Genomic DNA, 115,343 nt, shown 5'->3' with positions numbered 1-115,343 from the left:
CGCTGGCCCTGGCCCGCCGTTCCGGCCCGCACACCGCGACCCTGGTCGGCCTGGAGGGTCACGGCCGCGAGGAGCAGGTCGTCCCCGGCGCCGACCTGGTCCGCACGGTCGGCTGGTTCACCAGCGAATACCCGGTGCGCCTGCCGGCCGCGGCCGGTGGCCCCGCCGCCGTCCTGCGCGGCGTCAAGGAGCACCTGCGCTGGATCCCCGACGGTGGCATCGGCTACGGCCTGCTCCGCTACCTCACCCCCGCGCCCGCGTCCGAGCCCGCCGAGTCCCTATCCGACGCGTCCGCGTCGGCGGCGCCCGCAAAGACGGGTCGTGGAGAGAAGACCGGCTTCGCCGCGCAGCCCGACGTGCTCTTCAACTACCTGGGGCGCTTCACCGTGCCGCCGGGCGACGCCGACTGGGGAATCGCGCCGGAGCTGCCGGCCGCGCACGCCGTCGCCGACCCGCGGATGCCGGTGAGTCACCGGCTGGCCGTCAACGTGGCCGCCGTCGACGGCGCGGGCGGGCCGGTGCTGCGGGCCGAGTTCAGCTACCCGGCCGCCGCGCTCGGCGACGCCGAGGTACACCGGATCGCCGACGACTGGCTGGCCGCGCTGGTGGCGCTGCTCGCCGCCGCGAACGAGCCCGGCGCCGGCGCGCTGACCCCGGGCGACGTCCCGCTGGCCGGCCTGACCGCTGACGACCTTGCCGGGCTGACCCGGCGGTGGCCCGACCTCACCGACGTGCTGCCGCTCTCCCCGCTGCAGGAGGGCCTGTACTACCTGTCCGATCTCGATCAAGACACCGACGTCTACACCGTCCAGCAGGTCTTCACGCTGACCGGCGCGGTCGACGCCGCCCGCCTGGAGGCCGCGGCCACCGCGTTGCTGGAGCGCTACCCGAACCTGCGCGGCGGCTTCACCCGCACCGCGAGCGGCACCGCGGTCCAGGTGGTCCCGGCGCCGGCAGCCGCGCCGTTCACCCGGGTCACCGTGGACGCCGCCGGTTTCGAGGCGCTCGTCGCGAGCGAGCGCCGCCGCCGATTCGACCTGGCGGCGCCACCGCTGCTGCGCTTCGTCCTGGCCACCCTCGGCGACGGCGATCACCGGCTCGTCCTCACCCAGCACCACCTGCTGATGGACGGCTGGTCGGGACCGCTCGCGATGCGGGACCTGTTCCTGTCGTACGCGCGGGCACCGATGCCGCGACCACGCCCGTTCACCGACTATCTCGCCTGGCTGAAGGGCCGGGACCAGGCCGTCGCCGAGAGCGCCTGGCGGTCCGCGCTGGCCGGGGTGGACGAGCCGACCCGGGTCGCGCCGGACGCGCCCGCGGTGGCCGCCCTGCCCGAGGTCGCCGAGATCGTCCTGACCGAAAGTGACACCGAGCGACTGACCGCTGCCGCCCGGCGCCACGGCCTCACCCTCAACACCGTCGTGCAGGGCGCCTGGGCGCTGCTGCTCGCCGCGCTGACCGGTCGTGACGACGTCGTCTTCGGCGCCACCGTCTCCGGCCGCCCGGCCGAGCTGCCCGGCGTGGAGGACATGGTCGGCCTGTTCATCAACACCGTCCCGGTCCGCGTGCGCCTGGACCCCGCCGAGTCCTGGACCGGCCTGCTGCGCCGCGTGCAGGCCGAGCAGGCCGCGCTCCTCGACCACCAGCACCTCGGCCTCGCCACCATCCAGCGGCTCGCCGGCCTCGGCGAGCTGTTCGACACGCTGACCGTTTTCGAGAGCTACCCGGCGACCGCCGGACTGCCGCCCATCGACGGCCTGGAGATCGGCGGCGGCATCCCGGTCGACGCCACGCACTACCCGCTGAGCCTGGTCGTCGTCCCGCACGCCGCCCTGCGACTGCGCCTCGAACACCGCCCCGACCTCTACGACTCCGCCGCCGCGCTGGACATTCTCGGCCGGTTCCGCGCGCTGCTGGACGCGTTCGTCGCGGACATCCCACCGCTCACGGCCCGCCCGTCCGGCTCGCTGCGGGACCCCGGCCCGGTGCTGGAACTCCGGCAGGGCACGATCCTCGACGAGTTCGAGGCCGCTGTCCGGCGCAGCCCCAGCGCGGTTGCTGTCCGATTCAGATCCGATTCGCTGACGTACGGGGATCTGGCCGTGCGGGTGGATCGTCTGGCGCGGGTGCTGGTCGCCCGGGGTGCCGGGCCGGAGAAGGTTGTCGCCGTTCTGCTGCCGCGGACCGGGGACGCGCTGGTGGCGTGGCTGGCGGTCCTGCGTGCCGGGGCGATCTACCTGCCTGTCGACGTGGATTATCCAGCCGAGCGGATCGAGTATCTGCTGTCCGACGCGTCCCCGGCGGTGGTGGTCACCCCGGCGTTGCTGGAGGAGACGGCCGAGGCGGAACTTCCCGTCGTCGATCCGCGCAGTGGTGCCTATCTGATCTACACGTCCGGTTCGACCGGACGGCCCAAGGGCGTCGTGGTCGAGCACACCAGCCTGCTCAACTTCTACCTGCACCACCGCGAACACCTGATCAGCCGCGAACGCACCCGCGCGGCACTGTCGGCGGCGCTCGTCTTCGACACCTCCTGGGAAGGGATTCTCTGGCTGATCGCCGGGCACGAGCTGCACCTGCTCGACGACGAGACCCGCCGTGACCCGGCACTGTTCGTGGAGCATGTCCGCCGGCACCGGATCGACTTCCTCGACGTCACCCCGTCCCTGGCCGGTCCGCTCGTCGACGCCGGGCTGCTGGACGGGGAGCATCGCCCGGCCATGGTGGCGCTCGGTGGCGAGGCCGCCGACCCGCGCATCTGGCAGGCGCTGCGGGACGCCGGCGGCGTGACCGGCGTCAACCTGTACGGCCCGACCGAGTGCACCGTGGACACGCTGATGGCGTGGGTCGCCGACAGCGAGACCCCGTCGGTGGGCCGGCCGATCGCCAACACCCGCGCGTACGTCCTGGACGGCTGGCTGCGCCCGGCCCTGCCCGGCGTCGCGGGCGAGCTGTACCTCTCCGGCGCCCCGCTCGGCCGCGGTTACCTGGACCGGCCCGGACTCACGGCCACCCGGTTCGTGGCGGACCCGTTCCAGCCGGGCGAGCGGATGTACCGCACCGGCGACGTCGCCCGGTGGACCGCCGACGGCACGCTGGAGTTCGTCGGGCGCGCCGACGACCAGGTGAAGATCCGGGGCTTCCGGGTGGAGCCGGGCGAGGTCGCCGCCGCGTTGCGCGAGCACCCGGCCGTGCGGCAGGCCGCTGTCGTCGCGCACGTCGGGCACCTGGTCGCGTACGTCGTCGGGGAGATCGCCGGCCTTCGCGAGTGGGCCGCCGGGCGCCTCCCGGACCATCTCGTCCCCGCCGCGGTGGTCGAGCTCGACGCCCTGCCGCTGACCGTCGCTGGGAAGCTGGACCGGCGTGCCCTGCCGGAGCCCGATTTCGCCGGGATCACCGGCGGGGCGGCACCGCGCACCGCCACGGAGGAGATTCTCTGCGGGTTGTTCGCCGAGGTGCTGACGCTGCCCGCGGTCGGCGCGGCGGATGATTTCTTCGCGCTCGGCGGGCACTCGCTGACCGCCACCGCGCTGGCCGCCCGGGTGCGCGCCGTCTTCGGGACCGCGCTGCCGATCCGGGCCGTCTTCGATCAGCCGACCCCGGCCGGGCTCGCCTCCGTCCTGGACCGTTCCGGCACCGGCGCGGACCTGCCCGAACTGACCGCCGGCGAACGGCCCGACCCGCTGCCGCTCGCGCCCGCCCAGCACCGGTTGTGGCTGCACCACCAGCTCAACGGGCCCGGCCCGACCTACAACGTGGCGTTCGCGCTGCGGCTCGACGGGCCCCTCGACCGGGAGGCGCTGCGGCTCGCGCTGGACGACGTGCTCGACCGGCACGAGAGCCTGCGCACGGTGTTCCCGGCCGTCGACGGCCGGCCGGAGCAGCGGATCCTCGACCGGCCGGAGGTGACCTGGCGGTTCGGGGAGTACAGCGGCGAGGCGCTCGCCGAGGCCGGCCGTCACGGGTTCGACCTGGCGGAAGAACTGCTGGTCCGTCCGTACCTGTTCGGCGACGGCCCGGATCGGCACGTGCTGCTGCTCCTGCTGCACCACATCGTCACCGACGAGTGGTCCGAGGGACGCCTGATCGCGGACCTGGGCACCGCCTACGCCGCCCGGGCGAACGGCCGGGCACCGGACTGGCCGCCGCTGCCCGTTCAGTACGCGGACTACGCGCTCTGGCAGCACGACCTGCTCGGCCGCGTGCAGGAAGACCAGCTCGCCTTCTGGCGTGCCGCGCTCGACGGGATCCCGGTCGAACTGACGCTGCCCGCCGACCGGCCGCGCCCGCCGGTGCCCAGCCACCGCGGCGGGATCGTGCCGTTCAGCATCGGCACCCGCACCCACGAACGGGTTCGCGAGCTGGCCCGGCGCACCGGCAGCACCGCTTTCATGGTGGTGCAGGCGGCGTTGTCGGCGCTGCTGGGGCGGCTCGGCGCGGGCACCGACATCCCGCTCGGCAGCCCGGTCGCCGGGCGTGGCGACCAGCGGCTCGACGCGCTCGCCGGGTTCTTCGTGAACACGCTCGTGCTGCGCGCCGACCTCAGCGGCGATCCGTCCTTCGCGGACCTGGTGACCCGGCTGCGGGCCGTGGACCTGGCCGCGTTCGGGAACGCTGACGTGCCGTTCGAGAAGGTGGTGGAGGCGGTCAACCCGGAGCGGTCGCTCGCCCGGAACCCACTGTTCCAGGTGATGGTCGCGTTCCAGCACGTGCCCGCGCAGACCCCCGGGCTGCCGGGGCTCCGCACCTCGCCGGTGCCGATCGACACCGGGGTCGCGCAGTTCGACCTCGGGGTGGTCGTGACCGAGGAGGAGGCCGTCGACGGGATGCGCGGCGTCGTCGAGTACAGCGCCGACCTGTTCGACCGCGCGACGGCGGAGACCTTCGCCGCCCGGCTCGTCCGGCTGCTGGAGTCGGCGGCCGACCGTCCACAACAGCGCCTCTCCGAACTGGAGATTCTCTCCGCCGCCGAGCGGGACGCGCTGGACGGTGACTGGCAGGGGACCCGCTCGCCGACGGTGCCGCGGACGATGGCGGAGCTTTTCGCCGCCGCGGTCCAGGCCGATCCGCAGGCCCCGGCGCTCGAGGAAGGAAACGTTCTTCTCAGCTACGCGGAGCTGGACCGGCGGACCAACCAGCTCGCCCGGCGGCTGATCCGCGCCGGTGCCGGCCCGGACCGCATCGTCATGGTGCTGCTGCCGCGCTCGGCGGAGCTCTTCGTCACCGAGCTGGCCGTGGCGAAAGCCGGCGGCGCCTACCTTCCGGTCGACCCGTCCTACCCGGCGGAGAGGATCGCCGGCCTGGCCGCCGACGCGAGCCCGGTGCTGATCGTCGCGGCGCCCGGCGCCCCGAACCTGCCGGCCGGCGTCACGGTGCTCAGCCCGGCCGACGGTGCGGGCGAAGACGACTCGGCGATCACCGACACCGACCGGATCGCGCCGCTGCGGCCGGACCACGCCGCCTACGTCATCTACACGTCCGGCTCGACCGGGCGACCCAAGGGCGTCGTCGTTCCGCACGCCGGCCTCGCCGACCTGTCCGACACGTTCGCCGAGGTCTGGCGCGTGACGCCCGGGCACCGGATCGGGCAGTTCGCCTCGCCGAGCTTCGACGTCACGATCGCCGAGCTCGCGGTGAGCCTGCTGCGCGGCGCCACCCTGGTGATCACCCCGGAGGAGTCCCGGCTCGGCGAGGACTTCGCCAGGTTCGTCCACGAGCGACGGATCACGCACTTCGCGCTGCCCCCGGCGGCCCTCAGCGCGGTGCCGGCCGGCTCGTTCCCGCCCGGTGTGACGGTGATCTCCGGCGCCGATCGGCTCCCGCCGGACCTCCTCGCCCGCTGGACCGCCACCCACCGGCTGCTCAACGCGTACGGCCCGACCGAGGCCACGGTCAACTCCACGTACTGGGAATGCGTGCCCGGCGGACCGGTCCTGATCGGCCGCCCGGACCGCAACAAGCGGGCGTACGTGCTGGACAGCGCCTTGCGACCGGTCCCGCCCGGCGTCCCCGGCGAGCTGTACCTGTCCGGTTCCGGTCTGGCCCGTGGCTACCTGGGCCGTGCCGCGCTGACCGCCGAACGGTTCGTCGCCGACCCGTTCGCCACCGGCGAGCGCATGTACCGCACGGGCGATCTGGTCCGCCGTACCCCCGACGGGCAACTGGAGTTCCTGGGCCGCGCCGACGACCAGGTCAAGATCCGCGGTTTCCGGATCGAGCCGGGCGAGGTCGCCGCGGCGCTCGCCGAGCACCCGGCCGTTCGCCACGCCTACGTCCTGGCCCGCGACGGCCACCTCGTCGGCTACGCCGAGGGCACCGCGGACCCGTCCGAGGTACGGGCGTGGCTCGCCCACCGGCTTCCGGACCACCTGGTCCCGGCCGTGATCGTGATGCTCGGCGCGCTCCCGCTCAACGCCGCCGGCAAGGTGGACCGCAACGCCCTGCCGGAGCCGGTCGTCGACCGTGACGTCGAGCGGCCCGCGACCGTACTGCAGGAGCTGTTGTCGGATCTCTTCGCCGACGTCCTGGGACTGGACGAGGTCGGGATCGACGAGGGTTTCTTCGCCCTGGGCGGCGACAGCATCGTGGCCCTGCAACTCGTGTCCCGGGCCCGCGCCGCCGGCCTGGAACTCAGCGCCCGCCAGGTGTTCGAGAACCAGACCGTCGCCGCCCTCGCAGCTGTCGTCACGTCGGCCGGCGGCCCGTCCGCGGAGCCGGCCGGGGCGGGCCTGGGCGCGGTGCCGATCACCCCGATCCAGGCGTGGCTGCGCGGCCAGAACGCCCCGATCGACACGTTCGCCCAGTCCGTGGTGCTGCGCGTCCCGGCGGCCCTCGACCGGGACCGCCTGGTCCGCATCCTGCAGGCGGTGCTCGATCGGCACGACGCGCTGCGAGCCCGCTGGACGCCTGACGGACTGATCGTTCCGCCGGCCGGGGCGGTCGACGCCGCCTCGATCGTCCGGGTCGGTGACCGGCCTCTCGACGAGGAGCACCGGGCCGCGGTACGGCGTCTGGCCCCGGAACAGGGCCGCATGCTGCAGGCGGTGCTGCTCCCGGGCCGCCTGCTGCTGACCGGCCACCACCTCGCGGTCGACGGCGTCTCGTGGCGGATCATCGCCGGTGACCTGGCCGAAGCGTGGGAGGGTCGCGCGCTCGCGCCGGTCGGCACCTCGCTGCGCACGTGGGCCCGGGGCCTGGCCGCCGCCGCGCGCGACCGGGCCGCCGAGCTGCCGCTGTGGGAGTCGATCCTCGCCGCGCCCACCCCGTCGCTCGGCGGGGGCGGGACCGTCGCGGACCAGCGCGAGCACACGGTCCGGCTGACCGCCGAGCAGACCCTGCCGCTGCTCACCACGGTTCCCGAGGCCTTCCATGCCGGGGTGCAGGACGTGCTGCTCACCGGCCTGGCCCTCGCCGTGCGCGCCTGGCGCCCGTCCGTCGCGGCGCACGGTCTGCTGCTGCGCCTGGAGGGGCACGGCCGCGAGGAGCACCTGGTCCCGGGCAGCGACCTGACCCGGACCGTCGGCTGGTTCACCACCGAGTTCCCGGTCCGGATCGATCCCGGCGGCGACGACCCGGCGGCCGCGCTGAAGCTCGTCAAGGAGCAGCTGCGGGCGGTCCCGGACGCGGGAGCGGGCTACGGGTTGCTGCGCCACCTCAACCCGGAGACCGCGCCGCGGCTGGCGGCCACCCCGCAGCCGGAGATCCTTTTCAACTACCTCGGCCGGATGACGGCCGCCTCCGTCGGCGACGACGGCGCATGGGTCGCGGCCGCGGAGAACGACACCCTCGGCGACGGGCTCGATCCGGCGTTCCCGGTCGCGCACGCGCTGGAGATCAACGCGGCCACCGCGGACCTGCCGACCGGGCCCGAGCTGGACATCCGCCTCTCCTATGTGGCCGGCGTCCTCACCGAGGCCGACGTCACCGAGCTGGGCCGCCACTGGGCCCGGGCTCTGGACCGACTGCGCGACGCCGCCACCGGCGGCGGCCACACCCCTTCCGACCTGCTGGTGGAACTCAGCCAGGACGAGATCGACGAGTTCGAAGACGAATGGAGACTCTAGTGACGACGCCCAGCGGGTTGCAGGACATCCTGCCCCTGTCGCCGCTGCAGGAGGGTCTCTACTTCCTGTCCGCCTACTCCGGGGGCGACACCCCGGACGTCTACGTGGTCCAGCAGGTGCTGACCCTGGACGGCGACCTCGACGCGGGCCGGCTGCGGGCCGCCGCGCAGGCGCTGCTCGACCGGCACGCCAACCTGCGGGCCGCGTTCCGGCCGCGCAAGGCCGGTCAGCCGGTGCAGCTGATCCCGGCCGCCGTACCGGTGGACTGGACCGAGATCGATCTGACCGGCCAGGACCCCGCGCACGCGGACGCCGTGGCCGGCGAGGCGCGGGCCAAGCCGTTCGACCTGGCGCGGCCGCCGCTGCTGCGCTGGCACCTGATCCGGCTCGGCGCGCGCCGCCACCGGCTGGTGCTGACCGCCCACCACATCCTGCTGGACGGCTGGTCGGCGCCGCTGCTCGTGCGTGACCTGATGCTCCTCTACTCCGGGCGCCCGGTTCCGGCGGTCCGCCCGTACAAGGACTATCTGGGCTGGGTGGCGAAGCAGGACCGCGCGGCCGGGGAGAACGCGTGGCGCGACGCCCTGGCCGGCGTCGAGGAACCGACCCTGCTCGGCGCCAGCGGGACCGCCGCGGCCACCCCGGAGGCCATCGAGCACGTCATCGACGCGGCGCGACTGACCGAAATCGCACGCTCGCGCGGGCTGACGCTGAACACCGTCGTGCAGGGCGCGTGGGCGCTCGTGCTGGCCGAGCTGACCGGACGCGACGACATCGTCTTCGGCAGCACCGTCTCCGGCCGCCCGGCGACCCTGCCCGGCGCCGAGGACATGGTGGGCCTGTTCATCAACACCGTCCCGGTCCGGGTCCGGCCACGGCCGGGCGACACCTGGACCGGGTACCTGAGCCGGCTCCAGGCCGAGCAGGCCGCGCTCCTCGACCACCAGCACGTCGGCCTCGCCACGATCCAGCGGCTCGGCGGCATCGGCCCGCTCTTCGACACGCTGCTCGTCTTCGAGAGCTACCCGCTCGACGCCGACGGCCTGCGCGTCCTCGAGGATGCGGCCGGGCTGCGCCTCGCCGAGGTGACCGGGCACGACGCGACGCACTACCCGTTCACGCTGACCGCGATCCCCGGCGAGACGCTCACGCTCGGTGCCGAGTTCCGCGCCGACGTGATCTCCCGCGAGCAGGCGACGCGCCTGCTCGGCCGCCTCGAGCTGCTGCTCGCCGCGTTCACCGCCGAGCCCGACGGCCGGCTCGCCGCCCTGCCGGCCGCCGGATCGCTGCGGGACCCCGGCCCGGTGCTGGAGCTGCCGCGGGGCACGATCCTGGAGGAGTTCGACGCCGCTGTCCGGCGCAGCCCCAGCGCGGTTGCTGTCCGATTCAGATCCGATTCGCTGACGTACGGGGATCTGGCCGTGCGGGTGGATCGTCTGGCGCGGGTGCTGGTCGCCCGGGGTGCCGGGCCGGAGAAGGTTGTCGCCGTTCTGCTGCCGCGGACCGGGGACGCGCTGGTGGCGTGGCTGGCCGTGCTGCGTGCCGGGGCGATCTACCTGCCTGTCGACGTGGACTATCCGGCCGAACGGATCGAGTATCTGCTGTCCGACGCGTCCCCGGCGGTGGTCGTGACCCCGGCGTTGCTGGACGAGACGGCCGAGGCGGAACTTCCCGTCGTCGACCCGCGCAATGGCGCCTACCTGATCTACACGTCCGGTTCGACCGGCCGGCCCAAGGGCGTCGTGGTCGAGCACGCCAGCCTGCTCAACTTCTACCTGCACCACCGATCCCGGATCATCGCCCGTGAACGGACCCGGGTCGCGCTCTCCGCGGCGCTGGTCTTCGACACGTCGTGGGAGGGCGTTCTCTGGCTGATCGCCGGGCACGAGCTGCACCTGCTCGACGACGAGACCCGCCGTGACGCTGACCTGTTCGTCGCGTACGTCCGCGAGCACCGCATCGGCGCGCTCGACGTGACGCCGTCGCTCGGTCAGGAGCTCGTCCACGCCGGACTGCTCGGGGCCGACGGACCCGCCCTGGTCATGCTCGGCGGGGAGGCGGCCGGGCCGGCGCTGTGGACGGCGCTGCGGGAGGCGCCGGCGACCACCGGCGTCAACCTCTACGGGCCGACCGAGTGCACCGTGGACACGCTGATGGCGTGGGTCGCCGACAGCGCCGAACCGCTGGTGGGGCGGCCGATCGGCAACACCCGCGCGTACGTCCTCGACGGCTGGCTGCGGCCGGTCGCCGACGGTGTGGCGGGGGAGCTGTACCTGTCCGGCGCACAGCTCGGGCGTGGCTACCTCGACCGGCCCGGCCTGACCGCGAGCCGGTTCGTCGCCGACCCGTTCCGCGACGGCAAGCGCATGTACCGCACCGGTGACCTCGCGCGCTGGACGGCCGGGGGCGCGCTCGAGTTCGCGGGACGCGCCGACGACCAGGTGAAGATCCGTGGGTTCCGGGTCGAGCCCGGCGAGGTGGCGGCCGCGCTGGGCGAGCATCCGGACGTCCGGCAGGCGGCGGTGGTGGCCACGGACGGGCGGCTCGTCGCGTACGTCGTCGGGAACGCCGTTGATCTGCGGGAATGGGCCGCCGAGCGGCTTCCGGACCATCTCGTTCCCGCCGCCGTCGTCACCATGGAGCGGCTGCCGGTGACGGTGGCGGGCAAGCTCGACCGGCGGGCGCTGCCGGCACCGGACTTCGGGGCGCTGACCGGTGACGCCACGCCGCGCACCCCGGCCGAGGAGACCCTCGCCGGCCTCGTCGCGGAGCTGCTGGGGCTGCCGTCGGTCGGGGTCGACGACAGCTTCTTCAGCCTCGGCGGCGACAGCATCGTGTCGTTGCAGCTGGTCGCGCGAGCCCGGGCCGCCGGGCTGCGGATCACGCCGCGGCAGATCTTCGAGCTGCGGACGGTGGCCGCCCTCGCCGCGATCGCGGCGCCCACCGTCGAGTCCCGGCCGGTCGTGACCGGCGCGAACCTGGGCGACATACCGCTGACGCCGGCGCTGACCTGGCTGCGGGACGCGGGTCCGGCGGCGAACTACCACCAGAGCATGGTGCTGCGCGCCCCGGACGGGCTGACGCCGGAGCGGCTGCACGCGGTGGTGCAGGCGCTGCTCGACCGGCACGACCTGCTGCGCGCCCGCTGGACCGGCGACACCCTGACCGTGGCGCCGCCCGGTGCGGTGACGGCGCGGGACGTCGTGACCACCGGCGCGGCGCGACTGCGGCCGGCCGCCGGCGTGCCGATCCAGGTGGTGTGGCGCGGCGACGAGGTCGAGGTCGTCGTGCACCACAGCGTGGTGGACGGCGTCTCGTGGCGGATCCTGCTGCCCGACCTGGCAGCGGCCTGGGCGGACGTGGCCGCCGGGCGGGAGCCGCGACTGCCGGCCACCGGGACCTCGTTCCGGGAGTGGGCGCTCGGCCTGCGGACCGCGGCCGCCGACACGTCGCAGCTCGCGTACTGGACCGAGGTGCTGGCCGGCCCCGAGCCGGTGCTGGGCGCCCGGGCGATCGACCCGGCGCGTGACACCGTGGCGACCGCGCGGACCGTCACCGTCACCCTGGACGCGGACCGGACCGCGCCGCTGATCCACGACGTTCCGGCGGCGTTCCACGCGTCGGTGCCGGACGTGCTGCTCACCGGCCTGGCCCTGGCGATCGGCCGGGAGTCGCTGCTGGTCGAGCTGGAAGGACACGGGCGGGAGGAGAGCCTGGTGCCGGGCGTCGACCTGTCCCGGACGGTGGGCTGGTTCACCAGCGAATACCCGGTGCGGCTCACGCCGGGCCCGGGTAGCCCGGCGGACGCGCTCAAGCGGATCAAGGAGCAGCTGCGGGCCGTGCCGGAGAACGGCGCCCGGTTCGGGCTGCTGCGGCACCTCAACGACGAGACCCGGGCTACCCTCGCGGCTCGCCCCGAACCGCAGATTGTCCTCAACTACCTGGGCCGGTTCGACGGCGGTGACGCGCAGGGCGCCTGGACGCCCGTCGACGGGCTCGGTGGCGGAGCCGACCCGGACATGCCGCTCAGCCGCGCGCTGGAGATCAACGCGTCGGTGCTGGACGGCCGGCTGAGCGTCTCGCTGACCTGGCCCGAGGGCGTGTTCACCGAGGAGCGGGTGCGGGAACTGGCCGGCGACTGGTTCACCGCCCTCGACCGGCTCGCCGGGGCACCGGGTGGGCGCACGCCGTCCGACCTGCTGCTTCCCGGAATCGGGCAGGACGAGATCGACGCGCTCGAAGCCCGGCCCGGTGGGCTCGGCGACGTGTGGCCGCTGACGCCGCTGCAGGAAGGTCTCGTCTTCCTGGCCGCGGTGGCGCGGGACGTGGACCCGTACGTCGTGCAGCAGGTTCTTGATCTTGAAGGTCCGCTGGACCCCGAGCGCCTCCGGGCGGCCGGGCAGGCGCTGCTCGACCGGCACCCGGCGCTGCGGGTCAGCTTCCCGGCCGGGCCCGGCGGCGTGCTGCGGCAGCTCGTCGCCGCCCACGCGGAGCTGCCCTGGGCGGTGCACGAGGGCGGCTTCGAGGAGGTGGCCGCGGCCGACCGGCACACGCCGTTCGACCTGACCAGCGCTCCGCTGCTGCGACTCACCCTGGTCCGGGTCGGGCCGGAGCGGCACCGGCTGATCCTCACCAACCACCACGTGCTGCTCGACGGCTGGTCGACGCCGCTGGCGGTGCGCGAGCTGTTCGACCTCTACAACGGTCGCGAGTTGGCGGCGCCGCGGCAGTACCGGGACTACCTGCGCTGGCTGATGAGCACCGACCGGGCCGCCGCCGTCACCGCCTGGCGCGATCAGCTGACCGGATTGGATCAGGCCACCCTGGTGGCGCCGGGCGCCGGAGCGGTCCTCGACGCCCGGCCCGGGAAGCTGGAACGGGAACTGCCCCGCGAGGTGACCGAGCGGCTCACCGCCCTGGCACGCGAACGGCAGGTCACGCTCAACACCATCGTGCAGGCCGGGTGGGCCGTTCTCCTGGCGCACCTGACCGGGCGTACCGACGTCGTCTTCGGCACGACCGTGAGCGGCCGTCCGGCGCAGGTGGCCGGGGTCGAGGACATGATCGGGTTCTTCATCAACACGCTGCCCGTGCGGGTGCCGCTCGACCCGGCGCAGACCTGGACCGGACTGCTCGAACGGATCCGCGCCGACCAGGCCGGCCTGCTCGAACACCAGCACCTGCCGCTCAGCGACATCCAGCGACTCGCCGGGATCGGGGAGCTGTTCGACACGCTGACGATCTTCGAGAGCTACCCGCTCGACACGGACGCGCTGCACTCGTCGACCGGCGCGGCCGGGCTGCGGATGACCGACGTGACCGGGGACGACGCGCCGCACTACCCGCTGACGCTCGCGGTGGCGCCGGACGAGCGGCTCCGGCTCGGACTCGCGTACCGGACGGACGTCTTCGACCCGCCGGCCGCCGAGGAGATCCTGGACCGCTTCGGGGCGCTGCTCGCGGAACTCGCGGCGGCGCCGGACCGGGCGGTCGGGCGCGCGCTGCCGGCCCCGGCACACGTGACCGAGACTGCCCATCCGGTCCCGGAGACCACGCTGCCGCGGCTGTTCGCCTCGGCCGTGGAACGGGACCCAGCGGCGGTGGCGGTGATCTTCGAGGGGGTACGGCTCACCTACGCCGAACTGGACGAGCGGGCCGGTCGGCTCGCGGGCGCCCTGGTCGCTCGCGGGGTACGCCCCGGTGACGTGGTGGCGGTCGCGATGCCGCGCTCGGCCGACCTGGTGGTGGCGCTGCACGCGGTCCAGCGGGCCGGTGCGGCGTACCTGCCGATCGATCCCTCCCATCCGCGGGACCGCAACGACTACCTCCTCGCCGACTCGGGCGCTTCCGTCGTGCTGACCTCGGCGGACGCGGCCGGCCACGAACCGGTGCCGGCTGTCGAGGTGCCCGCGGACAGCGCCGCCTACGTCATCTACACGTCCGGCTCGACCGGCAAGCCCAAGGGTGCGATCGTCTCGCACCGCTCGATCGTCAACCGGCTGCTGTGGATGCAGGCCTCGTACGACCTGCAGCCCGGGGATCGTGTCCTGCAGAAGACGCCGGCCGGGTTCGACGTGTCGGTGTGGGAGTTCTTCTGGCCGCTGATCAGCGGAGCGACCCTGGTCGTGGCCCGTCCCGGCGGTCACCGCGACCCGGCGTACCTGGCGTCGCTGATCAGCTCCGAGCGGATCGGCACGGTCCACTTCGTGCCGTCGATGCTGCGGGCATTCCTCGCCGACCCGGCCGCACCCGGCGTGGCCGGCGCTCTCCGGCGGGTGATCTGCTCGGGCGAGGCGCTGCCGGCCGATCTGGCCGCCCGGTTCGGTGCCGTGCTGCCCGGGGTGGAGCTGCACAATCTCTACGGACCGACCGAGGCGGCGGTGGACGTCACGTACCACCCGGTCGACGTCCTGGCCGCCGGCCCGGTGCCGATCGGACGGCCGGTCTGGAACACCCAGGTCCACGTGCTCGACCCGTGGCTGCGCCCGGTCCCGCCCGGCATCACCGGGGAGCTGTACCTCGGCGGGGTGCAGCTGGCTCGCGGCTACCTGAACCGTCCCGCCCTGACCGCGTCCCGTTTCGTCGCCGACCCGTTCGGGGCGGCCGGCGGCCGGCTCTACCGCACGGGTGACCTGGCCCGGATGAGCGCCGACGGGGTCCTGGAATACGCCGGCCGCACCGACGACCAGGTGAAGATCCGCGGTCTGCGCGTCGAACCCGGCGAGATCGAAGCCGCCCTGCTGGCCCTTCCCGGCGTCACCGCCGCGGCGGTCGTGGCGCGCTCCGACGGCCCGGCGACGCGCCTGGTCGCCTACCTGGTCACCGCGCCCAGCGATCCGGCTGCGCTCGGCGGCTCGGCCGCGCCCAGCGGCTCGGCCGCGCTCGGCGACTCGGCCGCGCCCGGCGACTCGGCCGTGTCCAGCGGTCCGGTCCCGTCCGGGGATGCGGCTGCGCCCGGCGATCCCGCCGCGTCCGTCGACTGGGCGGCCGCGTTGGCTGTCACGCTGCCGGAGCACCTCGTCCCGGCCGCGTTCGTCGTGCTCGACGAGCTGCCGCTGAGCCCGAACGGCAAGCTCGACCGCCGCCGCCTCCCGGCCCCCGACTTCGCCGCCCGCGCCGGCGGCGACGAGCCGCGGACCCCGGCGGAGGAGTTCTTCGCCGGCCTCGTCGCCGGCGTCCTCGGGCTGCCACGCGCCGGCATCCGGGACAGCTTCTTCACCCTCGGCGGTGACAGCATCCTGGCCCTGCAGCTGACCGCCCGCGCCCGCGCGGCCGGCTGGCAGCTGACCGCCCGGGACGTCTTCGCCCACCCGACCGTCGAGGCCCTGGCGCGGGCCGCGACGCCGATGACCACGGTGCGGGCACAGGACGCGACGGCGGGCTGGGGTTTCATCCCGGCCACCCCGATCATGCGGGACCTGGCCGTGGCCGATCCCCGGCTGAGTCAGTCGATGCTGCTCCCGGCGCCCGCCGACTTGCTCGGCCGCCTGCAGGCCCTGCTGGACCGCCACGACGTGCTGCGCGCCCGCTGGACCGGAGACGGCCTGCACGTGCCCGCCCCCGGCACGGTCCGCGCCGGCGACCTGATCGGCGCCACCGATCTCGACCCGTCAGCCGGCCGGATGCTGCGCGCCGAACCGCGCGGCGACCGCGTGCTCCTGGAAATCCACCACCTCGCCGTCGACGCCGTCTCCTGGCCGATCCTGATCAGCGACCTGACGGCCGCGGACCCCGCGGACCCCGCGGACGCCACGCCGCCGGGCACGCCGTTCCGGACCTGGGCCCTCGCCCTGCAGCGGCTCGCCGCTGAGCGGGCCGGGGAACTCGAGCACTGGTCGGGGGTCCTCGACGGGCCGGCCGGCTACCTCGGCGAGATCGCCCTGGACCCGTCCGTGGACACGCTCGGAACGCTCGACCAGGTTGTCGTCCGGCTCGATGCCGAGCGGACCACGCCGCTGATCACGTCGATCCCGGCCGCGTACCGGGCCAACGTCCAGGACGTTCTCCTGTCCGCGCTCAGCACGGCCGCCGGCGACGACCTGCTGATCGAGCTCGAAGGCCACGGGCGCGAGGAGCAGCTGCTGCCCGGCGCCGACCTGTCCCGCACCGTCGGCTGGTTCACCACCTCCCATCCGGTGCGACTCTACGCCGCGGAGAGGGCCGGTCAGGGGTTGTCCACACTGACCGGTTATCCACAGGGCACCGCCCGCGACCAGGCGATTCTTGGGACAATGGACGAAGGCGGCTCCCCCAGGGTGGGTGGGCTGGACGGTTCGGCCGGGCAGCTCAAGCGCATCAAGGAAACGCTGCGCGCCGCCCCTGACGGCGGCATCGGCTACGGCCTGCTGCGCCACCTCAACCCGGAGACCGCCGAGCGCCTGGCACCCCTCCCGCAGCCGCCGGTCCTCTTCAACTACCTGGGCCGCGCCGGCGACGGCGGCGACGACGGCCTGCGCGGCGACGCGAGCGACGACCTCCCGGCCCGCCACGTGCTGACCATCGAGGCGTCGGTGCGGGCCGGTGAGCTGGTCCTGTCCGCCGCCTTCCCGCGGCGGGTGCTGGCCGGCGACACCGTGCGGGAGCTGCTCGACCGCTGGATCGGGGCGCTGACCGCGCTCGCCGAGCAGCCCGGCGACGGCGGCCTCACCCCGTCCGACGTGCTCGCGACAGTGGACCAGGCGGATCTCGACGAGCTCGGCGGGCGCTACCCGGGGCTCGCCGACGTGCTGCCGCTGACCCCGCTGCAGGAGGGCCTGTTCTATCTGCACGCACTGGACGGCACCGACGTCTACACCGTGCAGCAGCGGCTCGACCTGGACGGCGACGTCGACCCGGGCCGGCTGCGCGACGCGGCACGCACGCTGCTGCGCCGGCACCCGAACCTGCGGGCCGCGTTCACCACGACCGCGGCCGGCACGCCGGTGCAGGTCATCCCGAGCGCGGCCGAGCCGGCCTGGGACTACCGCGAGGTGTCCGAGGACGAGGCCGGCCGCCTCGCCGACGCGGAACGGGAGAGGCCCTTCGACCTGGAGGAGCCGCCGCTGCTGCGGTTCCTGCTGCTGCGGCTCGGCGAGACCGCGTACCGGCTCGTGCTGACGCAGCACCACCTGCTGGTCGACGGATGGTCCGGGCCGCTGATCGCCCGCGAGCTCTTCACGGCGTACGCGGGGAATCAGGCGGCGCCGGGCCGCCCCTACCGGGACTTCCTCGCCCACCTGGGCCGGGCCGACGCCGAGGCGGCACGCGAGGCGTGGCGCGACGCGCTGGCAGGGCTGGCCGAGCCGACGCTGGTGGCCCCCGGTGGCCGTGCCGGGCTGCCGGACGAGGTCACCGATCAGCTGCCGGACGCCGCCGCCGAGCTGGCCCGCAGCCTCGGTGTCACCCCGAACACACTGGTCAGGGCTCTGTGGGCGGTCCTTCTGGGCCGCCTGACCGGGCGCGACGACGTGGTGTTCGGCGCGACCGTCGCCGGGCGTCCGGCGGAGCTCGCGGGCGTCGAGGAGACGATCGGCCTGTTCATCAACACCCTTCCCGTCCGCGTACGTCTTCTGCCCGGCGAGACCTGGCGGGACTTCCTCGCGCGCGTGCAGCGGGAGCAGGCCGCACTGCTGCCGCACGAGCACCTGGGGCTCGCGGCGATCCAGCAGCTCGCGGGGCTGGGCGAGCTCTTCGACACGCTCGTCGTGTTCGAGAGCTACCCGGTCGACGCCGAGCGTCTCGACGACAGTCAGCGCGCCGCCGGGGTGAAGATCGCCGGGGTCGAGAGCCGGGACGCCACGCACTACCCGTTGACGCTGGTCGCGGCGGAGGACGACGGGCTGCACCTGGCCCTGGAGTATCAGCCGTCCCGCTTCGACGCCGCGACCGCGCGGCTGCTGCTGGACCGGCTCGTGGCGCTCGCCGCCGAGGTGGCCGCCGACCCGTCGCGGCCGGTGGACCGGGCGGACGCGCTGACCGCGGACGAGCGTGTGCGGATGCTCGTGGACTGGAACGCGGGGGCCGTGCCGGTGACCCCGGCGACGCTTCCGGGGTTGGTCCGGGACTGGGCCCGGCGGACGCCGGACGCGACGGCTCTGGTGGTGGGGGAGCGGCGATGGTCGTACGCCCAATTGGTCGAAGAGGCGGAAAGCCTCGCTCGTCACCTACGAGCCAGGGGCGCCGGGGCCGGGCAGATCGTGGCGCTGGTGCTGCCGCGGGGCGAGCACATCGTGCCGGCCATCCTCGCCGCGATGATGTCCGGGGCCGCCTACCTGCCGATCGATCCGGAGTACCCGCCGGCGCGCATCGCCGCGATGATCGAGGACGCGCGGCCGGTGCTGACCCTGGCGGTCACCTCCACCGAGAGCCTGCTGCCGGAGACGCCGAGTCACAACGTGGAGCGCAGTGTTGCCGCCGAGGGGCAGCTTCCGGAGCTGGTGCCGGACCAGCCGGCCTACGTGATCTACACGTCCGGCTCCACGGGACGGCCCAAGGGGGTTCTGGTCCCGCACCGGACTGTGGTCAACCTCTTCGCCAGCCACCACCACCGCATCCTCGGCCCGGCCGCGGAGAGGCTCGGCCGGCCGCTGCGGATCGCCCACAACTGGTCGTTCGCGTTCGACGCCTCCTGGCAGCCGCTGCTCGCCCTGCTCGGCGGCGATGAGCTGCACCTGGTCACCGACGAGCCCCGGAAGGACCCCGACCTGCTGGCCGCCCTGCTGCGCGACAACGGCATCGACATGATCGAGGTCGCGCCCTCGCACCTGGACCAGCTGGTCGCGTCCGGCTTCGACGCGGCCGGTCTGGCGGTGCTCGGCGTCGGCGGCGAGGCCGTTCCTGATCAGCTGTGGGCGGCGATGGCGGCGCTGCCGGACACCGAGTCGTACAACTTCTACGGCCCGACCGAGTGCACCGTGGACGCGGTCGTGCAGCGGGTCAAGGAGGTGCCGCGGGCGCTGATCGGGCGTCCGGTCGCCAACACCAGCCTGTACGTCCTCGACGCGCGGCTGCGCCCGGTCCCGCCGGGTGTCGCCGGGGAGCTGTACATCGGAGGCGCCGGCGTCGCCTACGGCTACCTGCGGCAACCCGCGCTGACCTCGACCCGGTTCGTCGCCGACCCGTGGTCGCCGGGGCAGCGGATGTACCGCACCGGCGACGTGGTCCGCTGGACCGCGGACGGGCGCATCGACTACCTCGGGCGCACCGACGACCAGGTCAAGATCCGTGGCCACCGGGTGGAGCTGGGCGAGGTCGCGACCGTCCTCGGCGAGCACGACGCGGTCGGCCAGGCGGTGGTCATCGCCGACGGTGGACGCCTCGTCGCGTACGTCGTGACCGCTCTTGATCCTCCGCAGGTGAGAGCGTGGGCCGCCGAGCGGCTGCCCGCCCACCTGGTGCCGGCCGCGGTCGTCACCCTGGACGCGCTGCCGCTGACCGTCAACGGCAAGCTCGACCGCACGGCGCTGCCGAAACCGTCGTTCGCGGCCACCGGCCGGCCCCCGCGGGGTGCCGCCGAGGAGCGGATCGCCGCGCTGTTCGCCGAGGTGCTCGACCTGGACGCGGTCGGCGCCCAGGACAGCTTCTTCGACCTGGGCGGGGACAGCATCGCCGCGATGCGCCTGGTCAGCCGCGCCCGGACGGCCGGCGTCGACCTGCGCCTGCGCGACCTGGTGGCGACGCCGACGGTCGCGGCACTCGCGGTGCTTACGGAGGTGACGGCGTGACCCGGCGGGAACTGCTGACCTGGGCCGCCCGGCACTCCCGGGGCGGGCTGGTCGCGTCGTGGATCGGCGGGCTCGGCTACCAGGGCGGGCTGCTGGCGCTGCCGTGGGTGATGGGCCGCGCCGTCGACGCCGTGCGCTCCGGCGACCGCTCCGCGCTGCTGCTGTGGGCCGGCGCGACGCTCGCCGTGTCGGTGGGGCTGACCGGCGCGGAGTGGGCGATGCGCTGGTGGTCGACGCTCGCCGGGGTCCGCACCGGCAACGCGCTGCTGCTGCGCCTGGCCGATCGGGTGCTCGGCTGGGACGCTGCGACCGCGCACCGGTTCAGCGCCGGTGACCTCGTGGTGCGCGGCACGCGCGACACCGAGCAGGTCACCGTCTGGCTGTCCACCGTGCCGTCGCTGGCCAGCGGCGTGCTCGGGCTGATCACCGTGCTGGTCCTGATCGCGACGCTGGATCCGATGCTGGCGCTGATCGGGCTCGGCGCGGTGCCGCTGCTGATCCTGGTCAACCTCTGGTACCCGCGCCGCTACGAGCGGGCCAACGAGGAGCTCTCGGCGGCGCACGGCGCCCGGGCCGACGCCGTCGAAGACCTTCTCTCCGCCAGTACGGCGGTCCGGGGCCTCGGCGGTGAGGCGGTGCTGATCGAGCGGCATCACGAGGCCAGCCGTACGGTCCGGGACCGCACCCTGGCCCTCGCACGGGTCGCGGCCGGCTGGTCGGCGAACGCCCCGTTCATCCCGTGGCTGGCCACCGCAGCCGGCGTCGCGGTCGGCGGCCTCGCCGTGCTCGACGGGCGGCTCTCGGTCGGCGGGCTCACCGCGTTCGCCGGGTGGATGGCGCTGCTCGGGCGGCAGGTGATGATGCTGACGCTGCGGTTCAGCCAGTTCGGCGACGCGTGGACCGCCGCCGGCCGCATCGCCGAGGTTCTCGGCGCCACCCCGTCCCTGACCTCGCCCGACTCCCCGAAGCCCCGGCCGGCCAGCACCGAGCTGGCCCTCAGGGGTCCTTCGGACACCGGGTCACACCCCTCAGGACCAGCCGGGGGAGTGACCGTCACGCCGGCCGGGCGGGAGCCGCTGGTGTTCCCGGAGATCACGATCGCGGACGGCGAGTTCGTGGCCGTCACCGGCGCTGTCGGCAGTGGCAAGTCGACGCTGCTGCGGCTGCTGGCGCGGCTGGCCGACCCGGACACCGGGATGGTCACGCTCGGCGGGACCGGCCTGCGGGAACTCGACCTGGGCGAGCTGCGGGACACGGTCACGCTCGTGGGGCAGCGGCCGCTGCTGCTCTCCGGGACCATCGCCGACAACCTGCGCCTGGGCCGCGCGGACGTCACCGACGAGCAGCTGCGCCAGGCGTGCCGGCGCGCCGCGATCCTGGGCCACGTCGAGTCGCTGCCCGACGGCTTCGGCACCGAGCTCGGCGAACGCGGCTCGGGCGTCTCCGGCGGGCAGGCGCAACGGCTCGCCCTGGCCCGCGGGCTGCTGCGCGGCAGCCGGGTGCTCCTGCTCGACGACGTGACCTCGGCCGTCGACGCCGGCACCGAGCAGCGCATCCTCGACGGCCTGCGTGACTTGCGCGTCACGGTCGTCTTCGCCACCTCGCGCCCGGCCGTGGCCGAGCGCGCCGACCGGGTCGTCCACCTGGGCGTGCACGACGGGGAGCTGATCCATGGCTGACGTACGGATGCTGACCGAGGAGCCCGACCAGCGGCACGTGCTGCGTCGCGCCTGGCCCCACCTGCGCCGGCACCGGGCGGCGATGGCCGGGGCGGTCGCCGTGAACCTGCTGGCGACCCTGGCGCTGACGCTGGTCCCGGTGGCCGTGGGCCGCGCGGTCGACGCGGTGCTGGACAGCGACAGGCAAGGGCTCATCGCGTACGCCGCAATGGTGTTCGTCCTGGTCGTTGCCCGCACGGTCCTGTTGCGGCAGTCGGAGCTCCTGTTGACCCGAGTCGGCGAGCGCGTCGTGCACGACCTGCGCGACCTCGTGGTCGAGCGGCTCGGCGGGACGCCGCTGCGCTTCCTGGAGGCGCATCGTGGTGGTGACCTGCTGCAACGGGCGACCGTGGAGATCGCCGAGCTGGCCACGTTCGTCCGGGGCCAGTTGCCGGACCTGATCTCGCTGGCCGGCTACGTCGTGTTCGCCACCGTCGTCCTGCTCACCTCGTCGTGGCAGCTGTTCCTGCTGCTCGTGCTGGTGTTCGTCCCGCCGATGTGGCTGCTGGCGCGGATCGTGCGGCGAGCGGCGGAACGCGCCTACCCGGCCGAGGCCGCCGCGCGGTCGACGCTGACCTCGACGTTCTCGGAGAGCCTGCTGGCCCGCGAGCAGTTGCAGATCGACGGCGCGACCGGGACGTGGCTGTCTCGGCTGCGCGGGGACGCGGACGGGTACTACCGCCGGGCCCGGGCCGCGCAGGGTGCCGCGACCTGGATCGACGGGACCTGGATCGTGCAGGGCATCACCAGCGCGGCAATGCTCGTCGCCGGTGGGGTGCTCGCCGTGAACGGGCACGTCACGGTCGGTGTGGTGGTCACGTTCGTGCTGGCCAGCCGGGATCTGTTCAGCTCGGTCGACGACCTGACACTGGTGGTCGGGGACCTGCTGGAGACGCGCGTCGGTCTCGCGCGACTGCTGGACCTGCTGGCAGCCACGTCGCCCGGCTCCAGGGCGGTCCCGGGGAAGAGGCCGGAGAACGCGGGGCTGACGGCGGAGTCCGTGACCTACAGCTACAACGCCGGGGAGCCGGTCCTGCACGGGGTTTCCGTCCACTTCGCCCCCGGGGAGCACGCGGGCCTGGCCGGTGAGACGGGATCGGGCAAGACGACGCTGGCCAAACTGCTCTGCGGCCTCTACCTGCCGGACTCCGGCGTGGTCCGGCTCGGCGGGGTCGACCTCGCCGAACTGGACGCCACCGAGCTGCGCCGGCGCCTCGTCCTCATCCCGCAACAGGTCCACATGATCGCCGGGACCCTGGCCGACAACCTGGCGCTGACCCCCGGCACCAAGACCCGGGACGACTTCGCGGCCGCCGCTGCCGCGCTCGGCCTGAGCGCCTGGATCGACACCCTGCCGGACGGGTTCGACACGGATCTGGGCCGCCGCGGCGAGCGCTTCTCCGCCGGGGAACGCCAGCTCGTCGGCCTGATCCGGGCCGCGATGACCGACCCCGAGGTGCTGATCCTCGACGAGGCCACCGCCGACCTGGACCCGGCCACCGCCGAGCGCATCGAGGAGGCCCTGGCCCGGCTCCGGGACGGGCGCACGGTCCTGGTCATCGCCCACCGCCCCGCCACCATCGCCCGGCTGCCGCGCGTGATCCGCCTGCACGCCGGAAGCATCACCACGGAGGAACCATGCCCCTGATCGATGTCGGCGGTGTCCGGCTCAACTACGAGGAACGCGGGTCGGGACCGGCCGTGCTGTTCCTGTCCGGCACCGGCGCCCGCGGCCGCACCTGGCACCTGCACCAGGTCCCCGCGCTGGTCCAGGCCGGATACCGGGTCGTCACGTTCGACACCCGGGGCATCGCGCCGTCGGACACCCCGCCGGTGGTGACCATGCCCGACCTGATCGCCGACGCGGCCGGCCTGATCGAGCGGCTGGGCCTGGGCCCGTGCCGGGTGGCCGGCTCGTCGATGGGCGCGCGGGTCGCCGCCGAGCTGTGCCTGCAGCGGCCCGACCTGGTCGACCGGGTGGTGCTGATGGCGACGTTCGGGCGGCCCGGCGCGTTCCTGGACGCGATGACCGCGGGCGAGCGGGCGCTGCGGGAGAGCGGGACGAAGCTGCCGGCCGAGTACCTGGGCGTGGTGCGGGCGGCGCTCAACCTGTCACCGCGGACCCTTGCCGACGACCGGGCGGCGCGCGACTGGCTGGACGTCTTCGAGCTTCCGCTGGCGGGGGAGACGGACGGCGCGGCCAGCAGGCTCGACGCCGACGCGGACGCGGATCGGCTCATGGCGTACGCGCAGATCTCGGTGCCCTGTCTCGTCCTCGGTTTCGCGGACGACCTGATCGCGCCGGCCCGCGGCAACCGCGACGTCGCCGCCGCGGTGCCGGGCGCGCGGTACGCGGAGATCCCGGACGCCGGTCACTACGGCTATCTCGAACAGCCTTCGCTGGTCAACACCGAGCTCATCGCATTTCTGTCGGAGGGACAATCATGATCACCACCCGTGAGGTCGAGCTGGTCTGGCACGACCTGACCCCCAGGCTGCTCGAGGTGGTCCGCACCGAGGCGGTCAGCCCCCGCATGCTGCGGGTGACGCTCGGTGGTGAGCAGCTCGACGGGTTCCGCTACGGCGCGCCGGACGACCACGTGAAGGTCTTCTTCCCGGAGCCGGGCGCCGAGCTGCCGGTCATGCCGACGCTCGGCGAGGAGGGCCTGGAGCCGCCGCCGCCCGGCTCGCCGCTGCCGACGTTCCGTGACTACACGATCCGCTACCTGCGGCCGGAGCAGCGGGAGCTCGACATCGACTTCGCGCTGCACGGGCACGGCCCGGGCGCGACCTGGGCGGCGAACGCGCAGCCCGGCGACCGGGTCGGCATCCTCGGGCCGCGCGGCTCGACCGTGGTCCCGCTGACCTTCGACTGGTACCTGCTCGGCGCCGACGAGACCGCGCTGCCGGCGCTCGGAGCGTGGCTGGAGCAGCTCCCCGCCCACGCGAGGGTGCTGGCCTTCGCCGAGGTCGCCGCCGCGGCGGAGGAGCAGCCCCTGGCCCGGCCGGCGACCTGGCTGCACCGCGACCGCGGGCAGTCCCTGCGGGAGGCGATCGTCGCCGCCGAGCTGCCCGAGGGCGACGGCTACGTGTGGATCGCCGGCGAGGCCACCGGGCTCAAGCCGATCCGCCGCCACCTGCGCGCCAAGGGTCTGAACCGGAACTGGCTGGAGATCGACGGCTACTGGAAGCGCGGCGTCGTGAACCTGGACCACCACGAGGACGACCATGAGTGACCCTTTACCTGGGCTTGACCCACATGTGCTGCTGACGTTCCTGCTCCAGGTCTCGGTCCTGCTGGTGGTCGCGCTCGGCCTGGGCCGGCTCGCGGTCCGGCTCGGCCTGCCCGCGCTCGTCGGTGAGCTGCTCACCGGCGTCCTGCTCGGGCCGTCGCTGCTCGGCACGATCGCCCCCGGGCTGCTCTCCTGGGTGTTGCCCGCCGACGCGGGCCAGCTGCACCTGGTCGACGCGGTCGGCCAGTTCGGCGTGCTGCTGCTGGTCGGCGTCACCGGCATCCAGCTCGACACCACGATGCTGCGCAAGCGTGGCGTGACCGGGTTGCGGGTCAGCCTGGCCGGGTTGCTGCTGCCGCTCGCGCTCGGTGTCGGCGCCGGCTTCCTGGTACCCGCCGCGCTGCTCACCGACCACTCCGAGCGCGGCGTGTTCGCGCTGTTCCTGGGCGTGGCGATGTGCGTGACGGCGATCCCGGTGATCGCCAAGATCCTCGCCGACATGGGGTTGCTGCACCGCGACATCGGCCAGCTCACCCTCGCCGCCGGGACGGTGGACGACGCCGTCGGCTGGTTCCTGTTGTCGGTGGTCTCGGCCGCCGCGACCACGGGCGTACGGGCCGGGGCCGTCTCGCTGTCGATCCTGTACCTGGTGCTGTTCGTCGCCGCCGCGTACTTCCTCGGGCGCCCGGCCGCGCGATGGCTGATGCGCCGCGTCCACGGTGGCCCCCGGGTGACCGTCGCGGTCGTGGTGATCCTGCTCGGCGCGGCAGCCACCCAGGCGATGGGGATGGAGGCCCTGTTCGGCGCGTTCGTGGCCGGCCTGCTGATCGGCCAGGCGCGCGACGGCGAGGGCCTGCTCTGGAAGGACCTCACGCCGTTGCGGACCGTGGTGCTCAGCGTGCTCGCGCCGCTGTTCCTGGCCACCGCCGGCCTGCGGATGGACCTGACCGCGCTGGCCGACCCGAAGGTGCTGCTCGCCGGGATCGCGCTGCTGCTGGTGGCGGTGATCGGCAAGTTCGCCGGGGCCTACCTCGGCGCCCGGGCCAGCCGCCTCTCGCACTGGGAGGGGATCGCGCTGGGTGCCGGCATGAACGCGCGTGGCGTCGTCGAGGTCGTCGTCGCCACCACCGGCCTGCGGCTGGGCGTGCTGTCGATCGCGACGTACACGGTGATCGTCCTGATCGCGGTCGTCACCTCGGTGATGGGCCCGCCGATCCTGCGCCTGGCCATGTCCCGCCTCGAACAGACGCCCGCCGAGCAGCAGCGGGAGCTCGCCCTCGCCGGAACCCCCACCGGAACCCCCGTCACCACCGGAGCCCACCGATGACCGCCGTCTCCACCGACACCGCCACCACCGGCGCCGCCGAACTCCTGGCCGGCTACCAGCCCGGCGAGTCCTCACTGTTCGCCTCGCCGCGGGGCACGCTGCTCGCCGAGGGCACCTACTTCGCGGTGCCGCCGTCCGGCCGCGCCGACGGGCACGCCGACCTGGCCCGCCGGGTCGGCGCCGTGCTCGGGGTCGCCGAGGCGGCCGGCCACGAGGTCCGTACCGTGGTCGGCGCCGTCCCGTTCGCCCCGGGCGCCGACGCGCGCCTGATCGTCCCGCAGCGTCTGCGCCGCGGTGGCGCCCCGGTCGCCGTGCCGGGCCGGCCGTCGCCGTTCGGCATCGGCGCACTGCGCCCGGTGCCGACGCCCGGCGGGTACCGCGACGCGGTGGCCCGGGCGGTCGCCGAGATCCGCGACGGGCGGTACACGAAGGTGGTGCTCGCCCGGTCGCTGCACGCCGAGGTGTCCGGTTTCGATCCGGCGCCGGTGGTGCGGGCGCTGACCGGTCGCGACCCGGGCGGCTACACGTTCGCGGTGGACCTGGGCGCCGGGCGGACGCTCTTCGGCGCCAGCCCGGAGCTGCTGGTCGCGCGGCACGGGCGGACCGTGACCGCCAACCCCCTGGCCGGCTCCGCGGCTCGCAGCGCCGACCCGGTGGAGGACCGCCGCCGCGCCGCCGAGCTGCTCGCCTCCGCCAAGGACCGGCACGAGCACGCCGTCGTCAGCGAGCAGGTGGCCGAGGTGCTGCGGCGCTACTGCTCCTCGCTGGACGCGCCGGCCGAGCCGTCGCTGGTCGCGACCGCGACGATGTGGCACCTGTCGACCCTGATCACCGGGGAGATCGCCGACCCGGCCGTCTCCGCGCTGGAGCTGGCGACCGCGCTGCACCCGACGCCGGCGGTCTGCGGGACGCCGACCCCGGCCGCGCGCGAGGCGATCGGGCGGCTCGAACCGTTCGACCGGGGGTTCTACACCGGCATGGTCGGCTGGGTGGACGCCGCGGGGGACGGGGAGTGGGCGGTCACCATCCGCTGCGCGACCGCCGGACCGTCCGGCATAGACCTCTACGCGGGCGCGGGCGTCGTCGCCGACTCCGATCCGTCCGCGGAGCTCGCCGAGACCACGGCCAAGCTGGGCACCCTGCTCAGCGCGCTGGGAGTGGAGAACGCCGATGTGGCCTGACGACTTCGCCGCCCGTTACCGCGCCCGCGGCTACTGGACGGGCCAGACCCTCGACCACCTCGTCGACCCGGCCCGTTCCTCCTTCGCCTCCCGCGTCGCCGTCGTCGACGGCGATCGCCGGATCACCTACCGGCAGCTCTTCGACCGCGCGCAGCGGCTGGCCGCGGGCCTGCACGCGCAGGGCGTCCGCGCCGGCGACCGGGTCGTGGTGCAACTGCCCAACGTGGCCGAGTACTTCGAGGTGATCTTCGCGCTGTTCCGGCTCGGGGCGCTGCCGGTGTTCGCCCTTCCGGCGCACCGGAGCTCGGAGATCGGCTACTTCTGCTCCCACACGGCGGCGGTCGCCTTCATCACCGAGCACGCCGAACTGGCCCCGGCGGCGGGCGACGCCCGGGTGATCCTGGTCGGTGACCTGGCCGGCGTGGACGGCGATCCGTCCGTCCTGCCTGCCGGCCCGCAGTCCTCGGACGTTGCTTTTCTTCAGCTGTCCGGGGGCAGCACCGGGCTGCCGAAGCTGATCCCGCGCACCCACGACGACTACCTCTACAGCGTCCGGGAGAGCGCCACGATCTGCGGGCTCACCCCGGACAGCGTCTACCTGACCGCGCTGCCGGTCGCGCACAACTTCACCATGTCCTCGCCCGGCGTCCTCGGCGTCCTGCACACCGGCGGCCGGATCGTGCTGGCGCCGCGACCCGACCCGGCGACGGTGTTCCCGCTGATCGAGCGGGAACGGGTCACCATCACCGCCGTCGTCCCGCCGCTCGCGCACCTGTGGCTGGACGCCGTCGCGGGCGCCGCCGAGAAGCCCGACCTGTCCAGCCTCGACGTGCTCCAGGTCGGCGGGGCCAAGCTGGCCGACGCCGTGGCCGCACGGGTGCGCCCGGTCCTCGGCTGCCAGTTGCAGCAGGTCTTCGGGATGGCGGAGGGCCTGGTCAACTACACGCGGCTGGACGACCCGGACGACGTGGTGCTGCACACGCAGGGCCGGCCGATCTCTCCCGACGACGAGGTGCTGATCGTGGACGACGATGACCGGCCCGTCCCGGACGGGACGGTCGGGCATCTGCTGACCCGGGGCCCGTACACCATCAGGGGTTATTGGAACGCTGAAGAACACAATCGGACCGCGTTCACCGGCGAAGGTTTTTACCGCACCGGTGACCTGGTGCGCCGGCGGCCGGACGGTTACCTGGTCGTCGAGGGGCGCGCCAAGGACCAGATCAACCGCGGTGGCGAGAAGATCGCCGCCGAGGAGGTCGAGAACCACCTGCTCACCCACCCGGCCGTGCACGACGTCGCGGTCGTCGCGGTGCCCGACCCCTACCTCGGCGAGCGCACGTGCGCGTTCGTCGTGGCCCGCGACGGGACGGCCGCCCCGAAGCTGTCCGAGGTACGCACCTACCTGCGCGAGCGCGGCCTGGCCGCCTACAAGATCCCGGACCGGGTCCGGGTGCTCGACGCGTTCCCCGTCACCGGCGTCGGCAAGGTCAGCCGGCGCGAGCTGCGCGCGGCGTTGCGTGCCACCGCGAGCTGAACCCATGGAGGCCACCAACATGCAGGAAAACGACGTGTACGACCTGGTCGGCATCGGATTCGGGCCCTCCAACCTGGCCCTGGCCATCGCGATCGCGGAGCACAACGACCGCTGTGCGCCCGGTGAGCGGCTGCGCGCGGTCTTCCTGGAGAAGCAGGACGACTTCGGGTGGCACCGGGGCATGCTGTTCGAGGACGCCACCATGCAGGTGTCGTTCCTCAAGGACCTGGTCACGATGCGCAACCCGGCGAGCGACTTCAGCTTCGTGTCCTACCTGCACGCGCAGGGGCGGCTCGCCGACTTCATCAACTACAAGAGCATGTATCCGCTGCGCGTGGAGTTCCACGACTACCTGCGGTGGGCGGCCGGGCGGATGAAGGACAGCGTGCGGTACGGCCACGCGGTCACCGACGTGACGCCGGTGGACGGCGGGGCTCTCCTCGACGTGACGGCGGGGGCGCGCACGTTCCGTACGCGCAATGTGTCGGTCGCCGTCGGCCTGGAGTCAAGCCTTCCGCCGGGCGTCGCGCCCGCCGAACGGGTCTGGCACAACCTGGACATCCTGCACCGGGCGGCCGCGTTCGAGGTCGCCGAGCCGCGGCGCTTCATCGTGGTCGGTGCCGGGCAGAGCGCCGCCGAGTCGGTGTCGTTCCTGCACGAGCGGTACCCGACCGCCGAGGTGTGCTCGGTCTTCTCCCGGTACGGCTACAGCCCGGCCGACGACAGCAACTTCGTCAACGGGATCTTCGACCCGGGGGCCGTCGACCTGTACTTCGACGCGCCGGACGACGTGAAGCGGATGCTCTTCGACTACCACCGCGGCACCAACTACTCGGTCGTCGACCGGGACCTGATCGAGGACCTCTACCGGCGCGCGTACCGGGAGAAGGTGCTCGGCCGCGAACGGCTGCGGATGCTGAACGCGTCGCAGGTCACCAGCGTGCAGGCGCGCCCGGACGGGGTCACCGCTGTCGTCGAGCACCTGCCGACCGGCGAGCGGACGCCCCTGGAGGCCGACGCGATCGTCTACGCCACCGGATACCGCCCGGTCGACGTGACCCGGCTGCTTGGCACGGCCGGCGCGCACTGCCGGCGCGACGATCAGAACCTGCTCCGGGTCGAACGGGACTACCGCGTCGTGACCGATCCTGATCTGCGGGCGGGAATCTACCTGCAGGGCGGGACCGAGCACGTCCACGGGATCACGTCGACGCTGCTGTCGGCGGTGGCGGTCCGCTCCGGCGAGATCGTCGCCTCGCTCGCCGCGGCGTCACGTGAACCGCTGCCGCCCCGCCCGCTGGCCATGATCTCCGGACCGCTGATCCGCACGTAGGCTCGGGCGATGGGATCCGCACGCACCCTCGCCGAAAACCAGAAATGCAGGATCTGGACGTACGAGGTGAGCACCGGCGTCCCGTCGCTGGTGCACACCAGCTCGTCCGTGCTGTTCGAGGCGCCGAACTGGAGTGCGGACGGTGACCTCATCCTCAACGGGGACGGGCTGCTCTGGCGGCTGCCCGTCCTCCCCGGCTCGGCGCCCGTGCGGATCCCGCTCGACGGCGTGCCCGGACTCAACAACGATCACGTGCTCGGCACCGGGGACGCGATCTTCGTGTCCGCTGACGACGGTCACCTCTACGAGGCGTCGCTGCGCGGGGGAGCGGTGCGGCGGGTGACGCACGAGGACCGGATGCACTTCCTGCACGGGGTGAGCCCGGACGGGGCGACCCTCGCGTACGTGGGCATCGAGGGGCAGCGGTGGGACGCCGGCAATCTGTGGACCATCGGTTCCGGAGGTGGGCCGTCGACGCGGCTGACCTCTCCCGGGAGCGGGCCGGACGACGGCCCCGAGTACACGCCGGACGGCGCCTGGATCTACTTCAACACCGAGCGCTTCGGCCCGGGCGCGCAGATCGCCCGCATCCGCCCGGACGGCACCGGCCTGGAACAGCTCACCTTCGACGAGCGGGTCAACTGGTTCCCGCACCTCTCGCCGGACGGCCGCCTCGCCGTCTACCTGAGCTACCCGCCCGGAACCCGGGGGCACCCGGCCGACCTGCCCGTCGAACTGCGGCTCGTCACCGGCGACGACTGGCGCTCGCCCCGGACGGTCGTGGCGCTGCCCGGCGGCCAGGGAACGATCAACGTCAACAGCTGGTCTCCCGATTCGCGCCGTTTCGCCTATGTCGACTATCCGTTCCCGCCGCCGGCCTGAGGAGCGTATCGCCGGGCACAATCAGCCCGGGATCGATTCCTCACAGGGGGCCGCAGCGTGGAAATCACCGGCATCTTCACCGCGATCATCATCGGCCTGATCATCGGCGCGCTCGGCCGGCTCGCCGTGCCCGGCAAGCAGAACATCCCGATCTGGCTCACCCTCGTCATCGGCGTCGTCGCCGCCCTGATCGGCACGTTCATCGCGGCGGCGATCGGCGTCGACGACACCCCCGGCATCGACTGGATCGAGCTGATCCTGCAGATCGGCCTGGCCGCGCTCGGCGTCGCCATCGCAGCCGGCGCCCGAGCCCGCCGCTGACCCAGCCGCGTCGCGGCCCGGACCGCGCCCGGCGTGTGTCGCGGCTTGGGCCGCGCCCGGCGTGCGTCGCGGCCGGGACCGCTCGTGGGGTCGCGTGGTGTCCGGTACGCGAGGCCGCTGCCGCTCCGGGTAAGTGCGCGGCGTGCGCCCCCGGCTGGTTCTCACGGTCGTTATCGGGCCGTTGATACGACCGTGAGCACCAGCCGGAACCGTGCGTGCGTGCGTCGTGGCCGGGACCCGGACCGACCTCGCGGGGGTGTTCGCTCCGTGCCGTGCGGCTGAGGTTCAGGCGCGGGCCGGCTGCGGCACCGCCTCGGAGCGGGGCTCCGGCTCCAGGGCGTGCCCGGCGGGACGGGTCCGGTCGATGAAGAGCAGAACCAGGGCCCCGCCGACCGCGAAGACGACCGCCCCCAGGACGTAGCTGATCTTGTAGGCGTTCTCGGTCGGCAGCTCGACCGCGCCGACGCGGTGGGTCTGGCCGGCCAGGATCGTGATGACCAGGGCGCTGCCGATCGTGCCGCCGATCGTGCGCATGATCGAGTTGATCGAGTTGGCGATGCCGGTGTCGTGCGGGTCGACGTGCTGGATGAGCAGGGCCGGCATCGACGCGTACGCCATGGCGATCGCGCAGCTGGCCACGACGAACCCGGCGATGACCGCGCCCTTGCTGTCGTGCAGGAACGCCAGCGACGCCGTGGCGAGCGCCGCGATGCCGCAGGCCAGGGCGAGCACCGGGCGCGGGCCGATGCGGCCGACGAGACGGCCGGCGATCGGGCCGACGACGATGCTGGCCGCGGCGCCCGGCAGCAGGAAGATCACGCTGGTCTGCAGGACCGTGGCGGTGAAGCCGAAGCCGGTGAACGCCCGCGGGCTCTGCACGAAGTAGCTGGTGGCCAGCTGCAGCGCGAACATCGCGAAGCCGACCGCCATCGCCGCCAGATTGGTGACGAGGATCGGCCGGTGGCTGAGCAGCTGCACGGAGACGAGCGGGGCGGCCATCCGGCGTTCCAGCAGCAGGAAGCCGACCAGGATGACCGCGGCGGCCGCGAAGAGCACGAGCACGCGGGCCGAGGTCCAGCCCCAGGTGTGTCCCTGCGAGATCGGCAGCAGCAGGCTGACCAGGCCGGCGGAGAGCACGACCGCGCCGACCAGGTCGACCTTGCCGCCGGCTCCGGCGCGCCGGGGCAGGGTCAGCGACAGTGCCAGGGCGATCGCGCTGACGGCCACGCACAGCCAGAACACCCGGCGGTAGTCGGCGTCGTGCTGGGTCAGCAGGCCCGCCGCGACCAGCGCGACACCGCCGCCGACCCCGAGCGTCGACGCGACCACGGCCATGCTGTTGGTGAGCTTGGTCGCGGGCAGCTCGTGGCGCAGCAGGCTGATGCCGAGCGGGAACAGGCCGAAGCTGGTGCCCTGCATGATCCGGGCGGCGATGAGCCAGCCGATGTCGTGCGCGGTCGCGGCCAGGATGCTGCCGACCAGGGTCACGACGAGGGTGGCGACGAAGACCGGCTTGATGCCGAGCACGTGCCCGAGCCGGCCGAGCAGTGGGGTGCAGGCGGAGGCGGCGAGCAGGGTCGCGGTGGTCACCCACCCGACGGTGGTGGCGTCGACACCGAGCTGCTGCGCGATCTGCGGCAGGACCGGCACCGGCACGGACTGGATCATGGAGAGCAGGAAACTGCCGGCGGCGGCCGCGAGGAGCAGCAGAGCCGGGCGTACGGGACGTGTCACCTGCGACATGCTAGACACGAAACTTGACGTACCGTCGAATTTTCCCGTCAAGCGTCGAGAGTCACACCGGTAAGGTTGGGGATCATGGGACAGACCAGGCGTAACGGCCCGTCGAAGGGTGATCTGCGCGAGGCCGCCATCCTCGAGGCGGCGCGCAAGCTGTTCGCCGAGAAGTCGTACGACGCGGTCACCATCGACGACCTGGCCAAGGTGGCCGGGTTGTCCCGCACCGGGTTCTACTTCTACTTCCGCACCAAGGATGCCGTGCTGACCGCGCTGATGGGCCGCTTCTGGGACGAGCTGGGCGATTCGCACGTCTGGTTCGACAGCACCGGACCCTCCCCGGAGCTGCTGCGCGAGCAACTGCGCGCCTCGGCCCGGCTGTGGCGCGAGCACGCCGGCATCCTGGCCTGCACGCCGACCTCGGGGGAGCTGCGCGAGTTCACCGGCCGGGTGAAGGCCCGCTACGACGAGCGGGCCGCCGACAAGATCCGCAGGGACCAGGAACAGGGCTCGGCGACCACCACGCTGGCGGCCCACCGCCTCGCCGAGATGATCTCGGCGATCCGGGACGCCCGGTACGAGCAGCTGGCCGCGGCGACCGACACCGACCTGGAAGAGGCCGTCGCCGACCTCGCCCAGGCCATCGAACGCCTGGTCTACGCCTGACCGATCGTGAACGTGAAGGTGTACGGCGCCCGGATCGGCACCCCGTCGGAGACGGCGCTGGTCACTTGCGAGACCGTGGCCGTGTAGGTGCCGGACGGCAACGGGGTCGCCGGGGTCCAGACCAGCGTGCCCGGCGTCGTCTCGGTGACCGTTCCGGGCACGCCGTTCACGACCATCGATCCGGCGAAGTCGGCCCCGGTCGGCTGGACGTCGCGCTGGAAGGTGACCGTGACCGCGTCAGCCGTCGCCGCCGTCGACACCACCAGCGGATCCCGCCAGAACTCGATGGCCCGGTGGATGTCCGGCCCGGTGGTGGCCGTGTCGTCGACGAGCATCGTGTGCGTGATCCCGCCGTCGACGGTGACGTTGCGGTTGTTGGTGCCGGTGATCGAGCCCCACTCCTCCACGGTCTCCCACGTGCCCCGGGTGTACTTGTACTGCAGGTCCGTCCCGTCCAGGATCGACACCGTCGCTTCCCAGATCCCGTTCCCGCGGTACGTCATGGGCTGCTTGCCCGGGTCCCACGGCCCGAGCTGCGCGATGCTCCCGGGCACGTAGAGCGTCGCGTCCGGTGGCGTGCCCGGCGGCGCGAGCACGCGGAACGTCACGTCGACCGGTTTCAGTGGCACGGTCAGCCCGGCCGGCGCCGTGGACGTGGTGCCGTCCGGATTCCGGTACGTGACGCGCACCGCCACCGGTTGCGTCCGTGGCGAGGCTCCGGCGGGCGTCGCGTCGTACGTGATGGTGAAGCTCTTCCCGGGAGCCAGCGAGGCAGTGGTCGTCGGCGTCCGCGGCGTGATCACCCACCCGGCCGGCGCGTCGACGGCGGCCGAGACCCCGGTGATCGTCCCCGGCCCGCGGTTGGTGGTCGTGGCCACGAGCGTGCTGGTCGCGCCCGACTGCAGCCCGTCCGGCGCGACGAACGTGGTCTCCACCGCCGGCCGCTGCCCGACGGTGAGCGCCGTCCCGTCGTGCTCGACGGTGACCGCCCGTCCCGCCGGGGTCGCGGGCACGTCCACGGTGAGCAGGTGTTTCGCGGCGTCGTAGGTGAACGGAGCGGCCCGCCCGCCGACCGTGACGTGGTGCGGGCGTGACACCCCGGCGAACGCCACGGTGTAGCGCCGGGTGGCCGGCGCGCCGGGGTAGGAGCCGGTGACCGGCCCGACGGTCAGGCGGCTCCCGGTGAAGTGCACCGGAATGCGCGCGGACTGCCCGCCGCGGTATCCGAGCCCGTCCCCGGAGTCCTCGTAGACCGAGGTGGAACCCGTGGCGTGCGGGTAGGCGGTCAGCGTCAACCGGTCCTTGGCCTGACCGGAAACGTTCACGTCCCCGGCCCGCTGCGCCAGGATCCCGCCGGCTCGCACGTAGACCGGCATGTGATCGGGCGTGGCCCCGACCGTCCGGGTGGCCGGCCCGCGGAACGTCTCCCCGGTGAAGAAGTCCGTCCAGGTGCCCGGCGGGAACCAGACCGTCGCCGTGGTGCTGAGCCCCGGCGTCGTCACCGGCGCGACCAGCAACGAGTCGCCCAGCAGGTACTCGGTGTCGTGCCGGTAGGCCTCGGCCTGCTGCGGCCAGGTCAGGTAGAGCGCCCGCGCCATCGGCATCCCGGTGTCGTAGTTCTGCCGGGCCGCCGTGTAGAGGTAGGGCACCAGCGACTCGCGCAGCCGCAGGAAGTCCGCGGCCGGCCCGCCGACCACGTCGTCGTACTCCCACGGCAGCCGATCGCCGTGATCGGAGTGCAGCCGCAGGATCGGCTGGAACGCGCCGAGCTGCACCCAGCGAAGATAAAGATCGTCGCTGAGGTGCTTCCCGGCGAAACTGCCGATGTCGTGACTGACGTAGGACTGCCCGATGCTCGCGCCTTCGGCCGGAGTCATCGCCGCCGCGAACGCCAGCGTGGCGAAGGTCGCCTCGGTGTCACCCGTGAAATGCACGGTGCTCCGGTGCTCGCTCCAAGGACCGGAGGAGCCGATCTGCGCGTACGCCGGGAAAGCCGCCCCGATCCGCGCGAGCGAGAACCCGCGCAGCCCGCGAGCCTCACCGTCCCGCCGGTACAGCTCGTTCACCCAGCTGTCCGGGGTGACCCCGGCCGTGCTCACGGTGCTGTCGTCGCAGCAGTAGTCGAGCCACCACTGCCGTACGCCCTGGTTCTCGAACTGCTGGTGGAGCTGCGTGTACGCGGCGGCCTGGTCCCGGTCGCCCCAGTCGAAGCGGTAGGGGTTCGGCGCGAAACTGCTGGCGGCCGGCTGGAGCTTGCCCTTGGCGGTGGCCTGTGCCTGCGCGAACCGCGGATCGTCGCCGCTGATCGCCGCGTGCACGTTCAGCGTCGCGTTGATCCCCTCCGACTTCAGGTGCGCGAGGAACGCGGCCGGATCGGGGAACAGGCCGGTGTTCCAGTTCCAGCCTGCCCACTGGTTCGGCGCCTTCCAGTCGGTGTCCATGACGAGCGAGTCGAGCGGCACCCGATGGCTCTTGAACGCCGGCAGCAGTTCGTTCTCGTAGTCGGCGGCGCTGTACGCCTGATACTTCGAGAACCACGTGCCGAACGCCCACTCGGGAGGCAGCACCGACGGCCCGGTCAGCGTGCGCAGGTCGGCGAGCGCACGGGGGTAGTCGTGGCCGTACCCGAAGAGGTATCCGTCCTGGTAGGCCCCGGTGTGCGCGGGCCGCGCGGTGACCCAGCCGTCCGTGGTGCGCACGGCCGTCGTCGTGTCGTCGAGCAGGTACCACCCGCGCTTGTCGAGCAGGCCGGGGTGCAGGGTGAGCTGGTCGACCGGTCCGGCCTGCCCGGCGTAGTAGTCGAGCCCGCGGTACCAGCCGCCGAGCGGTTCCCCGGCCGGCCCGCCGAACTCCGGGTGCACGCTGACGCGCCGACCGGCGACGGTCAGGTCCAGCGTGGTGTTCGCGGCCGTGACCGGGCCGCTGCCGAGCCGGTAGTGCAGGGTCACCGCGCTCGTGCGGACCCGCAGCTCACCGCGGGCGGCGGTCGCCCGGAACCAGGTCCGGCCCGGGTCCCGGTCGACGGCGTTGAAGGTGGCCCGGTCCTCGAACTTCTGGTCGGCCGCGTACTCCAGGCGCAGCAGCGTGGGGCTCAGCACCTGCACCCGCAGATCACCGGCGAGAACGGTCTGTCCCCGTACCTGCAGAGGCTTCGGCACGGCCAGCGCCGTCCCGGGGATCGTGACCAGCGTGAGCAGCAGCGCGAGGAACGCGGCCACCCGGGCGGGACGAAGTTCGCGGCTCACCATGCCGCCCAGCGTTCGTCGCGGCGCGTCGCGATGTCAATAGGCCGGTGTCGATGTCGTCTGTTCGGCCGGGTGGTTCCGGTACCTCAGCGGGACGGGTCGACCATCGTCATGCCGGCGACCGTGGCCCGGTCGAAAGCGGGCAGCATGGACGCGGCCCCGGCCAGGCCCACGGTCCGTTCGATCAGGCGCTGCGGCTGCAACGAGCCGTCCGCGATCAGGGCCATCATGGCCGGATAGTCAGCGGCCGCCATCCCGTGACTGCCCAGCACGTCCAGCTCCCAGCCGATCACCCGGTCCATCGGCACCCGCGGGTGACCGCCGACCGGTGGCAGCAGCCCCACCTGCACGTGCCGGCCCCGGCGGCGCAGGCTCAGGATCGCGTCCGAGCAGGTCTGCTCGCTGCCGACCGCGTCGACCGCGACGTGGCTGCCACCGCCGGTCAGCTCCGCGACCGCGGCCGGGACCTCGGTGCCGCCGGCCAGGATCACGTGCTCGGCGCCGAGCGTGGACGCGACGGCGAGAGCCTCCGGGTTCCGGTCGACAGCGATCGCGCGGCCGCCCAGCGCGCGGGCGATCATCACGGCGCTCAGCCCGACGCCGCCGGCGCCGACCACCGTCACCCACTCGCCCGCGGTGACCCGGGCCCGTCCCGCGAGAGCCCGGTACGCCGTGGCGAACCGGCAGCCGAGGCTCGCCGCTGTCGCGTAGCCCACCTGCTCGGGCAGCGCGACCAGGTTCGTGTCGGCGGCATGCAGGGCCACCAGCTCGGCGAACGAACCCCAGTGGGTGAAGCCCGGCTGCTCCTGGTCGGGGCAGACCTGCCCGTTCCCGGCCCGGCACCACTCGCACCGGCCGCACGCGCACACGAACGGGACCGTCACCCGGTCGCCCGCCCGCCACCGCTCGACGCCCTCACCGACCTCCGCCACCACGCCGGCCAGCTCGTGCCCGGGCACGTGCGGGAACGTGATGTCGTCGTCGTGCCCGGCCCAGCCGTGCCAGTCGCTGCGGCACAACCCGGTCGCCATCACCCGCACGACCACACCGCCGGGCGGCGCGACCGGCTCCGGCACCTCGCGGACCTCGGGCAGGGCTCGGACAGCATCGATCACCACGGCTCGCACGGCACCATCCTGCCAAACGAGGCATGATCAACCGGTGACGACGGTGACAGGCGGCGTGGACGCGCTGCTGGAACAGGCTCGGGCCGGGATGCGGCGACTGGACCCGCACGAGACGTGGGCGGCGATGACCGGTGGCGCGCTGCTGATCGACACCCGCACCGACCGGCAGCGGGCCCGGCAGGGCGATCTCCCGGGCGCGATCGTGATCGACCGGACCGTGCTGGAGTGGCGGCTCGACCCGGCCTCGGAGAACCGGATCCCCGAGGCGACCTGCTACGACGTGCAGATCGTCGTCGTCTGCCGCCAGGGCTACTCGTCCAGCCTGGCCGCCGCGAGCCTGCGGTCGATCGGACTGCACCGGGCGACCGACCTGGCCGGCGGCGTGGAAGCCTGGCTGGCGGCCGGGTTGCCGGTCACGGGCGGGCCGGCCGACGTACGCGAATGAGAAGTTGATCCGGAATCTGGTCGTGCACCCGGAGCCAGGACGATCAGGGCGACTCCGATCGCGATGAGCACCGTGGCGGCCAGCATCCGCGCGGTGAGCGGCTCGCCGAGCAGCCACCAGCCGAGCAGGACCGCGACGACCGGGTTCACGAACGCGTAGGTGCCGGCGACGCGCGGCGCGACGTTCTCCAGCAGCCAGGTGTACGCCGTGTACGCGACGATGCTGCCGAACACCACGAGATACGCGAGCGCGAGCACCGACCGTGGAACCAGCTCCACCCGGCCGAGCTCGCCGGAGACCGCGGCCAGGACCGTGAGGATCGCCCCGGCGCAGAGCATCTCCACGGCGCTGGCCATCAACGCCGGCCGCGGCAGCGACAGGTGACCGGCCCAGACCGAGCCCAGCCCCCAGCACAGCGCCGCGCCCAGGGCGACGGCGATGCTCACCGTGCTGCCCGTCCCCTCCGGCCGGGCCAGCACGACGACACCGCCGATCCCGGCGAGGATCCCGGTGGCGACCGGCCAGGAGATCCGCTCCCGGTCGGCGAACCGGCGGCCCACCACGATCCACAGCGGAATCGTGGCCAGGAACAACGCGGTGATCCCGGAGGAAAGTTCCTGCTCGGCCCACGCGGCGCCACCGGTTCCGGCGGCCGGCAGCAGCAGACCCTGGAGCGCCCCGGCCCGCCACTGCCGCCTTCCGGGCAGCGGCATCCGCCGCAGTCGGCAGTACGCCAACAGCAGCGCCCCGGCGATCAGGAAGCGCACCGCGTTCAGTGTCAGCGGCGGGATGCCGGCCAGGCCCACCTTCTGCGCGAGATAGGTGGAACCCCACACGACGTACACGATGAGAAGTGGTCCTCCGAAGCTCATGACCCGCACGTACCCGTGGGCGGACGGCAGTTCTGCCACGCATGCCGCAGTTCGTGCCATGCTGGGGCCGTGCTGACCGACGTCGCGGTCGTGGTGGCCGAGCCGGTGCCCGCCTTCGAGCTGGGCGTGACGAGCGAGATCTTCGGGCTGACCCCGGCCGGGTCCGGCCTGCCCCGGTACGAGTACGCGGTCTGCGCCCAGCGGTGCGAGCCGATGCGCACGTCCTCCGGCTTCACGATCGTGCCCAGCCACGACCTGCGACGCCTCGACAGCGCCGACCTGATCATCGTGACCGGCGCGTCGCCCATGGTGGAGCCGCCCGGCGAGCAGCTGACCGCGGCGCTGCACCGGGCGGCCGGCCGCGGCGCGACAGTGGCGGCGCTGTGCACCGGCGCGTTCCCGGTCGCGGCGACCGGGCTGCTCGACGGGCGGCGGGCGACCACCCACTGGTCGTCGGCGGCCGAACTGGCCCGGCGCTTCCCCGCGGTGACCGTCGACCCGGACCCGATCTACATCGTCGACGGACCGGTCGCGACCAGCGCCGGGTCGTCCGCGGCCATCGACCTGTGCCTGCATCTGATCAGGCGCGAGTTCGGGGCGGCGGTGGCCAACCGGGTCGCTCGCGAGATGGTCGTGCCGCCGCACCGCAGCGGCGGGCAGGCGCAGTTCGCCCGGACGCCGGTGCCGGCCACCCACGCCGGGCCCGGCCTCGCGGAACTGCTCGACTGGGCGGTGGAGCACCTGGCCGAGGACCTCTCGGTGGAGGCGCTCGCCGGGCGGGCCGCGATGTCCGCGCGCACCTTCATCCGCCATTTCACCGCGGCGACCGGGACGACCCCGGCTTCCTGGGTACGGGACCAGCGCATCCGCCGCGCCGAGGAGCTCCTGGAGCGCGACGGCGCCACCGTCGCGTCGGTGGCCCGGCGCTCGGGTTTCGGCAGCCCGGACACCCTGCGCCGGCACTTCCGCCGGGCCCGCGGCGTGACCCCCGAGGCCTATCGCGAAGCTTTCCGCCCCATCCCGTAAACCCCGCCGCCCCGCCCGCTGCCGCCCTGTCCGCTGCCGCCCCTGCCCGCCGCCGCCCTGTCCGCTGCCGTCCCCGCCCGCCGCCGCCCCGCCCACTCCGCCCTGTCCGCTGCCGTCCCCGCCCGCCGCTGCTCTGCCCGCTGCCGCCCGCCGCCGCTGCTGCCTCCCGTGAGCTGCCGTGATGCCGCCCGTCCGCCCGCAGCCCCGTGCGCTGCCGCCCGCCGTGCGCTGCGGATGATGCCAGCGGTCCGCTGCCGCCTGCCGTGCGCTGCCGCTGCCGCCCGTCCGCCCGCAGCCCGTGCGCTGCCGCCCGCCGTGCGCCGCCCGTGATGCGGGCCCTCCGCTGCTGCCCGCCGTGCGCCGCCCGTGAGGCGCCGGCCGTGCGCTGCCGCCCTGCCGTGCGCTGCCGTGGATGCTGGCCGTGCGCTGCCGCTGCCGCTGCCGCTGCCGCTGCCGTTGCCGCCGCCCCCGCCCGCAGCCCGTGCGCTGCCGCTGCCACTATCCGCGGCTGTCATCGTCTTGTGGCGCCGCCGACCGTGTCGTGGCCCATGAAACTGGACGCCCTCGACCTCGGTCGTGGCGCCTGGAGGTTTCCTTTATCCGGGGTGGTGGAGCTTTTCTTCGCCCTCTTGGTGGTGGAACTCTTCCTCGCGTGTGGGCGGTGGAATGTTCCTTCGGCTGAGTGGGCGGTGCTTTTCTTCGGCGGCTCGGCGCAGGTTCGGTTGGGGTGGCGCGGCGGGGGTACCTCCTCGCCGTGGAAACCGTGGTGATCACCGGGGCATCGAGCGGAGTGGGGCGGGCCGCTGCGCTCGCCTTCGCGCGGGCGGGGGCGAGGTTGGTGCTTTCCTCCCGCTCCGGGCCGGCGCTGGAGGAGGTTGCCGCCGAATGCCGGGCCGCCAGGGCGGAATCGGGCGCGGTGGCGCGGCCTGGTGCGGGCAAGGTGGCGCGGCCTGGCACGGGTGTGGCGGCGCGGCCTGGCGCGGGCACGGCGGCGCGGCCTGGCATGGGTGTGGCGACGCGGGCCGGCACGGGCGCGGTTCCGGGGGTCGACTCGGGTGCGGTGGCGCGGGCCGGCGCGGAGGCGGGAGGGCCTGGCGAGGCCGAGGGCGGAGTGACGGTCGTGGTCGCGGACGTAACCCGGCCGGACACCATCGAGGCGGTGGCCGCCGCGGCCGGGGATCGCATCGACGTCTGGGTGCACACCGCCGCGGTGATGGCCTACGGGCGGTTCGAGGACGTGCCCGCCGACGTGTTCGACCAGGTGGTGACCACCGACCTGCTCGGCGCGGCGACAGTGGCCCGGGTGGCGCTGGCACGGTTCCGGCAACGGGGACGCGGGGTCCTGATCTTCGGCGGGTCGCTGCTGGGGACGGTCGTCACGCCGTACACGAGTTCGTACGTCACCAGTAAGTGGGGCCTGCGCGCGCTGGTCCGGGCGTTGCGGCTGGAGACCCGCGACGCTCCCGGCATCCACGTGTGCCTGGTCTCGCCGGGCGCCGTGGACACGCCGATCTACCGCAACGCCGCGAACTTCGCGGGGCGCATCGGCCGTCCACCGCCCCCGATCGACAGGGCGGAGAAGGCGGCGGCGGCCATCGTCCGCTGTGCTCGCCACCCGCGGGGGACGGTGAACGTCGGCGCCGCGAACAAGCTCATCCTGTTCGGCTTCGTCGCCACCCCGGCGCTGTACGACGTGCTGGTCGGCCCGTTGATGCGGCTCGCCGGACTGTCCCGGGAGAAGGTCGGCCCGCACCCGGGCAACGTGTTCGCACCGCCGTCACCGGACGCGGAGGCCGTCAAAGGACGCCGCCGAGCCGGCCCAGCAGCAGCGCTTCGGCGAGGCAGGTCCGGGTGAAGTCGGCCAGGTGCAGGCTTTCGTCCGGGCCGTGTGCACGGCAGTACGGGTCCTCGATGCCGGTGACCAGCAGCGCCGCCTCCTGGAACCGGCGCTCGAAGGTGGCCACGCACGGGATCGACCCGCCGATGCCGATCTCCACCGGCGCGGTGCCGTCCCAGGCGGGTGGTCAGGGCGGCGCGTCGTACGCCTGACAGGTCGTGTCGATGACGTACGGTTGACCGGCAGCCGCACGCCTCGCGGGGCGTGGTCGTGGAGGTGGGCGCACAGGCGCAGCCGCTGAGCAGCTCGGCGACGAGTGACGCCGACCGGTCGAGGTGCGCGTGGTCGGAACCGTCGAACGCGAGCCCCGGAATGCGGACGAGCCGTTTCAGGTCGGCGACGACGCCGTCCATCTCCCGGCGCAGCGCTGTTTCGATGCCCACGGTCATGTGTCGCCTCCGGTGATCAGGGGAAACCGGCAGGGACATACCCGTCAGCAGCCGCACCTCACCACCGGGATCCCGCCATGGACGAGACACGATGGTTCCGGGCGCTCCAGGACCTTCTGGGCGCCGCGCATCTCGTACGACCCGACGGCCTCGCCGCGACGGTCGGCGCCGTGCTGGCCGGGATCGGCGTGCGCAGCCGAATCTGGCTGGTCGACTACGAGCAGGTCACCCTGCGTGCCCTGCCCGAGGCCGGCAGACCGGCTCCGGAGCCGCTGCCGGTGGACAGTTCGCTGGCCGGCCGGGCGTTCGCCCGGGTCGTCTCGATCCGTGGCGAGGGCGACCGGTGGTGGGTGCCGATGGTCGACGGCACGGATCGGCTCGGCGTCATGGAGTTCGCCGGGGAGGATCTCCCGCCGGCCCGGTGCGAGCTGGTCGCAGGCCTGGTCGGGCACCTCGTCTCGGCCATCTCGGCGCGGGGCGATCACCTCGAGCGGGCCCGGCGCTCGCAGCCGGTCACCCCGGCCGCCGAGCTGGTGTGGCGGCTGGTCCCGCCGCTGACCGCGAGCTGTGACCGGGCGGCGGTCAGCGCCGTGCTGCAACCCTGCTACGACGTGGGTGGCGACGGCTTCGACTACTCCCTGGAGGGCGACACCGCGCACCTGGTGATCCTCGACGCGGTCGGCAAGGGGATGACGGCGGGAGTGGCCTGCGCCGTCGCGATCTCCGCTGTCCGGGCCGCCCGCCGCAACGGTGCGGATCTGCTGGAGCAGGCACGAACCGCGGACCGGGCGCTGACCGAGCAGTTCCCGGAGGGCCGGTTCGTCACCGCCGTGCTCGCCGAGATGCGGCTCGACACCGGTGCGCTGCGCTATGTCAACGCCGGTCATCCCGAGCCGCTGCTGGTGCGCGGTGGCCGGCTGGTCCGGGAGATCCCGCACGGCCGCCGCCTGCCGCTGGGCCTGGCGGACGACGACGTACGGGTCGGTCAGGAGTCCCTCGAGCCGGGGGACCGCCTGCTGCTCTACACCGACGGGGTCACCGAGGCCCGGACCGCGGACGGCGAGCGGTTCGGGTTGGACCGGCTGGTCGGCCTGGTGGGGCGGCATGCGGCGGACGGGCTGCCGGCGCCGGAGACCCTGCGCCGGCTCGCGCACGCGGTCATCGATCATCAGGGGGCGACCCCGGACGACGACGCGACCCTGCTGATGGTCGAATGGTCGGCGGCGGCCGCGCGTAATACGCTACCCAAAGCGGGACAGACCGCCCCCGACGAGGAGAGCGGCTGATGAGCGAGCAATACCTGAGCGTGAGCGTCGAGCAGGTGGCCCCCGCGGTGACCGTGCTGACCCCGATCGGTGAGATCGACCGCGACAGCAGCCCGGCGCTCGCCGAGGCGGCCGAGCCGCCGCTGGACGCCGACGGGTGCCGGCTGATCGTCGACCTGTCCGGCGTGACGTTCTGTGACTCGGCCGGCATCAACCTGCTGTTCCGCCTGCATCGGCGGGTGGCCGCGCGCGGCGGCGCGGTGTCTGTGGCGGGGGCGCGGGGGATCGTGCTGCAGGCGCTCACGGTGATCAACATGAGCCGGATGCTGAGCATGCACCCGACCCTCGACGAGGCGGTCCGCGAGGCCACCGCATAAGGTGCGGCGTGGCCCTGGCCGCGGCCGTGCTACGAACCGCGGCCCAGCACCGTCGTGAACGCGTCGCGGACCCGCTCGCGCAGCCAGGCGTGGGCCGGGTCGGTCTCGTAGCGCTGATGCCATCCGCAGGTGATCGGCGCGCCCGGCAAGGTGATCGGTAGCGGCGCGCTGACCAGGTCGAACGCGGTCTGCAGCGGCCGCCAGGTCAGCTCCGGCGCGATCAGCACGGCGTCGCTGCCCGCGATGATGCTCGCCGCGGTCGCCGCGGTGCCGACGGCGGCGAGGACCCGCCGCCGCAGCCCGTGCGACTCCAGGATCGCGTCGACGGGGTCGGTCAGCCGCCCGCGGCGCGAGATCAGCACGTGCGGGTGCGCCGCGAATTGTTCGAGACCAGGGCTTTGCGCGTACGGATGGTGCCGGCGCATCACCAGGACGAACTGATCGTGCCCGACGGTCGCGTGCCGGATCTCCGGCAGCGTGGGAACGTCTGCCCCGATCTCCAGGTCGACCCGGCCGTGCCGCAGCTCGTCGGTGTCCACGGCGGCCTCCGGCAGGAACCGCAGCCGGACCCCGGGCGCCTCCGTGACCACGGTGGCCAGCAGCGGCGGGGCGAGTGCGGTCGCCAGCATGTCGTGGCACTGCAGGGTGAACACCCGGTCGAGCCCGGCCAGGTCCAGCTCGCGGCTCGGCGCGAGCACACTCTGGGCCTGACGCAGCAGGTCACCGACCTGTTCGCGGACGGCGATCGCGTACGGCGTCGGGGTCATGCCCCGCCCGGTGCGCACCAGGATGTCGTCGCCGGTGAGCCGGCGCAGGCGGCCGAGGCTGCGACTGACCGCGGGGGAGGAGAGCCGCAGCCGCTGCGCCGCGCCTGCCACGCCGCCCTCCTCCAGGAGCGCGTCGAGCACGGTCAGCAGGTTCAGATCCAATTGCATGACGGTAAATCATAGGGTAACAACGTTGCACTGGACTTAACGGTGTGCTGATTCGATGCTTGACGCATGAACTTGGTGAGTGTGGTGACAGAAGCGGTGCGCGAGGCCGCGTCCCTGGTCCAGCGTCCGGCGAGCACGCCGGTCACGTCCGCGGAGCTGTTCGCGGCGCTGCGGGCCAACGACGACGCCGTCTCGGCCTCGCTGCGACCGGTGTTGATCGACGCGCTGCCGGGGTCGCAGTGGACGTCGGACGAGCACGGCTCGGGGCCGATGCCGGCCGGGGACTGGTGGGTCGTCGATCCGGTGGGCGGCAACATGAACGCGGTGCAGGGCATGCCGGACTGGAACATCGGCGTCAGCCTGGTCCGCGACGGCTCACCGGTGCTGGCGGTGCTGTACGCGCCGGCGACGAAGGAGATGTTCACCGCGACCGCGGGCGAAGGAGCTCTTCTCGGCGGGACGCCGATCCACGTCTCGGCGAAGACCGATCTGTCCCTGGCGCTGACCGGAACCGGTCAGGCCAAGCCCGATCGCGATCCGGCGCGCACCGCGCGGGTGGGGGCCGCCGTCACGGCGATGATGCGCAAGGCACTGTACGTACGGGCGTCGGTCCCGGTCGGTCAGCAGCTCGCGCAGGTGGCGGCCGGGCGGATGGACCTGCACTGGCAGTTCGACAACCTGCGGTCGCACATCGCGCCGGTCCTGCTGGTCCGGGAGGCGGGCGGGATCGTGACCGATCTGGACGGCAAACCGTGGGACGTGACCAGTGCCGGGTACGTCGCGGCGGCGCCCGGGGTGCACGCGGCGGGGCTCGACGTGCTGCGGGCGGTGCGGTGACCATGGAGATCACCGTGCTGGGAGCATCCGGCGCCACGGGACGCGAGCTGACCCGTCAGGCCCTCGCGCGCGGGCACACGGTGGTGGCCCTCGCCCGTACGCCGGAGAAGCTGTCCGATTTCGACTCTCACATGCTCACCCGGGTGGCCGCCGACGTGCGGGACCCGGCGAGCATGGCCGCCGCCCTGGCCGGACGGCAGGTGGTGGTCTCCGGGCTCGGCATCGCCCGCGGGGACCAGCCGGGAGCGCTCGTCGCGGGGGCCCGGGCGCTGGCCGGGGTGCCGCGGGTGGTGTGGCTCGGCGCGTTCGGCACCGGACCGTCGGCCCGGGCGGGCGGGCCCGTCACCCGGGCGCTGCTGCGGATGCTCGGCGATCAGCTCGCCGACAAGGTGGCCGCGGACGCGATGGTGCTCCAGGCGGGCGGGACGGTGTTCCACGCCGGGCCGCTGTCGAACGGGCCGCTGAGCCCGTCGCGGCGCACCGCCGCGCTGCGGGACGCACCGAAACGCCTGCTCCCGGCCATGGTCAGCCGGGCGACGGTGGCTGCCGCGATGCTCGACGAGGCGGAGCACCCGGCGTACGCGGGTGGTGTGGCTCTTCCTCTGCCACGGTGAAAGCTGCCGCGGTGAGACCGGTGCGGCGCCTCGGGTCGCTGACGCCGCACCGGCTCCGGTCAGCCGCCGATCTTCGACAGGATGAAGTCCTGGGCGACCCTGTTGTACTTGCGCGTGTAGCTCAGGTGCGTCGCCACACTCGCCCCGCTCGCGCAGAACGTGTCACCGGTGTCGCAGAAGGACTGGGTGCGGTCCGCGAAGGCGTCCAGCGAGGCGTCGTTCCCACGGGGGAAGAGGCCGCGCGTACGGGAGGTGCCGGCGTTGAACGACTTGCCCGGGACGAACCGCGGGTCGCCCATCAGGACCACCGCGACCACCTTGTCCGACACGTCGGTGGAGATCGCCGCGCTCTGCGTGAACCCGGCGGCCCGCCCGGTGCCGGCGAGGACGTCGCCGATGACGTGCGCGCCCTGCGAGTAGCCCATCACCACGATCTTGGTGTCCGGGCAGTTCCGGGCCTCGTCGGTGAGCTGGGTGGTGAGGGCTCTCGTGCCGGCCGCGACGCTCGGCGGGTACGGGTTGAGCAGCGCCGGGTAGTCGGTCGCCTCGACCGTGATCTTCTGGTCGCTGGCCCGGGTGACAGCGGTCGCCAGCGAGCCGATGATGCCGGTGCCGGGCGCCTCGGTCGAGGCCCGGGTGACCACGATGTGCGCGTCCGGGCAGTTCCCCGGCTGGTCACCGGTCGAGGCGACACGGGTGCTGCCGCCGAGGCCGGAGAACCGGAGCCCGTTGCCGGCCGCCCCGAACCCGGTGCGTGCCGCGCCACCGGAGCCGGCGGCTGCCGCGGTTCCGGGCTGGGCGCTCTGGCGGGAAGCGCCCAGCCCGGGGATCGTCGCGGCGAAGCTGTTCTGGACGACGAGCAGCGCGCCGACGGTCACGGCCGCGACGGCGCCGCCCAGTGCGACGCGCTTGCGCAGCGATCGCGGGCCACGGCGTTCGCTGGACCTCCTGGGAGACATCGAAACCCCTCTCGGTCTGTCTGCACTCGATGTGCAAATACCTGCCCCGGGATACGGTCCGCCGCCGCGAAAGGTTGAACCCTTCGTCGATCCGTTTCCGGCCGGACCCGCCCCCACCTGCCCGAACATCGACGATCGCAAGATCGGCGGGGGGGGGCTTGTTACCGTGACGGCGCTCTGTTCCGATCGCCGAGGAGGTCCGATGAGCATCGACGACGCGCTGCGGACGTTCGCCGGGCTCCCGGTCGTCAGCTGGGAGGACGGTGCCGGCGGCGACCCGGCGAGCGTCGCCTGGCGGATCAACAACTACTACGGGACGGAGCGGTTCCCGGCCCTCTTCGAGGAGTTGATGGAGCAGACCGGCCCGGGCGGCCCGGTCGCGCTCATCGTCCAGGACTGGGGTGCCTCGCATCGCGACCCGTTCCCGGCCGGGGTGCTGGCGGGGAACGCGGACCGGCTCGGCAACCTCCGCGCGCTGTTCATCGGCGAGATGTCCAGCGAGGAGTGCGAGGTCTCGTGGATCCGGCACGGCGACATCACGCCGTTGCTGACGGCGTTCCCGCGCCTGGAGCACCTGTGGGTGCGGGGCGCGGACGGCCTGGAGCTGACCCCGATCCGCCACGAGAGCCTGCGGGAGCTGGTGTTCCAGTCCGCGGGCCTGCCGGCCGGGGTGGTCCGGGCGATCGGCGCCGCCGCCCTGCCCGCTCTGGAGAGTCTCGAACTCTGGCTGGGCGTCGGGCGGCACGGCGGTGACGTGACCGTCGCCGACCTGGCGCCGATCCTGGCCGGCCGGTCGTTGCCCGCGCTCACCCGGCTCGGCCTGCGCAACGCCGAGATCGCCGACGAGATCGCCGAGGCGGTGGCTGCGGCGCCCGTGGTCGCCGGGCTCCGGGTGCTCGACCTGTCGATGGGCATGCTCAGCGACCGCGGCGGCGAAGCACTCCTGGCCGGGCAGCCGCTGACCCATCTGGAGACGCTGGATCTGAGCCACCATTTCCTGTCGGCGGAGCTGGCGCGACGCCTGGTCGAGGAGTTGCCGGCGGTGGCCGTCGACGTCTCGGACGAGCAGGTGGAGCAGCAGTGGGGCGGCCAGTACACGGCCGTGACCGAGTAGGCGCGGTCGTCCCGCGCCTCGTTAGCGTTCACAACGCGTGCCCCTTGACATCGCGGCTACATCCACGAAAATCGATGTTAACTTTCACATCTGTGGATCCCCAGGCGGCTGGCGCGCAGTGCGGTGGCCGCCCCACACGCACGCGAAAGGTTCCCCCATGTCCCGATCTCCGCGCGCCCGATGGCGCGCCTTCCTCGCGGTCGCCGCGACCGCTCTCGTCGCCGCCGCGGGCCTGGTCGCCGGTGCCGGCGCAGCGAACGCCGCGGGCACCCTGCCCTGTGACCTCTATGCCGCCGGCGGCACGCCCTGCGCGGCCGCGCACAGCACCACCCGGGCCCTGTTCGGCGCCTACAACGGCTCGCTCTACCAGGTGAGGCGCTGGTCCGACGGCGCCACCAGCACCATCGGCACGCTCGCCGCGGGCGGGTACGCGAACGCCGCCGCGCAGGACTCGTTCTGCTCCGGCACCTACTGCACGATCGTGCGGATCTACGACCAGACCTCGAAGCACAACGATCTGACGATCGCGCCCGGCGGCGGCGCCAACCCCACCGCCGACCAAGGCGCGAACGCGGCCGCGTTGCCGGTCACGGCCGGCGGCCACAAGGTCTACGGCGTCTACATCTCGGCCGGCAACGGTTACCGCAACAACGCGACCAGCGGCGTCGCCACCGGCAGCCAGCCCGAGGGCATGTACATGGTCACCGAGGGCACCCACGTCAACGACCGCTGCTGCTTCGACTACGGCAACGCCGAGACGAACAACATGGACACCGGCAACGGCGACATGGACGCCATCTACTTCGGCAACCTGTGCTGGTTCTCGCCCTGCGCGACCGGCCCGCGGGTCGCCGCCGACCTGGAGAACGGCCTGTTCGCCGGTGGCAACGGCTCGAACACCGCGAACACCGGCCGCAACAGCGCGTTCGTCACCGCGGTGCTGAAGAACAACGGCACGACGACGTACGCGATCAAGGACGGGAACGCCCAGTCCGGCGGCCTGGCGACACGCTACAACGGCGGGCTGCCGACGCAGTCGGGCTACCGTCCGATGACCAAGCAGGGCGCGATCATCCTCGGCATCGGCGGCGACAACAGCAACGGCTCGGTCGGCTCGTTCTTCGAGGGCGTCATGACCAGCGGCTACCCGTCCGACGCCACGGAGAACGCGGTCCAGGCGAACATCGTGTCGGTCGGCTACGGCAAGAGCGTCACGTTCCCGGTCAACGGCGCCACCTACCGGCTGACCAACGTGCAGAGCGGCAAGGTGCTCGACGCGGTCAACTGCGGCACCGCCAACGGCACCGCGGTCGACCAGTGGCAGGCGCTCGGCAACACCTGTCAGCAGTGGAGGTTCACCAGCGTCGGCGCGAACAAGTGGACGCTGACCAACGTCAACGCCGGCAAGGTCCTCGACGCGGTGAACTGCGGGCTGGCGCTGGGCACCGCGGTCGACCTCTGGCAGTCGCTGGGCAACCTGTGCCAGCAGTGGGCGGTCATCCCGGCCGGCAACGGCAAGTACGAACTCGTCGTGGAGAACAGCGGCATGGTCCTCGACGACCAGGACTGCGGCACGGCCAACGGCACTCCGGCCCGCCTCTGGATGTGGCTGAACAACCCGTGCCAGCTCTGGTCCATCGCTCCGTAACACCGGTGGGTGACGGAAAAGACCGGCTACCGTCGTACGGCAGCCGGTCTTTTCCGTCAGTGGATCAGCGGACCTGGATGCGGACAGCGTCCATGGCCGGCGTCTGGTTCGCCCGCTCCATCATCGGGATGCGGTGCGAGCCGTCGCCCGCCCACGAGGCGCACTGCGCGGTGCCGGCCTGCGGCAGCCCCGGCACCTGGATGGTCACCGAGTCGGGCGTGCGGCCACCCTTGCTGTCCTCGGTCGCCACGAAGAACGCGGGGACCGGATCGGGCGCGGGCGCCGTGTTCGTGCTGGCCAGCATGCGGCACGCGGTGTGGAAGTGACCCCGCACGATGCCGTTGCGCAGCACGCTGGATTCCACGTAGTACCCGCCCTGCCCGGCCGCCAGGAAGCGGTCGCGGATCAGGTTCCGGGTGCTGACCCGCAGCGTGAACGCCTGGTTCCGGTTGACCTGGCGGGGCGCCTGCGTGATCAGCAGCGAGGCGTCGTTGGCCGCCGACGCGACCTCGCCGAACTCGGTGCTGACGCAGCGGTCGCCTTTCTGGAAACCGTCGTGCGCCGGCAGCTTGCTGGTGTCGCAGCTGTTGGTCAGGATCCCGAGGTTCCCGCCCGGCGCGGTGGTGGCCGCGACCGTCGTCGGCGCCGCGGTGGCGCCACCGCCGTTCTGGTTCAGCGTGCACCCCGACAGGCCCGCGGCGTTCAGGTTCGGCTTCGGCGCGTTGCGGCCGATCGCGGTCTCGATCCGGCTGATCGTGGCGAACCGCTTCTCCTTCAGCGGTCCGAGGATCGCGTTCTGGATGAAGTTCGCACCGCCCTGGCCCTGCGTCGAGACGATCCGCTTGTTGGCTTCGTCGATCTGCGTCTTGAGCAGGGCGAGGTTCTGGTTGACCTCGTTCTGCGCCTGTGCCGGGATCGACACGGTGATCTTGACGTCGGGGCAGGTGACGGTCGGCGTCTTCGTCTCCGCCGCGGACGCCACCCCGAGTCCGATTCCGGCCAGGGTCACCGCGACCCCGACCACCGCGACGATCTGCCAGCGTCGCGACTTGTTGATCTTTGACCGATACATTGGCCTGTGCCTTTCCCCATGGCATGGCATGCCTTCGGCCATCGATACGGGATCGCTCCCACGGCGGATCAACAGAGGCGTGGCTGTTTTCAAACTTAAGATCAACTTCACTTTCCCGGTACGTCGTGAGGGGCGCCCCGATTGCCCGTACCGCTCCGATTTGCGTCGATTGCCGCGTCGGTCGCGTCATGCTGGAGGCGCGGTACCGTACCGATGGGGTGAAGAGGTCTCATGGCCGATCACGAAGCGGACAGCCTGTTCGAGGCAAGCGCGCGTCTGCAGGCCGACGCCACCGAACTCTGCGAGCAGGCCGCCGCCGCTCTCGCCGCTGCCCAGGCACGCCGCCGCCGCGAGAACCGCCGGTCCCCCTCTGAGCCGCCGGTGCCGTGCGGGCAGGCCGGACCGGGCGCCGGCCGGTGCTCGTGGCACCCGCGCGGCAGCCGCGGCGACTACAGTGGCGCCAAGTCGTTACCCGACCACGGTGAGGTGCCGCGATGACTCCGGAGCCCGACATCAGCGGCCTCAACACGTCGCGCCGCTACAACCAGTGGCTGGGCGGGAAGGACAACTACTCCGCGGAGCGTGAGTCCACCGCGACGATCGTCGGCGTGCTGCCGAACATGATGGCCGCCGCGCGCGAGGGCCGGGCCGTCGTCATCCGCGTGGTGCGCCATCTGGTCGCCGATCGGGGCATCGGCCAGATCCTCGACATCGGCGCGGGCCGCCCGCTGTCGCCCAATGTGCACGAGGTCGCACAGGAGGCAAACCCGGCAAGCCGGATCGTGTACGTCGACAACGACGCCCTGGTCGGGGTCCAGCACCGCGGCGTCACCCTCAGCGGCCCGGACGGCGTCGCCGAGTTCGTCGACGGCGACCTGCTCGACGTCGAGGCAATCCTCGCCGACGAGCAGGTGCGCAGCGTGATCGATTTCAGCGAGCCGGTCGCCGTGCTGCTGGGCAGCGTCCTGCACCTGGTCGACGACGACGAGCGTGCCCACCGGGCCGTCCGCACCCTGATCGCGGCCCTCGCCCCGGGCAGTTACGTGGTGATCGTCCACGGCACCTTCGACACCCTGCCGGCCGCGGTCCAGGCCAAGGTCCAGGCCCTCATCGACAGCGGCGAGCACGGCGTCTACCGGGCCCGTGGCCGCGACGAGGTCGCCGCTTTCCTCGACGGGCTGGAGCTCGTCGAGCCCGGCATCGTCTCCAGCGTCGAGTGGCGCCCGGCCGGGGAGGTCACCACCAGCGTCGCCGACGCCATGTGCTGGGTCGCCGTCGCCCGGGTTCCCTGACGCCCCGGCCGGCGCCACCGGAGGTCAGCGCGACTTGCTGATGCCGAGGTCCGCGCGGCCCGCCGATGGCAAGATCCGCGCTGGCGAACGTGCCGTGTGACGGGTTGGCGCCGCCCGCGCCGCCGCAGTGCGGGTCCGGCTCTGGTTGACGGCCTCGACACCGCCGCCGCGAGCCCGTCGGCAAGAGGGTTCAGGAGGACTCGCGGATCACCAGGCGGCAGCCGACCGTCTCCACGCCGCCCTCCAGGGTGCCGTCGATGGCCGCGAACAGGCGCTGCGCCGCCAGCCGCCCCAGCTGCTCCAGGTTCATGTCCACCGTCGACAGCGGCGGCCGCGCGTTGGCGGCAAGAATGTTCCAGTTGTCGAAACCGATCACCGCCACCTTCCCGGGCACGTCGAGGTTCTCCTGGTGCAGCGTGTCGAGGACGCCCCGCGCGATCTCGTCCGACCCGGCGAAGATCGCGTCGACATCGGGGGTGCGCTGCAGGACCATCCGCGTCGCACCCCGGCCCCACGCCTCCGACCACGACCCGAACCACACCTGCTCGCCGGCGAGCGCCAGCCCCTCCTCGCCCAGTCGCTCCAGCGCTCCGCGGGCGCGGTCCTGCGCGGCGCCGTAGGTCTCGTCGCCGGTGATGTGGGCGATCCTGCGGCGCCCGTGCCGGATCAGGTGGTCGACGGCGAGCCGCCCGCCGCCCACGTTGTCGGTGACCAGGGAGAGGTCGTCCGGGTCCGCCGAGGGGGAGTAGGCGTAGATCACCGGCACCGGCAGGTCGCGCCCGAGCGAGGCCCGCGCGTCCGGCCGCGCCCCCACCACGATCAGCCCGTCCACCCGCCGGGACAGCAGCGCGCGCAGGTGATGCTTCTCCCGGACCGCGTCGCCGCGCGCGTCGCAGAGGAAGACCGAGGTCTGGTCCGAGCCGAAGGCGTCCTCGGCGCCCATCAGGATCGGTATCGAGAAACGTCCCTCCAGGTCGGACGTCAGCAGCCCCACCGTCCCGCTACGTTGGGTGATCAGACCCTGGGCGAGGGTGTTCGGCGAGAACGACAACTGCTCGGCCGCCCGGATCACCCGGGCCCGGGTCTCCGCCCGGACCTGCGGCTGGTTGTTCAGCGCCTTCGAGGCGGTCGCGATCGAGACGCCGGCCAGCTTCGCGACATCACGCAGTGTCACGGCGCGGTTGGCGCTCTGCGCCGGTTCCGACTCCATCGAAGCTCTTGACAACGGTTTTTCCTCCGTATTACGTTCTCGAAAACGTTTTCGGCAAGTCGGAGAATTCTTCGACTCGCGTATTTCTCGCTGTTCATCGCCTCCTCTTTCAAGGAGGAGGCTCATTGAAACATACCAGTACCGAAACTCCGAAAACTCCTGACTGGGAGGCTGTTTTGCGTACCCGGATAGTGCGGCGGGCCATCGCCGGTGCCGCCGCGATCGGGCTGACGGTGGCGATGGCCGCCTGCGGTGGTGGCGGCACCAAGGCCGAGGCGCCGACCGCCGCGGGCGCCGACGGCGTCGACGACGGCGCGGCGCTGACCCTGTGGACCAGGGCGCCGCTGGAACTGCAGGCGAAAGCGCTGGTCGAGGCGTACAACAAGACGCACCGCAACCAGGTGAAGCTGACCATCGTCCCGAACGACGACTACGTTGCCAAGGTCGGCGCCGCGGCCGGCAGCAGCCAGCTACCCGACCTGTTCGCGGCGGACATCGTCTACGTGCCGAACTGGACGAAGGCGGGGCTTTTCGCCGACCTGACCGACAGCATCGCGAAACTGCCCTACGCCGACAAGATCAACCAGGGGCACCTGCGGGCCGGCACCTACGAGGGCAAGAAGTACGTGATGCCGTTCGTCCTCGACCTCTCGGTGATGTTCTGGAACAAGAAGCTCTACCGGGAGGCCGGCCTCGACCCGGAGAAGGGGCCCACGACCCTTGACGAGTTCAGGGCGCAGGCCCTGGCCGTGCAGAAACTGAACAGAAAGGACACCTACGGCACCTACTTCGGCGGCAACTGCGGTGGCTGCAACGTCTTCACCTGGTTCCCGATGGTCTGGGCCTCCGGCGAGGAGGTGATGAACCCGGAGGGCACGCAATCGCTGCTCGACGGGACCGCCGCGCAGAAGGTCTACAGCACCTGGCGCGAGCTGCAGTCGGCCGGCGCCATCGCACCCGGCGCCAAGGACGAGACCGGCGCGACCTGGGTCGCCGCGTTCCAGCAGGGCAAGATCGGCGTGATGCCGTACCCGGCGACGTTGCTTTCCACCGCGGCGAAGACCGTCGACGTCGGCGTCACCCCGATCCCCGGCGTCAGCGGCGGCGGCGCCACCTTCGTCGGCGGTGACGGCGTCGGCATCTCCAAGGACTCCACGAAGACCCAGCAGGCGTGGAACTTCCTTTCCTGGCTGATGTCCGACAAGGCCCAGGTGGACGTGCTCGCCGCCGGCAACAGCAGCGTCTCGCGCACCGATCTCGCCGACAACCGGTACGCGGCCGAGGACCCGCGCCTGGTGACGATCAACAAGGTCGCCGCCGATCCGCACAGCAAGACGCCGGTGTCGGTCAACTTCCAGCAGGCTTACAACGCTCCGGGCAGTCCCTGGGTCACCCTTTTGCGCGACCAGGTGTACGGCGACACCGGCACGCTCGGCAAGGACAACCAGGCCCTGTCGCAGGTGCTCGGCCAGTGACGGCGCTGCAGAGCCGGGCCGAAGTGGCGACGCTGTCCCGGGTACGGCGCCGCCGGCCCTCCCATCAGGGCTGGGCCTACGCCGCTCCGACAGCGGTGTTCGTGGTGATCTTCTTCGTCATCCCGATCGGGATCGTGGCCCGGATGGCGGTCTCCGACTGGGGACTGTTCGCGGGGTACCGGGGCATCAACGCGCCGGAGAATTTCTCCGACGTGCTCGACGACCGGCTGTTTTGGCCGGCTGTCGGGTTCACGGTCAAGTACACCCTGGTCACGACCGTGATCCTGCTCGCGCTCGCCCTCGGCCTGGCTCTGCTGGTGCAGGAGTCCACCCGCTGGACCGGGTTTCTCCGCACGTCGTTCCTGGTGCCCTCCGCTCTCGGCCTGGCCTCGGCGTCGCTGCTGTTCTACGCGCTCTACTCCCCGCAGAGCAGCCCGTTCGGCGCGGTGTCGTTCCTGGGCACGCCGGGCTCGGCGCTCTGGTCCACGGTGGCGTTGATCGTCTGGCGATACGCCGGCTTCTACATGCTCCTGCTGCTGGTCGGGCTGCAGGGCATTCCCGGCGACGTCTACGAGGCGGCCCGCCTCGACGGTGCCGGACGGTTCCAGACGTTCTGGCACGTCACGGTGCCGTTGATCCGGTCGTCGCTGGCACTGTGCACGATCCTCTGCGTCACCGGGTCGCTGCTGGCGTTCGACCAGTTCTTCATCCTCACCAAGGGCGGGCCGGACAACAGCACGATCACCATCGTCCAGCTCATCTACAACATGGCCTTCCAGGGACAGAACAACCTGGGACGTGCCGCGGCGCTGTCGATCCTGGTGCTCCTCGCGCTGCTGGTCCTCAACATCGCCCAGTTCCGTGGGCTTCGCGGCAAGGAGGAGAGCTGATGCTGCGTACACCCAGGCATGTCCTGACCGGGGGTCTCGCTCTTCTGTTCCTGTTCCCGCTGGTCTGGGCGTCGGTCGCCTCGGTCAGCCCGCAGGCCGGCACCAGGCAGATCCACGGCTGGGGCTTCGGGAACTACACGACACTGGCGCACTACCAGGCCGGGATCGGGCAGTACCTGCTGAACTCGGCGGTGGTGTCGGTGATGACGGTGCTTTTCACCCTGGTCGTGTCGTTGCTCGGCGGGTACGCGTTCGCGACGTTCGCGTTCCCCGGCAAGAACATTCTCTTCCTGGTCACCCTCGCGATCCTGATGGTGCCCTACGCGACGCTGCTGATCCCGCTCTACGTGCTGCTCAACCAGCTCGGCCTGCAGAACTCGCTGATCGGTCTGTCGCTGGTGCTCACCATGTTCCAGCTTCCGTTCGCGACGTTCCTGATGCGCATCTCGTTCGAAGCGGTGCCGAAGGATCTCGCCGAGTCCGCGCAGGTCGACGGCTGCGGAAGTTTCCGCACGCTGCGGCACATCCTGGTGCCGGCGGTGAAACCCGGCCTGATCACGGTCGGCCTGTTCGCGTTCCTCGCCGCGTGGAACGACTTCATCACCCCGCTGGTGCTGATCAGCGACTCCGCCAAACTGCCCCTCCCGCTGGCCGTCGCCAACATGCGCCAGCAGGTGATGGGCATCGTCGACTACGGCGCCACCGAAGCCGGCGTGGTCGTGCTCGCGCTTCCCTGCATCGTCCTGTTCCTCGCACTGCAGCGGCACTACGTCCGCGGCTTCATGTCCGGCGCACTCAAGGGCTGACACACGTGACCATCGAAGAAGCACTGACCTCCGCGGCATCCCGGACCTGGATCGAACGTGGCGGCACCCCGGCCACACCCGGCACTGGCCGGCTCCGGCCGCTCGGCCTGCGCGAAGTGACCCTGCGCGACGGTTTCTGGCACCAGCGCCAGCAGACCAACCGGGCCAGATCCTTCGCGCACATCGAACACTGGCTGGAAAGGGCCGGCTGGCTGGGAAACTTCTCCGCCCCGCCGCAGGAGCGCCGCGGCCGGGAGTTCTCCGACACCGAGGTCTACAAGTTCCTCGAGGCGATGGCCTGGGAGTACGGCCGCACCCGCGACCCCGGGGTGGAACGGCGTCACCGGGCGATCGTCGCCCGCGTCATCGCCGCCCAGCAGCCCGACGGCTACCTGAACACCAACTTCGGGCGGCCCGGGCAGCAACCCCGCTACAGCGATCTGGAATGGGGCCACGAGCTCTACTCGTTCGGCCACCTCATCCAGGCCGGCGTCGCCGCGGCGCGCACCTTCGGCGAGAACGAGCTGGTCGCCGCGGTGATCCGCGCCGCCGACCACGTCTGCGACGTCTTCGGGCCCGGCGGCATCGCCTCGGTCTGCGGGCACGCCGAGATCGAGCCGGCGCTCGTCGAGCTGTACCGGGTCACCGGCAACCGGCGCTACCTGGAGCAGGCGAGGCTGTTCATCGACCGACGCGGGCACCGCACGCTCGCCGACATCGAGTTCGGGCGGTCGTACTTCCAGGACGACGTGCCGCTGCGCGAGGCCACCTCGCTGCGCGGGCACGCCGTCCGGGCGGTGTACCTCGCCTCCGGGGCGGTCGACGTCGCGGTCGAGACCGGCGACACCGAGTTGCTCGCCGCGGTGGCCCGGCAGTGGCGGCACGCCGTCGCCCGGCGCACCTACCTCACCGGCGGCATCGGCTCACGCCACCAGGACGAGGCGTTCGGCGACGATTTCTTCCTTCCACCGGACCGCGCCTACTCGGAGACCTGCGCCGGCGTCGGCTCGGTCATGCTGGCCTGGCGGTTGCTGCTCGCCCAGGGCAACCCCCGGTACGCCGACCTGATCGAGCGGGTCCTGTTCAACGTCATCGCCACCTCACCGGCCGACGACGGTACCCGCTTCTTCTACGCCAACACCCTTCACCAGCGGGTTCTCGGCACCGAGCCGTCCGCCGACACCCAGGTTCCGCGGGCCGCCTCCACCCTGCGCGCCCCCTGGTTCGAGGTTTCCTGCTGCCCCACCAACCTGGCGAGAACCTTCGCGAGCCTCGCCGCCTATGTCGCCACCACCGACGACGACGGGGTGCAGATCCACCAGTACACCGCCGCCGGCATCGACACCACCCTGCCGGACGGGCGCGCGATCGGCCTGGAGATCGAGACCGACTACCCGGTCAGCGGACGGATCGGCATCCGGATCACCCGCAGCCCGGACACGCCGTGGACGCTGTCCCTGCGCGTACCCGACTGGGCCACCGGGGCCACCCTCGACGGTCTGGCGATCACCAGGGGTCTCGTGCGGACCCGCCGCCACTTCACGGCGGGGGAGACGCTGGTGCTCGACCTCCCGGTCCGCCCGCGGTTCGTCTCCGCCGACGAGCGGATCGACGCGGTACGTGGCCAGGCCGCGCTCGTCCGCGGCCCGGTCGTGTACTGCCTGGAGTCCGTGGACATTCCGCGCGACGTGCCGCTGGAAGACCTGCGCCTGGACCCACGTATCGAGCCGGCGGACCGTGACGGGCATGTGCTCGCCGCGTTCCGGGCCACCAAGCCGACCTCGCACGACTGGCCCTACCAGCCACTCTCCGCGTCCCCCGAGGTTGGTTCGCCGATGAGAATCGCGCTGCGGCCCTACCACCGATGGGCTCGCCGCGGTCCGTCCACCATGCGCGTCTGGATGCCCCTGACGTTCGAACGATGAAGACGGCGGCGCCGGGTGGCCCGGTTCCGGACTCACCGTGGCTACCCTGCGCCGTCTTCACCTTCGCCTCCACTACCTCCGCCGTCACCACTTCCGCCTTCACCACTTCCGCCTTCGCCTCCACCACCACCTCCGCCTCCACCACCTCTGCCTCTACCGCCTCCACCACCTCTGCCTCTACCGCCTCTGCCTTCGCCGCCGTTGCTGACGGCGGCGGCGGGGTCCGGGGCGCGGGTGGCCTCGGCCGGGTCGAACCGGCGGGCGGCAACGGTCACCGGCTCAGGTCGGGGACGAACCTTCCGATAGGGCGATCGGAGTCCCGAAATCGGAAGGAGCTCAGCCATGGCACTGTCGCCTGCCGCCGAGCCGCGTCGTACCGGCGTCCTCAGCTTCTTCAGCGACCTCCGGGTGGGCCTGAAGATAAGTTTCGCCCTCCTGGTGGCGTTGCTGGCCGGGGTGGCTGTCGCGGCCGCCGGGCTCGTCGGGCTGAGCAAGGCGGATCAAAACGCCAGAGCGATCTACGAAGAAAATCTCCAACCTTCGCAGATGCTCGCCGTGGCGCAGGGCGCCTTCGACGACGAACTGTTCAGCCTGGCCCGGATGGTGATCGCCCCGGCCGACGCCGACACCGAGAAGTTCCGGCAGGAGGCGCTCGAAGCCCACGACGCCACCCTCCAGGGCATCAAGTCCTACGCCGATCTCGGGGTCACCGCCGAACAGCAGACCGCGGTCACCGCGATCACCGACGGGCTGGCAAAGCTGGCCGACATCCGCGATACCCAGCTCCTCGCCGCCGCGCGGACCAGCAACAACGCCGTCTACGCGGCTGCCTACGACAAGAACGCCGACCCGATCGCCGACGCGGTCAACACGGGGTTCGACACGCTCAGCGCCTTCGAGGCGGACAGCGCCGGCGCGGCGGCTCGCGAGAACACCGACTCCTACCATCACAGCCGTACCCTCATGTTCCTGATCCTCGCCGTGGGTTTCCTGGTCGCGGGGCTGCTCGGGTGGGTGACGGTGCGCCGGATCACCCGCCCGCTCTCGGCGGTCAACGACACGCTCGCCCGGGTCGCCGCCGGCGATCTGACCGGCAGTGTGGCCGTGCAGTCCCGGGACGAGGTCGGCGCCATGGCCGTCGCGCTGAACCGCGCCACGACGAACATGCGTGGCACCGTCGAGGCGCTCGGCACCGCTTCGGATTCCCTGGCCGCCGCCGCGGAGCAGCTTGCCACCACCAGCGGGCAGATCGCCGAGAACGCCGGGCGAGCCAGCGCGCAGGCCAGTGCGGTCGCGGTGTCGGCCGAGGACGTACGCCGGAATGTCGACACGGTCTCGGCCGGCTCGGAGGAGATGGGTGCGTCGATCCGCGAGATCGCGCAGAATGCGAACCAGGCGGCGGAAGTCGCCGGTCAGGCCGTCACGATGGCGGAAACGACCAACGAGCGGGTCACCCGGCTCGGCGCCTCCTCCGCCGAGATCGGCGACGTGATCCGGCTGATCACCTCGATCGCCGAACAGACCAACCTCCTGGCCCTGAACGCGACGATCGAAGCTGCCCGCGCCGGCGACCTGGGGAAAGGTTTCGCCGTCGTGGCGAGCGAGGTGAAGGATCTCGCCCAGGAGACCGCCAAGGCGACCGAGGACATCGGCACCCGGGTCGCCGCGATCCAGGCCGACACCGGCACGGCCATCACCGCGATCGCGGAGATCAGCGAGATCATCGCCCGGATCAGCGACTACCAGACCACGATCGCCGCGGCGGTGGAGGAGCAGACGGCGACCACCGGCGAGATGAACCGCGGCGTCAGCGAGGCGGCCGGCGGGGTCAGCGAGATCGCCGACGGCATCGAGAGCCTGGCCGACGCCACCCGCCTCACCAACGAGAACGTCGCCGAGGCTCAGCGGGCCGCCGCCGAACTGGCGCAGATGTCCGGCGACCTACGGGCGATGGTGGGAACCTTCCACGTCTGACGAGTGGAACCGGCCGGCCCCACCCCTGCTCCGCGGTGCATGCCGTCTAGGTCACCCGCCGAGCGTGCCCTCGTCGACGACCTGGGCCCCTTCCCTGCCAGACGGGCGACAGGCGCGTGGTGTCGCGGCTGTCGAAGCCCTGAGCGGGGCCAGGTCTGCCGTGCCCGCGGGCTGTCCGGGGTTCAGCCCTGCCAGCGGAGGACCTCGAGCGCCGCGGCGACGGCGACGACATTGTCCGACAGCGGGCGGGGGAGGAGCCGGTCGGCGCGTGACAGGCGGCGGACGACCGTGTTGCGGTGGGTGAACAGGCGCTCGGCGGTGCGCTGGGTGTTGCACTGCTCCCGGACGTAGACCGCGACGGTCTCGCGGGTCTCCGCATCGGCGTGCCGCAGGTCGCCGAGGGTCTCCGCGACGAACTCGCCGGCCCGGTCGGGGTCGGTGGTGAGCAGCGCGGCCAGCTGGATGTCGCGGTAATGGGCGATACGCTGCGGTGACGCGAGCCGGGTCATCATGCGCTGGGTGGCCAGCGCGTCCAGGTGACTGCGGCGGAACCCGGCGACGTCGGTACCCGGGCGACCGATAGCGATCAGCACGTCCGGATCGATCGCCCCGGGCTCCGCCGAGGTCGGTTCCTTCGCTTCGCCGGCCGTGGCGGTGTCGGAAGTCTTCGCCGCCGGGAAGGGGTGGGAACCGGACGTGGTCGCGAGGTCGCCGACGCCCGCGGCGGAGCGGGTGCCCAGTGGCCCGGTGGGGCTGGTGATCGGTTGCCCGATCGAGCCGGTCACCGTGGTGGGGATGGCGGCCACCGGCAGCCACAGCCAGAGCACCGTTGCCCCGGCGACGACGGTCAGGCGGTGCCCAGCGCCGCTCGCGCGCATCAGGGACTCGGCGGCGGCCTCCAACTGCGCGGACGCCGACGTGGTCCAGACGATCGCGGCGGTGTGCGGCCCGGTCAGCCGGTAACCCAGCTGTGCCTCCGCCCGTGCCCGGCTGATCGGCGCACCCTCCAGCAGCAACGACACCACCGCGCGACGTTCGGCGTGCGCCCCGCGGGTCAGCTCGGCGCGCTCGGCCTCCATCCGGGCGGACACCGCGGCGATCGTGTCCTCGATGAACGTGGAGATCGACAGGGCGGAGACGTCGAGCAACGCCCGCAACTGTGCGGGTGAGGCGTCCAGCCCGAAACAAATCTCCATCCAGCGGCGCCACGCCACCGTCTGCCCGGTGCGGTACGAGTCCAGCGCCCGCTGGTCGAGCCCGCGCCGGACCAGGTCACGTGCGGTGTCGAGCACCTCCGGGCCGAGATTCGCCGGCACCCGGCGGCCGGGGTTCCGGATGTTCGCCTCGGTCCACTGCCGCAGGTTGGCGACATTGCTGCGGCGGACGGCGGCGACCAGCACCGGATCGTCGGCGACCGGTCGCATCCGCTCGCCGCTGAGCGACCCCGCGTGCAATGCCTCGATCCACTCGGCGGGCGGGTCGAGTGCCGCCTGCGCGCCCAGCCGGAAGAGCTCCGCCGTCCGGGCCGAGACCACCGGCCACTCCAGCGCTGCCCGGGCTGCGGAGACGAGCGGGCCGGTCTGACGGGCAGCAGCATTCTGCACCATGAATCTCATCATGATGGTGCGTTTCGAACTGGCGCAATCCTGCCCGGCAGCCGATCCTTTACTTCGTGGAGCACATGGACGTCCTGATCGTCGGCGCCGGGATCTCCGGCATCGGCGCCGCGCGCTACCTGAAGACCGCGTTGCCGGCGAAAACCTTCGCCATTCTCGAGGCGCGCGCCGCGTCCGGCGGCACCTGGGACCTGTTCCGCTATCCGGGCATCCGCTCCGACTCCGACCTGCACACCTTCGGGTATGAGTTCAAGCCATGGCGCGACGAGGAGGCGATCGCCGACGCCCCGCGGATCCTCGACTACCTGCGTGAGACGGTGACCGAGAATGATCTCGACCGTCACATCCGTTACCACCACCGGGTGGTCGCCGCGTCGTGGTCGAGCGGCGACGCCCGCTGGACCGTCGAGGTCGAGCGCGCGGACACCGGCGAGCGCATCACGCTGACCTGCGACTGGATCTTCTCCGCGAGCGGCTACTACCGTTACGACGAGGGCTTCACCCCGTCGTTCGCCGGGCGGGACAGCTTCGCCGGAAGAATTGTTCATCCACAGCACTGGCCGGCGGACCTCGACTACACCGGCAAGCAGGTCGTGGTGATCGGCAGCGGCGCCACCGCGGTCACCATCGTCCCCGCGATGGCGGGCGAGGCGGCGCACGTGACGATGCTCCAGCGCACGCCGACGTACATCATGCCGGTCTCCAAGAAGGACCCGGTCGCGAACGCGCTCAAGAAGTACTTCGGGCCGGAGCGCGGCTACGCCTGGACCCGCCGCAAGAACATCGCCCAGCAGAAAGCCATCTGGTCGTTCTGCCGGCGCTTCCCGAAGGCGGCCCGCAAGATCATCCGGTGGGTCAACGCCCGGCAACTGCCCGCCGGCTTCCCGGTGGACGAGCACTTCCATCCGCCGTACGACCCCTGGGACCAGCGGTTGTGTGCCGTCCCCGACGGCGACCTCTTCCGGGCCATCCGCCACGGAAAGGCTTCCGTGGTCACCGACCGGATCGCCGGCTTCACCGAGACCGGGGTGCGGCTGGAGTCCGGCCGGCACCTCGACGCGGACGTGATCGTGACCGCCACCGGCCTGAACGTGCAGGCGTTCGGCGGTGTCCCGGTCACCGTCGACGGCACACTCGTCCGGCTCGCCGACACCGTCGCCTACAAGGGCATGATGCTCTCCGGGGTACCGAACTTCGCGTATGCCATCGGCTACACCAACTCCTCGTGGACGCTGAAGATCGGCCTGCTCTGCGAGCACTTCTGCCGGCTGCTGAAACACATGGACCTCCAGGGGTACGAGGTGTGCCGCCCCGAGGTCGCCGATCCCGCGATGCCGACCCGGCCGTTCCTGGACTTCGGCGCCGGTTACATCCGGCGTGCCGTCGGCCAGTTGCCCCGGCAGGGCGACCGGATGCCGTGGCTGACCTCGATGGACTACCAGTCCGACGTGAAACTGCTGCGCGCCGACGACGTGACCGACCGGGAGCTGCACTTCTCGTGAAGAAAAGTTCCGCCCGGCCCACGGCGAACTTGTCACCACCTGCGTGACGCCCCCCGTCTCCCCAGCTCCGACCCATGATCTCTATGTGATGAATACCGGCGAAATGCCCGCGCGGCTCGCCGGCGGTCCTCCTCCGGCTTTCGACACTTGACCCGTTCCGTCGGGTCGAGGAGGAGAGCGCATGCGAGAAAGACCGTTCGAGGAGGTCTCGTGGTGGCAGTCCGTCCGCGTGCCGGTGGGCCTGATGGCGCTCGCCTCCGGGATGGCGTTCTGCGGCTACCTGCTGACCGGCCCCTCCCCGGAGACGACGGCCTCCGCCCCGGATGCCGCGGCCGGGCAGGGGCGACCGGTCGAGCGGGTGGCGGTGCCCCGGCCGCCGCTGCCGGACGGGATGCCGACCGGGAAGCCGGTACGGCTCGGTAAGACGTTCGACGCGCTGACGCCGGCCGAGATCGGGTACGCCCGCGGGCTCGCCGTGCGGAACCAGGCGAGCCCGGGCAGACGGGTCGACGGCACTCCCGGATACGAGTTCCTGTCCACGGCCCTCGTCACCGAGGACGGCCGCCGGAAGGTTTCCGTCACCTCGTACGACTACGCCGCCAACGTGCAGGTGCTGCAGGTCGTGGACCTGGAGGCCGGCACGGTCACCGAGCGCACCGGCCGCGGAGTCCAAGCGCCCCCTTCGGAGACCGAGAAGGATCACGCCCTGACGTTGCTGCTCGCGTCACCGGCGGCCGCGCCGATCCGGGCCGCGTACCGCACGTCGACCGGGCGGGAGCTGACCAGCCCGGCGCAGCTAGACGTGAACGCGGGCGCGCTGCTCAGCCCACCGGCGACCGGGGACGGCGCGGCCTGCGCGGTCGACCGGTGCATCACGTTCCAGGGTCGCGTGCGCGACGGCGTGTGGCTTTCCTTCGGCAACCTCGCGGTGGACCTGACCGCCAGGACCGTCCGGACCCTGTCATGAAGCGGAACGGCTCCCCCCGGAAAAGGAGAATCGTCGCGGCGGTCGCGGTCCTTCTCGTCACGCTGGGCCCGGCCGGAGCACCCGCTCACGCGGAGGCGACCTCCGCCTACTGCTCGGGCGATTCCTTCGTCAGCCGTAAACTCGCCGCCGGCACCACCTGGCAGTTCTGCTGGCACATCGACGACTTCAAAGGATTGGTTCTCGACAAAGTCGCTTTCCGGGGTACGAGGGACGCCGCGCCGATCCCGGTGCTCAACTCGATCGCGCCGGTGCAGATGCAGGTTCCGTACGACATCGGCACCGCGGAGTTCGAGGACCTGATTGGATTCGGTTTCGGGCGCCATGCCAGTGACATGACCCGTGCCGAATGTCCCGGCGGTCAGATCATCACCACGCATCGTGCGTACACCGACGTGAACGGCCGCTGGGTCGAGAAGAACCAGCCGGTCCTGTGCGTGCGCGAGATGAGAAAGGGCCTCGCCTATCGCTCCAAGTGGCACACGACGACCGGCCGGCCGCTGGTCACCGCGCAGGGGACGGTGCTGGCGCTGAGCTTCATGTCGGCAGTCGGCAACTACGAGTACGAGACCGGCTACCAATTCGCCGACAGCGGCCAGATCGACGTGGGCATGGGCGCTACCGGCGAGATCAACCCGAGCATCTGGACCGATCAGGCGGACGGCCGGAAGGCATCGAACTACGGCTGGCCGGTCGGCTCCGGAAACCGTGACTATTCCGGATCGCACTACCACAGCGCCGTGTGGCGCGTGGACTTCGGTATCGGCGGCAGGGCCGACCTGAAGGTCGAACAGAGCGACACCGCGTGGACCGGCAAGCGCGGCGCCCAATCCGCGGTTCTGGTGACGGGGCGAAAGACGATCGGCAGGGAATCCTTCGTGAACACCGCGGACCGCCGGGAATGGCGGGTCTACAGCCCGGGAAGCCGCAATGCCGACGGGCATCCGCGCGGTTACGACATCGTGTTCGGCAGGAACGACACCTATCCGGCGCATCCGAGTCTGCGCAACGCTCTGACCTTCACCAGAAGGAGGACCTGCGAGCAGTTGCCGATGTACAACAACGACGTGTCGTGCGCCAACGAGACGCTGATGGACTACGCGAACGGTGAGGTGCTGGCGAATCCGATCGCCTGGGTGAACGTCGGATTCCACCACATCGTGCGGGACGAGGATCAGAGCCCGATGCCGGTGCACTGGCAGGGTTTCACGCTGTACCCGCACGACTTCTCGGCCCAGTCACCGATCACGCCGCCGGCCCGTGCCGGTCGCAACGGCTTCGTCGCGACCGAGAATGAGCAGGCACGCGCCGTGACGCCGATCAGGGGCTCGACCACCACGATCCGCCTTTCGCGGTCCACGGTGGTCGCCGGGAGCCGGCCGGTCGTCGCGGTCCGGGTGCGCCCGAGCGACGCGGGGCAGATCGCCGCCGGGGTGCTGACCGTCCGGGACGGCGACCGGACTCTGGTCGTCTCGGACATCCGGAAGATCGACCACGGGAGCCGGTCGATCCGGTTGCCCGTGCTGCCGCCCGGCAAGCACACGATCACCGTCGCCTACGGCGGGTCCGCGCAGGTCGGCACCAGCACATCAGCGGCGGCAATTCTCACCGTCACCCAGTAGACCGGAAATCCCTGACGGCATCCGGTGGCGAAGAGTTCCTTCGCCACCGGGCACCGCTCACCGCCCATCAGGCACCGCCCATCACGCATCTCCCACAGCCCATCGCCCATCAGGCACCGGTCACTGCCCATCACCCATCACCCACAGCCCATCGCCGCCGCTCATCGGGCATCAGGCAACGGCCATTGCCCCACCGCTCACCGCCCGCTGCCCGCTGCCTGCGGCTCGCTTCCTACGGCCTGCTGCCCACCGCCCACGGTCCACGGCCCTCAGCCATCAGTGACCGGGCAGCGGCCACGACGAAGCGCACGAAGGAAGTTCCGCCATCTCCAACCGGCGAGGACGACGAAGGAAAGCACCGCCGTCGGCCGCCCCGAAACACCTGAAGGAAAGTGCCGCCGTGCCGTGCCGTCGCATAGTTGTTCCCGCTGTCCTGCTGGCCGTGCTGACGCTGTTGCCGGCCTCCGACCCGTTGCCGCGCTGGACAGCCCACATCACCGCGACGCCGCGGCTCGGCGTTTCCGCGGTCACTACGGCGCCAGATGTTTCCGCGGCCCCGGTGGCAGGCGCCGGGGTGGCCGCGGCGCCGACGGGCGACGAACTGGCCTACGTGGTGCACATGGTCGAGCACCATCGGCAGGCGCTGCGCATGGTCGCTATCCTCCGCGGGCGCGGCGGGGTGCCGTACCGGATGAGCAATCTCGCCGACCACCTGGCGGCGATCCAGGGAACCGAGATCGCCGACATGACGGAGTTCCTGGCCGCGTGGGGACGGGAGTCGAAGGCGCGGGGCGAAGCGCAGCCCGCCCCGGCGCACCTGCACCTGCCCGGTCCGCAGCCTGCCCCGGCACGCTCACACCTGACCAGTTCGCAGCCTGCCCCGGCGCACTCACACCTGACCGGCCCGCAGCCTGCCCCGGCGCACCTGCACCTGACCGGTCCGCTGCCTGACGTGCGGCTCCGTGCTCTGAAGAAAACCGACGGTGACGCGGCCGGCCGGATGTTCCTAAAGCTCATGATCGCCCACCACGAGGATGCGGTAAAAGTTTCCACTGACGTGCTGTCGGCGGCCGAGAACCCCTGGGTGATCAGCTTGGCCCGGCACATCATCGCCGAGCAGCGCGCCGAGATCGCAGCCATGCGACGTGCCGCCGGCGGCAGTGACGTCGCACCTCCGGCATCCCCGCTCACATACCCAGGAGCATGACCCGCACCGGTTCACCTCGCGGGGGGGGCGAGCCGGCCGAGGTGGATGCGGCCCACACCGCGCGGGTGCCGAGCGCACCGCCCTCGACAGGGGCTGCGGCGACGGCACGTTCGCCAGGTTGCGCACCCGCCGGGCCTCAGCCGGCGGCCTTCGCCGCCGCGTAGGGACTGTCGTTCAGCCCCTACGCCGCGAAGGAGACGCGGCTGGGCGGTGTTTCGCGGTGCGGCCGGGGCTGCGGCGTGACCGAGAGCGCGCCTGGCACTCGGCCGCACTGCGAACACCGGCTAACTTTGCGGGTGCCGGGCCGCGCGGCGAGCACGGTATTCCCGGGCCTTGACGCGGTTGCCGCATTCGGCCATGCCGCACCAGCTGCGGGTGCCGGCGCGCGATCGGTCGATGAAGACGCGGGTGCACTCAGGGCGTTCACATTCTCGTACCCGCGGAGGGGTTGGTTTCTGCAGCTCGTCGAGGAACGCGACGGCGGCGCGGGCGACCTCGGCGGTGACGGCGCCGAGCGGGCCGGTGCGGCGGGCGCCTTCCGCGGTCAGGGCCAGCGCCGGAAGCGGCTGATTCGCCGCGGTGTTGAGCATCCGCAGGTCAGAACCGTGCGGCGCGGTGCGGTTCCGGGCCGCTTCGACCAAGCCGTAAATCGATTCACGTACGGCGATGAGCTGATCGAACTCGGTCACATCCAGCGGTGGCGGCTCGGTGAGCACGCCGGCTGCGAGCGCCCAGCGCGCCGCGTCCTCCGGCGTCGCCAGGCCCTCCTCGGGGCGGGTGCGGCGCCACTTGAGGGTGCCGAGCAGGTCCAGCGCGAGGTTGCCGCTGACGAAGACGAAGTCCACGTCACCACCTTGACAGGTGACGGTGCGATTCGGCAAGGTCACTGCGTCACCTGCTGAGGGGGTGACGGGATGGAGGGTGGCACGTGACAGCCAAGGATGACTACCTGTACTTCGCGGGTCGGGCGCTCGACGGGATGGCCGCGATCGTGGCCGGGCTCGGCGACGAACTCGCCAACGAGCGGCCCGCGCTGCCCGGAGCGAACTCGCCGTATGCGCTGCTCACCCACTGCGTGGGGGTGATCGACTACTGGTCGGGGACACTCGTCGCCGGCCGGTCCGTCTGCCGGGACCGGGAGGCCGAGTTCACCGCGGCCGGGCCGGTCGCGCCGCTGCTGATCGAGGTCGCGGCGGTGCGGGAACGGCTCGCGGGCGACGTGGCCGGTGCGCGCTGCGATGCGCCGCTGCACGCCGATCCTGACCGCTCGTTCCAGGGGCCGGTCCGGCACCTCGATCAGGGTGGGGCCCTGCTGCACGTCTACGAGGAGCTGGCCCAGCACCACGGTCAGATGCAGATCCTCGGTGACCTGATCCGCGCCGGAGCAGCGTCGTGACCGCCGCTCGTAACATCCGCGGGTTCCGCAACGTCCGCAACGTCCGCAACGTCGGCGGCGTCGGCAACGTCGGCAACGTCCGGGGCGTCGGCAACGTCCGCGGCATCCGCCGGCCCGGTGGCGATCTCCTCGCTCGCGCCCGCGGCGAGTCGGTTGCGGGTACCCGCGGGTGGCGTCCGCTGGCCGGACTCGCGCGGGGCAGGGTGATGTCAAGTGGCCGGTGGCGTCATGAGCGCCGTCTTCGACATCGGGTGGCGTCCGTCGGCCGGACTCGCGCGGGGCGGGGTGGTGTCATGAGCGCCGGGTTCGGCATCGGGTGGCGTCCGCTGCTTGGGCTGACGCGTGGCGGGGTGGTCGAATGAGCGCCGCCTTCGACGCGCGGGTCGACATCGGGCGGCTGCGGTCCGGCCACGGCGTGAAGTGGGGCGCGTTGCCGCCGGGCACACTCGGCGCCTGGGTGGCCGACATGGACTTCCCCGTCGCGCCGGCGATTCTCGCGCGCCTGCGGGAGGTCTCCGATTTCGGCTATCCACACTGGCCCGGCGGCGATTCGGTCGCCGCGGCCTTCGAGGAGCGCATGGCGAGCCGTTTCGGCTGGACCCCGGCGCCCGGCCGGACGAAGATCTTCACCGATCTCATCCAGGTGCTGCAGGTGATGATCGAGACGGCCACCGCGCCCGGCGACGGCATCGCGGTGCACGTGCCGAACTATCCGCCGTTCCTGGCGAGCATCCACCGGGCCGGCCGGCGGATAGTTCCGTTGGACCCGGACTCCTTCGATCCGGACGCACTCCGGGGCTGCGCCATGTTGGTGCTCGTCAACCCGCACAACCCGACCGGCAGAGTTTTCCGCCGTGCGGAACTTTCCGCCATGGCCGAGGCTGCGGAGGAACATGACGTGACGGTGCTTTCCGACGAGATCCACGCCGATCTCGTCTACCCCGGGCATCGGCACCTCCCGTTCGCGGCGATCAGCTCCGACGCCGCCGCCCGCACCGTCACCACGACGTCGGCGACGAAAAGCTTCAACATCGCCGGGTTGCGCTGCGCGGTCGCCCACATCGGCCCGGCCCGCATCCGGGCGGCCCTGGAGCGCATGCCGCTCGACTGGTTCGGCCAGCCGAGCACGCTGGGCCGACTCGCCACGGTCGCCGCCTGGCGGGAGGCGGACGACTGGCTCGACGGACTGCTCACGACCCTCGACGCCAACCGTGCGCAGATCTCCCGCTGGGTCGCCAAGCTGCCGTGGGACAGCGGTTACCGCGCGCCGGAGGGCACCTATCTGGCCTGGTTGAACTGTGCCGGCGGGCCCTTCGGCCCCGATCCCGCGACGCACCTGGAGAAGGTCGCCGGGGTGCGCCTCGGACGCGGTGCCGACTTCGTCGAGCACGTCCCTCGCCCGGAGAGCGCGGCCGGGATCCGTCTCGGCCCAGGTGCCGAGCATGCTGCCTCCCACGTCCGGATCAACTTCGCCACCAGCCCCGAGGTGCTGACCGAGGTCCTGAGCCGGATCAGCGGCGCATTGACATGAATCTCCGCAGGACCGGATAGTGGGAGCGCTCCCAATCTCGTCGTCCTGTGGAGATCCCCATGCATGTCACACTTCATCGGCGAACCTTCGCGAGCACCGTCCTGCTCGCGCTGGTCACCGCCGTAGCCGGCGCCCCACCGGCCGCCGTTGCCGCCACCACCCATCCCGGTGCTTCTTACCGAGCGGCGAGCGCCGCGGACGTCCGCGTCGACGTCGACGCCCGCGCCGGGTTGGCCACCGTCGGGTCCACCGCCCTCGGTGTCAACCACGCCATCTGGGACTCGCAACTCGGCACGCCCGCCGTTTCCGGCCTGCTCAAGGATGCCGGCGTGCAGATGGTCCGCTACCCCGGCGGGTCCTACGCGGACATCTACCACTGGAAGGACCACACCGCGCCGGGCGGCTACGTCGCGCCCGGCACCGACTTCGACACCTTCATGGCCGGCGCCCAGCGGACGGGGGCGTCGCCGATGATCATCGCGAACTACGGCACCGGAACCGCGCAGGAGGCGGCCGACTGGGTGCGCTACGCCAACGTGACGAAAAGCTACGACGCCAAGTACTGGACGATCGGCAACGAGAACTACGGCAACGGGCACTACGGCGCCGCGTGGGAGGCCGACGACCACACCGACAAGAGCCCGAAGGAATATGCCGCCACCGTGGTCGCGTACGCCAAGGCGATGAAGGCCGTCGACCCGGGCATCAAGGTCGGTGCGGTGCTGACCATGCCGGGCAACTGGCCGGACGGCATCGTGGCGGCGGGCGACGACGGCACCTGGAACCAGGAGGTGCTCACCCGTGCCGGGGCGGCGATCGACTTCGTCGACGTGCACTGGTACCCCGGCGGCACGGATGCGGCGCAGGCCCTCGGCCGGACCGCCCACATCCAGGACGCGATCTACCAGCTGCGGCGCCAGATCTCGCAGTACGCCGGTGACGACGCCGGCCGGATCGGCATCAGCCTGACCGAGACGAATGTCGACATCGGCCGCAACACGCAGCCCGGCGCGCTCTTCCTCGCCGACGCGTACAGCGGGCTGCTCGCTCAGGGTGTCTTCACCGTCCAGTGGTGGAACGTGCACAACGGGCCGGACAAGGCCGGCACCGTCGCCGGGCAGCCCGACTACAACGACTTCGGGCTGCTCTCCAGCGGGACCTGCACCGCTGACAAGGCGGCCTGTGAACCGCCGCTGAACACGCCGTTCGCGCCCTACCACGCACTTTCGCTGATGGGTGACTTCGCGAGGACCGGCGACCGATTCGTCGGGACCGGTAGTGACAACGCGCTGGTGAGTGCCCATGCCGTGCGCCGGGACAACGGCGACCTGGCGGTGCTTTTGATCAACAAGGATCCGGACGGCGCGCACACCGTGGGGCTGCACTACAACGGCTTCACCCCGGGCACCGCCACCCCGGTGGTGGAAACCTTCGCCAACGGTGCAGGGGGAGTGACCACCGCGCCGGCCGGGTCAGCGACGGCACAGACGTTACCGCCGTACTCCATCGCGCTGGTCACCCTGCACCCGGACCGGGTCGCCACCGCCGCGCCGCCGGCACCGGCGCAACCCACGGCGACGGTCACCGACCGTACGGCGACAATTTCCTTCCCGTCGGCCGGAGCCGGCCTGAAGTACGAGGTGTACCGGCAGAACGGCGGCATCAGCGAGCAGCTCGGCGAGACCAGCGGGACCTCCCTGCCGGTGAACAACCTCGCGCCGGGACAGCGGTACACGATCAACGTGCTCGCCCGTGACGGCGCCGGGCGGGTGTCGCCGCCGTCGCCGCCGCTGACCTTCACCACCGGCACCCCGGCCGGCTCCACCTGCACGGTCAGGTTCCGCGACACCAACGACTGGGGCAACGGGTACGTCGGTTCGGTGGAGATCACCAACAACGGCGCCGCTCCGGTCAACGGCTGGACGCTCGCGTTCACCTGGCCCACCGGATGGCAGAGCGTGAGCAGCGGCTGGAACGCGACCTGGCAGCAGAGCGGTCGCACCGTGCGTGTCACCAGCGACACCGGCCTGCCGGCGGGCTCGTCGACGACCGTCGGCTTCGTCGGCTCCTACAGCGGCCCGAACGTGTTGCCGGAAACCTTCACGCTCAACGGCACGGTCTGCACCACCGCGTAGTCCGGATCGCTGATCGGTCCGCGGTGCGGGGCTGTCCATGGGCCACCCGGCCCGATCTCGACAGCCCCGCCGCACGCGACGGTCGACATCGAGCCGGTGCCACCACCGCCGATCGGCCGCGCCGGCCCGCCGGCCGGGGAATCGGAGCCCCGCCCGGCGGACCGGCTGTCGCCCGTCCGGGGGTCGCGACCGTCGATGCCCGCTCCCTAGAGTCCGCGATGTGCGGAAACTCGGGGCGGTGCTGACGGCGGTGACGGTGCTGCTCGCCGGGTGCGGCACCGGTCCGCAGGCCCGGGCTCAAGGGCGCGGGAGCACCGGACCCCGGGTGGTGACCCGCGTGGTGCAGCTCGCCCGCGGGAAGGATCGGCCGCTGCCGACCACGCTCTGGTTCCTGAGCGGGCCGAACGGCGCCGGAATGGCCGTGGGCAGACACCCGGTCGTACTGTTCAGCCACGGTCTCGGCGGGCTTCCCGAGCAGTTCGCGCCGCTGGCCACCGAGTGGGCGGAAGCGGGATACGTCGTCGCGGCGCCCGCCTACCCGCACACGAACGGCCACGTGAAAAGGATCGACGCCGGCGACATCGGGCGGCAATCCGACGACGCGGCGTACGTGCTGAAGAAAATCACCACCGGCAACCTCGCCGACCATCTCGACGGCGATCAGGTGGCCGCGGTGGGTTTCTCGGCGGGCGGCACCACCACACTCGGGCTGTTCCGGGCGGGACACCCGCGCGGGCTGCGGGCCGGGATCTCGATCGCCGGGCGGCGACCCGGCACCGCGTTCGGCGGACCGGCCGCACCGTTGTTGTTCCTGCACGGCGACGAGGACCCGGTGGTGCCGATCGAGGCCGGCCGCGCCGCCTTCGACGCCGTTCCGTGGCCGAAGACGTTCATCGTGCTTCATGGGGCCGGGCATGGTCAGTACTTGAATCGGGGGCATCCGGACTACCCGGCGACCTCCGACCGCATCCTGCGATTCCTTCGCGAACACGTGCCAGCCACCTGACGGAGGGCCGAGGACGGCGCGCATGCCGACGCTGATCCCGCGGTCCGGCGCACAAAGCCCTGCCGGCTGGCTGTGATGGGCCTGTGGGTTGCCGCGATGCGCCCGCCGGCTGGTTGTGATGCGCCGCGATGCGCCCGCCGGCTGGTTGTGATGCGCCGCGATGCGCCCGCCGGCCGGTTGTGATGCACCGGCCGGCCGGCCGGCCGCGGAGCTAGGTCTAACCGGTGACGGGCCGGTCCAGCGTGAGCAGCGCCTGATGGACATGGCCGTTCGACGCGGTCAGGGCATGCGCGGCGGCCTCGGCGGAAACGCCGGCGACCAGCGTGACCAGGGCGACCTTGGCGTCGCCGCCGGCCGCCTCCAGGGCGTCCCGGCAGCGGGCCGGTTCGGCGCCGGTCGCCTCGGACAGGATCCGCAGCTGGCGGTCGCGCAGCTTGGCGTTGGTGGCCAGCATGTCGGTCATCAGGTTGGAGTAGGTCCGCCCCAGCCGGACCATCGTCGCTGTCGAGAACGCGTTGAGGATCAGCTTCTGCGCGGTGCCCGCCTTCATCCGCGTGGAGCCGGTGATCACTTCGGGTCCGGTGTCCGGCGCGACGTGCACGTCCACCTCGGACGCGATCGGCGACGCCGGGTTCGCCGACACCAGGACGGTGCGCGCACCCCGGGCCCGTGCGGTGACGAGCGCCGCGCGGACATACGGCGTACGGCCGCTGGCGGTGACCCCGACCGCGAGGTCACCCGCCACGACCTCGCCGGCGGCCGACGCACCCTCGGTCTCGTCGTCCTCCGCGGCCTCGGACGGGCGGGTCAGCGCCCGCACGCCACCGGCGAGGTGCGCGACGACCCGGTCCGGCTCCAGCCCGAACGTCGGGATCAGCTCTGCGGCGTCCAGCACCGCGATCCGCCCGGAGGTGCCGGCGCCGAAGTAGTGCACCCGGTGCCCGGCGGAAAGCGCCGCCACCGCCAGCTCGACGGCGGCGGAAAGTTCCGGCAGTACGTCGGCGACCGCGATCGGGACCTGGCGGTCCTCGCCGTTGATCAGCCGGAGCAGTTCCAGGGTGGGCATCCGGTCGATCGCGGTGCTGCGGGGATTACGTTGCTCGGTACGCGCCAGCGGCGCCTCGTCCACGGGCCTCACCCGCGCCCCCGCCGTGTGCGACCGGTCGGCGGCGAAGCTTTCCTTCGGGTGGGCGGTGTGAGATGCCGGCCCCGGACGGCCTCGTAGGTGGCGTCCAGCGCCTGCCGGGTCTCCTGGTAGGTGCGCTGCGCGACGCCGACGAACACACAGTCGATCACGGTGAGCTGGGCGAGCCGGCTGGCCGTCGCGCCGGAGCGGAACGTGGTCTCGCGGGCCGCGGTGGTCAGCACCAGGTCGGCGTTCCTGGCGATCGGCGATTTGGGGAAGTTGGTCAGCGCGACGGTGACGGCGCCGCGCCGCTTGGCCTCGGCGAACGCCTCAAGGGTGTCGGTGGTGGTGCCGGTGTGCGAGATGCCGAATGCCACGTCCCGCTTGTCGAGCAGGGCGGCACTGGTCAGTGCCAGGTGCAGATCGCTCCACGCATACGAGATGCGGCCGATGCGGTGCAGTTTCTGCTGGAAGTCGGCGGCCACGAACGCGCTCGCGCCCACCCCGTAGATGTCCACGCGCCGCGAGTCGGCGACCACCTCGACGACATGCTCGAGGACCGCGATGTCGATCTGGGAGGCGGTGTCCTCGACCGCTCGGGCGTCGGCGAAGGCGATTTTCTTCACGACCTGGGCGAGGTCGTCACCGGGGCTGATGTCGCTGCCGACCGGTTCGTCGCCGGTGGCCGCCTCGGAGGCGCGACCCGCCTCGGTCGCGAGCGCCAGTCGCAGCGGGGTGTATCCGGAGAAGCCGATCGACCGGCAGAACCGGATCACCGTGGTCTCGCTGGTACCGGCGTGCGCGGCCAGCTCGGTGATGGTCAGCAGCGACGCGGTGGCCGCCTCGTCGATGACCACCTTGGCCACCCGGGCCTCGGCCGCTGACAGGGACGGCAGCATGCCGCGGATCCGCACCACCGTCTCGGCCTGGGGACGACCGGCCGGCGGCGAGGAGGAGGTGCTGCGCTTACGGCCCGTCATGAAAAGAGCCTCCGGCCTCTCATGGATAAAAGTTTCCTTTGCTTGATGTCGATGGTCAATATCCTTCACTCATGGGCGCAGCCATGGTGATCGGAGTCGACGCGGGGGCCACGACCACGAGGTGTGTGGTCGCCACCCTCGACGGCGTGGTGGCGGGCCGCGGTACGGCCGGCGGAGCGAACCGTAACAGCAGTGGCGGGAAGATCGCCCAGACCCTGTGGACAGCGCTCACCGCCGCTCTCGGCGAGATGGACCGATCGACGGTGGTCCACGGGGTGCTCGGCGCCGCCGGCTCGTCCGGCGCAGGAAAGGCCTTCTTCCGTACGGCGGCGGAAAGCGCCTGGCAGAACGCGGGGCTGACCGGCGGCATGGTGACGGTGACCGATCTCGAGGTCGCCTACGCGGCCGGCACCGCGGCGCCCGACGGGGTGCTCCTGCTCGCCGGGACAGGGGCGCTCGCCGCACACGTTGCCGATGGCGCGGTGCGGCGCCGGTGTGACGGATACGGCTGGCTGCTCGGCGACGAGGGGTCGGCGGTGTGGATCGCGGTGCGAGGGCTGCGGGCGGTCCTCGCGGCGCTCGACGGCCGCGGCGAGCCCACCGCGCTGGTCCACGCGGCCTGCGCGCACTTCGGCATCGACCCCGGCCCGACCAGGGAGGGCACGGCGCAGGCCCTGATCGAGGCAGGATTCTCCGTGCCGCCGGCGTCCCTCGGCCGGCTGGCGCCGGCGATCAGCGCCGCGGCGGAGGACGGCGACCCGATCGCGGTACGGATCTGCGCCGCGGCGGCCGAGCGCCTCCTGCACACCTTCGACAGCGTCCAGCCGCCGCCCGGCGCGGAGACGGTGATCGCCGGCTCGGTGCTGCTCAACGACGGACCGGTCAGCCGGGCGGTGCGCGCCGGTCTCCTGGCGCGCACCGGCACCGAGCCACGCCCGGCCCGCGACGGCGCGGGTGGCGCCGCCGCGCTGGCCGTGGCCCGGTTCACCGGCGCCCCCGTGGCGTCGGTGGTGCATACCCGGCTGACCGGGGGCAGCTGTCACGTGCCGGGCCGCGGGTAGAGCAGGTACGGCCGGCGTTGCTTCTCGAAGGCAGCCAACTCGGCGGCCCAGGAGCCGGTCACGTCGTCCGTGGACGCGCCCGCGTCGATCATCGTGCGCAACCGCGCCGACCCGGTCAGCAGATCGATCCAGTAGCGGGTGCCGTCCACCCGCCACGCGAAGGACGTTTCCTTCCTCGCCTCGACAAGCATGGCCACCGCGGTACGGATGGGGTCGTAGACCGATCGGTCGGAAACCTTCACCTCGATGCCGGCGCACAGCCGGCCGGCGAACTTGTTGAAGGTCGGCGTGAAGTACGCCTCGCGGAACTCCACGCCCGGCAGATCCAGTCCCGCCACCCGGTCACGCCATCGGTAGTCGAGGTCCGGGCCACCGATCAGCTCGAACGGCCGCGTGGTGCCGCGTCCCTCGGAAAGCGTCGCGACCCCTTCGAACATGCCGGTGCCGGGGTAGACGACAGCGGTGTCCGGCGTCGGCATGTTCGGGCTCGGCAGCACCCACGGCACATCGGTGTCCCCGGCGAAGAGCCGCCCGTGCCAGCCCCGGCACGATATGACCCGCACGTCGACCTTGCGTCCCGCGTCGGCCGGAAGGAATTCTCCGTCGTAGAAGCGGGCCAGTTCGCCGGCCGTCATCCCGTGCTGCTGGACGATCGACAGGCGGCCCACGCCGGAGGTGAAACCGTCGGTCATCATCGGCCCGTACGCGCGTCCGCCGATCGGGTTCGGGCGATCCAGGACCAGGTAGCGCAGGCCGAGCCGGGCAGCCGCGGCCATCGAGTCGTACAGCGTGTAGATGTAGGTGTAGAAGCGCGCGCCCACGTCCTGGATGTCGAAGACGATCGTCTTCACCCCGGCCGCGGTGAACATCTCCGCCCAGGTGGCCTGTGAGGCGCCGTAGGCGTCGTAGACCGTCAGCCCGCTGCGGGCATCCGTGCCGGTGCCCTCGCTGCCACCGGCCTGCGCGGAGCCGCGGAACCCGTGCTCGGGGCCGAACACGCCACCGATGGTGACCCCGTCGGCGTGCATCCGGTCGACCAGATGGCGATAGTCGCGGTCGACGCCGGTCGGGTTGGAGACGACGCCGATGCGCTCACCCTTGACCGCGTCCCAGCCGGAGGCCGCGAGCCGGTCCATCCCGGTCTGCACCGGAACGCGGGAAGGATGCCCCGGCCGGCCCGCGCCGCTCGCCCCGGGCAGGCCCGCGCCGCTCGCCCCGGCCGGCCCGGAAGCGACCCCGGTCAGTCCGGCCACGGTCCCCGCACCGGCGGCAAGCAGACTCCGCCGGTTCACCCGGCTCGCCCCATCAGGCCCGGCCGATGCCGGTCGGACGCTCCCAGAGCCGGAACACCGGCGGCGCGAACGGTTCGTGAAGAACGGCGAGTCATGTGGCGTCCCAGGTCAGACCATGTCCGTACGGGAAGAGGCCGGGAATTTCCACCGGCAGCTTGCCGCGCGGCGGCATGGCACCGAGCAGGACCCTGGCGAGCGACTTCATGGACACTTCCGTGTAGCTGTAGGTGGCTAGATACGTAGTTACACCGGGCAGGTACGCGATGTCGTAGGGATCGCGAACCGCCACCACAACGAGCGGCCTTCCCGTCGCCACCAGCGCTTTCACCAGAGCCTGCTGCCGGCCGCCCGGATCGGCGGCTCCGGTGTCCCACGCCCTGTTGGTGAGTACCACCGTCAGGTCGCTTGCCGAAGCTGCCGCAACCGCCTCGGCGATCTTCGCGTCGTCCGGGAGGTTGGTGGTCAACGAACCGGCACCGAGCGCTTCGGCCAGCGCCGGCACCGTGCCGTACGCGGACGAGTTCCACCCGGTGACGAAGATTTTCTTCCCCGCCGCCGAGTACGGAAGCAGCCCGGCGTCATTGCGGATCGCGGTGATCGTCCGATCGGTGACCGCCTGTGCCACGCGGACATGCCCGGCCGAGCCGACGGAAAGTTCCGCCGCCCCCGGATCCACCGGCGTCCACCGCAGCAGCCCGCGCTTCTGCTTGAGCGCCAGGATCCGCCGCACGGACTCGTCGACGCGCTCCTCGGTGAGCTCGCCGGAGGCCACCGCGCCGAGCACCGCGTCGATCGCGACCTGCGGATCGGGCGGCATGAGCAACATGTCCACGCCGGCCTTGAGCGCCAGCACCGGCACCCGGTCGTCCCCGTACTTCTGACGTACACCGGCCATTTCGAGGGAATCACTGACGATCACCCCGCGGTACCCGAGCTCGCCGCGCAACAGTCCAGTGATGATCGGTTTGGACAGGGTGGCCGGGTCGCCGGCCGGGTCGAGAGCGGGCACCACGATGTGCGCGCTCATGATGGCGTCGACCCCGGCCGCGATCGCGGCGCGGAACGGTGGCGCGTCGATGCGCTGCCACTCCTCGCGGGTGTGCGTGATGACCGGCAGGCCGGTGTGGCTGTCGGTGGCGGTGTCGCCGTGCCCGGGAAAGTGCTTGGCGGCGGCCGACTCGCCGGCGCCGACCTGGAAGCCGAGCACCTGACCAGCGGTGAGGGCGGCGGCCAGGCTCGGGTCGCTGCCGAACGAGCGCACGCCGATGACGGGATTCGCCGGGTTCACGTTGACGTCCGCGTCCGGCGCCCACGCCTGCGTGATGCCGACCGCACGCAGCTCGGCGCCGGTGACCTGCCCGGTGCGGTAGGCGTCGGCCGGGTTGCGTCCGGCGCCGAGCGCCATGCCACCGGGGAACTGGGTGGCCGGCGCCGGCATCCGGGACACCACGCCGTGCTCCTGGTCGGTGGAGATTGTCAACGGGACGCCGTTGCCGGCGGTGGCTGCCGCCTGCAGCCCGTTGCTGAGCGTGGCGATCTGCCGCGGGTTCTGGAGGTTGTTCGTCCAGGAGAAGTAGACGATGCCGCCGAGGTGGTACTTCGCGACGACCTCGGCCGGCGTGTCGACGCCGTACAGCCGGCGGTTGTCGGCCGCGGCGGTCTTCGCGTCACCACCGTAGACGTAACCGGTGAAAAGCTGGCCGACCTTCTCGGGCAGGGTCATCCGGCGCAGGACCGCGTCGGCCGGCGACGAGGCGGAGGCCGGGGTGGAGCACAACGCGGCGCTCAGCACGGCGAGAGCGAGGAGAGCGACCGGGCGCGTTCGCATGGTGACCGAAGGTAGCCGGGTCGCCGTCTCCTGGCAATAACCTTCGCTCTACTTGAAAGTTATGAAAGAAAGATTCATCCTCTACCAATCGACGTATGGAGAGGCGTTGATGAACAAGTGGTGGATGGTTGGCCCGGCCTGCGTGATCGCCCTGCTCGCGGCCGGTTCGCCGGTGGGCGCGGTGACGGTGACGCCGGGCGACCTCATGTTCCGGCATGACGTGCTGCGGCCCGGCACCGCGCGTCAGGCGGGTCTGCTGACGGAACATGTCGCCGCGTTACCCGACATCGCCGCGTCCTATCTGAGGCCCACCCCGGATCATCCCGATCATCCGACGTACGCCGGAGCCACCGTTCTCGCCGCACACCACGGCATCGTGGTCTCCCGGTTCGCGGTCGGCGCCGCGGTTCGTTACGCCGCCCACGACACCGGCATCGTCGAGCTGCCCCCCGAGGAGCGCATCCCGGCCCGGACCGACACGCTGTGGGATCTCGCCTCCATCTCGAAACTGTTCACCACCATCGTCGTGTTGCAGCAGGTCGAAGCCGGAAAGGTGAGTCTGGACGAGCCGGTTGCCACCCACGTGCCGGAGTTCGCGGCGGGCGGCAAGGCCACGATCACCGTCCGGCACCTGCTCACCCACACGTCCGGATTGCCGGCATTCCTGCCGTTCTACTCCCATTATCCGACGCCCGGGGAACGGCTCACCGCGGCCCTGACCACGCCGGTCACCGCCGCGACCAGACCGGGCGGGCAGTATGTCTACTCCGACATCGGGCTCATCTCGCTCGGCGTGCTGATCGAGCGGGTCACCGGCAAGAGCCTCGCCGAGGCCGTCCGGGACGGGGTGACCGGGCCGCTCGGCATGCGCGACACCGGCTACAACCCGTCGCCGTCGCTGCGGAATCGGATCGCCGCGACGGAGTACCAGCCGTACGTGAACAGGGGAATGGTCTGGGGCTCGGTCCACGACGAGAACGCCTGGGCGCTGGGTGGCGCCGCCGGCCACGCGGGAATCTTCTCCACCGCCGACGATCTGGCAATTCTCTGCCAGGCACTGCTCGACGGCGGAATTTACCGTCACCACCGGATCCTGTCCGAAGGAATGATCCGCCAGGCATTGGTCAACTACAACGCCGACCTCCTTCCGGAGTTCCCGGACAGCGCTCGCGGGCTGGGCTTCGAGCTCGCCAAGCACTCGTACATGGACGGGATGGCCTCGCCGGTGACGTTCGGGCACACCGGGTTCACCGGCACCTCCGTCGTGATCGACCCGCTCGATCACTCGTTTCTCATCATGCTCAGCAACCGGGTCCACCCCGACCGTGCCTGGGGCGCCAGCACCGTCGCACGACGCGCCCTCGCACGCGCCTTCGCCGCCGCCCACCCGATCCGCGAGCCGAGCGGAGGGACTCCCTGGCGCACCGAGCTCCGTGACAACGCCGCGATGACGTTGACCGCGCCGCTGCGGCAGGCGGCCGGCGAGAAGGCGAAAGGTTCCTTCCTTCTCTGGTACGACACGGAGCCGGTCCACGACACGCTGACCATCGAGTCCTCGTCCGACGGCGTGACGTGGACGCCGTTGTCCATCACTTCTTGCCCGGTCGGCCCGCGGGAGTTCTCACCTCCGGTCCTCGGTGCCGAGGACGGAAAGCCCGGGACGACGAGTGACGGAACCGTCAGCGGGTTCGGCGGACGGCGTTGGTGGACGGTCACCGTGGACGTGCCGCCGGGGACCATCGAGCTGCGGTTCACCTATCGGACCGACAGCGGATCCCAGGGGCGGGGCATCCTGCTCGACCACCTCCGGGTCGTCGAAGAGGGCGTGGTCCTCGCCAGCCCCGGCACCCGGCTTGCCGCCGACGGCTGGCAACCATCGAGAACGTCTGGAACGGGAGCGGAACCATGGACAGACTGAGCCGGCGCGGATTGCTCCAGGGCGCGGCGGGTGTCGCCGCCGCAGGCGCGCTCGGGGGCTGCGCGATGGGCGGCGACGACGCCACGAACGGCGACGCCAAAGGCACGACCAGCGCGAACAATCCGCTCGGCGTCAAGGAGGACGCACCGCTCGAGGTGGTCATCTTCAACGGGGGCTTCGGCGAGGAGTACGCCAAGGCACACGAGGCGCTGTACCGGGGGCGCTACCCGAAAGCAGAGATCAAGCACTCGGCAACGCAGCAGATCGCCGAAACCCTGCAGCCGCGGTTCGTGGCCGGCGACCCGCCCGACGTGATCGACAACTCCGGCGGCAGCCAGATCGACTTCAACGGCCTGGTCTCCCAGGGTGCCCTGACCGACCTCGGTGAGCTGCTCGACGCGCCCAGCCTGGACGATCCGGGCAAGAAGGTCCGTGACACGTTGCTGCCGGGAATCGTCGACGTCGGCTCGTACGACGGAAAGTTCCTCACCGTCAACTACGCCTACTCGGCCTACGGCATCTGGTACTCGAAGAAACTCTTCGACGCCAAGGGCTGGGAGTATCCGACGACCTGGGACGGCATGATCGCCCTGTGCAGGACGATCAAGGCGGCCGGCATCGCGCCGTGGACCTACACCGGGGTACACGCCCGCTACATGAGCTGGCCGATCCTGACCGCGGCTGCCAAGCTCGGTGGCATCGAGGTGATCAAGGCGATCGACAACCTGGAGCCAAACGCGTGGAAGCACGACGCGGTGAGAACCGCCGCCGACGCCTACTACCAACTCGCCGTCGACGGTTTTCTTCAACCCGGCGCCGAAGGCATGGACCACATCCAGTCGCAGACCGAGTGGTGCCGGGGCCACGCCGCGTTCATCTCCTGCGGATCCTGGCTGGAGAACGAGCAGAAGTCGGTCACCCCGCCCGGCTTCGACATGGCCGTCGCGCCCACGCCCAGCCTCGGCACCAGCGACAAGCTGCCGTTCGGGGCGTTCCGCGGCACGGGCAGTGAACCGTTCATCGTCCCGGCCAAAGGCAAGAATGTCCGGGGTGGAATGGAATACCTTCGGATCATGCTTTCCAAGAAGGCCGCCGCTGACTTCACCACTCGGGTCAGCAGCCTGACCGCGGTCACCGGCGCCGCCGATGGACTGTCGCTCGGCCCCGGCCTGACGTCGGTCACGAAACTGATCGACGCGTCCCAGGGTTCCGCGTTCACGTGGCTGTACTCGACGTATTACCGCAAACTCGAACGCGAGCGGGTCAACGCTGCCAGCCTGGAGCTCTTCACCAAGCGGATCACCGCGAGCCAATGGTGCGACCGGGTGCAGAAGTCCGCCGACGAGTTCGCCAAGGACCCCGCGATCAAGAAATACAAGCGGGCCTGACGTGTGGGGCAAGCGGCTGTTCATCGCGGTCTTCCTGATTCCACCCCTGCTGCTGTACGGCATCTTCGTCGTCTCGCCGTACGCACAGGCATTCCAGATCTCCGGCACCGACTGGAGTGGGCTTTCTCCCGCGTACGAATTCGTCGGGCTGGACAACTTCCGGCGCTTGCTCGGCGACGGATACTTCTGGACCGCACTGAAGCACAACGGGTTGCTGCTCGTGCTGCTCCCGGTCGCGACGATCGTGGCGGGACTCTTCTTCGCCTCGATGATCAGTGTCGGCGGCCGCGCGGACCGGGCCGGTGTCCACGGCGTACGCGGATCGGGTTTCTATCGGGTGGTTTATTTCTTTCCTCAGGTTCTCTCGGTGGCGATCATCGGGGTGCTGTGGAAGGAGATGTACGCCCCGCACACCGGCATGATCAACGGGTTCCTGCGCGGGATCGGGCTGGACGGGCTGGCGGTGGCGTGGCTCGGTGATCCGCGGTTCTCGTTCTGGTGCGTGCTGGCCGTGCTCATCTGGATGAACGTCGGCTTCTACGTGGTCCTGTTCGGCGCCGCGATGCAGTCGATCCCACGAGACCTGTACGAGGCGGCGCTGCTCGACGGCGCGAGCCGGGTCACCACGCTCGTCCGGATCACCGTGCCGCTGCTCTGGGACACCATCCAGGTCGCCTGGGTCTACCTGGCGATCGTCGCCATCGACGGCTTCGCGATCGTGCAGATCATCACCAACGGCGGACCGGGTTCCTCGTCGGACGTGGTCGGCCTGCGGCTCTACAAGACCGCGTTCGGTGACGGGCAGTTCGGCTACGCGTCGGCGATCGGCGTGGCGATGTTCTTCCTGACTCTCACCGTGGCGGTAATGTTCCTTCGAGCGACCCGCCGCGAACGGGTGGAGCTGTGATGGCGCTTCTCACCGAAACCCCGCCCGAGTCGCCGCCGGAAACCTTCTACCAGAAGACCGAGCGCACCGTCCCGGTCATCTCCCACCTGTTCCTGATCGGCTGGGCGCTGGTCACGACGCTTCCGCTGGTGTGGGCGGTGCTGAGCTCGTTCAAGAGCGACAACGAGATTCTCACCGATCCGTGGAGCCTGCCCTCGGAACTGCGCTGGAACAACTGGGCGCGCGCGTGGGGCGAGGCGCACATCGGACGCTATTTCCTGAACAGCGCGATCGTGGTAACCGGCGCTCTTGCCATCACGATGCTGTTCGGGGCGATGGCGGCGTACGTGCTTGCCCGGTACCGATTCAGGGGCAACCGGATTGTCTATTTCGCCTTCACCGGCGGCATGATGTTCCCCGTTTTCCTCGCGCTGGTCCCGCTCTTCTTCGTGGTCCGCAACCTGGGACTGCTCGGCACGCTGCCCGGGCTGACCCTGGTCTACGCCGCGTATTCGCTGCCGTTCACGGTGTTCTTCCTGACCGCGTTCTTCCGAACCCTGCCGACATCGGTCGCGGAGGCCGCCATGGTCGATGGATGCGGGCACTTCCGCCTGTTCTTCAGTGTCATGCTGCCGATGGCGCGCCCCGGTCTGGTCGGCGTCGCCATTTTCAACTTCCTGTTCCAGTGGAATCAGTACGTCCTGCCCATCGTGCTGATGCAGGGCGAGGGCGCCGAACGTAAATGGGTCCTGGCGCAGGGCCTCACCGCGCTGGCGGTGAACGAGGGATACCGGGGCGATTTCAGCGGCCTCTTCGCCGGCATGACGATCGCGATGCTGCCGGTCCTGGCCGCGTACCTTCTTTTCCACCGTCAGTTCCAGAGTGGCCTCGCCGCCGGCCAGCTCCACTGAGACCCGGTCGTCATCCGGGTGCTGAAGTCGCCGAGCGAGTCGTCGCCGCACCCGTGGTGGATCAGGAACGTATCCCGGCCACCACCGGAAGGGCCCCGTTGTTCGGCCGGACTGACGGACCGACCCGGTCAGCCGTCAGCATCCGCGGGCAACCGGTCACCGCCCGGGCACCTACCAGCTGGACTCCGCGTCGCTCCGGTTCGGGCGTTCGGCGGCCGGCGGGTGCAGGACGTAACAGATGCCACGGCTGGTGGACAACCAGGCACGCTCGAAGTCGGACCGGCCGACGACCCGGCGCACGCCGGCGTTGGTGTTCGCGGCAGGATCGTTCAGAACCGGGTCACCGTCGCCGGTGAAGCCCGCCAGCACCACCACGTGACCGTTGCTGGACAGGATCAGCGGCATCCCCACCGCGATGAACTGCTCGGCCTCGGCGAGCGAACGCAACCGGGTCACGAAAGCGACCAGTCCCCGCCGCGCGGCATGGGCGACATTGAAGGACCAGTTCCCATATCCGTACGCGGGGTCGTGCACCCGCGTGGCGGCGTGGTCCACCTGCGGGTCGGGGTGATCGGCCGGCCATTCGCCCAGTTCCTCCGGCCCCGGCCCGACGCCCCAGAAGTCGAGCACCATCGCGATCGAGGCGGGGCTGCACCAGCCGCGCCCGCCGTGGTCCGCGTGCCGGAACTGCGCGTAGGCCGGCACGTCCAGGACCACCCCGCAGCCCGGTCCCGGCGGCTCACCCTCCGGAACGCCCACGGTGATCCCGGACAGCAACAGCCCGGCCCGCAGCAACAGGGGAGTCTCTGCCGAGCCGGGCGGCCGCACCAGGGTAATGCGGAGCTGTGCGGCGGTCCAGCCGTCCGCGGCAGCGATCAGCGTGTCGGTGTCGACCCGTCCGTCCTGGTCACCCTGGCCGGTGATCGAGGTGCGCTCCTGCTCGGACCAGTGCCCGAGGTCGTACCACCGGGTGAGCGCTCCGGCCGCGGTGACGCCGCGCGCTTCCACGATGATCCGCGTGCTCCCGGGAGTGCGCGCCGACCATGACGGCACCAGCTCGGCCACGGCGAAGCCGGGTTCGACCATCGGGGAGGTCCAGCGGCGGAGACTCTCGTCATCGATGTCCACTCCGCGAACGTCGTCGCTGTCGATGCCGGCCCCGTAACCATCGCCGCCGTTCACCTCCGGCGCTGTCCACTCCCGGTAGGCCAGGGATCGGCCGCCGCGGCTGGTTGTGGTGGAAGCCTTCACCCGTGCTCCCGGGAAGGTGCGAAGGAAAGTTTCAACCAGAGTGGACCAAGCGGGAACTATTTTCAATCCTCGGGTGCGTGTCGCTCCGTTAGTCGACGGTTACCTGAGCGCCGGCTGACCTGTCTCTCGTGATCGAGCACGGATCGCAAGGCCGACCAGGTGCTTCGGGCGCTCGCCGACCCGCGCAGGCAGGCGATCTTCCGGCTCGTGGTCAACAACGAGACTGGCGGCCGGGGAGATCGCGGCGGCGTTCCCGTGGTCAACGGCGAGCCGGCGGCCGGGGGATCGCCTGCGGACCGGCTGACGGCTGCGACGGTCGGGACCGATCCGCCGGACCGAGCCGGGGCGGCCGGAGAAGACCACGGCGGAAGCGAGCACCGGCAGGCTGATCAGGGCAGACTCTACTGGGCGACCAGGGGGAAGCTCACGTCGACACGGAGACCGTCCTGGCCGGTGGAGGACGCCGCGATCGTGCCGTCGTGCGCCCGCGTGATCGACCGGGCGATCGCCAGCCCCAGACCGGCCCCGCCGCTGTGGTCGATGCGGGCGGCCGTCCGCCGGCGGAACGGCTCGAACAACGCGGAAACCTCGTCCGGCGGGATGTCGTCGCCGGTGTTGACGATGGTCAGCGCGGGCGTGTCGCCCACCCGTACGTCGATGGTTCCTTCTTCCCGGTTGTACTTGACCGCGTTCTGCACCAGATTGCTGACCAGGCGCTCCAGCAGCACCTGCTCGCCGAGCACCACCCGCGGACGCAGGTGCGTGGTGATGGTGATGCCGGCCTCGGCTGCCCGTTTCCGGTGCGCGTCGACGACCGCCGCGGTGATCTCGTCGAGCCGTAACGGCGTCGAGGACATCAGCCCGCGATCGCTCTCGCTGAGCACCAGCAGACCCTCGATCAGCCGCTCGTTGCGTTCGTTGGTCTGCAGCAACTGGGCGGTGAGCAGGTCGACCTGGTCGGCGCTGAGCGTGTGGGCCATGCTGACCTCGATGAGCGTCCGCTGAACGGCCAGCGGCGTCCGTAACTCATGTGACGCGTCCGCGGCGAAACGGCGCTGTGCCTCGTAGCCGACGGCGATCCGGTCCATCATGTCGTCGATCGCCCGTCCCAGCCGAGCGAGCTCGCCGGAGCCGGAACCGGGCCGCAGTCGGTGACCCAGGTTCTGCGGGCCGACGTCGGAGATCAGCGGGACGAGGTCGCGGACGGGGCGCAGGCACCAGCGGATCAGCGGCACGCACGCCGCGGCCAGGAGCAGCACGAACAGCAGCCGGATGAGCACATGCGGGATGCTGGGATGCCGGTAGAGCTGGATACAGAGGTACGAGCTCTCGGCGGGTGAGCCCAGCGGCTCCAGGGAACACAGCGGCGGCACGAAATCCGACCACAGGTCGAGGAACCGGGCCGACGCCCACGGCACGAACTGTGCGGCGATCAGAAGAAAAGCACCGACGAGCAGCATGCGCCGGGCGGGTGAGCCGGCGGTCATGAGCCCAGCCGGTATCCGACGCGGGGGACGGTGTGGATCAGCGGCGGTTCGCCGAGCTTGCGCCGCAGCGTCATGATCGTGACCCGGACGGTGTTGGTGAACGGGTCGGTGTGCTCGTCCCACGCCTGTTCGAGCAGCTCCTCGGCGCTGACGATGCGACCACCGGCTCGCATCAGCACGTGCAGGACGGCGAATTCCTTCGGCGACAGCGAGAGCACGAGGCCGTCGCGGGCGGCAGTGTGCCGGGTGACGTCGAGCACCACCCCGTCCTGCTCGAGCACCGGCGGCAACGCGGTGGTCGAACGCCGGGACAGCGCCTGCAGCCGAGCGACGAGCTCGGCGAAGGCGAAAGGTTTCGTCAGGTAGTCGTCGGCACCCAGCCCGAGGCCCTCGACGCGATCGCGGATGCCGACAGCGGCGGTGAGCATCAGCACCCGGGTACCGGTGTCCGAGCCGGCGATCATCCGGCACACGTCGTCGCCGCTGCGCCCGGGCAGGTCCCGGTCGAGGACGGCGACGTCATACCGGTTGATGCCGAGCTTCTCGGCTGCAGTGTCACCGTCGTAGACCACGTCGACGGCCATCGAGAACCGCCGCAGCCCTTCGGCGATCGTGTCGGCCAGAATCCGCTCGTCCTCGGCGACAAGCACCCGCACGCCTTACCCTCCCGTTGGTTGGTTCCCCACCGGCAAGTGGCACCGGCCTCCTGAAGAAAAGCACCACCGCCCGGCCGACAAACCGGACGGATGGCGGAAAGCACCGTCAACCGCGAGGAGCACCGGAATCCTGGCGAGAAGCATCGTCATCCCGCGCATGGACCACCGGACCTCCGGCGGCGAGCGGCGGAGAGCACCGCCATGGGTCTCGCGGAAATGTCCGCCGGACAGCTTCGCAGCCCCCAGATAAAACTTCCATAAGCTCGCGTCTGACAGCCGCCGAACACCCCGTTTCCGAGCATGAGCACACCTTGCCCCTTCACGTGACACGGTGGTGCCCTCTTGCTCCGTCCCCTGACGAACCTACTCACGGTCGTGCTGATCGTCTTGGCCGGCGCCCAGCCGGCCGAGGCGATCGCCTACGGCGAGGACGCTCCGGACGGCGACTACGCGTTCTCGGCCCGGCTGACCATGACGGGCATCCCGACCGAGGACCACGGCAGCCGGGACAGCTGGTGCTCGGGTGCCCTGATCGCACCAACCTGGGTGATCACCGCCGGACACTGCTTCCGCGACGCGAACGGTAAACGGGTCAGCCGCACCGTCGCGGCGGAGACGACCGCCACCATCGGGCGCACCGACCTCGGCGGTGACGGCGGCCACGAGGTCCGCGTCACCGGGGTGCGGCAGTCCGAGACCGCCGACGTCGCGCTCGCCGAACTCGCCGAGCCGATCACCGACATCACGCCGCTCGAGGTCGGCACCGGCGCGCCGGAGCCGGGGGAGAAGGTCCGCCTCACCGGGTACGGCCTGTCCGGCGCCGGAACCTCGACCCCTGATCGCCTGCAGACCGGAAGATTCGTCATCGACCGTGTCGGCGACGCCGTCCTGGAGATCTCCGGCCGTGCTCCGCAGCGGGACACCAGCGCCTGCCCGCACGACTCCGGCGGCCCGTACTTCCGGGAGAGCCCGCCGACCCTGGTCGCCGTGGTGAGCAGCGGCCCGACCTGTCCGCACGAGGGCGCCGACCTCAGCGCCCGCACCGACAACCTGGCCGCCTGGATCACCGAGACGACCGACGCCCGCCCCGGATTCCTGGGTGGCGTGCCGACCCGGGTCGCTGTCGGCGCCGCTCTGCTGGCCGTTCTGATCGCGGCAGTGCTCCTGGCTCGCTCGCAGCGCCGTGGCGCCGGTGCCGGCCGCCGGAAGGTTTCCACCGGGGCGTGATCCGGTGCCGCACTCCCGTTCCGATGGCTCCCGCAGTGTGGTGGGCGCCTGCATCGCTGAGCGTCGCCGGAGCCGGAAGTCGATCCGCGTCGCCCGCTTCTCACTGCGGAGCTGCCGGGGGTGAAGAGACTTTTCGCCGTACGCGAGAATGGGCTGATCTTGTGGTCGGATCGCGCCGTGACGGGAGGGCTCGTGGCGAAAGGCCGGCTCGACGGACGCCTGCGGGCCGGCGTCGAGGGACTGAGGCACATCGCCGGCGGGCTCGGTACGTCGGTGCTGGCCATGGCGGCGCTCGTCGTCATGCTCGCCGTGGCCGCCGCCTGCTTGGTCGGGATCGGACTGCTCGTCGTGCCGGGCCTCCTGCGGGTGGTGCGGTCCGTCGCTGATCAGGAGCGGACACGGCTGACACGTTGGGGGCCGGCAGTCATCGGGCCGCCCCCGCTGCCGGCGACGACCCGGGAGGCGCTGCGGGACATCACCGTCCGGCGTGAGCTGGCCTGGATCGTCGTGCACGGGACCGTCGGCTTTCTCCTCGGCCTGGCCGGGATCTCGCTGCCGGTCTACGCGGTCGAGGACGTGACGTTCCCGCTCTGGTTCCGCGCGATCGACCCGTCGCTGGGTGCTCCGGGAATCTTCTGGTGGCGCATCGACGGGCTCGCCGACGCGCTCGGCGTGCTGCTGATCGGGCTGGTCTGCGCGGTGCTCACCGTCGTGGCGGGCCCGGGGATCGCCCGGCTCCAGGCGTTGCCCGGGCGACGGTTGCTCGTCCCCGCCGGTGATGTCGACCTGTCGTTGCGCGTGGCCGAGCTGACCGCCACCCGCGCGGCGGCGCTCGACGCCCACGCCCTGGAACTGCGGCGCATCGAACGGTCGCTGCACGACGGCACCCAGAACCGGCTGGTCGCCTTGAACGTGCTGGTCGGGGCGGCGCGGCGGGCCCTCGACCGGAACCCGGAGGCGGCCGCGGAGATCCTGGACCGGGCGCAGGACGCGACTGAACTCGCGCTCGCCGAGCTGCGGGCGGTGGTGCGCGGGATCCTGCCGCCGGTGCTCGACGACCGCGGGCTTGCCGGGGCGCTCGACGGTCTCGCCGCGGCGTGCGCGGTGCCGTGCCGGATCGACGTGGACGTGCCCGGACGATGTGCGATCTCGGTCGAGGCGACCGTGTACTTCCTGGTCGCGGAGGCGCTCACGAACGTGGTCAAACACAGTCAAGCCACGTTCGTCGAGGTGCTCGTGCGGCGGACCGGGGACCGGCTCTCGGTGCGGATCGCCGACGACGGGCACGGCGGCGCCGACGAGGCGGACGGGTCCGGGCTCGCCGGAATGCGGCGGCGGGTCGAGGCCTACGATGGCCGTCTCGTCCTGACCAGCCCGCCGGGCGGACCGACGACGATGGACGTGGAGCTGCCGTGCGGGTCCTGACTGCTGTGGTGCGGGATCGTCGGCCGGGTGCGGCGACGGAGAGGGAACTGCCGTGCGGATCGTGATCGCCGAGGACGACGCGCTGCTGCGGGAAGGGCTGGCGCTGCTCCTGCGGGCGGAGGGCCTGTCGGTGGTGGCGACCGCGGAGACGCCGGGCGAGTTCCTCACCGCGGTGGAGACGTTCCGGCCCGACGTCGCGATCGTCGACGTCCGGATGCCGCCCACGCACACCGACGAGGGGATCGCCGCCGCCGTCGAGGCCCGGCGCCGGCTTCCGGATCTGGCGGTCCTGGTGCTTTCGGCGTACGTCGAGCCCGCCTTCGCGACCGACCTCCTCACCCAGGGGTCGGCGAAGCTCGGCTACCTGCTGAAGGAACGCGTCGGGCGGGTCGAGCAGTTCCTCGACGCCCTGCACCGCGTCGCCGGCGGCGGCACGGCCATGGACCCGGAGGTGATCGGTCAGCTGTTCGCCCGCACCCGGCCGGACAGCTCGCTGTCCCGGCTCAGTCCACGGGAGCGGGATGTGCTCGCGCTGATGGCGGAAGGTCTCGGCAACACCGCGATCGCGGAGAAACTTGTCATCACCGAGGGCGCGGTCCACAAACACATCCGCAGCATCTTCGCCAAGCTCGGCCTGGCTCCTGACGACCGGGCCGACCGCCGGGTGACGGCGGTCCTGCGTTTCCTGGAGTCTGCACGCTGAGGTTCTGAACCTTCCTACCTTGCGCGGGGGCCGGAGATTCTGTCCCCATCCCGCCTTTTCTGATCGGCCCACAAGAGGCCCGATTTCGGTGTGTCCGGAGAGCAGCAGCGCCCGTGCCATGGCCGTGCGGGTACAGCCTGCTGTACCCGAGTTGGGCAGGAGGCTTCATTTTCCCGGCAGCTCGGAAAGAACAGACTTCTCGGTGCGCGCACAATCCACAGCTCGCACAGGGAAAGGCATACCCGATGTCCGCGGTTCGTGTTCAGGGACTCACTCGCACCTATCCGTCCGACGACGAGCCGGTGACGGCGCTCGCCGGCGTCGACGCGGAGTTCGAGCGGGGAACCTTCACCGCGGTGATGGGCCCCTCCGGCTCCGGCAAGAGCACGCTGCTGCAGGCTGCCGCCGGTCTCGACCGACCCAGCTCGGGCCACGTCTGGATCGGCGACACCGAGCTGACGAAGCTCTCCGAGACGAAACTCACCGAACTCCGGCGGGGACGGATCGGATTCGTCTTCCAGGCGTTCAACCTGATCGGTGCACTCACCGTCGAAGAAAACATTCTTCTGCCACTCAAGCTCTCCGGGAACCGGCCGGACCGGGCCTGGATCGGGCAGGTGATCGACCAGGTCGGCCTCGGCAACCGTCTCGGGCACCGCCCGTCGGCGCTCTCCGGCGGTCAGCAGCAGCGGGTGGCGATCGCCCGCGCTCTCGCCTCCCGGCCGGAGGTGATTTTCTGCGACGAGCCGACCGGGGCCCTCGACACGAACACTGCGGCCGAGGTGCTCGCCCTGCTGCGCGGGATCGTCGACGACCATGGCCAGACCGTCATCATGGTCACCCACGACCCGGTGGCCGCGTCCTACGCCGACCGGGTGATCGTCCTGGCCGACGGCCGGATCGTGCATGACCTCCCGCAGCCGGGTGCCGCCCGCATCGCCGAACACCTGGCCGCTCTCGGCCGCCGTCGCGTCCCTACCCGACCGTCGAGCAGCCGCGGCATGAGCGACGGCGCCACGAGCATCGGCGACGTGACCGCCGGCAGCGCGAGCGTCGGTGGGGTGACGGCCGGCGGCGTGACTGCCGGCGGCGCGAGCGTCGGTGGTGTGACCGCCGGCAGCGCGGGCGTCGGTGGTGTGAGCGACGACGGCATGAGCTTCGGCGGTGTCAGCGACGGCGCCGGTTTCGGGCCGCTGAGCCGGGGAGCCGCCCGATGACCGCGCTCGCTGTTCGCATGCTGCGCCATCGGCCCGGCTCCTCGGTGGCAACCCTGCTGGCGCTGGCCCTGGGCGCGCTCATCCTGACCGCGATGGGCGTCCTGGTCGAATCCGGGTTGCGCTATCACCCGGCACCGGTCCGCTACGCCGCCGCCGACCTCGTCGTGGCCCGACCCGACACCACGTTCACCAGCAAAGAGTTCGACGGCGAGATCACCCGGAGCATTGTCGCCCTTCCCGAGGGCGGCACCGTCCCGGCCGACCTGGCCGCCAGGATCCGGGACGTCCCGGGCGTCGCGACGGTCGCGACGGACGACGGCATCCCGGTTCTCACCACCGCCGGCGCGCGGGTATCCGCGCGGGGCTGGGGGAGCGCGGTGCTGACCCCGTACCACCTGGCGGCCGGCCAGGCTCCGGCCGCCGATGACCAGGTCGTCCTCGACGCGGCCACGGCTGCCGGCGCGAGGCCCGGCGACGAGGTGCGGTTGATCGTCGGCGGGACGCTGAGGGCGTACCGGCTGAGCGGTCTCGTGGAGCCGACCAGGACGGCGGCAGTTTTCTTCACCGACTCCCACGCCGCGGCCTCGGCCCCGCACCCCGGTGCGGTCAGCGCCATCGGCGTCTTCGCTGCTCCGGGCACTGACCTCGGCCGCTTGCGAGCCCAGCTCACGGAGATCGCCGGTGACGCGAAGGTTCTCACCCGGGCTGACAGCGGCCTGGCGGAAAGTTCCGCCGGCAAGGGCGCCGCCACCCTGCTGATCCAGGTCGGCGCATCCTTCGGCGGCTACGTCGTGCTGTTGATTGTCTTCGTCGTCGCCGCCACGGTGGGACTTTCCGTGCGTCACCGTCGTCGTGATCTCGCCCTGATCCGGGCAGTGGCCGCCACTCCCGGCCAGGTCCGGCGCATGATCATGGCCGAGTCCGCCCTGGTCGGGCTGGTCGCCGCGGTGATCGGCGTCCCCGGCGGACTGGCGGCGGCCCGCTGGTTGAGCGGCGAGCTCACCGGTCGCGGTCTTCTGCCGGCAGGTTTCCCGATCGTCCCCGGCGCTGTCGCCGCTCCGGCAGCCGCAGGAACAATTCTTCTCTCCGCGGTGCTCGCCGGGTTTCTGGCCGCCCGCCGGATCACCGGCATCAAACCGGCCGAAGCCCTCGGTGAAGCCGCCACCGAACCCGCCGTCGCAGGAAATCTCCGCCGGATTAGCGGCCTGATCGCACTGGCGGCGGCGTGCGCGTCGGCCTTCGCCGCGGTCGCCGCCGGCGGACAGACAGCGCAGGGTGCGGCTCTCGGCATGCTGTACCTGTTCGTGCTGGCGGTCTCCCTGCTCGCGCCGTGGATCAACACAGCGGCGGCCCGCCTGCTCACCCGGCCGCTGCGGGGCATCTTCGGCGTCAGCGGCTATCTGGCGGCCGCCAACCTGCGGGCCGGCGCCCGTGGCACCGCGACCGTGCTGACCTCGCTGGTCCTCGCGGTCGGCTTCGGCGGTTCCGTCTGGTTTCTGCAGAACAACCTGGAGCGACAGGCCGTCACCCAGAGCCGCGCCGGACTCAAGGCCGAGCGAGCGCTGATCGCTCCGGCCGGCCTGTCCGGATCCGCGGTGGCCGAGATCAGAGCGGTTCCCGGCGTACGGGCGGCAACTCCCGTCCGGCACACGACGGTCATTGCCGCGCTGCTGGGCGACGGCGAGTCGATCAACGCCCGTGCGGTGGACCCGGCGAACCTGGGTGAGACGCTCGACCTGGACGTGCGCCACGGCAGCCTCGCCGACCTCAAGGACGGCACGGTGGCCGTCTCCGCCACGCAGGCATCCACCTTCAGCTGGGAACTCGGCGAAACCGTCGACCTGCGCCTCGGCGACGGCGCCCCGATGACGGCAAGAGTTGTCGCCGTCTATCAGCGTGGCCTCGGCTTCGGCGACGTCCTGCTCCCGCTGTCCGCGGTGAGTGGCCACACCGCGGCGAATCTCGACGACGAAATCCTGATCAGTGCTCCGGCCTCGGCCGACGCCGCGTTGCGCCGGGTCGCCTCCGCACACCCGGCCAGTGTTCTCGTCGACAGCGCGACGCTGACCGGCGGCCTCGCGAAGGACCTCGCCCTCAGCGCCTGGCTCAACCGCCTGCTGATCGCGGTGATGGTCGCCTACACGGTGGTGGCGGCGGCCAACACGATGGTCATGGCCGCGCTCGCCCGCCGCCGTGAGCTGGCGCTGCTCCGGCTGGCCGGAATGACGCGGCGCCAGGTCCGGCGGATGGTCGATGCGGAGCAGCTCGGCCTGCTCGGCACCGCGATCGTGCTCGGCGGAGCGATCGCGGCGCTGACGCTGAGCAGTGTGGTCCGGACGGTCACCGGAAACCCGGTGCCCTACGTGCCGCCGCTGGGCGCCGCGATGGTCCTCGGTGGCACCGCGGTGCTCGCGCTCGCCACGACGGTGCTGCCGGTCGCCCGCCTGCTGCGAGTTCCGCCGGTCGAGCACATCGGCATCAGGGAATGAGCGATGCCGGCGGGGACGCTCCAGGCCCGCCTCCACGTCGGCGGGGTCGCACGCCCGGACCCGTGACCGGCTGATCATCCGCGGGGCCGGCGTCGACGAACGCGGCGTGCGCGGGCGTGGCAGTCTTGGCGGATGATCGACGATGCCGGCGCGGAGATGACCGAAGCCGCGTTCATGTTCGACACTGTCACCCGTGCACCGGAGCCCGCGCGCAGCCGCCTGGGCGCAGCGGCGGTGCGGCTCGGTGGCGGGGTGGCGCTGGCGATGCCGGGCAGTGGATCGCCGTACTGGAACAAGGCTCTGGGATTCGGCCTGGCCGAGCCGTTCACCCCTGCGGTGCTGGACGCGGTGCTCGATTTCTACCGTGCTCAGGGCGTTTCGCAGGCGGTGCTCCAGCTCGTTCCGGCGGTGCTGTTCGACGGTTTCGCGCAGATCGCGGCGGCGCGGGGCCTGGAGCGTGGAAATCCCTGGATCAAGCTGGGCGGTGACCCGGCCAAGGTCAGGGCGGCGGACACGGACCTGCGCATCGGGCCGGTGCCCGCCGCGGAAGCGGAGACGTGGGCTGACCTGCTGCTGTCGAACTTCGGGATGCCGGCCGGCGATCTGACCGCGATGCTCGCCGGCACCGTCGGCCGGCAGGGGTGGCAGCCGTTCGGCGCGTGGGACGGCGGCCGGATCGTCGGTGGCGGCAACGTCTTCGTCAGCGGCGAGGGCGCCGCCCTCAACGCGGCGGCGACCAGCCCTTCGCATCGCGGTCGCGGCGCCCAGTCGGCGTTGATCGCCGCGCGCGCCGCGGTGGCGGCCGAAGCCGGCGCCCGCCACCTTTACGCCGAGACCGGGAAGCCGGTCGGCGGAGCGCACAACGCGTCCCTGTCGAACATGGTCCGGGCCGGGCTGGCCCCGCTCTACGAGCGGGACAACTGGATATGGCGTCTCTGACGGGGCCGGTGGAAAGTTTCTCTCAGCTGAGCTCGCGGATGGAGATCTCGCGCATCTCCACCTTGCGGACCTTGCCGGTGACCGTCATCGGGAAGTCGTCGACGACGCGGACGTAGCGCGGGATCTTGTAGTGCGCGAGCCTCCCGGAGCAGAACGACCGCAGGCTCTCCGCGTCGAGCGGTGCCGTGCCGGGTCTCATCCGGACCCAGGCCATGACCTCCTCGCCGTACGTGTCGTCGGGCACCCCGATCACCTGGACGTCGAGCACGTCCGGGTGGGTGAGCACGAACTCCTCGACCTCGCGCGGATAGACGTTCTCGCCGCCGCGGATCACCAGGTCCTTGATCCGGCCGGTGATCCTCAGGTACCCGTCGGTATCCATCACCGCGAGATCGCCGGTGTGCATCCAACCCTCGGCGTCGATCGCCTCGGCGGTCTTCTCCGGCTGCTCCCAGTACCCGAGCATCACCGAGTACCCGCGCGTGCACAGTTCGCCGGTGACGCCGATGGGTGCGGTCGCGCCCTCGGCGTCGACGATCTTCACCTCCAGGTGCGGCCCGGCCCGGCCGACCGTGGACACCCGACGCTCGAGGCTGTCGTCGGTGCGGGTCTGGCAGGAGACCGGGGAGGTTTCCGTCATGCCGTAGCAGATCGACACCTCGGTCATTCCCATCCGCTCGATGACCTGCTTCATCGTCTCCACCGGGCACGGTGAGCCGGCCATGATCCCGGTGCGCAGGGAGGACAGATCGAAGGAATCGATCCTCGGGTGGTTGAGCATGGCGATGAACATCGTCGGCACCCCGTAGAGCGAGGTGCAGCTCTCCTTCGCCACCGCTTCCAGGGTCAGCCCGGGGTCGAAGCCGGGCGCCGGGATCACCATGGTGGCGCCGTGGCTGGTCGCCGCGAGGTTACCCATCACCATGCCGAAGCAGTGGTAGAACGGCACCGGAATGCAGATCCGATCGGCTTCCGTGTAGTTGATCAGCTCGCCGACGAGGTAGCCGTTGTTGAGAATGTTGCGGTGCGAGAGCGTCGCACCCTTGGGGAAGCCGGTGGTCCCGGAGGTGTACTGGATGTTGATCGGATCGTCCGGGCGGAGCGTCGCCTCGATCCCGTCCAGCAGCGCCGGGTCGGCGGAGATATCCGTCAGTGAGTCCCACGAATCCTCGCCGATCAGGACGACGTCCACCAGTTCCGGGCACTGCGGGCGAACCTCGGCGATCATCGCCGCGTAATCCGAGTTCTTGAAGGACGATGCCGCCACCAGCGTGCGCACCCCGGATTGCTGCAGCACGTAGCGCAACTCGTGGCTGCGATAGGCCGGGTTGACGGTCACCAGGATCGCGCCGAGCCGGGCCGTCGCGTACTGCGTGAGCACCCACTCGGCGCCATTCGGCGCCCAGATCCCGACCCGGTCGCCCTTGGTCACCCCGAGCCGGCGCAAGCCTAGCGCCACGCTGTCCACGGAGGTCTTGAGCTGCGCATACGTCCACCTCCGGCCGGAATCGCAGTCGACCAGCGCCTCTCGATCACCGTGCCGGGCCACCGTGGCCAGAAGGTCGGCGCCGATGGTGCTCCCCAACAGCGGGGGTTCGGCCGGGCCGGTGCTGATGCTGAGTTCCATGCTGACCTCCCCAGGCCTTGCGAGTATGACCCAGACCACATCTTCGCCCGGATCCTCGGAAACCGGCAGGCCTCTGTTCGGGCGAGACCCGGCCGAGGTGTGACCGTGACGAGGGTGCGGCCGCCCGCGCCCGGCGGTCGACGTGCCACTCTCCCGCGTGATTCCCGCCCGTCCGCCACCACGACCACGGCGGCCCCGGCAGTTGTACTTGAGGAGGTCCGCACCCTGCGCGACCCGGTGCCGCGTGCGCGTTCGTGAGACGTCCCTACCCGGTGAACTCCACGGCGTACCCGAAGCCTCTCACCGACCCAGTTGATGATCTTGGTTAAGGTGACGCGATGAACCTCGCCGTCGTGGCCGACGAGCCCACCCGCACCCGGCGCCGTGTGCGTCCCGCGGACGTGGTGACGGTGGTCGTGGCGGCGCTGCTGGCCGGCGTGATGCTGGGACATCGAGCGTTGCCCGGCCCGGCCGGCTCCGGCCTGGACAGCGCGCTGCCGTGGCTGGCCGTGCCGATTCTGGTGCTGTTCGCCGCCGCGATCCTGTCACGCCGTCCGGTGCCGGTGGCCGCGGCGCTGACGCCGGTGCTGGTCTGGACGCTGATGTTCGGCCCCGACCTGACCGACCGGGCCGCCGCCGGCCCGCACGACCTGCGGGTCGCCTCGCTCAACCTGGGCGCCGCCACCGTGGCGGGTGCGCTCGATCCGTTGGTGGACGCGGCTCCGGATCTGATCGTCCTGCAGGAAATCACCACCACCAACCGGCCTGCCGTAACCGCCCGGCTCAGTGACGCCTACCCGTTCCGTGCGAACGCGGGCACCGTTGCCGTCTTCAGCCGTCTGCCGCTGTCGGACACCGAGCCGGTCGACATCCAGATCGGCTGGACCCGGGCACTGCGCACCACCGTGGCCACGCCGTCCGGCCGGGTCCGGGTCTACGCCGCACACCTGGCGTCGGCCCGTGCGGGCCGCACCGCCGGCCGCAACCGGACGCTGACCGCCCTGGCGGACGTCGTCCGCGCCGATCCCGCGCCGTGCCTGCTGCTCGCCGGGGACCTGAACACCGCCACCACCGACCGGCACTTCGACGTGCTGGCGCCGCTGGCCGACACCCAGGAGGAGGCCGGGGCCGGTTTCGGTTTCACCTGGCCTGCCCGGCTTCCGCTGGTACGTCCCGACCACCTGCTGCAGCGGGGCATGACCACCCGGCGTGCCTGGGTCATCGGTGCGCCCGGCAGCGATCACCGGGCAGTTCTGGCCGATCTCGACAACAACGACCAGGACTGACTGTCCGGGCGTGAACATGCGCCGCCGCGCTGTTCACCTCACCTGCCGGCCACTCCGCCGGCAGGTGAGGGGAGTTGCCGACCAGGGCGGCGCTGCCGTCCGCGGGGACACGCCGGCGAACCGGCGCTCACCGTGGACGGTCAGTTGGCGGCGCTCGCGGTGGGGACCGGGTGCGGCCGCATCAGGGACCAGACGATCTTGCCGCCGGGCGTCATGGTGACGCCCCAATGTGCGCTGGCCGCCGTGATCATGCGCAGGCCACGACCCGTCCCGGGCGCCATGATCGCTCCGGTCGTGGGTGGCCCGCCGGTGACCCGCGGGACTGCGCGGCTGCCGTCCTTCACCGCGATCCGCAGATACTGCCCGGTGTACGCCGTGATCACGTGGAACTCCGTGCCGGCGTGCTGGATGGCGTTGTTCGCCAGCTCGGAGGCGACCAGCCGGGCCGGGTCCCGCAGGTGCGGCAGGTGCCAGTTCACGCAGGCATTGCCGACCATCGAACGGGCGTGACCCGCGCTCTCCGCCGCCGGTGGAAACTTCCGCCGCATCCAGCGGGGCACCTGGGCACGGACGGCAAGCATGGCGAGATGCTCGTCCTCGTAGAGCGCCACGTGGGAACGGAACCCGCCGAGGCCGTCGGTGACCTCCTCGCTGGCCCGGCAGAGCATGACCGGGACACCCCAGTGGGCCTGCGCCTCGTAGGTCACGGTGGCGAACACGCCCAAGTGGGCCGGGTCCGTGTGCCCGAACCAGCTCAGGTCGACGACGACGGCCGCCGGGCACTCCGCGGCGGCCTTGCTCACCGCCAGGTGCACGACGCCCACGCCGGCCAGGGTGAGGTCACCCCGGAGACGGACGGTGCTGACACCGGTGTCCAGGTCGCGTTCGGTGGTCGTAGCTAAAGCGTGAGGGGCTCGTTGCACAACGTCATACACAACGCCTCCGAGGTCGGGCACCGCAACCGGGTCACCCGAATCGGGGAACGGCGTGATGGCCATCGATGCGTTGACAGTCCGGTTACGGCAGTGTTTCAATCGGCGACGTACCCCTGTGAGCGGTAACACATCACGGTCGTCACTGTGGCACCGCACTCCGCCGCAGTAACGATGGTGCTTTTCTTCGTGCGCTCGTTCCCCGTCACCGATGTGCCGACGCTGTGTTGTTAGCGCTCACAACAGTCCCCGTCTCGGAAAAGAGTCCCTGGTGAAAGTAAGAAGCCTCGCGATCGCGGGCATCGTCGCCGCCGGCGTCCTGGTCGTAGCCGGCCCCGCGGAAGCCGCTGTCACCGGCCCGTGCGACATCTACGCCTCCGGCGGCACCCCGTGCGTCGCCGCGCACAGCACCACCCGTGCGCTCTACGGCGCCTACACCGGCGCGCTCTATCAGGTGAGGCGCAACTCCGACGGCGCCACCACCACCATCGCCCCGCTGACGGCGGGAGGTGTCGCCAACGCCGCCGCGCAGGACAGCTTCTGCGCCGGCGCCACCTGCCTGATCACCGTCATCTACGACCAGTCCGGCCATGGCAATCATCTGACCCAGGCACCGCCAGGCGGTTTCCAGGGGCCGGACGTCAACGGCTACGACAACCTGGCGAGCGCCACGGGCGCCCCGGTCACGGTCGGCGGCAAGAAGGCGTACGGCGTCTGGATCTCACCCGGCACCGGTTACCGCAACAACAACACCAACGGGATCGCCACCGGTGACGCCGCCGAGGGCATGTACGCCATCTTCGACGGCACCCACTACAACGGCGGTTGCTGCTTCGACTACGGCAACGCCGAGACCAACAGTCTCGACACCGGCAACGGCCACATGGAGGCGCTCTACTTCGGCACCAGCACCGGCTGGGGCACCGGTGCCGGCAGTGGCCCGTGGATCATGGCAGACCTGGAGAACGGCCTGTTCAGCGGCTACAACGCCGGCAACAACCCGGGCGACCCGACGATCACCCACCGGTTCCTCACCGCCACCCTCAAGGGCGGGCCGAACCAGTGGTCGGTCCGCGGCGGCAACGCGCAGTCCGGCTCGCTGTCGACGTTCTACAGCGGCGTGCGGCCGAACAAGCCGGGCTACAACCCGATGCACAAGGAGGGCGCGATCATCCTCGGCATCGGCGGCGACAACAGCGTCAGCGCGCAGGGAACCTTCTACGAGGGCGTGATGACCTCCGGTTACCCGTCGGACGCCACCGAGAACGCGGTGCAGGCGAACATCACCGCCGCGGGTTACGCCACCACGTCGCCGGCCGGTGGCCCGGCGCTCACCGTCGGATCGTCGGTCTCGTTGCGCGCCACGACGGCCTGCTGCACCACGCGATACCTGGCCCACTCCGGCACCAGCGTCGCCACCCAGGTCGTCACGTCGTCGAGCCCGGCCACACTGAAGGCGCAGGCATCCTTCACCGTCCGCGCCGGTCTGGCGAACAGTTCCTGCGTTTCGTTCGAGTCCAAGGACACCGCCGGTAGTTATCTTCGGCACTCGGGATTCCAGCTGTATCTGAACGCCAACGACAACAGCACGCTGTTCAAGCAGGACGCCACGTTCTGCCCGCAGCCCGGACTCAACGGCCAGGGCAACGCCCTGCGCTCCTTCAACTACCCCACCCGGTATCTCCGGCATTACAACAACACCGGCTACGTCGCCAGCCAGGGCGGCGTGCACACCTTCGACGCCGCGAGCGTCTTCGCCGACGACGTCAGCTGGGTGGTCTCCGGAGGCTGGGCCTCCTGACCCCCCTGAGCCCGCGCCGGGCGCCCGGCCGAGCCCGGCTTCTTCCGGCCGCCTTGCGCCACCCTGCCCGCTTGCGCCCGGCGCGGAATCAGGATCCCTTTCCCGGTACGGCCATGGGCGTCCCGCCTCGTGTGCCCACTGCATGCGCGGAGCGCGCCACGACACCCGCCCTGGACACCGCCGAAGGCGAGGGCGTAGGCGTGGATGAACAGGCGGCCACGAGCACCCCGGCACCACCTGCGGGCACCGGCGAACATTTCCGCCGTCACGTCGGTGCGGGCATGCGAGGAAGGGCGCCCCGCAGGCGTACCGAAATGTTGAATCTCTAGGATCGCCCGAATGACAACGGCGGTGACCGATCCGGTGACACGGGCCAGCGGTGGCGTGCCCGACATCGTGCGACGGCGGCTGGCGACGCTCGAGGACTGGCTCGACCCCTACTCCTGGCTGGTCACCGCCGTTATCACGGTGGCGGCGGGGATCCTGCGACTCGCCGGGATCAGCAACCCCAAGGGGTACGTCTTCGACGAGGTCTACTACCCGACCGACGCCTGGGACATGCTGCAACACGGCGTGGAGTGGGACGAGAAGTCGGACTCCGCCGGTTACGTGGTGCATCCGCCGCTGGGTAAGTGGCTGATCGCGCTCGGGGAGAAGATTTTCGGCAACACCGAGCTGGGGTGGCGTTTCACCGCCGCTCTCGCCGGCACGCTGATGATCCTGATCCTCATCCGGGTCGCGTACCGGATGTTCCACTCGGTCGTGCTCGCCGGGCTGGCCGGCCTGCTGATGACGCTGGACGGCTTCCAACTGGTGCTGTCCCGGACCTCTCTGCTGGACATCTTCCTCGGTCTTTTCGTGCTGGCGTCCTTCGCGGCGATGCTGCTCGACCGGGATCACTACCGGCGTCGCCTGCTGCGGGCGCGGCAGGACGGACCGCTGGAGAAGGCGCCGCGGATCGTGCCGTGGTGGCTGCTCGCCGCCGGAGCGCTGTTCGGACTGGCCTGCGGAGTCAAGTGGAGCGGGCTGTTCTTCCTGCCGTTCTTCGCGGTGCTCATCGTGGCCTGGCGGGTGCAGGCGCGACGGTCGGCCGGGATCCCCGGACCCCTTGCCGGGCTGCTCGGCGACCTCGGCTGGGGACTGGTCAGCTTCGCGTTGAGCTTCGTCTTCTACCTGGCGACCTGGATCGGGTGGTTCGTCACCGACAGCGGCTGGGACCGGCATTACCGCGCACAGCACGGGATGAGTGAGCCTCCGGTGCTGGGCGCACTGCTCAACCTGCTGCACTTCCACCAGGGTGCGTTCGGATTCCACACCGGCCTGACCAAGCCGCACAACTATCAGTCCTGGCCGTGGCAGTGGTTGCTGCTCGGCCGGCCGGTCGCCTTCTACTGGCCGAACAACCCGGGCACCGGCTGCGGCGCGCCGAACTGCATCCGCGAGATCCTGCTGCTCGGCACCCCGATTCTCTGGTGGTCGTTCCTGCCCGCGCTGGCGGTGCTGCTCTGGCTGGCGATCTCGCGACGGGACTGGCGGGCCTACGCGATCCTCACGGGCGCCGCGGCCGGCCTGGTCCCGTGGTTCTACTTCGCGGTGGCCGACAGCCGGACGATGTTTTCCTTCTACGCGCTGCCCGCGTTGCCGTTCCTGATCCTTGCGGTGGTCTACGTGCTGGGCGCCTTGACCGCCGCCCCGCACGGGCAGATGTTCGGCACGGTGGTCACCGGCGTCTACGTGGCGCTGGTGGCGATAAGTTTCGCCTACTTCTATCCGATCTTCGTCGGGGAGCTGATCCCGTACGACTCCTGGATGTCCCGGATGTGGCTGGGCAATCGCTGGATCTGACCTGCTGAACCCCGACAGCCGACCGAGTGGGCGCCACCGGTCGGCAGGGCTGTCGGACCGGTGGCATTGTGGCCCGGGGACGTGGCGGTGTTGACGGAGAGCATCATCCGTACCCGCGAAGGGATGGTCATTTCCCGCACGGCCTGAGACCTCGAGGTCACGACGGGACGGACTGAAGACCTCGGAATGTACGGCGGTAGGCCTGCGGAGTGACGCCCAGCGTGCCGTTCAGATGCTGGCGGAGCAGCGTCGAGCTGCCGAAACCCGCCTCGGCGGCGATCCGCTCGACGGGCATGTCGGTGGTTTCCAACAGCGTGCGCGCCCGGTCGACGCGTTGCGCGATGAGCCACTGCACCGGCGTCACCCCGGTCTCGGCGACGAAGTGGCGACTGAAGGTGCGCTTGCTCATCGACGCGTGCCGCGCCAGGTCGGCGATGGTGAGCGGGCGGTCGAGGTGGCGTAGCGCCCACTGCCGGGTCGGGCCGGTGCCGACGGAGGAGATCGCCGGCGTGGGCCGCTGGATGAACTGCGCCTGCCCGCCGTCGCGCCACGGTGCGACCACGCATGAGCGCGCGGCGTGGTTGGCGACCCGGGTGCCGTGATCCTTCCGGACGATGTGCAGGAACAGGTCGATCCCGGCCGCGGCGCCGGCGGAGGTGAGCACCCGCCCGGCGTCGACGAACAGCACGTCAGGGCGCACCTCGACCTGCGGGAACAGTCGGGCGAGGTCGTCGGCGAGGGACCAGTGGGTGGTCGCGGGGAGGCCGTCGAGCAGGCCGGTCGCGGCGAGGATGAACGCCGACGTGCAGGTGCTGACGATCCGCGTCCCGGGCCGGATCAGGGCCAGCGCCGCGGTGGTCTCCGGATCGGGCTCGCCGGAGCTCAACAGCCGGGCCGACGGTTCCTGGGTGGCGACCACGACAGTATCCGCGCTGTTCAGAGCGGTTTCGTCGTGATCGGTCTCGATCCGGAAACCGGCGTTGGTGGTCACCGGGGTGCCACCGATCGAGCAGGTGGTGACCTCGTACAGGCGCTGCCCGTCCGGGCCGAGCGCCTCGTTGAGCACCCGGGCCGGGATGCCCAGGTCGAACGGGATCACCTGAGGGAGCGCGAGGACGGCGACACGATGCGGCATGGCACGAATCTTACTTTCGTTGCCTCTCGTGCCACTGTTCGCGGGGCTCCGAGTGGCGAAAACTGACGACCATGACAAGCGAGAACACGATGAAAGCCGTCCTGCAGAACAGTTTCGGCGGCCCGGAGGTGCTTTTCGTCGGTGAGGTGGAACGCCCGGCACCGTTACCGACCGAGGTGCTGGTCCGGGTGTACGCCGCCGGGGTGAACCCGGTCGACTGGAAGACCCGTGGCGGCACCGGCATGGCGAGGGTTCTCGGCGAGCCGCCGTTCATCCTGGGGTGGGACGTCGCCGGCGTGGTGGAGGAGATCGGTTACGGCGTGACGACCGTCGCGCCGGGGGACCGGGTGTTCGGGATGCCCTGGTTCCCGCGGTCGGCCGGGGCCTACGCCGAGTACGTGACCGCGCCGGCGCGCCAATTCGTCCGCATGCCTCAGGGCCTCACGTTCGAGCAGGCCGCGGGCGTGCCGCTGGCGGCACTGACGGCGTGGCAGGTACTGGGCGACACCGCGCGGATCGAACCGGGTCAGCGCGTTCTGATCACCGCCGCGGCCGGCGGAGTCGGGCATCTCGCGGTCCAGTTCGCAAAACATCTCGGCGCGTACGTCATCGCGGTGGCCGGGCCCGGCAACCAGGAATGGGTGGCCGGCCTCGGCGCCGACGAGGTCGTCGACTACACCACCAAGCCGCTCGACGAGCAGGTCAGCAACATCGACGTGGCCGTTGAACTGGTCGGCGACAACCTGCCCGTGCTGCGGACCGTACGCCGCGGCGGCCTGCTGGTGCCGGTGCCGTCCGGCGTCGATGCGGAAGCGGCCGAGGCGGCGAAACTTGCCGGCGTACGCGTGGCGCCGTTCCTCGTCGAGCCGGACGGCGCGGCGCTGAGCACCATCGCCGGGTTGATCGACAGTGGTGCCGTCGCCGTCGAGATCGCGCGCGTGCTGCCGCTCGAGCAGGCCGCAGAGGCACACCGGCAGGGCGAGAAAGGCCACACCCGGGGCAAGATCGTTCTGCGCGTACGAGGTGAGCAGGCCTGACAGGCGCGGAGCCCGGCGAGCCTGCGGCCACGCCACACCCCCGCGGTGACGGCCGGTGGGCGGTCGGGCGTGCTCCGCGGTGCGGGGCATGCTCGACCGTGATCGGCGGCAGGACTCAGTCGCGCGGAGGAGAGCGGGGCGAGAGCTCGGCCGGGCTCCGCCTCAGTGGTCGAGGACGAAGACGAACTCCTCCACCCCGTCCTCGGGCTCGGGTTCCAGCGCCTCCTGAGCGTGGTCACGCTGGAAGCCGCACTTCTGCAGGACTCGGACCGAGCCGGCGTTGCTCGCGGCGACGAAGGCGTGCAGCGGGCGGACCGGCATCTCGGCCAGAAGCATCGTGAGCGCTCGCGTCGCCACGCCGCGGCCCCAGTGCTCACGGCCGATCCAGTAGCTGACCAGGCGAAGGTCGCCGTCCTGCCAACTGCCCAGGTTGCCGGCGACGACGCCGTCGGCCAGGATCGTTCGCAGGATCACCGTGTCGTCGCGACGAACCTTCGCCCAGTGGGCGTCGAAGCGCTCACGGTCGCGTGCGGGGAAGACCGCTACTCCAGCCGCCACCGGATCCGCCTGGTGCTCGAAGAAGACGTCGAGATCCTTGTCCTCGACGGCTCGGAGACGCACCTCGGCTGGTGCGTTACCGTTCCCGGTCATTTCTCCCCCGATGGTGGATTCTTACCGCCCTGCCATGGATCGACGTCACGCTACACGGAGCGACGCCGGAGATGGTGCCGTCACGGGGAGAAGCCCGCGATCTTCGCGGACCTCCAGCAGCATCAGGTCGGAAAGTGGCCGGAATCGGCGCGACGATGAGGGCATGACAGCGACGTGGAAGATCGAGCTCATTCCGGTGCCGGTGACCGATGTGGACCGGGCGAAAGCTTTCTACGAGCGGATCGGGTTCAACGCCGACGTCGACCGCACGGTGCGTGAAGGGTTGCGATTCGTGCAGCTCACGCCGCCGGGGTCGGCGTGCTCGATCGCGATCGGCGAGGGCATCACCGAGAAGGCGCCCGGGAGCCAGGAGATCCAGGTAGTGGTCGCCGACGCGCACGCCGCGCGCAAGCACCTGGTGGAGGCGGAAGTCTCCGTCAGCGAGGTCGACGTGCAGCCGTGGGGCAACTTCGTCTACTTTCGCGACCCCGACGGAAACCGGTGGTCGCTCCAGGCGATCGACCGGCGCCCGAACGGCTGAACGAGCCGGCCGCAGCCGCTCGCCGTCCAGCCGCAGCCGCTCGCCGTCCTGGCGCAGCCGGAGCCGCAGCCGCTCGTCGTCCGACCGCAGCCGCTTGCCGTGCGGCCGTAGCCGTAGCCGAGTCCAGGCCGGTCGCGGCGGCTGTCCCGTCCGCCGTTGTCCCGTTGCGGTGCCGGCTGGTGGAGATTTCCGCCGGACGGGTTATCGCTGGCGGAAGACCCACCAGCGGGACGCCGAGTACGTGAAGGCGGCGACGAAGCCGGAGGCGGCGATGCGGGCGGCGGCAAGGGGGAGGCCCAGCGCGGCCAGGCCCGTGGTGACGCCGACGGTGATGACGTAGTCGCCGACGAAGACCGCGACGTAGCGGAGAGCCTGCGGCCCGGCCGGCGCGTGCGAGCGGAAGTTGACCGTCCGGTTGAGAACGAAGTTCAGGACGAACGCCGCCAGGTACGCGATCGACACCGCCACCGGTTTCGGCAGCGGGGTCCAGTGCCGCAGGACCGCCAGCAGCGCAAGGTCGACAGCGAAGGTGAACGAGCCGAGGATGGCGAAACCGGCCATGTCGCGCGTGACCACCCGGCGGACGCGGGGAGGTAACCGGTCGGCCCAGGCGGTGAGGAGATCGCCGGCCCGGTCGGACCATCGGATGTCGGTGGTGCTTCGCTCCTGAACCGCCATCCCCGCATCGTCTCGGTCGGGCGACGCTCCCCGGCGCGTCGGCTCGGCGCAACGGTACTTGGTGATGGTGGAACGGCGAGCCCGGTGAGCGAACAGCCGGAGAACGTTTCGCGGGCGGGAGATGGCGCTTTCGGCACGGTCCGCGGGAGGGGCCGGTGGATCCGCTTCTGTGCTGCGGGGGAGGCGTCACGGGTGCGTCTGTGGTGCCGGGGTGGCATCACGGGCGGCGATGGCTGCGGGAGGTTCGGCGAGAGAGGGCGGCCTGCCGGCGTACCGGGGCAATGTGGTTCGGGGTTTGATCTGCAGGACGACGACGCAGGACAGGACGAGGACGCCGCCCAGCAGTTGAACGGGAGTCAGCGACTCGCCCAGGGTGAGCGCCGCCAGGGCGGTGGTGACGACCGGCTCGAACGTGGACAGGATGGCGGCCGTCGTCGGGCCAGCCCGTCTCAGGCCGGCGAAGAATGTCAACATCGCGGTGACGGTGGAAATCACCGCTATGCAGGTCAGCCAGAGCCATGCCGACGGCGGGAAGTCGAAGGAGACCCCGCCGAGGAGCAGAGCTCGCGCGCCCAGCGTGGCGGCGGCACCGGCCATCACCAGCGTGGCGAGGAGCACCGGCGTCAAGCGCCGGACGACGGTGTCGGCGACCAAGATGTAAACGGTGTACGTCACCGCGGCGCCGAGGCCGAGAAGGACACCGACCGGCTGGACGGCTCCCGTTCCGGCGCCGAGCAGGACCAGCAGGGTCCCGGCCGAAGCGGCCGTCAGTGCGACGACCCGCGCGGGGGTGAGCCGGTCCCGGCCGAGAAGCGCCGCCGCCACCGTGACCATCATCGGGAATGTGTAGAGGATCAGGGACAGCAGTGAGGCGTCCATAGTCCTCAGCGCCGAGAAATACAGGCTGGCCTGAGCGGCATAACCGATCGCGCCCAGTCCGAGCGCGGTCACCAGCACCCGGCCCCGCACCGGCTGCCTTTCGCCGCGGCGGAACACCAGAACCATCCCCAGCAGTACGGCGGAGAGCGTGAATCGCACGAGCAACAGCGCCTCCGGCGTGACGCCGGCGTCGTAGGCGAGTTTGCCGAAGATCGCCATCGCGCCGAAGCAGGCCGCGGAGACCAGACACAGTGCTGCACCCATGGCTCTCAGCGTCCGGCACCCGATTGGACAGGTCCAGCGATGATTTCCGGTGCTGATTCGTTAGGATTTCCGCATGGTCGCCTGGGATCTGCGGCGGTTGCGGTTCCTTCGCGAGTTCGAGGAGCGCGGCACGCTGGGCGCGGTGGCCACGGCCCTGGGGTACAGCCCGTCGACGGTTTCGCAGCAACTGGCGTTGCTGGAGAAAGATGCCGGCATGCCGCTGCTCGAGAAGGCCGGCCGGGGCCTGCGGCTCAACGACGCCGGGCGACTGCTCGTGCAGCACACCCGTGTCCTGCTCGCCGCGGCCGAGGCGGCCGAGGCGGATCTGGCCGCACTCGGCGGAGACGTTCGCGGGACGGTGCGGGCCGGTGGGCTGCAGTCGGCGGCGCGACGGCTGCTGGTGCCGGCGGTGGCGACGATGATGGCCGGCCACCCGCGCGTCCGGGTGGAAATCTTCGAACTCGAAATCGAGCAGGCGTTGCCGGGTCTGCGGCTCGGCGCCGTCGACCTGGTGATCGGTGACGAGTATGACGGGCATCCACGTCCGAGACCGGCGGGTCTGCGCTTCGCGGTGGTGCTGGAGGAGCCGATCAAGGTGGTGCTGCCGGCGGCGCATCCCCTCGCGCGGGGCGGCGGGCCGGTGGCGATCGCCGGGCTGCGGAACGAGGTCTGGACGTCGTCGGCGGAAGGCACCGGGCACCACGCCATGGTGGAAAGTACCTGCCGGGCGCTGGGTGGATACGAGCCTGACCTGCGCCATCGCTCCAACGACGCGGATGTGCAGCTGGAACTCGTGCGGGTCGGGGCGGCGGTGGCGCTCATGCCGCCGCTCGCTCTTCCGTCCGGCGATCATGGTCTGGCGGTACGGGACGTGGCCGAGACCGCGTTGAGACGGCGCCTCATCGTGGTCACCCGGGAGACACCGCCCGCGCCGGCGCTGACCGCCCTTCTCGGCGCGGTGACCGAGCACGCCGCAGCCGTCAGGTCCGCCTGATGACGCGGCCGGCCACGCGCGTGCGGGCTGATCACGTGGCCCGTCACCGTACCGGGAAGGATTGTTCTACGATCTGGTCGTGACTGAGGAGTGGGGTGCCCGGCTCGCCGGCGATCGGGCGCTGCTGGACCGCGGCAGCACGGCGGAACGGGTGGCGGACATCCTGCGGCAACGGATCACCGAAGGGGTGTTCCTGCCCGGCACCCGGCTCAGCGAGGAGAGCCTGCGCGAGGCGCTCGGCATCTCCCGCAACACGCTGCGCGAGGCGTTCCGGCTGCTCGCCCACGAGGGCCTGCTGGAACACCAGCTCAACCGCGGTGTCTTCGTCCGGTTGCTGAGCACCGCCGACATCCGGGACCTGTACGCGATCCGCCGCATCCTGGAGTGCGGCGCCCTGCGGAACCTTTCGACGGTGCCCGCGGAGGCGGCGGCAGAAGCCGGCGCGGCGATCGAGGCGGCGGAGACGGCAGCGGCACGGGGCGACTGGGGTGCGGTCGGCACCGCGAACATGCGGTTCCACCAGGCGATCGCCGATCTGTCCGGCAGCCGCCGAGTGGCCGAGACGGTCCGTGGTCTGCTGGCCGAGCTGCGTCTGGTCTTTCTCGTGGTGGCCGACCCGAGGCAGCTGCACGAGCCGTATCTTGCCGGGAACCGCGCACTCTACGAGTTGCTCGCCGCGGGTGACGCGCGTGCCGCGGAGGAGGCGCTGCAACGCTACTTCGACGACGCGGAGGCGCAACTCCTGGCCGCCTACGCCCCCGCGGCGGGGTGATCACCGACCGGTGCCAGGCGCTCCTGACGAAGGCTGTCGCGGTCCCCAGCCGGGCGCTCCGACGAAGGCTGTCGCGGTCCTCGGCCGGGCGCTCTGACGAAGGTGATCGCGGTCCCCGGCCGGGCCTGGCCGAGCAGGTCGACGTCGCCCGGGTCGACCACCCCGATCACCGGATAGCCACCCGTGGTCGGGTGGTCGGCCAGGAAGATCAGCGGCTGCCCGTTCGCCGGCACCTGGATCGCGCCGAGCACGAGCCCTTCGCTGGGCAACTCACCGTCGACCGCCCGGGTCAGCGGCGCCCCGGTCAGTCGCGCGCCGACCCGGTCCGTCTCGGGCGACACGCGATAGACCGCCGTGAACAGCGTCGTCACGGCCTCCGTGGTGAACCAGTCCTCGCGCGGCCCGGGCCAGACACGTAACCGCAGCTCCCGAGCGGGCGGTGGATAGGGTGCGAGGTCCACCCCGGGCGGCGGCCCGAGCACCGGCCCGAGGGGCAGCACGTCGCCGTCGCGCACCTGCTCCGGCCCGAGCCCGGAGAGCGTGTCGGTGGCCCGGCTGCCCAGCACCTCCGGCACCACGATCCCGCCGGCGGCGGCCGCATAGACCCGCAACCCCGCGCGCGCCTGACCGATCGTGATCAGTGCTCCGGCAGGCACGGCGAGGGGCAGGCCGGGGTCGGCGGGACGATCGCCGACAGTGACCGCGCACGGCGCGCCGGTGACCGCCACGGTCGTCGCGCGGGTGGCCCGCAGCCGCGCGCCGCCGAGCAGGATTTCCAGGCCGGCTGCGTCGGCAGGGTTGCCCACCAGGCGATTCGCCAGCCGCAGCGCGCCCGCGTCGGCCGCGCCCGACCGCGGCACCCCGAGATGGGCGAACCCGGGCCGGCCGAGGTCCTGCACCGTGGTCCGCACGCCCGCGCGGACCACCTCCAGCGCCGCGCTCACCGGACCTCGACGAATCGGACCGTGGCCCCCGGAGTGAGCAGCGCCGGCGGGTCCTTTTCCAGGTCGAAGAGAATTGCCTCGGTACGGCCGATGCACTGCCACCCGCCCGGCGACGCGCTCGGATACACCCCGCTGTACGGCCCCGCCAGCGCCACCGTCCCGGCCGGCACCCGGGTCCGTGGCGACGAGCGGCGCGCCACGTGATGCCGCGCGTCGAGGCCGGTCAGGTACGCGAAGCCGGGCGCGAACCCGCAGAACGCCACCCGGAACTCGGTACGCGAATGGATCCGCACGACCCCGGCCCGATCGGTGCCCCACAGGTGTGCCACGTCGTCGAGGTCCGCTCCGTCGTACGTCGTCGGGATCTCGATGGTGGTGGAAAGCGTCCCGGCGGCGGACGACGGCGCGTCTGTTGCCCCAGTCTCCACCAGTGACCGGATCCGATCGGGATCGGTGACGCCGTCGACCAGCACCGTGCGCGCCGCCGGAACGATCTCGGCCGCGTCCAGCATGCCGTGCGCCCGGGCGGCCACGAGCAGGTCGTAGGCCGCGAAGACGGCGGCCTCGTCGTCCCATTCGAGGAGGACGGCCGACGGTCCGGCCCGGCGTACGCGCATGGTTGCTCACTTTCCGCAGAGATACACGTTGTTCACATTGAAGTATTGCCGGATTGTTCAACGATTCCTAGAGTGTGGCATACGGCACCACGCAGCCCACGCACACCCCGCAGGGAGCTCGCCATGATTGCCAGTCGCCGCGTCATCCTCGCCAGCCTCGTCGGCACGTCCCTCGAGTGGTACGACTTCTTCCTCTACTCCTCTGCCGCCGCGCTCGTCTTCGGTAAATTGTTCTTTCCGAGCTTCGAGCCGCTCACCGCGACGTTGCTGGCCTTCGCCACGTACGCGGTCGGTTTCGTCGCCCGCCCGCTCGGCGGCATCCTCTTCGGCCACTTCGGCGACCGGACCGGTCGCAAGGGCGTGCTTGTCGCCACGCTCCTGCTGATGGGCGGCGCCACCTTCCTGGTCGGACTGTTGCCCACCCACTCCACGATCGGCGCCGCCGCCCCGATTCTGCTGGTCACCCTGCGTTTTCTTCAGGGACTCGGCCTCGGCGGCGAGTGGGGCGGCGCGGTGGTGATGTCGCTCGAGCACGGCGATCCGCAGCGCCGCGGGCTGTCCGCCGCGTGGCCGCAGGTCGGCGTCCCGGCCGGGAACCTGCTCGCCTCCGGCGTTCTCTGGCTGCTCTCCGCGACCCTTTCGGAGAGTTCCTTTCTCGGCTGGGGATGGCGTATCCCGTTCCTTCTTTCTGGCCTGCTTGTGCTGGTGGGCCTATGGATCCGGGTCGCGGTCACGGAATCGCCGGCGTTTGCGCAGCTCGCTGCGGAGGGCGGCCGCGCGAAACTCCCGTTGATCGAGGTGCTGCGCCGCCATCCGCGCGGGCTGCTGGTCGCGATGGCCGCGCGGATCGGCACCGACGTCGCTTTCTACACCTTCTCCCTGTACGTCTTGACGTACGTCACCGGCACCGTCGGTCTGCCTCGGACGGTGGCGCTGACCGGCGTGCTCGTCGCGTCCGGCCTGCAACTCGTGCTGATCCCGCTGTTCGGCGGCCTGTCCGACCGGGTCGGCCGCCGGCCCGTCTACGCGGCCGGGGCGATCGCGGCCGCGCTCTGGAGTTTCGCCTTCTTCCCGCTGCTCGACACCGCGAACACTGTCGTCATCGTGCTGACCGTGGTGGTGGCGCTCGCGACGCACGCCGCGATGTACGGGCCGCAGGCCGCCTTCGTGGCGGAGCTTTTCTCCACCCGGCTGCGATACTCGGGCGCCTCGATGGGTTACCAGATCGCCGGCATCCTCGGCGGCGCGCTCGCTCCGATCATCGCGATCAAGCTGGTGGCGTCGACCGGGAGCGCGCTCGCGGTCTCCGTCTACGTGGCCGCGGCGCTGGTGCTGACGCTGGTGGCGCTGGCCTTCGCCCCGGAGACGTCCCGCGCCCCGGCCACCGACGACACCCCGGCCCCGCCGACGCAGACGGCGCTCGCGGCGTGATCATCGCGGCGCCGGACGGCGGTCGCGGCGTGATCACCCTGGTTCCGGCGGCGCTTGCGGCGTGACGACAGTGGTCCCGATGTCCCCGGAGCGGGGACGTCGGGATCCTCCTCCGTGTGACGAGCAAAGGCAGGCGGTTTTCTTCTTCTGACAAGCGGACGTGGGGGATGGGGAGTTCCTGGACCGTAGCGGTGCGCGGCGAGTGGGCTTCTTCCTCCGACAAGCGGCGGCAAGTTGTCTCTTTCTTCGCCGGGTCCACGGTAGATTCGCGCCTGCGACAGCGCCGGCGAAAGGTGACGGGGATGGATGCCAGGACCGAGGAGTTGCGGGACGCGCACGACGTGCTCGCCGAGTACTACGCGAAGAACTTCGCCGACCTGCTGGACGACCTGCCTGTCGAACGGGCCGTGCTCGACCTGTTCGCCGAGGTCACCCTTGCGGTCGGCACGGAGGTCGCGGACGTCGGCTGCGGCACCGGGCGGCTCCTTCCCTACCTCGCGAGCCGGGGACTGTCGCCGCGCGGGGTGGACCTCTCACCGAAGATGATCGAGGTGGCGCGGCGGGACAATCCCGGTTTCCCGTACGAGGTGGCGGACCTGCGCGAGCTGCCCTTCGCGGATGCGGCACTGGCGGGAGTGGTGTGCTGGTTCTCGCTGATCTACCTGGCTCCCGAGGCGCGGGTGCCCGCGTTCACCGAGCTCGCGCGTGTGGTGAGGCCGGGCGGTCACCTGGTCACGGCGTACAAGCTCGGCGACGGCACCCTGCTTCGCGAGGGAGCCAGCACCCAGCTCGGGGTCAACTTCGACAGGTACTTCCTGTCCGCGCGGGAGATGGAGGACCGGTTCGCAGCCGCCGGGTTCACCCTCGTCTTCCAGGGCAGCATTCCGGCCGAGGGCAACGAGCCGCCCTACGGCTACCTGCTGGTCCGCCGGACCGCGGACGCTGAGGCCGTGGCTGCCGCAGCCTGATCAGTTCTGGTGGAGGACGCCGGTGTCCATGCTGCCGGCGGTGAGGCCGGGGGTGCTGCC

80 protein-coding genes and 6 pseudogenes (1 of these 86 running past the window's edge) are annotated in these 115,343 nt (G+C 71.6%); 60 read left to right on the top strand and 26 right to left on the bottom strand.

Annotated elements, in window-relative coordinates:
• The 14 genes and pseudogenes from Acy02nite_RS16065 to Acy02nite_RS16010 form a co-directional block, all read left to right on the top strand.
• A protein-coding gene (locus Acy02nite_RS16065; RefSeq protein WP_203741336.1) for a non-ribosomal peptide synthetase crosses the window boundary here: on the top strand, positions 1 to 8,066 show its 3' portion. 6,715 nt of this gene lie to the left of the window's left edge; only the last 8,066 of its 14,781 coding nucleotides appear in the window; its start codon lies off the left edge, out of view; the stop codon is at positions 8,064 to 8,066.
• A pseudogene (locus Acy02nite_RS47750) lies at positions 8,054 to 13,549 on the top strand (amino acid adenylation domain-containing protein); the annotation flags it as partial. The gene Acy02nite_RS16065 and the pseudogene Acy02nite_RS47750, both read left to right, overlap by 13 nt.
• A 45-nt stretch (positions 13,550 to 13,594) precedes the next feature.
• Positions 13,595 to 14,887 (top strand): annotated as a pseudogene (locus Acy02nite_RS47745) (amino acid adenylation domain-containing protein); the annotation flags it as partial.
• Positions 14,888 to 14,980: 93 nt separating this feature from the next.
• Entirely contained in the window at positions 14,981 to 19,768 is a 4,788-nt protein-coding gene (locus Acy02nite_RS47740; protein WP_438820862.1) for a non-ribosomal peptide synthetase, read from the top strand.
• The gene (locus tag Acy02nite_RS16055) at positions 19,765 to 21,447 is read left to right on the top strand and encodes an ABC transporter ATP-binding protein (RefSeq protein WP_203741332.1); all 1,683 of its coding nucleotides are present in this window, start codon (positions 19,765 to 19,767) and stop codon (positions 21,445 to 21,447) included. The genes Acy02nite_RS47740 and Acy02nite_RS16055 overlap by 4 nt, the downstream gene beginning before the upstream one ends.
• Complete coding sequence (locus tag Acy02nite_RS16050) at positions 21,440 to 23,134, top strand: ABC transporter ATP-binding protein (protein WP_203741330.1); 1,695 nt, start codon at positions 21,440 to 21,442, stop codon at positions 23,132 to 23,134. Before Acy02nite_RS16055 ends, Acy02nite_RS16050 begins: the two co-directional genes overlap by 8 nt.
• The gene (locus tag Acy02nite_RS16045; protein WP_203741328.1) at positions 23,125 to 23,934 is read left to right on the top strand and encodes an alpha/beta fold hydrolase; all 810 of its coding nucleotides are present in this window, start codon (positions 23,125 to 23,127) and stop codon (positions 23,932 to 23,934) included. The genes Acy02nite_RS16050 and Acy02nite_RS16045 overlap by 10 nt, the downstream gene beginning before the upstream one ends.
• Positions 23,931 to 24,722 carry a siderophore-interacting protein gene (locus Acy02nite_RS16040; protein ID WP_203741326.1) on the top strand — a complete coding sequence of 264 codons (792 nt, stop codon included), beginning with the start codon at positions 23,931 to 23,933 and terminating at the stop codon, positions 24,720 to 24,722. The genes Acy02nite_RS16045 and Acy02nite_RS16040 overlap by 4 nt, the downstream gene beginning before the upstream one ends.
• A 25-nt stretch (positions 24,723 to 24,747) precedes the next feature.
• Positions 24,748 to 26,046 carry a cation:proton antiporter gene (locus Acy02nite_RS16035; protein ID WP_264653371.1) on the top strand — a complete coding sequence of 433 codons (1,299 nt, stop codon included), beginning with the start codon at positions 24,748 to 24,750 and terminating at the stop codon, positions 26,044 to 26,046.
• Complete coding sequence (locus Acy02nite_RS16030; protein WP_203741322.1) at positions 26,043 to 27,227, top strand: isochorismate synthase; 1,185 nt, start codon at positions 26,043 to 26,045, stop codon at positions 27,225 to 27,227. Before Acy02nite_RS16035 ends, Acy02nite_RS16030 begins: the two co-directional genes overlap by 4 nt.
• A complete protein-coding gene (locus Acy02nite_RS16025) occupies positions 27,217 to 28,764 on the top strand; it encodes a (2,3-dihydroxybenzoyl)adenylate synthase (protein ID WP_203741320.1) in 1,548 nt (515 codons plus the stop codon). The genes Acy02nite_RS16030 and Acy02nite_RS16025 overlap by 11 nt, the downstream gene beginning before the upstream one ends.
• Positions 28,765 to 28,768: 4 nt before the next feature.
• Positions 28,769 to 30,097 (top strand): lysine N(6)-hydroxylase/L-ornithine N(5)-oxygenase family protein, encoded by a 1,329-nt coding sequence (locus Acy02nite_RS16020; protein WP_239174892.1) that lies wholly within the window; start codon positions 28,769 to 28,771, stop codon positions 30,095 to 30,097.
• A 9-nt stretch (positions 30,098 to 30,106) separates the two neighbouring features.
• The gene (locus tag Acy02nite_RS16015; protein ID WP_203741318.1) at positions 30,107 to 30,979 is read left to right on the top strand and encodes a TolB family protein; all 873 of its coding nucleotides are present in this window, start codon (positions 30,107 to 30,109) and stop codon (positions 30,977 to 30,979) included.
• A 57-nt stretch (positions 30,980 to 31,036) separates the two neighbouring features.
• Positions 31,037 to 31,300, top strand: a complete 264-nt coding sequence (locus tag Acy02nite_RS16010; RefSeq protein ID WP_203741316.1) for a GlsB/YeaQ/YmgE family stress response membrane protein — start codon at positions 31,037 to 31,039, stop codon at positions 31,298 to 31,300.
• 285 nt (positions 31,301 to 31,585) lie between these two features.
• Here the strand turns inward: Acy02nite_RS16010 and Acy02nite_RS16005 are convergent, their stop codons facing one another.
• Positions 31,586 to 33,034: an MFS transporter gene (locus tag Acy02nite_RS16005; protein WP_203741315.1), complete on the bottom strand. Its 1,449-nt coding sequence runs from the start codon at positions 33,032 to 33,034 to the stop codon at positions 31,586 to 31,588.
• Between the two features lie 84 nt (positions 33,035 to 33,118).
• Here Acy02nite_RS16005 and Acy02nite_RS16000 point away from each other — a divergent pair, with 84 nt between their 5' ends.
• Positions 33,119 to 33,703 (top strand): TetR/AcrR family transcriptional regulator, encoded by a 585-nt coding sequence (locus tag Acy02nite_RS16000; RefSeq protein WP_203741314.1) that lies wholly within the window; start codon positions 33,119 to 33,121, stop codon positions 33,701 to 33,703.
• Here the strand turns inward: Acy02nite_RS16000 and Acy02nite_RS15995 are convergent.
• On the bottom strand, positions 33,694 to 36,951 hold the full coding sequence (locus tag Acy02nite_RS15995; protein ID WP_203741313.1) for a TIM-barrel domain-containing protein: 3,258 nt from the start codon (positions 36,949 to 36,951) through the stop codon (positions 33,694 to 33,696). The genes Acy02nite_RS16000 and Acy02nite_RS15995 overlap by 10 nt on opposite strands.
• A gap of 83 nt (positions 36,952 to 37,034) precedes the next feature.
• Positions 37,035 to 38,075: a zinc-dependent alcohol dehydrogenase family protein gene (locus Acy02nite_RS15990; protein ID WP_203741312.1), complete on the bottom strand. Its 1,041-nt coding sequence runs from the start codon at positions 38,073 to 38,075 to the stop codon at positions 37,035 to 37,037.
• 88 nt (positions 38,076 to 38,163) lie between these two features.
• Between Acy02nite_RS15990 and Acy02nite_RS46525 the strand changes: the two genes are divergently transcribed.
• Positions 38,164 to 38,520, top strand: coding sequence for a rhodanese-like domain-containing protein (locus Acy02nite_RS46525; RefSeq protein WP_239174901.1), 357 nt, complete (start codon positions 38,164 to 38,166; stop codon positions 38,518 to 38,520).
• 50 nt (positions 38,521 to 38,570) lie between these two features.
• On the opposite strand, the pseudogene Acy02nite_RS15985 reads toward Acy02nite_RS46525, so the two are convergent.
• A pseudogene (locus Acy02nite_RS15985) lies at positions 38,571 to 39,392 on the bottom strand (EamA family transporter); the annotation flags it as partial.
• A gap of 69 nt (positions 39,393 to 39,461) precedes the next feature.
• On the opposite strand from Acy02nite_RS15985, the gene Acy02nite_RS15980 reads away from it, so the two are divergent.
• From Acy02nite_RS15980 to Acy02nite_RS15970, 3 genes and pseudogenes are all read left to right on the top strand, one after another.
• A complete protein-coding gene (locus Acy02nite_RS15980; protein WP_239174888.1) occupies positions 39,462 to 40,418 on the top strand; it encodes a GlxA family transcriptional regulator in 957 nt (318 codons plus the stop codon).
• A 682-nt stretch (positions 40,419 to 41,100) separates the two neighbouring features.
• A pseudogene (locus Acy02nite_RS47490) lies at positions 41,101 to 41,307 on the top strand (SDR family NAD(P)-dependent oxidoreductase); the annotation flags it as partial.
• Between the two features lie 114 nt (positions 41,308 to 41,421).
• Positions 41,422 to 42,273 (top strand): SDR family oxidoreductase, encoded by an 852-nt coding sequence (locus tag Acy02nite_RS15970; RefSeq protein WP_203741375.1) that lies wholly within the window; start codon positions 41,422 to 41,424, stop codon positions 42,271 to 42,273.
• On the opposite strand, the pseudogene Acy02nite_RS47735 reads toward Acy02nite_RS15970, so the two are convergent.
• Positions 42,215 to 42,436 (bottom strand): annotated as a pseudogene (locus Acy02nite_RS47735) (dipeptidase); the annotation flags it as partial. The gene Acy02nite_RS15970 and the pseudogene Acy02nite_RS47735 overlap by 59 nt on opposite strands.
• A 345-nt stretch (positions 42,437 to 42,781) precedes the next feature.
• On the opposite strand from Acy02nite_RS47735, the gene Acy02nite_RS15960 reads away from it, so the two are divergent.
• Together Acy02nite_RS15960 and Acy02nite_RS15955 are read left to right on the top strand one after the other, a co-directional pair.
• Positions 42,782 to 43,990 carry a PP2C family protein-serine/threonine phosphatase gene (locus Acy02nite_RS15960; RefSeq protein WP_203741310.1) on the top strand — a complete coding sequence of 403 codons (1,209 nt, stop codon included), beginning with the start codon at positions 42,782 to 42,784 and terminating at the stop codon, positions 43,988 to 43,990.
• Positions 43,990 to 44,346, top strand: a complete 357-nt coding sequence (locus tag Acy02nite_RS15955) for an STAS domain-containing protein (protein WP_203741309.1) — start codon at positions 43,990 to 43,992, stop codon at positions 44,344 to 44,346. Before Acy02nite_RS15960 ends, Acy02nite_RS15955 begins: the two co-directional genes overlap by 1 nt.
• A gap of 29 nt (positions 44,347 to 44,375) precedes the next feature.
• On the opposite strand, the gene Acy02nite_RS15950 is transcribed toward Acy02nite_RS15955, so the two are convergent.
• On the bottom strand, positions 44,376 to 45,281 hold the full coding sequence (locus Acy02nite_RS15950) for a LysR family transcriptional regulator (protein ID WP_203741307.1): 906 nt from the start codon (positions 45,279 to 45,281) through the stop codon (positions 44,376 to 44,378).
• A 66-nt stretch (positions 45,282 to 45,347) separates the two neighbouring features.
• Between Acy02nite_RS15950 and Acy02nite_RS15945 the strand changes: the two genes are divergently transcribed.
• On the top strand, positions 45,348 to 46,118 hold the full coding sequence (locus tag Acy02nite_RS15945; RefSeq protein ID WP_203741305.1) for an inositol monophosphatase family protein: 771 nt from the start codon (positions 45,348 to 45,350) through the stop codon (positions 46,116 to 46,118).
• A 2-nt stretch (positions 46,119 to 46,120) separates the two neighbouring features.
• A complete protein-coding gene (locus Acy02nite_RS15940) occupies positions 46,121 to 46,732 on the top strand; it encodes an NAD(P)-dependent oxidoreductase (RefSeq protein WP_203741303.1) in 612 nt (203 codons plus the stop codon).
• 59 nt (positions 46,733 to 46,791) lie between these two features.
• Here the strand turns inward: Acy02nite_RS15940 and Acy02nite_RS15935 are convergent, their stop codons facing one another.
• The gene (locus Acy02nite_RS15935) at positions 46,792 to 47,691 is read right to left on the bottom strand and encodes a cutinase family protein (RefSeq protein WP_203741300.1); all 900 of its coding nucleotides are present in this window, start codon (positions 47,689 to 47,691) and stop codon (positions 46,792 to 46,794) included.
• 202 nt (positions 47,692 to 47,893) lie between these two features.
• On the opposite strand from Acy02nite_RS15935, the gene Acy02nite_RS15930 reads away from it, so the two are divergent.
• Both Acy02nite_RS15930 and Acy02nite_RS15925 read left to right on the top strand, forming a co-directional pair.
• Entirely contained in the window at positions 47,894 to 48,805 is a 912-nt protein-coding gene (locus Acy02nite_RS15930; protein ID WP_203741299.1) for an STM4015 family protein, read from the top strand.
• Between the two features lie 157 nt (positions 48,806 to 48,962).
• Positions 48,963 to 50,453 (top strand): arabinofuranosidase catalytic domain-containing protein, encoded by a 1,491-nt coding sequence (locus tag Acy02nite_RS15925; RefSeq protein WP_203741298.1) that lies wholly within the window; start codon positions 48,963 to 48,965, stop codon positions 50,451 to 50,453.
• A 64-nt stretch (positions 50,454 to 50,517) separates the two neighbouring features.
• On the opposite strand, the gene Acy02nite_RS46515 is transcribed toward Acy02nite_RS15925, so the two are convergent.
• Positions 50,518 to 51,525 carry a Pecanex-like protein 1 gene (locus Acy02nite_RS46515; protein WP_239174884.1) on the bottom strand — a complete coding sequence of 336 codons (1,008 nt, stop codon included), beginning with the start codon at positions 51,523 to 51,525 and terminating at the stop codon, positions 50,518 to 50,520.
• A 231-nt stretch (positions 51,526 to 51,756) separates the two neighbouring features.
• Between Acy02nite_RS46515 and Acy02nite_RS15915 the strand changes: the two genes are divergently transcribed.
• A complete protein-coding gene (locus tag Acy02nite_RS15915) occupies positions 51,757 to 52,023 on the top strand; it encodes a hypothetical protein (protein ID WP_203741297.1) in 267 nt (88 codons plus the stop codon).
• Entirely contained in the window at positions 52,020 to 52,817 is a 798-nt protein-coding gene (locus Acy02nite_RS15910) for an SAM-dependent methyltransferase (protein WP_203741296.1), read from the top strand. Before Acy02nite_RS15915 ends, Acy02nite_RS15910 begins: the two co-directional genes overlap by 4 nt.
• 190 nt (positions 52,818 to 53,007) lie before the next feature.
• Here the strand turns inward: Acy02nite_RS15910 and Acy02nite_RS15905 are convergent, their stop codons facing one another.
• Positions 53,008 to 54,027, bottom strand: a complete 1,020-nt coding sequence (locus Acy02nite_RS15905) for a LacI family DNA-binding transcriptional regulator (protein ID WP_203741295.1) — start codon at positions 54,025 to 54,027, stop codon at positions 53,008 to 53,010.
• Positions 54,028 to 54,203: 176 nt separating this feature from the next.
• Here Acy02nite_RS15905 and Acy02nite_RS15900 point away from each other — a divergent pair, with 176 nt between their 5' ends.
• The 5 genes from Acy02nite_RS15900 (at position 54,204) to Acy02nite_RS15880 (ending at position 61,097) form a co-directional block, all read left to right on the top strand.
• Positions 54,204 to 55,502, top strand: coding sequence for an ABC transporter substrate-binding protein (locus Acy02nite_RS15900; RefSeq protein ID WP_239174882.1), 1,299 nt, complete (start codon positions 54,204 to 54,206; stop codon positions 55,500 to 55,502).
• Complete coding sequence (locus Acy02nite_RS15895) at positions 55,499 to 56,392, top strand: carbohydrate ABC transporter permease (RefSeq protein ID WP_203741293.1); 894 nt, start codon at positions 55,499 to 55,501, stop codon at positions 56,390 to 56,392. The genes Acy02nite_RS15900 and Acy02nite_RS15895 overlap by 4 nt, the downstream gene beginning before the upstream one ends.
• Positions 56,392 to 57,198, top strand: coding sequence for a carbohydrate ABC transporter permease (locus Acy02nite_RS15890; protein WP_203741292.1), 807 nt, complete (start codon positions 56,392 to 56,394; stop codon positions 57,196 to 57,198). Before Acy02nite_RS15895 ends, Acy02nite_RS15890 begins: the two co-directional genes overlap by 1 nt.
• 5 nt (positions 57,199 to 57,203) lie before the next feature.
• Positions 57,204 to 59,123 carry a glycoside hydrolase family 127 protein gene (locus Acy02nite_RS15885; protein WP_239174879.1) on the top strand — a complete coding sequence of 640 codons (1,920 nt, stop codon included), beginning with the start codon at positions 57,204 to 57,206 and terminating at the stop codon, positions 59,121 to 59,123.
• Between the two features lie 342 nt (positions 59,124 to 59,465).
• Positions 59,466 to 61,097, top strand: coding sequence for a methyl-accepting chemotaxis protein (locus tag Acy02nite_RS15880; RefSeq protein WP_203741291.1), 1,632 nt, complete (start codon positions 59,466 to 59,468; stop codon positions 61,095 to 61,097).
• Positions 61,098 to 61,279: 182 nt separating this feature from the next.
• On the opposite strand, the gene Acy02nite_RS15875 is transcribed toward Acy02nite_RS15880, so the two are convergent.
• Positions 61,280 to 62,704, bottom strand: a complete 1,425-nt coding sequence (locus tag Acy02nite_RS15875) for a PucR family transcriptional regulator (RefSeq protein ID WP_203741290.1) — start codon at positions 62,702 to 62,704, stop codon at positions 61,280 to 61,282.
• Positions 62,705 to 62,778: 74 nt separating this feature from the next.
• On the opposite strand from Acy02nite_RS15875, the gene Acy02nite_RS15870 reads away from it, so the two are divergent.
• The 4 genes from Acy02nite_RS15870 to Acy02nite_RS15855 all read left to right on the top strand — a co-directional run bounded on the left by Acy02nite_RS15870 (position 62,779) and on the right by Acy02nite_RS15855 (position 68,029).
• The gene (locus Acy02nite_RS15870) at positions 62,779 to 64,215 is read left to right on the top strand and encodes a flavin-containing monooxygenase (RefSeq protein WP_203741369.1); all 1,437 of its coding nucleotides are present in this window, start codon (positions 62,779 to 62,781) and stop codon (positions 64,213 to 64,215) included.
• A 181-nt stretch (positions 64,216 to 64,396) separates the two neighbouring features.
• A complete protein-coding gene (locus Acy02nite_RS15865) occupies positions 64,397 to 65,182 on the top strand; it encodes a hypothetical protein (protein ID WP_203741289.1) in 786 nt (261 codons plus the stop codon).
• Positions 65,179 to 66,822 carry a copper amine oxidase gene (locus tag Acy02nite_RS15860; protein WP_203741288.1) on the top strand — a complete coding sequence of 548 codons (1,644 nt, stop codon included), beginning with the start codon at positions 65,179 to 65,181 and terminating at the stop codon, positions 66,820 to 66,822. The genes Acy02nite_RS15865 and Acy02nite_RS15860 overlap by 4 nt, the downstream gene beginning before the upstream one ends.
• Before the next feature lie 400 nt (positions 66,823 to 67,222).
• Positions 67,223 to 68,029, top strand: a complete 807-nt coding sequence (locus Acy02nite_RS15855; protein WP_203741287.1) for a DUF305 domain-containing protein — start codon at positions 67,223 to 67,225, stop codon at positions 68,027 to 68,029.
• 284 nt (positions 68,030 to 68,313) lie between these two features.
• Here Acy02nite_RS15855 and Acy02nite_RS15850 read toward each other — a convergent pair whose 3' ends face one another.
• Positions 68,314 to 68,874, bottom strand: a complete 561-nt coding sequence (locus Acy02nite_RS15850; RefSeq protein ID WP_203741285.1) for a CGNR zinc finger domain-containing protein — start codon at positions 68,872 to 68,874, stop codon at positions 68,314 to 68,316.
• Positions 68,875 to 68,957: 83 nt separating this feature from the next.
• On the opposite strand from Acy02nite_RS15850, the gene Acy02nite_RS15845 reads away from it, so the two are divergent.
• From Acy02nite_RS15845 to Acy02nite_RS15830, 4 genes are all read left to right on the top strand, one after another.
• Entirely contained in the window at positions 68,958 to 69,425 is a 468-nt protein-coding gene (locus Acy02nite_RS15845) for a mycothiol transferase (protein WP_203741284.1), read from the top strand.
• 358 nt (positions 69,426 to 69,783) lie between these two features.
• On the top strand, positions 69,784 to 70,956 hold the full coding sequence (locus Acy02nite_RS15840; RefSeq protein ID WP_203741283.1) for a MalY/PatB family protein: 1,173 nt from the start codon (positions 69,784 to 69,786) through the stop codon (positions 70,954 to 70,956).
• Between the two features lie 59 nt (positions 70,957 to 71,015).
• Entirely contained in the window at positions 71,016 to 73,091 is a 2,076-nt protein-coding gene (locus Acy02nite_RS15835) for a cellulose binding domain-containing protein (RefSeq protein WP_203741282.1), read from the top strand.
• Positions 73,092 to 73,311: 220 nt separating this feature from the next.
• Positions 73,312 to 74,097, top strand: coding sequence for an alpha/beta hydrolase family protein (locus Acy02nite_RS15830; protein ID WP_203741281.1), 786 nt, complete (start codon positions 73,312 to 73,314; stop codon positions 74,095 to 74,097).
• 217 nt (positions 74,098 to 74,314) lie between these two features.
• On the opposite strand, the gene murQ is transcribed toward Acy02nite_RS15830, so the two are convergent.
• Both murQ and Acy02nite_RS15820 read right to left on the bottom strand, forming a co-directional pair.
• Entirely contained in the window at positions 74,315 to 75,226 is a 912-nt protein-coding gene (gene murQ, locus Acy02nite_RS15825; RefSeq protein WP_307872281.1) for an N-acetylmuramic acid 6-phosphate etherase, read from the bottom strand.
• 5 nt (positions 75,227 to 75,231) lie between these two features.
• Positions 75,232 to 76,203, bottom strand: coding sequence for a MurR/RpiR family transcriptional regulator (locus Acy02nite_RS15820; protein WP_203741278.1), 972 nt, complete (start codon positions 76,201 to 76,203; stop codon positions 75,232 to 75,234).
• Between the two features lie 71 nt (positions 76,204 to 76,274).
• On the opposite strand from Acy02nite_RS15820, the gene Acy02nite_RS15815 reads away from it, so the two are divergent.
• Positions 76,275 to 77,264 (top strand): N-acetylglucosamine kinase, encoded by a 990-nt coding sequence (locus tag Acy02nite_RS15815; protein ID WP_203741276.1) that lies wholly within the window; start codon positions 76,275 to 76,277, stop codon positions 77,262 to 77,264.
• On the opposite strand, the gene Acy02nite_RS15810 is transcribed toward Acy02nite_RS15815, so the two are convergent.
• Positions 77,243 to 78,556 (bottom strand): exo-beta-N-acetylmuramidase NamZ family protein, encoded by a 1,314-nt coding sequence (locus tag Acy02nite_RS15810; protein ID WP_239174877.1) that lies wholly within the window; start codon positions 78,554 to 78,556, stop codon positions 77,243 to 77,245. The genes Acy02nite_RS15815 and Acy02nite_RS15810 overlap by 22 nt on opposite strands.
• A gap of 91 nt (positions 78,557 to 78,647) precedes the next feature.
• Positions 78,648 to 80,384, bottom strand: a complete 1,737-nt coding sequence (locus Acy02nite_RS15805; protein ID WP_203741274.1) for a glycoside hydrolase family 3 protein — start codon at positions 80,382 to 80,384, stop codon at positions 78,648 to 78,650.
• Between the two features lie 61 nt (positions 80,385 to 80,445).
• On the opposite strand from Acy02nite_RS15805, the gene Acy02nite_RS15800 reads away from it, so the two are divergent.
• The 4 genes from Acy02nite_RS15800 to Acy02nite_RS15785 are packed head-to-tail and all read left to right on the top strand — an operon-like array spanning position 80,446 to position 85,487.
• Entirely contained in the window at positions 80,446 to 82,302 is a 1,857-nt protein-coding gene (locus tag Acy02nite_RS15800) for a serine hydrolase domain-containing protein (protein ID WP_203741273.1), read from the top strand.
• The gene (gene ngcE / locus Acy02nite_RS15795) at positions 82,290 to 83,690 is read left to right on the top strand and encodes an N-acetylglucosamine/diacetylchitobiose ABC transporter substrate-binding protein (protein WP_203741272.1); all 1,401 of its coding nucleotides are present in this window, start codon (positions 82,290 to 82,292) and stop codon (positions 83,688 to 83,690) included. The genes Acy02nite_RS15800 and ngcE overlap by 13 nt, the downstream gene beginning before the upstream one ends.
• A gap of 1 nt (position 83,691) precedes the next feature.
• Positions 83,692 to 84,597 carry a carbohydrate ABC transporter permease gene (locus Acy02nite_RS15790; protein WP_203741270.1) on the top strand — a complete coding sequence of 302 codons (906 nt, stop codon included), beginning with the start codon at positions 83,692 to 83,694 and terminating at the stop codon, positions 84,595 to 84,597.
• Positions 84,597 to 85,487 carry a carbohydrate ABC transporter permease gene (locus Acy02nite_RS15785; protein ID WP_203741268.1) on the top strand — a complete coding sequence of 297 codons (891 nt, stop codon included), beginning with the start codon at positions 84,597 to 84,599 and terminating at the stop codon, positions 85,485 to 85,487. Before Acy02nite_RS15790 ends, Acy02nite_RS15785 begins: the two co-directional genes overlap by 1 nt.
• 171 nt (positions 85,488 to 85,658) lie before the next feature.
• Here Acy02nite_RS15785 and Acy02nite_RS15780 read toward each other — a convergent pair whose 3' ends face one another.
• The 3 genes from Acy02nite_RS15780 to Acy02nite_RS15770 all read right to left on the bottom strand — a co-directional run bounded on the left by Acy02nite_RS15780 (position 85,659) and on the right by Acy02nite_RS15770 (position 88,881).
• Positions 85,659 to 86,738 carry a C39 family peptidase gene (locus tag Acy02nite_RS15780; protein ID WP_239174875.1) on the bottom strand — a complete coding sequence of 360 codons (1,080 nt, stop codon included), beginning with the start codon at positions 86,736 to 86,738 and terminating at the stop codon, positions 85,659 to 85,661.
• A gap of 401 nt (positions 86,739 to 87,139) precedes the next feature.
• Positions 87,140 to 88,225 carry a sensor histidine kinase gene (locus tag Acy02nite_RS15775; RefSeq protein WP_203741266.1) on the bottom strand — a complete coding sequence of 362 codons (1,086 nt, stop codon included), beginning with the start codon at positions 88,223 to 88,225 and terminating at the stop codon, positions 87,140 to 87,142.
• Positions 88,222 to 88,881, bottom strand: a complete 660-nt coding sequence (locus tag Acy02nite_RS15770) for a response regulator transcription factor (RefSeq protein ID WP_203741265.1) — start codon at positions 88,879 to 88,881, stop codon at positions 88,222 to 88,224. The genes Acy02nite_RS15775 and Acy02nite_RS15770 overlap by 4 nt, the downstream gene beginning before the upstream one ends.
• Positions 88,882 to 89,256: 375 nt before the next feature.
• Here Acy02nite_RS15770 and Acy02nite_RS15765 point away from each other — a divergent pair, with 375 nt between their 5' ends.
• The 6 genes and pseudogenes from Acy02nite_RS15765 to Acy02nite_RS15740 all read left to right on the top strand — a co-directional run bounded on the left by Acy02nite_RS15765 (position 89,257) and on the right by Acy02nite_RS15740 (position 96,881).
• A complete protein-coding gene (locus tag Acy02nite_RS15765; RefSeq protein ID WP_239174873.1) occupies positions 89,257 to 90,108 on the top strand; it encodes a S1 family peptidase in 852 nt (283 codons plus the stop codon).
• Between the two features lie 177 nt (positions 90,109 to 90,285).
• A complete protein-coding gene (locus Acy02nite_RS15760; RefSeq protein ID WP_239174871.1) occupies positions 90,286 to 91,533 on the top strand; it encodes a sensor histidine kinase in 1,248 nt (415 codons plus the stop codon).
• Positions 91,534 to 91,585: 52 nt separating this feature from the next.
• A complete protein-coding gene (locus tag Acy02nite_RS15755; RefSeq protein ID WP_203741264.1) occupies positions 91,586 to 92,236 on the top strand; it encodes a response regulator transcription factor in 651 nt (216 codons plus the stop codon).
• Between the two features lie 245 nt (positions 92,237 to 92,481).
• Positions 92,482 to 93,210, top strand: a pseudogene (locus tag Acy02nite_RS15750) (ABC transporter ATP-binding protein); the annotation flags it as partial.
• A gap of 239 nt (positions 93,211 to 93,449) precedes the next feature.
• Positions 93,450 to 95,942, top strand: a complete 2,493-nt coding sequence (locus tag Acy02nite_RS15745; protein ID WP_203741263.1) for an ABC transporter permease — start codon at positions 93,450 to 93,452, stop codon at positions 95,940 to 95,942.
• 132 nt (positions 95,943 to 96,074) lie between these two features.
• Positions 96,075 to 96,881, top strand: a complete 807-nt coding sequence (locus Acy02nite_RS15740; RefSeq protein WP_203741262.1) for a GNAT family N-acetyltransferase — start codon at positions 96,075 to 96,077, stop codon at positions 96,879 to 96,881.
• Positions 96,882 to 96,903: 22 nt separating this feature from the next.
• Here Acy02nite_RS15740 and Acy02nite_RS15735 read toward each other — a convergent pair whose 3' ends face one another.
• Positions 96,904 to 98,508, bottom strand: coding sequence for an AMP-binding protein (locus tag Acy02nite_RS15735; protein ID WP_203741261.1), 1,605 nt, complete (start codon positions 98,506 to 98,508; stop codon positions 96,904 to 96,906).
• A gap of 338 nt (positions 98,509 to 98,846) precedes the next feature.
• Between Acy02nite_RS15735 and Acy02nite_RS15730 the strand changes: the two genes are divergently transcribed.
• A complete protein-coding gene (locus Acy02nite_RS15730) occupies positions 98,847 to 99,794 on the top strand; it encodes an endonuclease/exonuclease/phosphatase family protein (RefSeq protein ID WP_203741260.1) in 948 nt (315 codons plus the stop codon).
• A gap of 140 nt (positions 99,795 to 99,934) precedes the next feature.
• Here the strand turns inward: Acy02nite_RS15730 and Acy02nite_RS15725 are convergent, their stop codons facing one another.
• Positions 99,935 to 100,717 carry an ATP-binding protein gene (locus tag Acy02nite_RS15725; RefSeq protein ID WP_203741258.1) on the bottom strand — a complete coding sequence of 261 codons (783 nt, stop codon included), beginning with the start codon at positions 100,715 to 100,717 and terminating at the stop codon, positions 99,935 to 99,937.
• Positions 100,718 to 100,997: 280 nt separating this feature from the next.
• Here Acy02nite_RS15725 and Acy02nite_RS15720 point away from each other — a divergent pair, with 280 nt between their 5' ends.
• Positions 100,998 to 102,527 carry an alpha-L-arabinofuranosidase B gene (locus Acy02nite_RS15720; protein WP_239174869.1) on the top strand — a complete coding sequence of 510 codons (1,530 nt, stop codon included), beginning with the start codon at positions 100,998 to 101,000 and terminating at the stop codon, positions 102,525 to 102,527.
• 339 nt (positions 102,528 to 102,866) lie between these two features.
• The gene (locus Acy02nite_RS15715; RefSeq protein ID WP_203741256.1) at positions 102,867 to 104,372 is read left to right on the top strand and encodes a dolichyl-phosphate-mannose--protein mannosyltransferase; all 1,506 of its coding nucleotides are present in this window, start codon (positions 102,867 to 102,869) and stop codon (positions 104,370 to 104,372) included.
• Between the two features lie 157 nt (positions 104,373 to 104,529).
• On the opposite strand, the gene Acy02nite_RS15710 is transcribed toward Acy02nite_RS15715, so the two are convergent.
• Entirely contained in the window at positions 104,530 to 105,507 is a 978-nt protein-coding gene (locus tag Acy02nite_RS15710; RefSeq protein WP_203741254.1) for a GlxA family transcriptional regulator, read from the bottom strand.
• A 71-nt stretch (positions 105,508 to 105,578) separates the two neighbouring features.
• Between Acy02nite_RS15710 and Acy02nite_RS15705 the strand changes: the two genes are divergently transcribed.
• Positions 105,579 to 106,544 (top strand): NADP-dependent oxidoreductase, encoded by a 966-nt coding sequence (locus Acy02nite_RS15705; RefSeq protein ID WP_239174867.1) that lies wholly within the window; start codon positions 105,579 to 105,581, stop codon positions 106,542 to 106,544.
• A gap of 162 nt (positions 106,545 to 106,706) precedes the next feature.
• Here Acy02nite_RS15705 and Acy02nite_RS15700 read toward each other — a convergent pair whose 3' ends face one another.
• Positions 106,707 to 107,195, bottom strand: coding sequence for a GNAT family N-acetyltransferase (locus Acy02nite_RS15700; RefSeq protein WP_203741253.1), 489 nt, complete (start codon positions 107,193 to 107,195; stop codon positions 106,707 to 106,709).
• Positions 107,196 to 107,358: 163 nt separating this feature from the next.
• Between Acy02nite_RS15700 and Acy02nite_RS15695 the strand changes: the two genes are divergently transcribed.
• A complete protein-coding gene (locus Acy02nite_RS15695) occupies positions 107,359 to 107,736 on the top strand; it encodes a VOC family protein (protein WP_203741252.1) in 378 nt (125 codons plus the stop codon).
• A 201-nt stretch (positions 107,737 to 107,937) separates the two neighbouring features.
• Here Acy02nite_RS15695 and Acy02nite_RS15690 read toward each other — a convergent pair whose 3' ends face one another.
• On the bottom strand, positions 107,938 to 108,414 hold the full coding sequence (locus Acy02nite_RS15690) for a GtrA family protein (protein WP_203741251.1): 477 nt from the start codon (positions 108,412 to 108,414) through the stop codon (positions 107,938 to 107,940).
• Between the two features lie 186 nt (positions 108,415 to 108,600).
• On the bottom strand, positions 108,601 to 109,557 hold the full coding sequence (locus Acy02nite_RS15685) for a DMT family transporter (protein ID WP_203741250.1): 957 nt from the start codon (positions 109,555 to 109,557) through the stop codon (positions 108,601 to 108,603).
• A gap of 73 nt (positions 109,558 to 109,630) precedes the next feature.
• Here Acy02nite_RS15685 and Acy02nite_RS15680 point away from each other — a divergent pair, with 73 nt between their 5' ends.
• Positions 109,631 to 110,551 (top strand): LysR family transcriptional regulator, encoded by a 921-nt coding sequence (locus Acy02nite_RS15680; protein ID WP_203741249.1) that lies wholly within the window; start codon positions 109,631 to 109,633, stop codon positions 110,549 to 110,551.
• Between the two features lie 79 nt (positions 110,552 to 110,630).
• Entirely contained in the window at positions 110,631 to 111,323 is a 693-nt protein-coding gene (locus tag Acy02nite_RS15675) for a GntR family transcriptional regulator (protein WP_203741248.1), read from the top strand.
• Here Acy02nite_RS15675 and Acy02nite_RS15670 read toward each other — a convergent pair.
• Positions 111,302 to 112,267, bottom strand: coding sequence for a 5-oxoprolinase subunit C family protein (locus Acy02nite_RS15670; RefSeq protein ID WP_203741246.1), 966 nt, complete (start codon positions 112,265 to 112,267; stop codon positions 111,302 to 111,304). The two genes, Acy02nite_RS15675 and Acy02nite_RS15670, sit on opposite strands and share 22 nt — an antisense overlap.
• On the bottom strand, positions 112,264 to 112,884 hold the full coding sequence (locus Acy02nite_RS15665) for a 5-oxoprolinase subunit B family protein (RefSeq protein WP_203741245.1): 621 nt from the start codon (positions 112,882 to 112,884) through the stop codon (positions 112,264 to 112,266). The genes Acy02nite_RS15670 and Acy02nite_RS15665 overlap by 4 nt, the downstream gene beginning before the upstream one ends.
• Positions 112,885 to 113,007: 123 nt before the next feature.
• Between Acy02nite_RS15665 and Acy02nite_RS15660 the strand changes: the two genes are divergently transcribed.
• On the top strand, positions 113,008 to 114,315 hold the full coding sequence (locus Acy02nite_RS15660) for an MFS transporter (RefSeq protein WP_203741244.1): 1,308 nt from the start codon (positions 113,008 to 113,010) through the stop codon (positions 114,313 to 114,315).
• Positions 114,316 to 114,617: 302 nt separating this feature from the next.
• Positions 114,618 to 115,283, top strand: coding sequence for a class I SAM-dependent DNA methyltransferase (locus Acy02nite_RS15655; RefSeq protein ID WP_203741243.1), 666 nt, complete (start codon positions 114,618 to 114,620; stop codon positions 115,281 to 115,283).
• Positions 115,284 to 115,343: the final 60 nt, after the last annotated feature.

The sequence above is a fragment of the Actinoplanes cyaneus genome (genome assembly GCF_016862095.1).
In the GTDB taxonomy this organism is placed as follows: domain Bacteria; phylum Actinomycetota; class Actinomycetes; order Mycobacteriales; family Micromonosporaceae; genus Actinoplanes; species Actinoplanes cyaneus.
This window is presented reverse-complemented; position numbering and strand designations above follow the sequence as displayed.

Coding starts and splice junctions, on each gene's coding strand:
- Acy02nite_RS15950 (WP_203741307.1), bottom strand. CDS start 45,281: ATGCAATTGGATCTGAACCTGCTGACCGTGCTCGACGCGCTCCTGGAG.
- Acy02nite_RS15915 (WP_203741297.1), top strand. CDS start 51,757: ATGGCCGATCACGAAGCGGACAGCCTGTTCGAGGCAAGCGCGCGTCTG.
- Acy02nite_RS15695 (WP_203741252.1), top strand. CDS start 107,359: ATGACAGCGACGTGGAAGATCGAGCTCATTCCGGTGCCGGTGACCGAT.
- Acy02nite_RS16020 (WP_239174892.1), top strand. CDS start 28,769: ATGGAGGCCACCAACATGCAGGAAAACGACGTGTACGACCTGGTCGGC.
- Acy02nite_RS15940 (WP_203741303.1), top strand. CDS start 46,121: ATGGAGATCACCGTGCTGGGAGCATCCGGCGCCACGGGACGCGAGCTG.
- Acy02nite_RS15860 (WP_203741288.1), top strand. CDS start 65,179: ATGAAGCGGAACGGCTCCCCCCGGAAAAGGAGAATCGTCGCGGCGGTC.
- Acy02nite_RS15840 (WP_203741283.1), top strand. CDS start 69,784: ATGAGCGCCGCCTTCGACGCGCGGGTCGACATCGGGCGGCTGCGGTCC.
- Acy02nite_RS15740 (WP_203741262.1), top strand. CDS start 96,075: ATGATCGACGATGCCGGCGCGGAGATGACCGAAGCCGCGTTCATGTTC.
- ngcE (WP_203741272.1), top strand. CDS start 82,290: ATGGACAGACTGAGCCGGCGCGGATTGCTCCAGGGCGCGGCGGGTGTC.
- Acy02nite_RS15700 (WP_203741253.1), bottom strand. CDS start 107,195: ATGACCGGGAACGGTAACGCACCAGCCGAGGTGCGTCTCCGAGCCGTC.
- Acy02nite_RS16040 (WP_203741326.1), top strand. CDS start 23,931: ATGATCACCACCCGTGAGGTCGAGCTGGTCTGGCACGACCTGACCCCC.
- Acy02nite_RS15870 (WP_203741369.1), top strand. CDS start 62,779: ATGGACGTCCTGATCGTCGGCGCCGGGATCTCCGGCATCGGCGCCGCG.
- Acy02nite_RS15655 (WP_203741243.1), top strand. CDS start 114,618: ATGGATGCCAGGACCGAGGAGTTGCGGGACGCGCACGACGTGCTCGCC.
- Acy02nite_RS15805 (WP_203741274.1), bottom strand. CDS start 80,384: ATGCGAACGCGCCCGGTCGCTCTCCTCGCTCTCGCCGTGCTGAGCGCC.
- Acy02nite_RS16015 (WP_203741318.1), top strand. CDS start 30,107: ATGGGATCCGCACGCACCCTCGCCGAAAACCAGAAATGCAGGATCTGG.
- Acy02nite_RS15935 (WP_203741300.1), bottom strand. CDS start 47,691: ATGTCTCCCAGGAGGTCCAGCGAACGCCGTGGCCCGCGATCGCTGCGC.
- Acy02nite_RS15835 (WP_203741282.1), top strand. CDS start 71,016: ATGCATGTCACACTTCATCGGCGAACCTTCGCGAGCACCGTCCTGCTC.
- Acy02nite_RS15925 (WP_203741298.1), top strand. CDS start 48,963: ATGTCCCGATCTCCGCGCGCCCGATGGCGCGCCTTCCTCGCGGTCGCC.
- Acy02nite_RS16045 (WP_203741328.1), top strand. CDS start 23,125: ATGCCCCTGATCGATGTCGGCGGTGTCCGGCTCAACTACGAGGAACGC.
- Acy02nite_RS15660 (WP_203741244.1), top strand. CDS start 113,008: ATGATTGCCAGTCGCCGCGTCATCCTCGCCAGCCTCGTCGGCACGTCC.
- Acy02nite_RS16025 (WP_203741320.1), top strand. CDS start 27,217: ATGTGGCCTGACGACTTCGCCGCCCGTTACCGCGCCCGCGGCTACTGG.
- Acy02nite_RS15715 (WP_203741256.1), top strand. CDS start 102,867: ATGACAACGGCGGTGACCGATCCGGTGACACGGGCCAGCGGTGGCGTG.
- Acy02nite_RS15815 (WP_203741276.1), top strand. CDS start 76,275: ATGGGCGCAGCCATGGTGATCGGAGTCGACGCGGGGGCCACGACCACG.
- Acy02nite_RS15665 (WP_203741245.1), bottom strand. CDS start 112,884: ATGCGCGTACGCCGGGCCGGACCGTCGGCCGTCCTCCTCGAATGGGAC.
- Acy02nite_RS15705 (WP_239174867.1), top strand. CDS start 105,579: ATGACAAGCGAGAACACGATGAAAGCCGTCCTGCAGAACAGTTTCGGC.
- Acy02nite_RS15745 (WP_203741263.1), top strand. CDS start 93,450: ATGACCGCGCTCGCTGTTCGCATGCTGCGCCATCGGCCCGGCTCCTCG.
- Acy02nite_RS15930 (WP_203741299.1), top strand. CDS start 47,894: ATGAGCATCGACGACGCGCTGCGGACGTTCGCCGGGCTCCCGGTCGTC.
- Acy02nite_RS15710 (WP_203741254.1), bottom strand. CDS start 105,507: ATGCCGCATCGTGTCGCCGTCCTCGCGCTCCCTCAGGTGATCCCGTTC.
- Acy02nite_RS15960 (WP_203741310.1), top strand. CDS start 42,782: ATGGACGAGACACGATGGTTCCGGGCGCTCCAGGACCTTCTGGGCGCC.
- Acy02nite_RS15890 (WP_203741292.1), top strand. CDS start 56,392: ATGCTGCGTACACCCAGGCATGTCCTGACCGGGGGTCTCGCTCTTCTG.
- Acy02nite_RS46515 (WP_239174884.1), bottom strand. CDS start 51,525: ATGTATCGGTCAAAGATCAACAAGTCGCGACGCTGGCAGATCGTCGCG.
- Acy02nite_RS15820 (WP_203741278.1), bottom strand. CDS start 76,203: ATGACGGGCCGTAAGCGCAGCACCTCCTCCTCGCCGCCGGCCGGTCGT.
- Acy02nite_RS15970 (WP_203741375.1), top strand. CDS start 41,422: ATGGGTGTGGCGACGCGGGCCGGCACGGGCGCGGTTCCGGGGGTCGAC.
- Acy02nite_RS16000 (WP_203741314.1), top strand. CDS start 33,119: ATGGGACAGACCAGGCGTAACGGCCCGTCGAAGGGTGATCTGCGCGAG.
- Acy02nite_RS15690 (WP_203741251.1), bottom strand. CDS start 108,414: ATGGCGGTTCAGGAGCGAAGCACCACCGACATCCGATGGTCCGACCGG.
- Acy02nite_RS15910 (WP_203741296.1), top strand. CDS start 52,020: ATGACTCCGGAGCCCGACATCAGCGGCCTCAACACGTCGCGCCGCTAC.
- Acy02nite_RS15800 (WP_203741273.1), top strand. CDS start 80,446: ATGAAAGAAAGATTCATCCTCTACCAATCGACGTATGGAGAGGCGTTG.
- Acy02nite_RS15880 (WP_203741291.1), top strand. CDS start 59,466: ATGGCACTGTCGCCTGCCGCCGAGCCGCGTCGTACCGGCGTCCTCAGC.
- Acy02nite_RS15875 (WP_203741290.1), bottom strand. CDS start 62,704: ATGGTGCAGAATGCTGCTGCCCGTCAGACCGGCCCGCTCGTCTCCGCA.
- Acy02nite_RS15995 (WP_203741313.1), bottom strand. CDS start 36,951: ATGGTGAGCCGCGAACTTCGTCCCGCCCGGGTGGCCGCGTTCCTCGCG.
- Acy02nite_RS15865 (WP_203741289.1), top strand. CDS start 64,397: ATGCGAGAAAGACCGTTCGAGGAGGTCTCGTGGTGGCAGTCCGTCCGC.
- Acy02nite_RS15730 (WP_203741260.1), top strand. CDS start 98,847: ATGAACCTCGCCGTCGTGGCCGACGAGCCCACCCGCACCCGGCGCCGT.
- Acy02nite_RS15735 (WP_203741261.1), bottom strand. CDS start 98,508: ATGGAACTCAGCATCAGCACCGGCCCGGCCGAACCCCCGCTGTTGGGG.
- Acy02nite_RS16050 (WP_203741330.1), top strand. CDS start 21,440: ATGGCTGACGTACGGATGCTGACCGAGGAGCCCGACCAGCGGCACGTG.
- Acy02nite_RS16030 (WP_203741322.1), top strand. CDS start 26,043: ATGACCGCCGTCTCCACCGACACCGCCACCACCGGCGCCGCCGAACTC.
- Acy02nite_RS15775 (WP_203741266.1), bottom strand. CDS start 88,225: ATGACCGCCGGCTCACCCGCCCGGCGCATGCTGCTCGTCGGTGCTTTT.
- Acy02nite_RS15685 (WP_203741250.1), bottom strand. CDS start 109,557: ATGGGTGCAGCACTGTGTCTGGTCTCCGCGGCCTGCTTCGGCGCGATG.
- Acy02nite_RS15785 (WP_203741268.1), top strand. CDS start 84,597: ATGGCGCTTCTCACCGAAACCCCGCCCGAGTCGCCGCCGGAAACCTTC.
- Acy02nite_RS15955 (WP_203741309.1), top strand. CDS start 43,990: ATGAGCGAGCAATACCTGAGCGTGAGCGTCGAGCAGGTGGCCCCCGCG.
- Acy02nite_RS15905 (WP_203741295.1), bottom strand. CDS start 54,027: ATGGAGTCGGAACCGGCGCAGAGCGCCAACCGCGCCGTGACACTGCGT.
- Acy02nite_RS15680 (WP_203741249.1), top strand. CDS start 109,631: ATGGTCGCCTGGGATCTGCGGCGGTTGCGGTTCCTTCGCGAGTTCGAG.
- Acy02nite_RS15945 (WP_203741305.1), top strand. CDS start 45,348: ATGAACTTGGTGAGTGTGGTGACAGAAGCGGTGCGCGAGGCCGCGTCC.
- Acy02nite_RS46525 (WP_239174901.1), top strand. CDS start 38,164: ATGCGGCGACTGGACCCGCACGAGACGTGGGCGGCGATGACCGGTGGC.